This window comes from Hydrogenophaga sp., assembly GCF_036675665.1.
Taxonomy (GTDB): Bacteria; Pseudomonadota; Gammaproteobacteria; order Burkholderiales; family Burkholderiaceae_C; genus Hydrogenophaga.
Genome location: NZ_JAKFEO010000010.1, coordinates 112,857 through 228,199 on the forward strand (window position 1 = coordinate 112,857; position 115,343 = coordinate 228,199).

At 62.6% G+C, this 115,343-nt stretch carries 102 protein-coding genes (2 of these 102 cut by a window edge); 31 read left to right on the forward strand and 71 right to left on the reverse strand.

Features of this window, described 5'->3' with window-relative positions:
- From V6M63_RS06685 to V6M63_RS06725, 9 genes are all read left to right on the forward strand, one after another.
- Positions 1 to 66 carry the 3' portion of an ArsJ-associated glyceraldehyde-3-phosphate dehydrogenase gene (locus V6M63_RS06685; protein WP_332740718.1) on the forward strand. The gene continues 978 nt to the left of window position 1, outside the view, so 66 of the gene's 1,044 nt are visible here — the last part of the coding sequence; the start codon falls outside the window, past its left edge; the stop codon is at positions 64 to 66.
- On the forward strand, positions 67 to 1,305 hold the full coding sequence (arsJ, locus tag V6M63_RS06690) for an organoarsenical effux MFS transporter ArsJ (protein WP_332740720.1): 1,239 nt from the start codon (positions 67 to 69) through the stop codon (positions 1,303 to 1,305).
- 10 nt (positions 1,306 to 1,315) lie between these two features.
- On the forward strand, positions 1,316 to 1,645 hold the full coding sequence (locus tag V6M63_RS06695; protein ID WP_332740722.1) for an ArsR/SmtB family transcription factor: 330 nt from the start codon (positions 1,316 to 1,318) through the stop codon (positions 1,643 to 1,645).
- A 10-nt stretch (positions 1,646 to 1,655) separates the two neighbouring features.
- Positions 1,656 to 2,156, forward strand: coding sequence for an arsenate reductase ArsC (locus V6M63_RS06700; RefSeq protein ID WP_332740724.1), 501 nt, complete (start codon positions 1,656 to 1,658; stop codon positions 2,154 to 2,156).
- Positions 2,156 to 3,181 carry an ACR3 family arsenite efflux transporter gene (gene arsB, locus V6M63_RS06705; RefSeq protein ID WP_332740726.1) on the forward strand — a complete coding sequence of 342 codons (1,026 nt, stop codon included), beginning with the start codon at positions 2,156 to 2,158 and terminating at the stop codon, positions 3,179 to 3,181. Before V6M63_RS06700 ends, arsB begins: the two co-directional genes overlap by 1 nt.
- 126 nt (positions 3,182 to 3,307) lie before the next feature.
- Positions 3,308 to 4,753, forward strand: a complete 1,446-nt coding sequence (locus V6M63_RS06710; RefSeq protein ID WP_332740728.1) for a permease — start codon at positions 3,308 to 3,310, stop codon at positions 4,751 to 4,753.
- Between the two features lie 28 nt (positions 4,754 to 4,781).
- Entirely contained in the window at positions 4,782 to 5,030 is a 249-nt protein-coding gene (locus tag V6M63_RS06715; protein ID WP_332740730.1) for a thioredoxin family protein, read from the forward strand.
- Between the two features lie 38 nt (positions 5,031 to 5,068).
- Positions 5,069 to 5,635, forward strand: a complete 567-nt coding sequence (locus V6M63_RS06720; RefSeq protein ID WP_332740732.1) for a DOMON-like domain-containing protein — start codon at positions 5,069 to 5,071, stop codon at positions 5,633 to 5,635.
- A gap of 5 nt (positions 5,636 to 5,640) precedes the next feature.
- Positions 5,641 to 6,843: an exo-beta-N-acetylmuramidase NamZ family protein gene (locus V6M63_RS06725; protein ID WP_332740734.1), complete on the forward strand. Its 1,203-nt coding sequence runs from the start codon at positions 5,641 to 5,643 to the stop codon at positions 6,841 to 6,843.
- Positions 6,844 to 6,956: 113 nt separating this feature from the next.
- Here V6M63_RS06725 and V6M63_RS06730 read toward each other — a convergent pair whose 3' ends face one another.
- The 5 genes from V6M63_RS06730 to V6M63_RS06750 all read right to left on the reverse strand — a co-directional run bounded on the left by V6M63_RS06730 (position 6,957) and on the right by V6M63_RS06750 (position 12,525).
- The gene (locus V6M63_RS06730) at positions 6,957 to 7,442 is read right to left on the reverse strand and encodes a GNAT family N-acetyltransferase (protein ID WP_332740736.1); all 486 of its coding nucleotides are present in this window, start codon (positions 7,440 to 7,442) and stop codon (positions 6,957 to 6,959) included.
- Positions 7,439 to 8,782: a phosphoglucosamine mutase gene (gene glmM / locus V6M63_RS06735; RefSeq protein ID WP_332740738.1), complete on the reverse strand. Its 1,344-nt coding sequence runs from the start codon at positions 8,780 to 8,782 to the stop codon at positions 7,439 to 7,441. The genes V6M63_RS06730 and glmM overlap by 4 nt, the downstream gene beginning before the upstream one ends.
- A gap of 103 nt (positions 8,783 to 8,885) precedes the next feature.
- Positions 8,886 to 9,716, reverse strand: coding sequence for a dihydropteroate synthase (gene folP, locus V6M63_RS06740; RefSeq protein WP_332740740.1), 831 nt, complete (start codon positions 9,714 to 9,716; stop codon positions 8,886 to 8,888).
- A gap of 66 nt (positions 9,717 to 9,782) precedes the next feature.
- Positions 9,783 to 11,702 carry an ATP-dependent zinc metalloprotease FtsH gene (gene ftsH, locus V6M63_RS06745; protein WP_332740742.1) on the reverse strand — a complete coding sequence of 640 codons (1,920 nt, stop codon included), beginning with the start codon at positions 11,700 to 11,702 and terminating at the stop codon, positions 9,783 to 9,785.
- 145 nt (positions 11,703 to 11,847) lie between these two features.
- Positions 11,848 to 12,525 (reverse strand): RlmE family RNA methyltransferase, encoded by a 678-nt coding sequence (locus V6M63_RS06750; RefSeq protein ID WP_332740744.1) that lies wholly within the window; start codon positions 12,523 to 12,525, stop codon positions 11,848 to 11,850.
- Between the two features lie 44 nt (positions 12,526 to 12,569).
- On the opposite strand from V6M63_RS06750, the gene V6M63_RS06755 reads away from it, so the two are divergent.
- From V6M63_RS06755 to V6M63_RS06765, 3 genes are all read left to right on the forward strand, one after another.
- The gene (locus tag V6M63_RS06755) at positions 12,570 to 13,046 is read left to right on the forward strand and encodes a YhbY family RNA-binding protein (RefSeq protein ID WP_291089968.1); all 477 of its coding nucleotides are present in this window, start codon (positions 12,570 to 12,572) and stop codon (positions 13,044 to 13,046) included.
- A gap of 70 nt (positions 13,047 to 13,116) precedes the next feature.
- Positions 13,117 to 15,198: a M3 family metallopeptidase gene (locus tag V6M63_RS06760; protein WP_332740748.1), complete on the forward strand. Its 2,082-nt coding sequence runs from the start codon at positions 13,117 to 13,119 to the stop codon at positions 15,196 to 15,198.
- Between the two features lie 31 nt (positions 15,199 to 15,229).
- Positions 15,230 to 15,901, forward strand: a complete 672-nt coding sequence (locus tag V6M63_RS06765; RefSeq protein WP_442909553.1) for a DUF4124 domain-containing protein — start codon at positions 15,230 to 15,232, stop codon at positions 15,899 to 15,901.
- A 19-nt stretch (positions 15,902 to 15,920) separates the two neighbouring features.
- Here the strand turns inward: V6M63_RS06765 and rpiA are convergent, their stop codons facing one another.
- Positions 15,921 to 16,592 carry a ribose-5-phosphate isomerase RpiA gene (gene rpiA / locus V6M63_RS06770; RefSeq protein ID WP_332740750.1) on the reverse strand — a complete coding sequence of 224 codons (672 nt, stop codon included), beginning with the start codon at positions 16,590 to 16,592 and terminating at the stop codon, positions 15,921 to 15,923.
- Positions 16,593 to 16,630: 38 nt separating this feature from the next.
- Between rpiA and V6M63_RS06775 the strand changes: the two genes are divergently transcribed.
- Positions 16,631 to 17,725: a quinone-dependent dihydroorotate dehydrogenase gene (locus tag V6M63_RS06775; RefSeq protein WP_332740752.1), complete on the forward strand. Its 1,095-nt coding sequence runs from the start codon at positions 16,631 to 16,633 to the stop codon at positions 17,723 to 17,725.
- Here the strand turns inward: V6M63_RS06775 and V6M63_RS06780 are convergent.
- The 13 genes from V6M63_RS06780 to V6M63_RS06840 form a co-directional block, all read right to left on the reverse strand.
- Positions 17,711 to 18,844 (reverse strand): NAD(P)/FAD-dependent oxidoreductase, encoded by a 1,134-nt coding sequence (locus V6M63_RS06780; RefSeq protein ID WP_332740754.1) that lies wholly within the window; start codon positions 18,842 to 18,844, stop codon positions 17,711 to 17,713. The genes V6M63_RS06775 and V6M63_RS06780 overlap by 15 nt on opposite strands.
- Before the next feature lie 43 nt (positions 18,845 to 18,887).
- On the reverse strand, positions 18,888 to 19,676 hold the full coding sequence (locus V6M63_RS06785; protein WP_332740756.1) for a S1C family serine protease: 789 nt from the start codon (positions 19,674 to 19,676) through the stop codon (positions 18,888 to 18,890).
- Positions 19,677 to 20,783, reverse strand: a complete 1,107-nt coding sequence (locus V6M63_RS06790; RefSeq protein ID WP_332740758.1) for a nucleotidyltransferase domain-containing protein — start codon at positions 20,781 to 20,783, stop codon at positions 19,677 to 19,679. It lies immediately after the preceding gene.
- Entirely contained in the window at positions 20,773 to 21,696 is a 924-nt protein-coding gene (locus V6M63_RS06795) for an HprK-related kinase A (RefSeq protein WP_332740760.1), read from the reverse strand. Before V6M63_RS06795 ends, V6M63_RS06790 begins: the two co-directional genes overlap by 11 nt.
- On the reverse strand, positions 21,693 to 22,028 hold the full coding sequence (locus V6M63_RS06800; protein WP_332740762.1) for a hypothetical protein: 336 nt from the start codon (positions 22,026 to 22,028) through the stop codon (positions 21,693 to 21,695). Before V6M63_RS06800 ends, V6M63_RS06795 begins: the two co-directional genes overlap by 4 nt.
- Complete coding sequence (locus V6M63_RS06805; RefSeq protein ID WP_332740764.1) at positions 22,025 to 22,654, reverse strand: hypothetical protein; 630 nt, start codon at positions 22,652 to 22,654, stop codon at positions 22,025 to 22,027. The genes V6M63_RS06800 and V6M63_RS06805 overlap by 4 nt, the downstream gene beginning before the upstream one ends.
- A gap of 235 nt (positions 22,655 to 22,889) precedes the next feature.
- Positions 22,890 to 25,667, reverse strand: a complete 2,778-nt coding sequence (gene prsT / locus V6M63_RS06810) for an XrtA/PEP-CTERM system TPR-repeat protein PrsT (RefSeq protein WP_332740766.1) — start codon at positions 25,665 to 25,667, stop codon at positions 22,890 to 22,892.
- A gap of 28 nt (positions 25,668 to 25,695) precedes the next feature.
- Positions 25,696 to 27,057, reverse strand: coding sequence for a PEP-CTERM-box response regulator transcription factor (gene prsR, locus V6M63_RS06815; protein ID WP_332740768.1), 1,362 nt, complete (start codon positions 27,055 to 27,057; stop codon positions 25,696 to 25,698).
- On the reverse strand, positions 27,054 to 29,162 hold the full coding sequence (prsK, locus tag V6M63_RS06820; RefSeq protein WP_332740770.1) for an XrtA/PEP-CTERM system histidine kinase PrsK: 2,109 nt from the start codon (positions 29,160 to 29,162) through the stop codon (positions 27,054 to 27,056). Before prsK ends, prsR begins: the two co-directional genes overlap by 4 nt.
- Positions 29,163 to 29,195: 33 nt before the next feature.
- The gene (locus V6M63_RS06825) at positions 29,196 to 30,590 is read right to left on the reverse strand and encodes a TIGR03013 family XrtA/PEP-CTERM system glycosyltransferase (RefSeq protein WP_332740771.1); all 1,395 of its coding nucleotides are present in this window, start codon (positions 30,588 to 30,590) and stop codon (positions 29,196 to 29,198) included.
- A gap of 83 nt (positions 30,591 to 30,673) precedes the next feature.
- A complete protein-coding gene (locus V6M63_RS06830) occupies positions 30,674 to 32,653 on the reverse strand; it encodes an O-antigen ligase family protein (protein ID WP_332740985.1) in 1,980 nt (659 codons plus the stop codon).
- Between the two features lie 2 nt (positions 32,654 to 32,655).
- Positions 32,656 to 33,861 carry a pyridoxal-dependent decarboxylase, exosortase A system-associated gene (locus V6M63_RS06835; RefSeq protein WP_332740773.1) on the reverse strand — a complete coding sequence of 402 codons (1,206 nt, stop codon included), beginning with the start codon at positions 33,859 to 33,861 and terminating at the stop codon, positions 32,656 to 32,658.
- Positions 33,848 to 35,491, reverse strand: a complete 1,644-nt coding sequence (locus tag V6M63_RS06840; RefSeq protein WP_442909554.1) for an acyl-CoA ligase (AMP-forming), exosortase A system-associated — start codon at positions 35,489 to 35,491, stop codon at positions 33,848 to 33,850. Before V6M63_RS06840 ends, V6M63_RS06835 begins: the two co-directional genes overlap by 14 nt.
- 115 nt (positions 35,492 to 35,606) lie before the next feature.
- Between V6M63_RS06840 and V6M63_RS06845 the strand changes: the two genes are divergently transcribed.
- From V6M63_RS06845 to V6M63_RS06860, 4 genes are all read left to right on the forward strand, one after another.
- On the forward strand, positions 35,607 to 35,867 hold the full coding sequence (locus V6M63_RS06845) for an acyl carrier protein (RefSeq protein ID WP_332740777.1): 261 nt from the start codon (positions 35,607 to 35,609) through the stop codon (positions 35,865 to 35,867).
- Positions 35,864 to 36,742, forward strand: coding sequence for a hydrolase 2, exosortase A system-associated (locus V6M63_RS06850; protein WP_332740779.1), 879 nt, complete (start codon positions 35,864 to 35,866; stop codon positions 36,740 to 36,742). The genes V6M63_RS06845 and V6M63_RS06850 overlap by 4 nt, the downstream gene beginning before the upstream one ends.
- A complete protein-coding gene (locus tag V6M63_RS06855; protein ID WP_332740781.1) occupies positions 36,739 to 37,584 on the forward strand; it encodes a hydrolase 1, exosortase A system-associated in 846 nt (281 codons plus the stop codon). Before V6M63_RS06850 ends, V6M63_RS06855 begins: the two co-directional genes overlap by 4 nt.
- 200 nt (positions 37,585 to 37,784) lie before the next feature.
- Positions 37,785 to 38,573 (forward strand): PEP-CTERM/exosortase system-associated acyltransferase, encoded by a 789-nt coding sequence (locus V6M63_RS06860; protein ID WP_332740782.1) that lies wholly within the window; start codon positions 37,785 to 37,787, stop codon positions 38,571 to 38,573.
- Between the two features lie 76 nt (positions 38,574 to 38,649).
- On the opposite strand, the gene V6M63_RS06865 is transcribed toward V6M63_RS06860, so the two are convergent.
- On the reverse strand, positions 38,650 to 39,405 hold the full coding sequence (locus V6M63_RS06865) for a PEP-CTERM sorting domain-containing protein (RefSeq protein ID WP_332740784.1): 756 nt from the start codon (positions 39,403 to 39,405) through the stop codon (positions 38,650 to 38,652).
- 262 nt (positions 39,406 to 39,667) lie between these two features.
- Here V6M63_RS06865 and V6M63_RS06870 point away from each other — a divergent pair, with 262 nt between their 5' ends.
- The 6 genes from V6M63_RS06870 (at position 39,668) to V6M63_RS06895 (ending at position 47,070) form a co-directional block, all read left to right on the forward strand.
- Complete coding sequence (locus V6M63_RS06870; protein ID WP_332740786.1) at positions 39,668 to 40,540, forward strand: ThiF family adenylyltransferase; 873 nt, start codon at positions 39,668 to 39,670, stop codon at positions 40,538 to 40,540.
- A 94-nt stretch (positions 40,541 to 40,634) separates the two neighbouring features.
- Positions 40,635 to 41,510: an outer membrane lipoprotein-sorting protein gene (locus V6M63_RS06875; RefSeq protein ID WP_332740788.1), complete on the forward strand. Its 876-nt coding sequence runs from the start codon at positions 40,635 to 40,637 to the stop codon at positions 41,508 to 41,510.
- Positions 41,511 to 41,604: 94 nt separating this feature from the next.
- On the forward strand, positions 41,605 to 42,858 hold the full coding sequence (locus V6M63_RS06880; protein ID WP_332740790.1) for a DUF1302 family protein: 1,254 nt from the start codon (positions 41,605 to 41,607) through the stop codon (positions 42,856 to 42,858).
- A gap of 78 nt (positions 42,859 to 42,936) precedes the next feature.
- A complete protein-coding gene (locus V6M63_RS06885) occupies positions 42,937 to 45,267 on the forward strand; it encodes an efflux RND transporter permease subunit (RefSeq protein WP_332740792.1) in 2,331 nt (776 codons plus the stop codon).
- Positions 45,268 to 45,518: 251 nt separating this feature from the next.
- On the forward strand, positions 45,519 to 46,313 hold the full coding sequence (locus tag V6M63_RS06890; protein WP_332740793.1) for a methyltransferase domain-containing protein: 795 nt from the start codon (positions 45,519 to 45,521) through the stop codon (positions 46,311 to 46,313).
- Positions 46,314 to 46,335: 22 nt separating this feature from the next.
- On the forward strand, positions 46,336 to 47,070 hold the full coding sequence (locus V6M63_RS06895) for a PEP-CTERM/exosortase system-associated acyltransferase (protein WP_332740795.1): 735 nt from the start codon (positions 46,336 to 46,338) through the stop codon (positions 47,068 to 47,070).
- A gap of 20 nt (positions 47,071 to 47,090) precedes the next feature.
- Here V6M63_RS06895 and V6M63_RS06900 read toward each other — a convergent pair whose 3' ends face one another.
- Both V6M63_RS06900 and V6M63_RS06905 read right to left on the reverse strand, forming a co-directional pair.
- On the reverse strand, positions 47,091 to 48,089 hold the full coding sequence (locus V6M63_RS06900) for a GNAT family N-acetyltransferase (protein WP_332740797.1): 999 nt from the start codon (positions 48,087 to 48,089) through the stop codon (positions 47,091 to 47,093).
- Between the two features lie 23 nt (positions 48,090 to 48,112).
- Positions 48,113 to 50,485, reverse strand: a complete 2,373-nt coding sequence (locus V6M63_RS06905) for a VanZ family protein (protein ID WP_332740799.1) — start codon at positions 50,483 to 50,485, stop codon at positions 48,113 to 48,115.
- 125 nt (positions 50,486 to 50,610) lie between these two features.
- Between V6M63_RS06905 and V6M63_RS06910 the strand changes: the two genes are divergently transcribed.
- Positions 50,611 to 51,780 (forward strand): TIGR03088 family PEP-CTERM/XrtA system glycosyltransferase, encoded by a 1,170-nt coding sequence (locus tag V6M63_RS06910; protein WP_332740801.1) that lies wholly within the window; start codon positions 50,611 to 50,613, stop codon positions 51,778 to 51,780.
- 19 nt (positions 51,781 to 51,799) lie between these two features.
- Positions 51,800 to 52,933: a glycosyltransferase family 4 protein gene (locus tag V6M63_RS06915; protein WP_332740803.1), complete on the forward strand. Its 1,134-nt coding sequence runs from the start codon at positions 51,800 to 51,802 to the stop codon at positions 52,931 to 52,933.
- A 40-nt stretch (positions 52,934 to 52,973) separates the two neighbouring features.
- Here V6M63_RS06915 and V6M63_RS06920 read toward each other — a convergent pair whose 3' ends face one another.
- The 20 genes from V6M63_RS06920 to V6M63_RS07015 form a co-directional block, all read right to left on the reverse strand.
- On the reverse strand, positions 52,974 to 53,816 hold the full coding sequence (locus V6M63_RS06920; protein WP_332740805.1) for a class I SAM-dependent methyltransferase: 843 nt from the start codon (positions 53,814 to 53,816) through the stop codon (positions 52,974 to 52,976).
- A gap of 41 nt (positions 53,817 to 53,857) precedes the next feature.
- Complete coding sequence (locus V6M63_RS06925; RefSeq protein ID WP_332740806.1) at positions 53,858 to 54,820, reverse strand: polysaccharide deacetylase family protein; 963 nt, start codon at positions 54,818 to 54,820, stop codon at positions 53,858 to 53,860.
- Positions 54,821 to 55,000: 180 nt separating this feature from the next.
- Positions 55,001 to 56,191: a DegT/DnrJ/EryC1/StrS family aminotransferase gene (locus tag V6M63_RS06930; RefSeq protein ID WP_332740808.1), complete on the reverse strand. Its 1,191-nt coding sequence runs from the start codon at positions 56,189 to 56,191 to the stop codon at positions 55,001 to 55,003.
- Positions 56,192 to 56,218: 27 nt separating this feature from the next.
- A complete protein-coding gene (locus V6M63_RS06935; RefSeq protein ID WP_332740810.1) occupies positions 56,219 to 57,382 on the reverse strand; it encodes a carboxylate--amine ligase in 1,164 nt (387 codons plus the stop codon).
- Positions 57,382 to 58,467 (reverse strand): glycosyltransferase family protein, encoded by a 1,086-nt coding sequence (locus V6M63_RS06940; protein WP_332740812.1) that lies wholly within the window; start codon positions 58,465 to 58,467, stop codon positions 57,382 to 57,384. Before V6M63_RS06940 ends, V6M63_RS06935 begins: the two co-directional genes overlap by 1 nt.
- A 92-nt stretch (positions 58,468 to 58,559) precedes the next feature.
- The gene (locus tag V6M63_RS06945) at positions 58,560 to 59,534 is read right to left on the reverse strand and encodes a glycosyltransferase (protein ID WP_332740814.1); all 975 of its coding nucleotides are present in this window, start codon (positions 59,532 to 59,534) and stop codon (positions 58,560 to 58,562) included.
- 202 nt (positions 59,535 to 59,736) lie between these two features.
- Entirely contained in the window at positions 59,737 to 60,705 is a 969-nt protein-coding gene (locus V6M63_RS06950) for a glycosyltransferase (RefSeq protein ID WP_332740816.1), read from the reverse strand.
- A gap of 52 nt (positions 60,706 to 60,757) precedes the next feature.
- Positions 60,758 to 61,864, reverse strand: a complete 1,107-nt coding sequence (locus V6M63_RS06955) for a DegT/DnrJ/EryC1/StrS family aminotransferase (RefSeq protein ID WP_332740818.1) — start codon at positions 61,862 to 61,864, stop codon at positions 60,758 to 60,760.
- Positions 61,861 to 62,271 carry a sugar 3,4-ketoisomerase gene (locus V6M63_RS06960; protein ID WP_332740820.1) on the reverse strand — a complete coding sequence of 137 codons (411 nt, stop codon included), beginning with the start codon at positions 62,269 to 62,271 and terminating at the stop codon, positions 61,861 to 61,863. Before V6M63_RS06960 ends, V6M63_RS06955 begins: the two co-directional genes overlap by 4 nt.
- Before the next feature lie 26 nt (positions 62,272 to 62,297).
- Positions 62,298 to 62,780 (reverse strand): acyltransferase, encoded by a 483-nt coding sequence (locus tag V6M63_RS06965; RefSeq protein WP_332740822.1) that lies wholly within the window; start codon positions 62,778 to 62,780, stop codon positions 62,298 to 62,300.
- 12 nt (positions 62,781 to 62,792) lie between these two features.
- Positions 62,793 to 64,289 carry a lipopolysaccharide biosynthesis protein gene (locus tag V6M63_RS06970; RefSeq protein WP_332740824.1) on the reverse strand — a complete coding sequence of 499 codons (1,497 nt, stop codon included), beginning with the start codon at positions 64,287 to 64,289 and terminating at the stop codon, positions 62,793 to 62,795.
- A complete protein-coding gene (locus V6M63_RS06975) occupies positions 64,286 to 65,383 on the reverse strand; it encodes a hypothetical protein (protein ID WP_332740826.1) in 1,098 nt (365 codons plus the stop codon). The genes V6M63_RS06970 and V6M63_RS06975 overlap by 4 nt, the downstream gene beginning before the upstream one ends.
- 23 nt (positions 65,384 to 65,406) lie before the next feature.
- On the reverse strand, positions 65,407 to 67,611 hold the full coding sequence (locus V6M63_RS06980; RefSeq protein WP_332740828.1) for a polysaccharide deacetylase family protein: 2,205 nt from the start codon (positions 67,609 to 67,611) through the stop codon (positions 65,407 to 65,409).
- Positions 67,604 to 68,932 (reverse strand): putative O-glycosylation ligase, exosortase A system-associated, encoded by a 1,329-nt coding sequence (locus V6M63_RS06985; RefSeq protein ID WP_332740830.1) that lies wholly within the window; start codon positions 68,930 to 68,932, stop codon positions 67,604 to 67,606. The genes V6M63_RS06980 and V6M63_RS06985 overlap by 8 nt, the downstream gene beginning before the upstream one ends.
- Positions 68,929 to 69,078, reverse strand: a complete 150-nt coding sequence (locus V6M63_RS06990; protein WP_332740832.1) for a hypothetical protein — start codon at positions 69,076 to 69,078, stop codon at positions 68,929 to 68,931. Before V6M63_RS06990 ends, V6M63_RS06985 begins: the two co-directional genes overlap by 4 nt.
- Positions 69,079 to 69,130: 52 nt before the next feature.
- Positions 69,131 to 70,351, reverse strand: coding sequence for a UDP-N-acetyl-D-mannosamine dehydrogenase (wecC, locus tag V6M63_RS06995; RefSeq protein ID WP_332740834.1), 1,221 nt, complete (start codon positions 70,349 to 70,351; stop codon positions 69,131 to 69,133).
- A 1-nt stretch (position 70,352) separates the two neighbouring features.
- Positions 70,353 to 71,423 carry a hypothetical protein gene (locus V6M63_RS07000; protein WP_332740836.1) on the reverse strand — a complete coding sequence of 357 codons (1,071 nt, stop codon included), beginning with the start codon at positions 71,421 to 71,423 and terminating at the stop codon, positions 70,353 to 70,355.
- A gap of 1 nt (position 71,424) precedes the next feature.
- The gene (locus V6M63_RS07005) at positions 71,425 to 72,897 is read right to left on the reverse strand and encodes an MBOAT family O-acyltransferase (protein WP_332740838.1); all 1,473 of its coding nucleotides are present in this window, start codon (positions 72,895 to 72,897) and stop codon (positions 71,425 to 71,427) included.
- A 21-nt stretch (positions 72,898 to 72,918) separates the two neighbouring features.
- Entirely contained in the window at positions 72,919 to 74,061 is a 1,143-nt protein-coding gene (gene wecB, locus V6M63_RS07010; RefSeq protein WP_332740840.1) for a non-hydrolyzing UDP-N-acetylglucosamine 2-epimerase, read from the reverse strand.
- Positions 74,058 to 75,269 (reverse strand): TIGR04063 family PEP-CTERM/XrtA system glycosyltransferase, encoded by a 1,212-nt coding sequence (locus V6M63_RS07015; RefSeq protein ID WP_332740842.1) that lies wholly within the window; start codon positions 75,267 to 75,269, stop codon positions 74,058 to 74,060. Before V6M63_RS07015 ends, wecB begins: the two co-directional genes overlap by 4 nt.
- Before the next feature lie 83 nt (positions 75,270 to 75,352).
- On the opposite strand from V6M63_RS07015, the gene V6M63_RS07020 reads away from it, so the two are divergent.
- Positions 75,353 to 76,711 (forward strand): phenylacetate--CoA ligase family protein, encoded by a 1,359-nt coding sequence (locus V6M63_RS07020; protein ID WP_332740844.1) that lies wholly within the window; start codon positions 75,353 to 75,355, stop codon positions 76,709 to 76,711.
- Between the two features lie 37 nt (positions 76,712 to 76,748).
- Here V6M63_RS07020 and xrtA read toward each other — a convergent pair whose 3' ends face one another.
- The 9 genes from xrtA to V6M63_RS07065 all read right to left on the reverse strand — a co-directional run bounded on the left by xrtA (position 76,749) and on the right by V6M63_RS07065 (position 87,472).
- Positions 76,749 to 78,332, reverse strand: coding sequence for an exosortase A (gene xrtA / locus V6M63_RS07025; RefSeq protein WP_332740846.1), 1,584 nt, complete (start codon positions 78,330 to 78,332; stop codon positions 76,749 to 76,751).
- Positions 78,325 to 79,569 carry a TIGR03087 family PEP-CTERM/XrtA system glycosyltransferase gene (locus V6M63_RS07030; RefSeq protein ID WP_332740848.1) on the reverse strand — a complete coding sequence of 415 codons (1,245 nt, stop codon included), beginning with the start codon at positions 79,567 to 79,569 and terminating at the stop codon, positions 78,325 to 78,327. Before V6M63_RS07030 ends, xrtA begins: the two co-directional genes overlap by 8 nt.
- Before the next feature lie 10 nt (positions 79,570 to 79,579).
- The gene (locus V6M63_RS07035) at positions 79,580 to 80,632 is read right to left on the reverse strand and encodes a FemAB family XrtA/PEP-CTERM system-associated protein (protein WP_332740850.1); all 1,053 of its coding nucleotides are present in this window, start codon (positions 80,630 to 80,632) and stop codon (positions 79,580 to 79,582) included.
- Positions 80,625 to 81,503: an XrtA system polysaccharide deacetylase gene (locus V6M63_RS07040; protein WP_332740852.1), complete on the reverse strand. Its 879-nt coding sequence runs from the start codon at positions 81,501 to 81,503 to the stop codon at positions 80,625 to 80,627. The genes V6M63_RS07035 and V6M63_RS07040 overlap by 8 nt, the downstream gene beginning before the upstream one ends.
- Positions 81,504 to 81,507: 4 nt before the next feature.
- Positions 81,508 to 82,638, reverse strand: a complete 1,131-nt coding sequence (locus V6M63_RS07045) for an XrtA/PEP-CTERM system-associated ATPase (protein ID WP_332740854.1) — start codon at positions 82,636 to 82,638, stop codon at positions 81,508 to 81,510.
- A gap of 3 nt (positions 82,639 to 82,641) precedes the next feature.
- Entirely contained in the window at positions 82,642 to 84,111 is a 1,470-nt protein-coding gene (locus tag V6M63_RS07050) for a TIGR03016 family PEP-CTERM system-associated outer membrane protein (RefSeq protein WP_332740856.1), read from the reverse strand.
- 109 nt (positions 84,112 to 84,220) lie between these two features.
- Positions 84,221 to 85,183, reverse strand: coding sequence for an XrtA-associated tyrosine autokinase (locus V6M63_RS07055; RefSeq protein WP_332740858.1), 963 nt, complete (start codon positions 85,181 to 85,183; stop codon positions 84,221 to 84,223).
- A gap of 8 nt (positions 85,184 to 85,191) precedes the next feature.
- Entirely contained in the window at positions 85,192 to 86,754 is a 1,563-nt protein-coding gene (locus V6M63_RS07060) for an XrtA system polysaccharide chain length determinant (RefSeq protein WP_332740860.1), read from the reverse strand.
- Positions 86,755 to 86,836: 82 nt separating this feature from the next.
- Positions 86,837 to 87,472, reverse strand: a complete 636-nt coding sequence (locus V6M63_RS07065) for an XrtA/PEP-CTERM system exopolysaccharide export protein (RefSeq protein WP_332740862.1) — start codon at positions 87,470 to 87,472, stop codon at positions 86,837 to 86,839.
- Positions 87,473 to 87,745: 273 nt separating this feature from the next.
- Here V6M63_RS07065 and V6M63_RS07070 point away from each other — a divergent pair, with 273 nt between their 5' ends.
- Positions 87,746 to 88,942 (forward strand): amino acid aminotransferase, encoded by a 1,197-nt coding sequence (locus V6M63_RS07070; protein WP_332740864.1) that lies wholly within the window; start codon positions 87,746 to 87,748, stop codon positions 88,940 to 88,942.
- Positions 88,943 to 89,003: 61 nt separating this feature from the next.
- Here the strand turns inward: V6M63_RS07070 and ygiD are convergent, their stop codons facing one another.
- Entirely contained in the window at positions 89,004 to 89,864 is an 861-nt protein-coding gene (gene ygiD / locus V6M63_RS07075) for a 4,5-DOPA dioxygenase extradiol (RefSeq protein ID WP_332740866.1), read from the reverse strand.
- 161 nt (positions 89,865 to 90,025) lie between these two features.
- On the opposite strand from ygiD, the gene V6M63_RS07080 reads away from it, so the two are divergent.
- On the forward strand, positions 90,026 to 91,471 hold the full coding sequence (locus tag V6M63_RS07080) for a polyhydroxyalkanoate depolymerase (RefSeq protein ID WP_332740868.1): 1,446 nt from the start codon (positions 90,026 to 90,028) through the stop codon (positions 91,469 to 91,471).
- 55 nt (positions 91,472 to 91,526) lie between these two features.
- Positions 91,527 to 92,183, forward strand: a complete 657-nt coding sequence (gene rsxB / locus V6M63_RS07085) for an electron transport complex subunit RsxB (RefSeq protein ID WP_332740869.1) — start codon at positions 91,527 to 91,529, stop codon at positions 92,181 to 92,183.
- Positions 92,184 to 92,206: 23 nt separating this feature from the next.
- Here the strand turns inward: rsxB and V6M63_RS07090 are convergent, their stop codons facing one another.
- The 8 genes from V6M63_RS07090 to scpA form a co-directional block, all read right to left on the reverse strand.
- Positions 92,207 to 93,727, reverse strand: a complete 1,521-nt coding sequence (locus V6M63_RS07090) for a methyl-accepting chemotaxis protein (RefSeq protein ID WP_332740871.1) — start codon at positions 93,725 to 93,727, stop codon at positions 92,207 to 92,209.
- A 71-nt stretch (positions 93,728 to 93,798) separates the two neighbouring features.
- Positions 93,799 to 94,101, reverse strand: coding sequence for a hypothetical protein (locus tag V6M63_RS07095; RefSeq protein WP_332740873.1), 303 nt, complete (start codon positions 94,099 to 94,101; stop codon positions 93,799 to 93,801).
- Positions 94,102 to 94,322: 221 nt separating this feature from the next.
- Entirely contained in the window at positions 94,323 to 94,823 is a 501-nt protein-coding gene (locus V6M63_RS07100) for a VOC family protein (RefSeq protein ID WP_332740875.1), read from the reverse strand.
- Between the two features lie 3 nt (positions 94,824 to 94,826).
- Positions 94,827 to 95,426, reverse strand: coding sequence for a class I SAM-dependent methyltransferase (locus tag V6M63_RS07105; protein WP_332740877.1), 600 nt, complete (start codon positions 95,424 to 95,426; stop codon positions 94,827 to 94,829).
- Positions 95,427 to 95,509: 83 nt separating this feature from the next.
- The gene (locus V6M63_RS07110; protein WP_332740878.1) at positions 95,510 to 97,558 is read right to left on the reverse strand and encodes an acetyl/propionyl/methylcrotonyl-CoA carboxylase subunit alpha; all 2,049 of its coding nucleotides are present in this window, start codon (positions 97,556 to 97,558) and stop codon (positions 95,510 to 95,512) included.
- A 20-nt stretch (positions 97,559 to 97,578) separates the two neighbouring features.
- A complete protein-coding gene (locus V6M63_RS07115; RefSeq protein WP_332740879.1) occupies positions 97,579 to 99,111 on the reverse strand; it encodes an acyl-CoA carboxylase subunit beta in 1,533 nt (510 codons plus the stop codon).
- A gap of 29 nt (positions 99,112 to 99,140) precedes the next feature.
- The gene (gene meaB, locus V6M63_RS07120; RefSeq protein ID WP_332740881.1) at positions 99,141 to 100,145 is read right to left on the reverse strand and encodes a methylmalonyl Co-A mutase-associated GTPase MeaB; all 1,005 of its coding nucleotides are present in this window, start codon (positions 100,143 to 100,145) and stop codon (positions 99,141 to 99,143) included.
- Positions 100,142 to 102,298 (reverse strand): methylmalonyl-CoA mutase, encoded by a 2,157-nt coding sequence (gene scpA, locus V6M63_RS07125; protein WP_332740883.1) that lies wholly within the window; start codon positions 102,296 to 102,298, stop codon positions 100,142 to 100,144. The genes meaB and scpA overlap by 4 nt, the downstream gene beginning before the upstream one ends.
- 96 nt (positions 102,299 to 102,394) lie before the next feature.
- Between scpA and V6M63_RS07130 the strand changes: the two genes are divergently transcribed.
- Positions 102,395 to 103,030, forward strand: a complete 636-nt coding sequence (locus V6M63_RS07130) for a GntR family transcriptional regulator (protein ID WP_332740885.1) — start codon at positions 102,395 to 102,397, stop codon at positions 103,028 to 103,030.
- A 12-nt stretch (positions 103,031 to 103,042) separates the two neighbouring features.
- On the opposite strand, the gene dusA is transcribed toward V6M63_RS07130, so the two are convergent.
- From dusA to V6M63_RS07155, 5 genes are all read right to left on the reverse strand, one after another.
- Positions 103,043 to 104,071: a tRNA dihydrouridine(20/20a) synthase DusA gene (gene dusA, locus V6M63_RS07135; protein WP_332740986.1), complete on the reverse strand. Its 1,029-nt coding sequence runs from the start codon at positions 104,069 to 104,071 to the stop codon at positions 103,043 to 103,045.
- Between the two features lie 52 nt (positions 104,072 to 104,123).
- Positions 104,124 to 105,329: an HD-GYP domain-containing protein gene (locus V6M63_RS07140; protein ID WP_332740887.1), complete on the reverse strand. Its 1,206-nt coding sequence runs from the start codon at positions 105,327 to 105,329 to the stop codon at positions 104,124 to 104,126.
- Positions 105,330 to 105,435: 106 nt separating this feature from the next.
- Complete coding sequence (gene phbB / locus V6M63_RS07145) at positions 105,436 to 106,173, reverse strand: acetoacetyl-CoA reductase (RefSeq protein WP_332740889.1); 738 nt, start codon at positions 106,171 to 106,173, stop codon at positions 105,436 to 105,438.
- A 51-nt stretch (positions 106,174 to 106,224) separates the two neighbouring features.
- Positions 106,225 to 107,403: an acetyl-CoA C-acetyltransferase gene (locus tag V6M63_RS07150; protein ID WP_332740891.1), complete on the reverse strand. Its 1,179-nt coding sequence runs from the start codon at positions 107,401 to 107,403 to the stop codon at positions 106,225 to 106,227.
- A gap of 87 nt (positions 107,404 to 107,490) precedes the next feature.
- The gene (locus V6M63_RS07155) at positions 107,491 to 109,353 is read right to left on the reverse strand and encodes a PHA/PHB synthase family protein (RefSeq protein ID WP_442909555.1); all 1,863 of its coding nucleotides are present in this window, start codon (positions 109,351 to 109,353) and stop codon (positions 107,491 to 107,493) included.
- Here V6M63_RS07155 and V6M63_RS07160 point away from each other — a divergent pair.
- Positions 109,352 to 109,810, forward strand: a complete 459-nt coding sequence (locus V6M63_RS07160; RefSeq protein ID WP_332740893.1) for a hypothetical protein — start codon at positions 109,352 to 109,354, stop codon at positions 109,808 to 109,810. The genes V6M63_RS07155 and V6M63_RS07160 overlap by 2 nt on opposite strands.
- On the opposite strand, the gene pgeF is transcribed toward V6M63_RS07160, so the two are convergent.
- The 6 genes from pgeF to V6M63_RS07190 all read right to left on the reverse strand — a co-directional run.
- Positions 109,730 to 110,500, reverse strand: a complete 771-nt coding sequence (gene pgeF, locus V6M63_RS07165) for a peptidoglycan editing factor PgeF (protein WP_332740895.1) — start codon at positions 110,498 to 110,500, stop codon at positions 109,730 to 109,732. The two genes, V6M63_RS07160 and pgeF, sit on opposite strands and share 81 nt — an antisense overlap.
- Entirely contained in the window at positions 110,500 to 111,141 is a 642-nt protein-coding gene (maiA, locus tag V6M63_RS07170; RefSeq protein WP_332740897.1) for a maleylacetoacetate isomerase, read from the reverse strand. Before maiA ends, pgeF begins: the two co-directional genes overlap by 1 nt.
- Positions 111,142 to 111,192: 51 nt before the next feature.
- Positions 111,193 to 111,948, reverse strand: a complete 756-nt coding sequence (locus V6M63_RS07175) for a slipin family protein (protein WP_442909557.1) — start codon at positions 111,946 to 111,948, stop codon at positions 111,193 to 111,195.
- Positions 111,949 to 111,982: 34 nt separating this feature from the next.
- Complete coding sequence (locus V6M63_RS07180) at positions 111,983 to 113,428, reverse strand: NfeD family protein (RefSeq protein WP_332740901.1); 1,446 nt, start codon at positions 113,426 to 113,428, stop codon at positions 111,983 to 111,985.
- A gap of 106 nt (positions 113,429 to 113,534) precedes the next feature.
- On the reverse strand, positions 113,535 to 114,638 hold the full coding sequence (locus V6M63_RS07185; protein WP_332740902.1) for an alkene reductase: 1,104 nt from the start codon (positions 114,636 to 114,638) through the stop codon (positions 113,535 to 113,537).
- Between the two features lie 96 nt (positions 114,639 to 114,734).
- Positions 114,735 to 115,343, reverse strand: partial view of a ribose-phosphate diphosphokinase gene (locus V6M63_RS07190; RefSeq protein WP_332740903.1) — the 3' portion only. It continues 306 nt past the right edge of the window; 609 of the gene's 915 nt are visible here — the last part of the coding sequence; its start codon lies off the right edge, out of view; it ends in the stop codon at positions 114,735 to 114,737.

Genomic DNA, 115,343 nt, shown 5'->3' on the forward strand with positions numbered 1-115,343 from the left:
AACGAGATGGGCTACGCCTGCCGCATGGTCGATCTCGCTTGTCACATGCACAGCGTCGGGATCTGAATGAACACCGCCGAACGCAACTACGCCATCGTCACCGCCGCCTACTGGGGCTTCACGCTCACCGACGGTGCGCTGCGCATGCTGGTGCTGCTGCACTTCTACCGCTTGGGCTATTCGCCGTTCACGCTGGCCTTCCTGTTCCTGCTGTACGAAGCCGCGGGGATCGTCGCCAACTTCGTCGGTGGCTGGCTGGCCACGCGCTACGGCATCACGCGCATGCTCACGGTGGGCCTGGTCACGCAGATCATCGGCTTCACCGTGCTGTCGTTCCTCGACCCGGGCTGGAGCGCGGCGATGTCGGTGGCCTGGGTGGTGCTGGCGCAAGGCATCTGCGGCGTGGCCAAGGACCTCACCAAGACCGCCAGCAAGTCGGCCATCAAGGTCACGGCCGACCAGGCGAAGAACCAGGGCTCTGGCCAGCTCTTCAAGTGGGTGGCCTGGTTCACCGGCAGCAAGAACGCCATGAAGGGCGTCGGCTTTTTCCTCGGCGGCCTGCTGCTGCAGACGTTGGGCTTCCAGCACGCGCTGTGGGCCATGGCCGCGCTGCTCGCGCTGGTGCTGTTGGGCGTGGTCGGCTCGCTGCCGCGGATGATGGGCAAAAGCAAGGCGTCGAAGTCGGCCAAGGAACTGTTTGCCAAGAACACGGGCGTGAACGTGCTGGCCGCGGCCCGCGTGGTGTTGTTCGGCGCGCGCGATGTGTGGTTTGTGGTGGGCGTGCCGGTGTACCTCTATTCGCAGGGCTGGACCTTCACCATGGTCGGCACCTTCCTCGCCGTCTGGACCATCGGCTACGGCGCGGTGCAGGCGCTGGCGCCCGCCTTTGTCAAACGCAGCACCGACGGTCTGAGCACCGAGGTGCCCGCGGCTCGGCTGTGGTCGGCGCTGCTGGCACTCGTGCCCATGGCTCTGGCGGTGGCCGTGGCGCTGGACGTGCCGCACCTGCCCTGGGTGGTGGTGGGTGGGCTGGGCGTGTTCGGCTTTGCGTTCGCGGTGAACTCTTCCGTGCATTCGTATCTGGTGCTGGCCTACGCCGGCTCGGAGAAAGCGGCCGAAGACGTGGGCTTCTACTACGCCGCCAACGCGCTGGGCCGCTTCAGTGGCACGCTGCTCTCGGGCCTGCTGTACCAGTGGGGCGGCCTGCTGTATGCGCTGCTGGGCTCCGCGCTCATGTTGGTCGTGTGCTGGTTGGCCACCCTCAAGTTGCCCAGTCAACCGACCTTGCAACACACCCCCGTCTGAAGGAGATCCCATGGACGAAACCCAAGCCGTCAAATCCCTCGGTGCCCTGGCGCAGGAGACGCGCCTGCGCATTTTCCGCGCGCTGGTGGCGCAGGGCCCGCAAGGCCTCACCCCGGGCCACCTCAGCGAATCGCTGGGCGTGGCGGGCACGGCGCTGTCCTTCCACCTCAAGGAGCTCAGCCACGCGGGGCTGGTATCGCAAGAGCGCGATGGCCGCCACCTGATCTACCGCGCGGAGTTCGGCGCCATGAACGACCTGCTGCAATTCCTCACCGCGCACTGCTGTCAGGGCGAGCCCTGCGAAGTGACGACCTCTGCCCCTGTCTGCACCACCTGCTGAAAGGTATTCCATGACCCCCTCCACCTACAACGTCCTGTTCATCTGCACCGGCAATTCGGCGCGCAGCATCATGGCCGAGGCCATCCTCAACCAGCAAGGCGCGGGCCGCTTTCGCGCCTTCAGCGCCGGCAGCCACCCGGTCGGTGCGGTCAACCCGCACGCCATCGAACTGCTGGAACGCAACCGCTTCAAGACCACCGGCCTGCGCAGCAAGAACTGGGACGAATTCGCCGCGTCCGATGCGCCGCGCATGGACTTCGTGCTGACCGTGTGCGACAAGGCCGCCGGTGAGGTGTGCCCGGTCTGGCCGGGCCAGCCCATGTCGGCCCACTGGGGGGTCGAGGATCCCGCTGCGGTCAAAGGCAGCGAAGAAGTTGTCCAGCGCGCCTTCAACGACTGCTTCATCTTGCTGAACCGGCGCATCGCGCTGCTGACGGTGCTGCCGATCGAAAAACTCGACAAACTCGCGCTCAAACACGAGCTCGCCGGCATTGGACGGGTCAAAGCCTGATGGGGCTCTTTGAACGGTATCTGACGGTGTGGGTGGCGCTGGGCATCGTGGCCGGCGTGGGTCTGGGGCTGGTCGTGCCGTCGGTCTTCCAGACGGTGGCTGCGATGGAATACGCGCAGGTCAACCTGATCGTGGCCATCTTCATCTGGGTGATGATTTATCCGATGATGATCCAGATCGACTGGCACGCCGTGCGCGACGTGGGCAAGAAACCGCAGGGGCTGGTGCTCACGCTGGTGGTCAACTGGCTGATCAAGCCCTTCACCATGGCCGCGCTGGGCGTGCTGTTCTTCCAGCACATCTTTGCGCCCTGGGTCGATCCGCAGTCGGCCAGCGAGTACATCGCCGGCATGATCCTGTTGGGTGTGGCGCCGTGCACGGCCATGGTCTTTGTGTGGAGCCAGCTCGTCAAAGGCGATGCCAACTACACGTTGGTGCAGGTGTCGATCAACGACCTCATCATGGTGGTGGCCTTCGCGCCCATCGCGGCCTTCCTGCTCGGCGTGACCAACGTGACCGTGCCGTGGGAAACGCTGCTGTTGTCCACCGTGCTGTACGTCGTGCTGCCCCTGGTGGCCGGCATGCTCACGCGCCAGCTCCTGCTGCGGCGTGGGCCGGCGGCGGTGCCGGCTTTTGTGGCCGCGCTCAAGCCGTGGTCGGTGGTCGGGTTGATCGCCACGGTGGTGCTGCTGTTCGGCTTTCAGGCCGAGACCATCGTGCGCCAGCCGCTGGTGATCCTGCTGATCGCGGTGCCGCTGGTGCTGCAGAGCTACGGCATCTTCTTCATTGCATGGTGGGGCGCACGTTGGCTCAAGCTGCCGCACAACGTGGCCGGCCCGGCCTGCCTGATCGGCACCTCCAATTTCTTCGAACTGGCCGTGGCCGTGGCCATTTCGCTCTTCGGGTTGCATTCCGGCGCCGCGCTGGCCACCGTGGTCGGCGTGCTGGTGGAAGTGCCGGTGATGCTGTCGCTGGTGGCCTTGGTCAACGCCTGGCGCCCCACTGACGCACCCCTTCGAGCGTGAACCTGGACGCGGCAGAGTTTGGGCCGCTTTTGATCCTGCTCAAGAAGAACGCAGGTTGCTGCGCCTGAGCTCTTCACACCGCCCACTGGTTTTCGATAATGAAACAAGTGAAAGGGCGTGCTTGGCATGGAACTGCTCCTGAAGATGATCCACGGTGGGGCCGGCAGTCTGGCGGCCTACCTGGCGGCGCACGTCCTGCTGTGCCTGCTGCCTGCGTTTTTCATCGCCGGGGCCATGGCCGCCCTGATTCCCAAGGCCAGCATCACGCGGTGGCTGGGGCGCAATGTGCCCGCCTTTGTTTCCTACCCGGCAGCGGCGGCGGCCGGGTCGCTGCTGGCGGTGTGCTCCTGCACCATCGTTCCCTTGTTCGCCGGCATTTACCGCAAGGGTGCCGGCATTGGCCCGGCCATGACCTTTTTGTTCTTCGCGCCGGCGGGAAACATCATGGCGCTGGCCTACACGGGCAGCATCCTCGGGCCGGAGTTCGCGGTGGCCCGCTTGGTGCTGTGCCTCGTGTTCGGCATCGGCATCGGTCTGCTGATGGCGCTGATCTTCTGGCGCGACGACGCAGCCCACGACGCCCAGACCGACCAGCTGTTTGCCGACCGCGCCAGCATCTCGCCGGCCGCGCTGGGCGTCCTGGTGTCGCTGGTGGTGCTGCTCATCGCGGGCACATTGAAGCTGTGGCCTCTGACCGCCTCGCTGGGTTCGTTCGTGCTGCCCGGCTCGTGGGCGCAGAGCTGGCAGACCACGTTGTTCGGCTGGGTACCGTTTGACCCCGCGAAAGGCGAAGAAGGCGTGAGCTTGCACGGCTCGCTGCTCATCGTGCTGCTGTTGCTGGTGGCAGCCACTGCGGGCAGGGGCCTGGAGAACATCATCGAGGGGGCCAACCGCTGGACCTGGCTCGTGCTGGGCCTGGCGGCGAGCACGCTGCTGGTGGCTTCGATGAGCTTGACGCCCGGTGCCAACGGGCTGGAGATCGCGATCACCGGCCGCGCTGTCGGCGTGGCGCTGGCCATGGGATCGGTCTGGTACCACGCAAGGCAATTGCCCGCCGACGACTGGCGCTCGTGGCTGTGGGAAACCTGGCGCTTCGTGAAGCAGATCTTTCTCGTGCTGGTGATCGGCGTTTTCATCGTCGGCATGGTGCGCCAGGTGATACGGCCCGAGTGGATCGAATCCCTGGCCGGCAGCAACACGGTGCAGGCCAACGCTGTGGCGGTCGGCTTTGGCGTCTTCATGTACTTCCCGACGCTGGTGGAAGTGCCGGTTGCGCGCATGTTCCTCGACCTGGGCATGCACCCGGGCCCCTTGCTGGCCTATCTCATGGCCGACCCCGAACTGAGCCTGCAGAGCATGTTGATGGTGGCAGCGGTCATCGGCTGGACCAAGACCGCGACCTACGTCGCCTGGGTGGCGGCCTTCAGCGTGTGCGCCGGACTGATCTTCGGCGCCTGGTCCGATGGCGCCGGCTTGCCTTCGCTGGCGGCGGTGATGGCGATCGCGCTGGGCGCACTGTCCCTTGGTGTGGGCAGGCTGAGGCGGCGCCAGCGCGCCATCGTGCCCATTTGAGCCCATGCATTCCCACAGGAGAAAACCCATGTTGACCGTGAAGATCCTCGGCTCCGGCTGTGCCAACTGCAAAAAGCTCGAGGCGGTGGCACGCGAAGCCGCCAGCGCAGCCCGGGTCGAGGCGGAGTTCGTCAAGGTGACTGACGTGAAACAGATCATTGCCTACGACCTGATGTCCACGCCGGGACTCGTCATCAACGAGAAGCTGGTGAGCAGCGGCCGCATTCCAACCGTGGCCGAGGTGCAGGGCTGGCTGGCGTCGCCCGCCGTCACCTGAACCTGCAAGGGCACAGGGGCCTGAGAGAATACGGCCCTGTGAACCTTGACGCGCGCCCCAACCTTCACCCACTGAAATGCCATCCCGCCACACCGGCGGGCTTGCCGCTGGATGTGTCGGTGTCGATGAGCTTGAGCCACGAAGGTTTGCGACTGGTGTACACGGTGAACGGCGACACCGCCGGGCTGCGCATCCCGCCTGCCACCGAACCAGGCCCGGCCGACGGCCTGTGGCAACACACCTGCCTCGAGGCTTTTGTGGCGGCACAGGGTGATGTGGCCTACCGCGAATTCAACTTCTCGCCCTCGGGCCAATGGGCGGCCTACCGGTTTGTCGGCGAGCGGCAACGGGACACCGCCAACGAAGGACCGTCTGCCCCGCCTGCGATGCAATCGATCGTCACGCCGACCCGACTGACGCTGGACGTCCACCTGCCGAGAGTGGCCCTGCCCTCGCCCGCCGAACTGTTTCACTTCGCACTGAGCGCCGTCATCGAAGAACAGGATGGGCGCCTGAGTTACTGGGCACTGCAGCATCCCCAAGAACGCCCTGATTTCCACCACCCCGCCGGGCGCACGCTGCGTCTGGCCTTGCCCCAGAACTGAATCCCATGCAATTCGGCCTCGATCGTTTCCTGCAAGACCCCGCCCTGCGCGCGCCGCTCAAGGGCCGCCGCGTGGCCCTGCTGGCCCACCCGGCCTCGGTCACGCGCGACCTCACCCACGCGCTCGATGCCCTGGCCGCCCTGCCCGATGTGAGGCTGTCGGCCGCCTTCGGCCCGCAACACGGCCTGCGCGGCGACAAGCAGGACAACATGGTCGAGTCGCCCGACTACCTCGATCCCCGCCTGGGCATCCCGGTGTTCAGCCTCTACGGCGAGGTGCGCCGCCCAACCGACGCCATGATGGCCAGCTTCGACGTGTTGCTGGTCGATCTGCAAGATCTCGGCTGCCGCATCTACACCTTCATCACCACGCTGCGCTATGTGCTGGAGGCGGCCGCACAGCACGGCAAGGCGGTGTGGGTGCTGGACCGGCCCAACCCGGCCGGCCGGCCCATCGAGGGCCTCACGCTGCGCGAAGGCTGGGAGAGCTTTGTGGGCGCCGGCCCCATGCCCATGCGACACGGCATGACCATGGGTGAACTTGGCCACTGGTTCATCGCCACGCTGGGCCTGAGCGTGGACTACCGCGTGATCACCATGACGGGCTGGCAGCCCGAGGCGGCCCCCGGTTTTGGCTGGCCGACCGAGCGCAGCTGGGTCAACCCGAGCCCCAACGCCGCCAACCTGAGCATGGCGCGCGCCTATGCCGGCACGGTGATGCTGGAGGGCACGACCCTGTCGGAAGGGCGTGGCACCACGCGCGCGCTGGAGTTGTTCGGCGCGCCCGGCATCGACGTGCCCCGCCTGCTGGCCGACATGCGCCGCATCGCGCCGCAATGGCTGCAGGGCTGCGTGCTGCGTGCGTGCTTCTTCGAACCCACCTTCCACAAGCACCAGGGGCAGTTGTGCGCCGGCGTGCAGATCCATGTGGAAGACCCGACCCACTACGATCACGCCGCCTTCAAACCCTGGCGGCTGCAGGCCCTGGCGTTTCGCGCGCTGCGTCTGCAGGCGCCCGACTACCCGCTGTGGCGCGATTTCGCCTACGAATACGAACACGAGCGGTTGGCCATCGACCTCATCAACGGAGGCCCGCTGCTGCGGGAGTGGGTGGACGATGTGACGGCCGACCCCGACGTGCTGGAAGCGGCAGCCGCTGCCGACGAAGCGGCCTGGGCAGAGGCGCGCAAGCCCTGTCTGTTGTATTGAGGGGGAGTCGTCTCATCGAAGGCCACCGCGGAACCGGCTTTGCCGGGCCCATGGTGGCGCCCCCTTGAGGGGGTGACGGGCGCGTCAGCGCCCGGCGCGGGGGTGCTTCCTGTTCATAACCACTTCTGGAAGAACCGGGCGGTACCCATGGCCGGGTCCAACTGGTAACCGGCATAACCGATGCGCTCGTACAGGCGGACCGCGCCATGGTTGCCCGACAGCACTTCCAGCGTCATCTTCACCGCACCACGCTCCTTGGCGATGATTTCGGCCAGGGTCAACATCTGCTGTGCAATGCCGCGCCCCCGGTGGCTGGCCAGCACGGCCACGTCGTGCACATTCACCAGTGGCTTGCAGGCGAACGTGGAGAAGCCTTCGATGCAGTTCACCAGCCCCACCGGCTGCGAGCCATCAAACGCCAGCACGCTGTAGGCCTGCGGCCGCGCCGCGAGTTCACGCACCAGGTGCTGTTTCGCGAAGTCCGACAGACCATCGCCACCGCCCGCCGGATCGCTCGCATACGCGTCCAGCAGCGCCACCAGCGCGGCTGCGTGGCTGGCGTCCGTGTAGTCCGCGCGAAAGATGGCAACGCCGCTCACGCGGGCACCTGCGCTCGCACAGCGGCCACCAAACGTTCGGCGCAGGCCAGCGCCTTCTGCGCGTCACGCGCCTCCACCATCACGCGCAGCAATGGCTCGGTGCCGCTGGCACGGATGAGCACGCGGCCGGTCTCGCCCAGCTCGGCCTCCACCGCCTGCGTCTGCTGCGCCAGGAAGGTGTTGGTCTTCCAGTCCTGGCCGGGTTGCAGGCGCACGTTGATCAGCGTCTGGGGAAACAGCGTCACGTCGGCGAGCTGCTGTGCCATGGTCTTGCCACTGTCCACGCAGGCGTGCAGCACCTGCAGGGCCGACACCAGGCCGTCGCCCGTGGTGTGGCGATCGAGCACCAGCAAATGCCCGGAGCCCTCGCCACCCAGGATCCAGCCATGCTTTTCCAGCTCTTCGAGCACATAGCGGTCGCCCACCTTGGCGCGCACGAACTTCACGCCGCGTGCCTTGAGCGCCACTTCCACCGCCATGTTGGTCATGAGCGTGCCGACCACGCCGGGCACGTCGTGGTCGCGCGCCAGGCGATCGGCCACGATCAGGTACAGCAGTTCATCGCCGTTGAACAGGCGCCCGTCTGCGTCCACCATCTGCAGGCGATCGGCATCGCCGTCGAGTGCGATGCCGTAATGAGCGCCGTGCGCCTTCACCGCCTCCACCATGGCCTGCGGGTGCGTGGCGCCCACGCCGTGGTTGATGTTCAAGCCGTCAGGCGTGCAGCCGATCTTGATGACCTCGGCACCCAGCTCGTGGAACACGGCGGGTGCGATCTGGTAGGCCGCACCGTTGGCGCCGTCCACCACGATCTTCAAGCCCTTGAGCGAGAGGTTGTGCGAGCAGGTGCTCTTGCAGAACTCGATGTAGCGGCCGGCCGCGTCTTCCATGCGGCGCGACTTGCCGAGTTCGGCCGATGCGGCCCACACCGGGGGCTCGTCCAGTGCAGCCTCGACCGCCTGCTCCCAGTCGTCGGGCAGTTTGGTGCCCAGGGCGCTGAAGAACTTGATGCCGTTGTCGGCAAACGGGTTGTGGCTGGCAGAAATCACCACGCCCAGGTTGGCGCGCTGGGCCCGGGTGAGGTAGGCCACGGCCGGTGTGGGCACGGGGCCGAGCAGCACCACGTCCACCCCCGCGGAGTTGAAGCCCGACTCCAGCGCCGCCTCCAGCATGTAGCCGGAGATGCGCGTGTCCTTGCCGATCAGCACCGTGGGGTGCGACTCGGTGCGGCGCAGCACGCGACCCACCGCGTGGGCCAGGCGCAAGACGAAGTCGGGGGTGATGGGGGGCTGGCCGACTGTGCCGCGGATGCCGTCGGTGCCGAAGTATTTGCGTGGCATGTTGTGTTCTCTGTGTTGTTATGGATGCGGCGCTTCACCACGCCGGCTCAATGCAGGTCGGCGCACGACCGCAAAGCGTCGATTATCGCGGTCATCGACCGCCTCAAACGGGCTGGATGGCCTGCCAGATCTTCAGTGCGTCCACCGTCTCCCGCACATCGTGCACACGCACCACGCGGGCCCCGCGCTCCACCGCCAGCAAGGCGGCCGCCACACTGGCTGCCACCCGATCGGCGGGCACCTCTCGCCCCGTGGCAGCGCCCAGAGACGACTTGCGCGACCAACCCACCAGCCAGGGCCAACCCAGCGCCATCAACTCGCTCTGGCGCGCCAGCAGGCTGAAGTTCTGCGCCACAGTCTTGCCAAAACCAACGCCGGCATCGAGCACGATGCGCTGGTGCGCCACGCCACGCGCCGTGAGAGCGGCGGCCCGCTCGCGCAGGAAGGCGCTCACCGCCGGCAACACGTCGCCGTCCATGGGGGCCACCTGCATGGTCTGGGGATCGCGGTGCATGTGCATGAGACACACACCGCAGCGTGGATGCGCGGCCACCACTTCCTCGGCATGGCCCCGGCGAAGGGCCCAGATGTCGTTGACGATGTCCGCGCCGGCGTCGAGCACAGCCTGCATCACCTCGGGCTTGTAGGTGTCCACCGACACCGGCACTCCCAGCTTCACCGCCTCGCGCACCACGGGCAACACCCGGGCAAGCTCCTCGTCCATGGGCACGGCCGGGCTGCCGGGGCGCGTCGACTCACCACCGATGTCCAGCATGTGTGCGCCGTCCTGGATGAGTTGCTCGCAGTGCTTGAGTGCGGCCGAAGTGCCGGCGTGCTGGCCGCCGTCGGAAAAGGAATCGGGCGTCACGTTCACGATGCCCATGACCTGCGGCTTGGCGAGGTCGATGTCAAAACGGGTGGTCTGCCAATGCATGAAGAAGATTTTGTGCGGAAACAACAACGGGGCCGAAGCCCCGTGTATCCAAAAAACCCGAGTCGCTCAGGCGGCCGTGGGGGCCGGATCTGTCGCCACGGCAGGCGACCCACCGCTGCCACCGCCACCACCCACCGAGGGATTGCGTGGCGTCCAGTCCTTGGGTGGGCGGGGTGGTTTGCCGGCCATGATGTCGTCGATCTGGTCGGCGTCGATGGTTTCCCATTCCAACAGGGCCTTGGCCATGGCGTGCATCTTGTCGCTGTTCTCTTCGATCAGGTTGCGCGCCAGCTTGTACTGCGCGTCGATGATGCGGCGCACCTCCGCATCCACCTTCTGCATGGTGGATTCGCTCATGTTGGTGGTCTTGGTCACCGAACGCCCCAGGAACACTTCCCCTTCGTTTTCGGCGTACACCATTGGGCCCAGGGCATCGGTCATGCCGTAGCGCATCACCATGTCGCGGGCAATCGTTGTGGCGCGCTCGAAGTCGTTCGAAGCCCCGGTGGTCATCTGGTTCATGAACACTTCTTCGGCGATGCGGCCACCGAACAGCATGCTGATCTGGTTCAGCATGTAATCCTTGTCGTAGCTGTAGCGGTCCTGCGCCGGCAGGCTCATGGTGACGCCCAACGCGCGGCCGCGCGGGATGATGGTGACTTTGTGCACTGGGTCGCACTTGGGCAGCAGCTTGCCGATGAGTGCGTGGCCCGACTCGTGGTACGCCGTGTTGCGGCGCTCTTCCTCGGGCATGACCATGCTCTTGCGCTCGGGGCCCATGAAAATCTTGTCCTTGGCCTTCTCGAAATCCTGCATCTCGACCACGCGCGCGTTGCGGCGCGCGGCCATCAGGGCAGCTTCGTTGCAGAGGTTGGCCAGGTCGGCACCGCTCATGCCGGGCGTGCCGCGCGCGATCACGCTCGGGTTCACGTCCGTGCCCAGCGGCACCTTGCGCATGTGCACGTTCAGGATCTGCTCGCGACCCCGGATATCGGGCAGCGTCACATAGACCTGGCGGTCGAAACGGCCCGGGCGCAGCAAGGCGGCGTCCAGGATGTCGGGGCGGTTGGTGGCCGCGACCACGATCACGCCCAGGTTGGTCTCGAAGCCGTCCATCTCGACCAACATCTGGTTCAGGGTCTGTTCGCGCTCATCGTTGCCGCCGCCCAGGCCCGCGCCGCGCTGGCGGCCGACCGCGTCGATTTCATCGATGAAGATGATGCAGGGTGCGTTCTTCTTGGCGTTTTCGAACATGTCGCGCACGCGGGCCGCGCCCACACCGACAAACATCTCCACGAAGTCCGAGCCCGAGATGCTGAAGAAAGGCACCTTAGCTTCGCCCGCGATGCCCTTGGCCAGCAGGGTCTTGCCGGTGCCGGGAGGGCCGACCAGCAGCAGTCCGCGCGGGATGCGCCCACCCAGTTTCTGGAATTTGGCGGGATCCTTCAGGAAATCCACGACCTCCTTGACCTCTTCCTTGGCCTCGTCGCAGCCTGCGACGTCGGCGAAGGTCACGGTGTTGTTGTTTTCGTCGAGCATGCGGGCCTTGCTCTTGCCGAAGCTGAACGCCCCGCCCTTGCCGCCGCCCTGCATCTGTCGCATGAAGTAGATCCACACGCCAATCAGCAGCAGCATCGGGCCCCAGCTGACCAGCAGGGTCATGAGCAGCGAGCCTTCTTCGCGCGGACGCACGTCGAACTTCACGTTGTTGTTGATCAGATCGCCGACCAAGCCCCGGTCCAGCGACGTGGCCGTGGTGCGCACGCGACGGTCGTCCTGCGTAACGGCGACGATTTCGGTGCCGCCCTGGCCTTCCTGGATGGTGGCGCTCTTGATGCGCTGGGCCTTGACCTCGTCAATGAACTCGGAATAGCCCATATAGCCCGACCCTGCGGCAGAGCGCGTGTCGAACTGCTTGAAGACAGTGAAAAGCACCATGGCGATGACCATCCACACGGCGATTTTCGAAAACCACTGATTGTTCAAGTGCAGCTCCTGGAGTCGGTATTGGCGGTTATGCGCATGTGGGAGTCATTCTAGGACTTTCAAGCGCGCGTGCCTCATGCGGGTGACGAGGCTGTGTCAATGAAAGGGTTGGCTTTTCTCTATGAGAGGCCCCCGCAGGCCGTACTCAGCCCCGTACCGTGGATTTGAGACCCAGGCCGACAAGAAAGGTTTCAGACGATTTGTCGCGCGACGCCTTGGGTTTGACCGCCTTGACGGTGCGAAACGTCTGGCGAAACAAGGCCACCATGGGGTCGTAGGCCCCGCCATGGAACAGTTTGACCACCAGCGAACCATCGATTTTGAGGTGCTTGATCGAAAAATCCACCGCCAGCTCCACCAGATCGGTGATGCGCGCGGCGTCGGTCATGCCGATACCCGACAGGTTGGGCGCCATGTCGGAGATCACCACATCGACCTGGTGAACGCCACGGTCGGTCAGGGCTTTCTCCAGCTCTTCCAGCACCGCTGCCTCGCGGAAGTCGCCCAGAATGAAATGCACGCCTTCCACATCATCCATGGGCAGCATGTCCAGCGCGATGATCGTGCCATGCAGTTCGCCCACGGCCGCGCCTTGCGGGCTCAGGCGACGGCGCGCGTACTGGCTCCAGGCGCCGGGCGCCGAACCCAGGTCCACCACGCAGTCGCCGGGACGAATCAAGCCCAGGGTTTCGTCAAGTTCCTTGAGCTTGTAGGCGGCGCGCGCGCGGTAGCCGTCTTTCTTCGCCAGGCGAACGTACGGGTCGTTCACGTGCTGGTTGAGCCAGGCCTTGTTGACCTTTTTGCTCTGGGTTTTGACTTTCATGCCCATGAGGGTCGCCTAAGGTCTGTGTAAACGATAATTGTCCCATGCCCCAGATCACACTCACTCCCGCTCAGCGCAAAGTTCACCGTGCCGAGGCCCACCACCTTGATCCCGTCGTCCACATCGGAAACGACGGATTGAGCCCCGCTGTCAAGAAAGAGATCGCCGCTGCGCTCAAGGCGCACGGCCTGATCAAGGTCCGGGTGCTCAGCGACGACCGCGCGGCACGCGAGGCCATGCTGCACACCCTGGCCGACGAGCTGGACGCCGCCCCCATCCAGCACATCGGCAAGCTGCTGGTGCTCTGGCGTCCGTTGGTCGAAAAGGTGAAGGTGGTCGACGAAGACCGCATGCCCGGCCCACGCGACGTGAAGGTGCTGAAATTCAGCAAACGCGGCGGCCAGCGTCCCGAGGTGAAGGTGGTGCGTGTGCTGGGCAACCAGCGTCTGACCACCGGCGGGCAGATCAAGCGTGCCAAGGTCATGAAGAAGAGCGTGAAGAAGAGCGCCCAATCGCAGTAACAGCCTCTCCCCACGTTCGTTCGTGGCCTCGCGGCTTGAACTTCACCCACAGCGCCACATCTGAGAACGCATGAACGACCGCACCGCCCCCTTCGACCAGAACCCACTGCTCAACTTCGACGACCTGCCGCTGTTCGATGCCATCACACCAACACTGGTGGGTCCGGCGATCGATCAATTGATGCAGGCCGCCAGCGTCGCGCTGGAGACCGTGACGGCCAGCAGCTTCCCGCCCGACTGGAAGCGCATCTCCGAAACCCTGGATGTGCCCACCGAGCGCCTGTCGCGCGCGTGGGGCGCCGTGAGCCATCTCAACAGCGTGGCCGACACCCCCGAACTGCGCGCCGCCTACAACGAGGCTCTGCCCAAGGTCACCGAGTTCTGGACCCGCCTGGGCGCGGATGAGCGCTTGTACGCCAAGTACAAGGCCATGGACCCCACCAGGCTCAACGCCGAGCAAGCCCGCGCCCACCACAACGCGATGCGCGGCTTCGTGCTGGGGGGCGCCGATCTGCAAGGCGAGGCCAAGACGCGGTTTGCCTGGCTGCAGGAGCGACAGGCCGAGCTGGGCCAGAAGTTCAGTGAAAACGCGCTCGATGCGACCGACGCTTTCGCGTTGTACGTGACCACCGAGGAACTGGCCGGTGTGCCCGATGATGTGATGCAGTCCACCGCCGCAGCGGCCGCAGCCGAGGGCAAGCCGGGCCACAAGCTCACGCTGAAGATGCCGTGCTACCTGCCGGTGATGCAGTTCGCCCACAGCAGCCCGCTGCGCGAACAGCTCTACCGCGCCTACGCCACCCGTGCCAGCGATCAGGCCGCTGGCGACGCGATCAAATTCGACAACGCGGCGATCATGGGCGAGCTGCTCGCCTTGCGCCACGAAGAGGCGCAGTTGCTGGGCTATCGGCACTACGCCGATGTATCCCTGGTACCCAAGATGGCCGAATCGCCCGAACAGGTGATGGCCTTCCTGCGCGACCTGGGCATCAAGGCCCGCCCCCATGCCGAAAAAGACCTGGCCGACCTGCGAGCCTTCGCCGCCAGCGATCTCGGCCTGACCGACCCGCAGGCTTGGGACTGGCCCTACATCGGCGAGAAGCTCAAGGAGGCGCGTTACGCTTTCAGCGAACAGGAAGTCAAACCCTATTTCACGGCGCCCAAGGTGCTGGTGGGTCTGTTCCAGATCGTCGAGACGCTGTTCGAGGTGGCCATCCGCCGCGACCAGGCGCCGGTGTGGAACCCGGGTGTCGAGTTCTACCGCATTGAACGCAACAGCCCGAACGGTACAGAGCTCGTGGGCCAGTTCTACCTCGACCCGGCCGCGCGCAACGGCAAGCGAGGTGGCGCCTGGATGGACGACGTGCGCGCCCGCTGGCTGCGCCCCGACACGGGCTCGCTGCAAACGCCCGTGGCGCACCTGGTGTGCAACTTCGCCGAGGGCGTGAACGGCAAGCCAGCCTTGCTCACGCACGACGATGTCATCACCCTCTTCCACGAGTTCGGCCACGGCCTGCACCACATGCTCACCCAGGTGAACGAGCGCGACGTCTCGGGCATCAGCGGTGTCGAATGGGACGCGGTTGAACTGCCCAGCCAGTTCATGGAGAACTTCTGCTGGGAGTGGGACGTGCTCAAGCACATGACCGCCCATGTGGACACCGGCGAGCCGCTGCCACGTGCGCTGTTCGACAAGATGCTGGCTGCCAAGAACTACCAGAGCGGGCTGCAGACGCTGCGCCAGGTCGAGTTTTCGCTGTTCGACATGCTGCTGCACAGCCAGCCACAGCCCGCCACCAGCGGCGAGGCCATCCTCGCGCTGCAGCAGCAGGTGCGCGACGAGGTGGCGGTGCTGCAGCCGCCGGCCTACAGCCGCACACCGCACACCTTCAGCCACATCTTTGCCGGCGGTTACTCGGCCGGGTACTACAGTTACAAGTGGGCCGAAGTGCTCTCGGCCGACGCGTACGCCGCGTTTGAAGAAGCGGCACAGCAAAATGGCCACAGCACGCTGGACGTCGCCACGGGCCGCCGCTATCGTGAAGCGATCCTTGAGGCGGGTGGCAGTCGCCCTGCCATGGAGTCGTTCAAGGCCTTCCGGGGCCGCGAACCCAGCATCGATGCCCTGCTGCGTCATCAAGGCATGGCTTGATTTGTTTTGCTGATTGCCGATAGGAGTCGACATGAACATCCCCACATCCACGTTCACCTCAGCAACCGTGTCCTACCTGCGCTGTGCAGCCGTGGGCCTGATGGCGGGTCTGGTGTCCGTGTCGGCCCTGGCCCAGGGCGTCTACCGAATCGTCGGACCCGATGGTCGTGTGAGCTACTCTGACCAACCACCGCCAGCCACCAACGCCCGTCCCGTGACAAACGCGACGGGTTCCGTGAGCGCCAATGCCAATGCCCAGCTGCCCTTCGAGCTGCGACAGGTCAGCAACCGGTACCCGGTGACGCTCTACACCAGCAGCGAATGCGCCCCTTGCAACAGTGGGCGCAACCTGCTCAACGCGCGCGGCATCCCCTATGCTGAAAAAACCATCAACACCAACGAGGACGCCGAAGCCCTCAAACGCCTCAGTGGCCAGGCTTCTCTGCCCTTCCTGACGATTGGCAGCCAGCAGATCAAGGGCTATTCCGACAGCGAGTGGACCCAGTTCCTCGATGCGGCCGGCTATCCCAAGCAGTCGGCCCTGCCCACAGCCTACCGGCAAGCCGCCCCCACTCCATTGGTGGCCGTTCAGGCTCCGGTTGCAGCGCCCGGGCAAGCCGCGGCCCCATCGCCATCCGTCGAAGCGCCTGCAGCGCCATCGGTGACACCACCCGTCACCAACCCTGCCGGCATCCGTTTCTGATCAGGCGCCGGGCGCGGGCCTAAAAGGTCAGCGTCTTCACGCCACTCGGCGTGCCCAGCAAGCACACGTTGGCTTTCTGGTGGGCAAACACACCCACCGTCACCACGCCCGGCCACTGGTTGACTTCGCTCTCGAACGCCAGCGGATCGGTGATCTGGAGACCGGTCACGTCCAGGATGTGTTGCCCGTTGTCGGTGACCAACGGAACACCGTCCTTCACGCGCACGCTGGCGTGTCCGCCCAGGGCAGCAAACTGCCGCACCAACCGCGCGGTGGCCATGGGGATCACCTCCACCGGCAACGGAAAGGCACCCAAGGCCTTCACCAGTTTCGATTCGTCTGCGATACAGACAAAGCGGCGCGACTGCGCCGCCACGATTTTTTCACGTGTGAGCGCAGCACCTCCGCCCTTGACCATGTGGCCGCTTTCATCGATCTCGTCGGCGCCATCGATGTAGACCGACAGCTCGCCCACCGCGTTGGCCTCGAACACCGGGATGCCCAGCGCCTTCAGGCGCACGGTGGAGGCTTCGGAACTGGAGACAGCACCAGCGATCTGGTCCTTGATGCTGGCCAATGCATCGATGAACTTGTTGACGGTGGAGCCGGTGCCCACCCCGACGATCTCACCGGGGGTCACGTATTGCAGGGCGGCCTGGCCGACCAGCGCTTTGAGTTCGTCTTGGGTCATTTGAGACAATCGGTGAAACAACAGCCCTGGATTATCCGATGTCGCTTCTCCCCTATGCCGCCGCCCGCCCCTTCCTGTTCGGCATGGACCCCGAAGCCGCCCACGATCTGACCATCAACGCCCTCGCACGACTGCAACATTCGCCGCTGACCTGCCTGTACAGCGAACCCCGGGTCCACGATCCTTACACGCTGGCGGGCATCCAGTTTCCCAACCGCGTTGGCCTCGCGGCTGGACTCGACAAGAATGCCCGCTGCATCGACGGCCTGGCGGCCATGGGCTTCGGTTTCGTGGAGGTCGGCACCGTCACGCCCAGAGGTCAGAGTGGCAATCCGAAACCCCGCATGTTCCGTCTGCCAAAGGCCCATGCCTTGATCAACCGCCTGGGCTTCAACAACGAAGGTCTGGATGCATTTCTGATCAACGTGCAGCGTGCCCGTTTTCGAAACCAGAGCGGCGCGAGTCCCATGGTGTTGGGTCTGAACATCGGCAAGAACGCCAGCACGCCCATGGAGCGTGCCATCGACGACTACCTTGCCTGCCTGGACGGCGTGTATCCGCATGCCGACTACGTCACCGTCAATATCTCCAGCCCCAACACGCAGAACCTGCGCAGCCTGCAGAGCGATCAGGCGCTGGACGCCCTGCTCGGTGCAGTAGCCGAGCGCCGCGAGTTGCTGGCTCAGCGTCACGGCCGGCGCATCCCGATCTTTCTGAAGATCGCCCCAGATCTGGACAACACACAGATCGAGATCATCGCGGCCACGCTCATGCGTTATGGAGCCGACAGCGAAGGCCATGCGACCCATGCTCTGGGCGTGATCGCCACCAACACGACACTCAGCCGCGAAGCTGTGAAAGGCATGGACCACGCTACAGAAACTGGCGGGCTGTCGGGCTCACCAGTGCTGCACATGAGCAACCAGGTGATCCGCCAGCTGCGCGCCTGTCTGGGCAAGAGTTTTCCCATCATTGGCGTGGGTGGCGTGCTCAGCGCGTTGGATGCGGTAAGCAAGATCCAGGCGGGCGCCAATCTGGTTCAGATCTACACCGGGCTCATCTACAAGGGCCCGTCCCTGGTGGGGGAGTCGGCCCGGGCGATCCAGGCCCAAGGCAGTTCAGAGGGTTCGTGAAACTGAAATCACCTGGTCTGCGAGAGCCAGGCAGCTGGTCAGGCCGGGTGACTCGATGCCAAAGAGGTTGACCAGCCCCGGCACACCATGGTCGTCCGGCCCCTGAATCCAGAAATCGGCAGCGGGCTCGTGCGGGCCATTGATCTTGGGCCGAATGCCGGCGTACCCAGGTTGCAGCGACCCATTGGGCAATTCGGGCCAATAGCGACGCACCTCGGAATAGAAGACGTCTGAGCGGGAAGGATCCACCTGCAGATCGTCGGGCGAAGAAGTCCACTCCACATCCGGGCCAAATTTGGCTTGTCCACCCAGGTCCAGGGTGAGGTGGACACCCAACCCGGCCAGATGCGCATCGGGCTCGGGCGCCGGGTAGATCAGATGGGAAAAGGGAGAACGACCCGTGAGCGTGAAGTAGCTGCCTTTGGCATACCAAGCCTTGGGGATGTTTCTCGTATCCAGGCCGCGTGTCTTGCGAGCGAGATCGCATGCGTACAAGCCCGCTGCGTTGATCACGGTCCGGGCCATCAAACGGGTCCCGTCCAGGGACTCCACTTCAATCCCTCGCGGTGTGACGGCGAGCTCGCGCACTCCGCTGTGACACACCACCAGCCCTCCTCGATTCTCCAGATCCCCCTGCAGTGCCAGCATGAGCGCGTGACTGTCCACAATACCGGTGGAGGGCGAGCGAATCGCGCCCAGACATTCAAGCTCGGGCTCGAACAACTGCGCTTCATCCCGGCTCAGCAGAACAAGATCGTCCACCCCGTTGGCCGCCGCCTTCACCAGAATCGCCGGCAAGGCCGCCAACTGCGATGGCGTGTTGGCGACGATGAGCTTGCCGCACCGCCGATGTGGAATGCCGCGCTCGGCGCAGTACGCGTACAGCGCCTCACGCCCCTGAACACACAGCGTGGCCTTGAGCGAACCGAGCGGATAGTAGATACCCGCATGAATTACCTCGCTGTTGCGCGAGCTGGTGCCTGTGCCGATCGTGGCTTCGCGCTCAAGCACCATCACCTCCCGACCGGTCAGGGCAAGAGCGCGCGCCACCGCCAGTCCTACAACGCCAGCCCCGATAACGAGCGCATCCACGCGCTCCATGACTTTGACTTTGTTCATTGCTTGAAGATGCTCACGTGACTGACACAGACCCGGTGCGCCTTCAGCGGTGTCGATCCAGCAATTCCTGTATGTGCGCGCTGGGAATGGCGTATGAAATACCGGAGGGTTGACTCAGAGCGGACTCCCGCGTGCCTTTGATCAGGACCATGTTCATCACGCCCACGACCTCGCCGGTACTCGGATCAAAAAGTGGCCCCCCGCTGTTGCCCGGGTAGGCGGTTGCGTCCAGCTGGAAAATTTCGAACGTACCGCCACGCAACCCTCGAATGGCCTGCTCGCTCAACCGTCCTGCGGACGGGCTCGGCAATGCCGCGGCGGTGATGCTGGAAACAGTGGCTCGATGGGTTACTACCGAGAAGCCCAGTACACCCCCGATGGGAAAGCCCATGAACGCCAAGTCCGCTCCCTCCCGCACCGCTGCCGAGTTGCCCAAGCGCATGGCCGGTCCAGCGGGGCCGTCCATGCGAAGCAAGGCGAGATCTCGGGCTGCGTTGGTACCCAGTACTCGAGCAGATCGCATCTGCCAGTCACCAGACGGCTGACGGACCTGAACCACCAGCGCTGGCGCATCGGAAACCGGCGGGGCGGTTGGCAGAACGTGCGCGTTGGTCACAACCATCAGTCCATCTCCGACAATGAACCCCGTGCCTCTGAGCTGGAAACGCGGACTTCCCGTGGCCTGGTATGTGCCGATCAACAGCACCGATGGCTTGAGACGCTCGATCGTGTCAGACAGTCCTGCCCAGGCAAGGCCCGGTGAAGAGAGCACAACACCGAGGCACAAGAGCAAGGTCGCCGCGCGGCGCCTGGGGGGGTCAGGTAGGCGCATTCATGCTTTCTGTTGAAGGACAACTTCATCTTTTTCGCTATTGGGGAATTGCCGCATCCAGGCCTTGCGCAAAAGATGCGGGATCACAAGCTGCAAGGGCATTCGAAGCATGTGTGAACGCACATACAAAAACCACCGAGCCACACCGGTCAACGGCAGATCACAACTGGGATGCATCGGCCTCAGCGCAAGCCCCAGCGACCATGACATCAGCGCTCGCGCCAGCAGATTGGGGCCCATCGCCTCAACGCGTGCCAGTAGATGGGGTGGCGCCTGGGTGCCAAACAGACGCCCAATGTGCCTCAGGGCATGAAACAGGGGTGTCTGCAGCCCCAGCTCGTCCGCACGCGCAACGAGCTCGTCCCAAAACCCAGGCGTCGGGCCGAAGCGAATCAACAAATCATTGAGGTCCAGCAGATCCCGAAGTCCATGACCAAAGTCACCTTCTTGAAAAAGATGCACCGCGCTGTGCAAAACCATGTCGGCAGGCGCCAACACAAACAGCATCGGGTAACCCTTCACTGGAACGACCCGCTCCAGCAACTTGCGCCCATCAACGCGGAAGCGTGACGTCGGCGGCGCAATGGTGTGGTGCAGATCGATGAAGGTATTGCGCTTCACATGGCGCAGAGGCGGTATCTCGTGCATCCATTCCCGGTAGTAGCGCTGGTTGTAGGCATCACGCTCTTCGCAGATCCATCCACCACCCAACAGACAGCTTTCGGCCTCTTCAATGCGATCCTTGTCCACCAGGATGTCGATGTCCGAGAACAAGCGACCCTGGGCTTGCGGCAACTCGTGCATCACGTACGCTGCACCCTTCAACAGCACCACGGGTGTGTTCAGCTCCAACATGGCCCGAGCGATGCAATTCACCTCCCAGCGCACCTCATGTTGCTGCCGTTCGGCAAGCCTGATGGCGCCTTCAAGATGGCAACGTGGACCAGCCGGAACGTGTTCGATCCAGCCTCTGTCGATGTACAGATGTGCCAACCGGGGCAACAAAGTGGTCTGCCGTGCCTGCCCCAACATCACTGACCACTGCCGCAACGTGAGTTCGGGTTGAGCCGTGGAAGTCCAGACAGGGGACAGCAGATCAGTGTTCACCGACTCTCCCGGCAACCAGTTCGTCGAACACCGACACCGCGTCGTCGAGCTGGCTGTATTCAAAATCATAACAGTCGCAACGGGCGACCACATCGGCCAGCACGTCAAATCCTTGCTTGCCCAGGATGAGATAGTTGAAAGAGTTGCGCCCGAGTTCAAGCAGGCTATCGGCCTTGGAGCGCTTGGACAGTACAGGCTTCGCTCCAGCCACATAACGTGGAAAGATCACCCAGCGAGGATGCGCGGGGTCTTTGATGCGGGCCAGGTGCTCCGAACGCACTTTCATGTGACTCACCGTACCCTTGGACGTGTCGTGCACCACTCGACTGAAGACCGCCTCCGGCACATAGTTCCGAATGATGTCGATGGATTGGTTCTTGAGGCTGATGGGGCGTCCGAACGGGGTGATCGAAAGGTCCTTCAGAGAAATCAAAGCCAACTCGTCTGACAGCAGCCGCCATCCGCGGTTGACAAGGCCGGCACATAAAGTGCTCTTCCCCGACCCAGGAGGCGCCGGCAAGATCACCGCGCACCCCTCCCGCTCGATCACCGCTGAGTGCAGCAACAAATAATGGTAGGTGTGCATGGACACACACCAATTCATGGCCCATTCAAGCAGCGGAAATGCATGCCGCTCCGGCAAAGGCACAAACGGCTCAAGGCCGTCAAAAGTGAAGATGGCCTGCCTTCTAACCCAGCGTCGCCACCCCTTGCCCCTGGAAATGCAAACACTGAAGTCCACAAACTCGCCGCGATCCAGGACTGGGTAGTCTGCATAAAGTCGCATGAGTGCCTCAGCTACTTGGGGCAAAGGGCATGACAACTCGAAGGAGAAGGGTCCCACTCCAAGAATCAAATCCCCTATGGACAGCCGTTCGCGCAGTTCATTGGGCTTCAGGTCAGAAAGAATCACGCTTCTGCGACCTCAACCAAGCCAGCGCCAAGCAGCTCTTCGAGGATGTTGTGCACAAGCGGAGGGATTGCTGTGGCATCCACCGAACCCAGGTGTTCCACCACCTGGAGGACCAAAGATGCTTCGCTATGGAGGCCCTGAGCAAGTACGTCCAGCACGAACGCCTTCAACACATCAAATCGGTAAGTGATGCCAGAAAGCTGATCGAATACAACGAACTCTTCCTCAAACGAGCGCCAGTGCAAGGCCACCAAAGGATTCTGAAAGAACAGCTTTCCGCCCGGCATCAGCCCGCTGGCCTCAAAGGATGTGAATGCAGACGCGGGACTCAAGTCTCACCATGAGTCTCCAGATACGTCGTCGCCAGTTCGTAGAATTTCGCTCGCTTCACACTGTCCGCAGAGTTGTAGAAGCCCATTACTTCTGCGCCGCTGTAAGGAAACGGATAGCCCGGAACGCCACCAGACAATCCATTGAGGTAAGCCCCGATCCAGTGACGCGTCTTGGTGGACGAATAAATGGGATTGCTCATCACCTCGAACAAGGTCTTGTTGCTCAACGAGCGCCCCGGATCGTCTGACTCGCACCGGTTAAAGAGGACCTTGCATTTGACGGTATGGTCAGTTGGCCACGAGCGTCGGGGGGTGCCGTCACTCTTTTTTTGACCCCACCAGCCCGGGCTGTACCCGCCACAAATCCTGGCATCGTTGGGAATATTCGAATCTGCCACCTTCGACTGCATTCCCGAGACCGAACAACGGAGATTCGGAGTGCCGCCATCACCTTGGGGCGTAAGAAGGGTGCTCCCCTGCGCCAACGTGGACAGAGGCAGTGCCGCTGCGGTAACAACCGCCGAGCCCTTGCCCAATCCTCTCAACATGATCAACCGCCGAGACGCAGCCTCGGGAGAAAGCTTGCGGGCATTTTCAGGCGGCTGTGACGGGATGTTTTCTGGCATGTGAAACTTTCTTGCAACTTGATTCAGGGTTGCGATGACTCGTTATAAGCAATTTTCAGACCCAAGCGAACATGTATCTGAAAGTTGTTCTCTTTCAACGCCTTAAGCAGCCTTCGGACCGATGTTTCTGCACCGACGGCAACCGCGGTGCTTGGTTCGTAAAAAAAACCGACACCCAATATGAAACATTCGCCCCCCACGATCCTGTCCGTGATTGCCACAAGCAAAGGGCATCTCAGAGCGACTTCTTCACCGCAGCCACTTCGCTCTGCCCTCCAAACTTGGCGCCCATGGCTTCCAACTCATCGAGCAACACGCGTGCAGTGGCTTTATCGCCGGCCGCCACGTGTATTTTGGCCAAATTGAGTTTGAACGCCGGTGAATTGGGCTGCGCGGCAACCACCTTCTTCTGGATATCCAGCGCCTTGGCGTGTTCTCCCTTCTCGGACAGCAGCATGGCCAAAGTGTCCAAGAACGCAGGTTGGTTGGGTGCCGTCGCCACAGCCCGCTCAGCGATGGACACGGCATCGGCGCGCCCCAGTTTCCCAGCCACCCATGCCAGGTTGTTCAAGGCCAGGCCATTCTTGGGCTGAAGCTCAACCACCCGCTCGTAGTGGCGTTGCGCATCCTGCAGTTTGTTGACGCCCAGCGCGCGGTCACCCAGGAAAAGGCGGAACCCTGCATCGTCCGGATGGCTCTTGATCCAGTCCGCAGCCGTGCGATCCGCATCCGCTGCCTTGCCGGCCAAGCCCTGCGCCGTGTGCAGTTTGATGGCCAATTCGGTACTGGGCGCTACCTTGAACCCGGCACTGTAGGCATCGACTGCACCACTCCAGTTTTTGGTAGCGGCGTGAACATCACCCTCCAACAGAAAGCCCACCGCCTCCTTGGGTCGTTGCTTCTGCACGGTTTTGCTCACGGCCAGCGCATCTCCTGGCTTCTTCGCTTGTATGGCAAGCTCTGCCAAGCCCCGCTGCGCGAGCAGCAAGTTGGGTTGAATATCCAATGCTTTGCGCAGACTTTGCTGGGCCGCCGCAAAGTCTTTCATCACGGCATGCACGGTCGCCATTCGCACATGTGGAAGTGGGGACTGCGGCATCAAACCAGCCATCTTGTTGAAGCTGCTCATGGCCTGGTTGTTCTCACCATTGGCAGCCTGCGCCCGCCCCAGTACATCCAGCAGTTCAGGGGTGTCAGGGATTGCTGACACCGCCGTTTGCGCATTTGACAACGCGGCTGCGTTGTCTTTCTGCTGCAGGAGGTATTCGACCAACATCAATCGAGGCAACTTCTCGGTGGGTGCAGCGTCTATGGCCTTGCGGATTGCGTCCAGCACCTCTGCTTTTGGAGCGCCGTTCCTGGCCTTTATCTCAGCCAGGGCCATGAACGCTTGCGCATTCTTGGGTTCACGCTGAACCAATCCCTCAAACCGCTTTTGAGCTTCCTGCGCTTTGCCGTCAGCAACATCCAATGTCGCAAGCGCAGTCGTTGCAGCCATGTAGGACGGAGAAATTTCCAGAGCGCGCTCCAAGGCCTTGCGAGCGCCGGCCCGGTCATCGCGCAAAAGCAAGGCTCGCCCCCGGAGCAACGAAGGCATCGGGTCATTGGCTCGCTTCTTCTCCAGGTCATCAATGGCGGCCAACGCCTTGTCCACGTCTTTTCTGCGCAGATGTGCGTTGATCAATGCCATGTCGGCCACGACACCCTTGTCGGATGCCGCGATGTCCTGCAAGGACTCCATGGCCAACTCGGTTTTTCCGGACATCAACTGACTGACTGCCAGCGAGGTCTGCTTGGCGGGGTCATTGGGATCGAGTTTGGTGGCGCGCGCAAAGAAGGACTGTGCCAACTCAAGTTCACCCCTGACCATGTGTACCTGCCCTGCCACTGAAAGCAAGGCAGGATCAGAGTTATTTGTCGCGATGTCTGGTGGCAAGGCCGCAAGAGCCTTGTCTGTCTGACCGGTGCGCAACAACGTGAGCACCAGCGCACGGCGCGCAATCTTCAGTTGGGGAGCGGCTGCCACTGCGCGCGTCAGGTACGCCTCCGCTTGAACCAATGAATTCAGTTGGAGTTCGGTCGCCCCCGCCATCTCCAATGCCGTGGGGCTATTGGGTGCAATCTTCAGCATCTGTTGCGAAAAATCGCGTGCCGCCGGATAGTCCTTTTTCTGAAACGCAAGCAGCGTTTGCAAGTACAAGGTCTGCGGAGTTCCTTTGGCGATTTTCACCAAGGCATCCAGTTCCGTGGATGCCTGATCCAGTTGCCCCTGACTCAGCAGAACCCGGACAACCGCTGCGCGGGCATCCGCAAACTGCGGGTTGGCTTCACTGGCATCGCGATACAGAGCCAAAGCGTCTTTGACATCTCGCTTGCTGTACAAAAAGATGTCGCCCTTCAGCTTCAAGGCCTCTTCGTTTTTGGGCGTGGCAGCCAGAACCTTGTCCAGAATGGCGATGGCTCCTTCAAAGTCGCGTTGAGCTCCCTTGAATCGGGCTTGCTCGATCAGCGCTGGGGCATGGTCCGACTTGGCCGCAAGCGCCTGCTGGAGGCTGGCCTCGAAACCCTCCTGTTTGCCTTGCTGGCGCCATGCGATCGCCTGCAAGGTTTTCAGGTCGGCCGTCGCATCAGGCGTGGCGAGCTCAATCTTGTCGAAATCGGTGGTGACTTGTTTGTACTCACCCAATGCGAGCATGCTGCGCACCAGCAACGGCGTCACCTGCTCAGGAGCGAATCCGAGATCGCGCGCCTTGCGCAGCTCGGCTTTGCCACCCACCGGGTCGCCGTTGAGCAACAGCGCCTTGCCCAGAAGAAACCGCGCCTGCGCCAGGTTGGGGTTCTCCTGCAAGGCGTTCTTGAGCTGAATGATGGCCGCAGCGTTGTCCTTCTTGTCCAGGTATTGCTGCGCAGAATCCACCATTTTCTGGGGATCGTTGTCTGCGCAACCGGCAAGGAGAAGCGTGACGGCAAGGGTGACAGGTGCAAATCCGAAAAGGGTTCTGGCGATCTTCATGGGTTCCTCCGGAATGGTGTGATGAGCTTCACTTGAGGCCCAGGCGATGCATCAAGTCGTACAAGGTCGGGCGGCTGATCCCAAGCAGTTCGGCTGCTCTGAGCAAATTGCCGTTGGACCTGGCCACCGCAGCGATGACGGCCTTTCTCTCGGCCTCGTCCCGAACCGCGCGCAAATCCAGTGATTGCTCGGCGGCATTCTCCAGGGTGGCCGGCAGGCCCAGATCGTCTGATGTCACTTGCGAGCCATCAGCCATGATGGTGGCACGCTTGATGCAGTTTTCAAGTTCTCGAATATTGCCGGGCCAGGAGTGCGCCTCAATCGCTCTGAGCGCATCGTCCGATAGAGACAGGTTGCGGCGGTTTTGTTCCTGAGCAAAACGCTTGGTAAAGGCATGGGCCAGCAAAGCGGCATCACCCACGCGTTGCCTCAACGGAGGAATATTGACCACGATCTCGGCCAGGCGGTAATAAAGATCCTCGCGGAACCGGGCCTCCGTGGTGAGTTGCTTCAGGTCTTGATGCGTTGCGCAGACGATGCGCACATCCACCGGAATCTCCTGGCGTCCGCCCACACGCTCGATGACGCGCTCCTGCAGAAACCGCAAGAGCTTGGCTTGCAACGGCATCGGCAGATCACCGATCTCATCGAGCATGAGCGTGCCGCCGTTGGCTGTCTCTATCTTGCCCAAGGTGGTCTTGGCCGCTCCAGTGAAAGCGCCTTTTTCGTAGCCAAACAGTTCGCTCTCGAGAAGATTCTCGGGAATCGCCGCGCAATTGATGGCGACAAACCGCCCGTTCTTGCGGTTGGAAGATTGGTGCAAACCACGGGCCAGCACCTCCTTGCCCGTGCCACTCTCGCCCAGCAGCATCACGGTCGCGCCACTGTTCGCCACCTTTTCGATGGTTCGACAGACGCGAAGTACCTCCGGGTCCCGCGTGATGAGCCCAGCCAAGGTGTCGGGCTGACGCATGGACTGCAGTCGCGCGTTCTCAGTCTGCAGTTCGTGGAGGCGGAAGGCTCTTTCCACTGTGAGGTTGAGCATCTCTGGCTCAAACGGTTTGGCGAGAAAGTCGTAGGCGCCCATGGCCACGGCCTTGAGTGCATTGGCCTGACCGTTCTGCCCGGTGAGCACGATCACTTTCGTGTCTGGTGCGGCGGCGAGCATCTGGTCAAGCAACTTGAACCCCTCGGATGTGCCGTCGGCGTCGGGTGGAAGGCCCAGATCCATTGTGACCACGGCAGGCGCATGGCGACGGAGTTGGACCAGCGCAGTCTCGCAGTCATCGGCGGTGACCGAAGCGAATTGGTCGAGTGACCACTTGATCTGTTTTTGCAGCGCGAGATCGTCTTCGACGATCAGCAATTGCGGTCCTTTGTCTGAGCTCATGCCTCTCCCAATTGATGCCAGTCCGATTCGCGGAACGATTCAATGAGCGGCAACAGCAAAGTGACGACGGTTCCCACTCCTTCCTTGCTGTCTACCGACATCTTTCCGCCCAACTCCTGTACGTATTGAAAACTTTCGTAGGCGCCGATGCCCATGCCGGCTTCCTTGGTCGTCTGGAATGGTTTGAACAGTCGCTCCTGCACAAACTGCTCCGACATGCCCAGCCCATTGTCCCCGACTTCCACCCGCGCATGGCTGCCGTAGCGCTCAATCTTGAGCCAGACGCGCTGCTGCGCTTCAGTGGCATCCAACGCGTTGTTCACGAGATGCCCCATGACACGCTCCAAACGATCTTCATGCCCTCGCGTTGCCACGCGAGGCTCCACCTGAAGTTCCAGTTGCCGCCCACGGCGGGACACGCTGGATGCGAGTCCATGAGCAATGCGACCGAGGTCCACTCCAACCGCTGCGCCTCCTGGGGCTGCTCCCTCCCGCAACTGCAACATCAACTGGCGCATCCGTTCCAGGGAGTTCTCGACCGTCATCAACATATCCGCCTGAAATTCGGGGTTATGACTCAGCCGTTTGGCATTCTTCACCATCAGAGAAAGCTGGGTCACGATGTTCTTCAGGTCGTGCACGACGAATGCCGACATTCGACTGAAGGCCTCAAATTTACGCGCCTCCAACAGTGCCTCGGTCGATTGCACTTGCGCCAGAAAACTGGCGGCCTGACGCCCCGCCGTCTTGAGCAAGTCGGTCACCTCCCAATTCACGTCCAATCGCGTGCGCGGGCTGCTCAGCACCACAAAACCCAACAACTCATGACCCAACCACAAGGGAACCAACAACCAGGCTTGCGACTGGAGCACAAGCCACTCTGGCAATTTCAAGTGTTCGTACCGATCCGGCTGCAGCCGGTATTCGTCGAGATTGACCACCCAGCCAGTTCGCTGCATGAAAGCCAACAATGCTGAATCCACCGGTTCGGTTTCGGACACGTGCGGGAAATTCCAGCGCGCGACCTGGCGATAGAGCTGCTCATCCGGTCGCCGCAGCCACAGCATCCCGGCGGGACTCTCGAGCATGTCCGCCAGGCCTCGAATCACATTGAGACCCATTTCACCCGGCACCGTGTTGGCCGACAAGGTCTGGGTGAACTTCAGCCACTCTTCGCGATAGTCGTACCGGTAACTGAAAAAGTGCTTGCCCAACATCACCCGCACCCGGGCGCGAAAGGTTCGCGACAGTGCGAGCGCCACCAGCAACACGAGTGCCAAAAACACCATCGCCAACTGCAGCGATCGGCCCCAGTCACTGCCGAAATAGCGAACGTAGTAACCGACGCTGGCAATGAACAAGAGATAGCCGCCGGCCATCAGCAATGTGGCCGAATGGAACACCACCTTGCGTGAGACGCGGATCTTGGAAATCCAGTCGCGATGACGGGTGGTGGAGAGCAACAGCAGCGGCATCAACGCCGCATGCACGAGGCCACGGATGTTCCATGCGTCCTCGTCGATGCCGCTGAAGAGCACCGCCTGCGAGAACAAGTAAAGATCAAAGAGGAATGTGCCTGCAAGCCCCAGGCAGATGGGCTTTGCACTCCAGAGTGCATCTTCGGGCAGGTTGCGAAACAACTGCTCCACGAGAACCAGCCCCATCACGGCCAGCAACATCAACGTGAGAAACAGTCCGACTGGCGCACCGGTTGTTCCCTTGAACCAGATCGCGGAAAACATCAGAGTCAGCAGACTGAGGACCGGCAGCGCGACTGCCAGGGGCGACATCCAAGGTGCCTCCTCCAAAGTCCGCCCCCTTTCCATGCTCGCGCGAAACAGGTGAACCACAAAGGCAAACCAAGCCGCATATCGACAGATGTCGGCCACGGCTGCCCAGCCCCACCACACCGGCAACGCCAAAGCGACAAGGCTCAGGCATGCCCACAGCGTGGTGAGCACAGCCGCCAGCAGGATGGCAATCCCGGGTTTGTTGGCGGGGGGCTTCCAGTAGCCTTGTTTCCCCACCATCACAGCGAGCAATGCGTAGCAAAGGGCCGCAGCGCCAAAGCCCCAGGCCATGAGTGAATTGCCGATGCCGTTCATGCCGCTGGCCCCGCAAGCATGATTCGGAAAGACCTACTGGGCACCTTTGCCCGTCAACACAACCCCGATGGTCTCGAAGAGCACCACAAGATCAAGAAAGAGCGAATGATTCTTGACGTAGTAGAGGTCGTACTGCAACTTCTCGACGGTGTCTTCGCGAGAAGCACCGTACTGGTAACTCACCTGTGCCCAGCCCGTTACACCAGGTTTGACACTGTGTCGCACCGCATAAAAAGGAATGTCTTGCGTGAGCTTGTCGACAAAATATGGCCGCTCAGGACGGGGCCCTACCAGACTCATGTCGCCTTTGAGCACGCCAAACAACTGCGGCAACTCGTCGATGCGGAGCTTGCGGATGATCCGCCCAACACGCGTCACTCGGCTGTCAGAGGCGGTGGCCCACTTGGGCACACCGTCTTTTTCTGCGTCGGTGCGCATGCTGCGGAACTTCACGACGCTGAACGTCTTGCTGTTGAGGCCCACACGCTCCTGTCGGTAGAGGATAGGGCCTGCGCTCTCCAGCTTGATCGCCAACGCAGTGATCATCATGATCGGAAGTGAGATCAAGATCAGGAAGATGGCTCCTGCAATGTCGAAAAGCCGCTTGACCGATGTGCGAACGAAACCCTGGTTGAAACCTTCGCCAAAAATGAGCCAGCCAGCCGAGGCCGACTCCAGGCGGATTTGTCCCAGATTCTGTTCGAAGTAAGTAGCAATGTCGGACACTCGCACGCCTTGCAATTTGCAATCGAGCAGTTCGCGCATGGGCATGCTGCCTCCACGGCGCTCACTCAGCGCAACCACGATCTCGTCGACCCCGGCCCGCTGGACCAGATCGTTGAGGCGTTCACCAGGCGCAAGTGTGGCCCAGGAGGTCACCTTGTGCTCTGTCTCATTGGGGCTGGCGAAGTACCCGACGAGTTCAACGTTCGCACTGGCGTGGGTCAGTGACTTTCCGACCATCTGGGCACGTTCGCCGGTGCCATAAACCAGAACCTTGCGGCGCGTGATCGATTTGGGCAGCATTTCGCCAACGAGCACCCGGTGGGTCAGCATGAAGCCCGTCGTACCGAGCACGATCAATGCCACCCACTTGGCGTCATAGGACGGCTCCAAAGGCAATAACCAGAGTACGGCGAGGGCGATGACACCCGACAGTACAAAAGACAACACGGCCCGTGCGCGCATCTGGCCGGTGGTCTTGCTCCGGGTGCGTTCATAGAAACCCAGGGCTGAATTCACGGCCAGCATGCCCAGCGCCATCAACACTCCACGGGACAATCCTTCGGTCACCACAGAGGCGCCAAGCAACGCCGGATTGGACTGAACGAACAGCGCCAGCATCAGTGCACCAACCACCAGCCCCATGTCAAGCATGACCTGGAGCACCGTTCTTCGATGGAAATAGTGGTTAAAAATCTTGATCAAAACGGAAGCCCCTGAGTATTTTCGAGTTATGGCGCTGCGGGACGGACAACGTCATCGACGACATTACAGCGTAATGCAAAGGACTACGACTTGTTACACAGTGAAACATCCTCTATTTGTCCACGAAATCCGCCACCTGACCACAACAAAATCATCAGTATCAAGATCACGCGCGGCACTTCCGTGACACTGATCACGGCTCCCAGACTCAAAACGCCCACCATGGAAGCGGCCACGACCCATGCCACCGAATCGCCTTGTCGCAGCTTTTCCCAAAGATCGCGCAAAGCCCACAAGACCCAGACGGCAAGGATGACCAGGCCCAACAACCCCCTCTCGATCAGCACATCAAGAAAAAGATTATCGATGTGCCATGGCTGAAATTGTCCTTGAGCCATGGGTAGCCAGTGTTGCAGGCCCTTGGAAAAATCGGTATTGAGAAGGCGTTGCCGACCGCTCGAACCCCACAGTTCAACACTCTCGATGCGAATGGCCTTCCCGACCTGCATGGGAGAGAGTGCAAGCACGCTCTCCCGCAGGCCGGCAACGCCGCTTCTTCCCTCGAAGAGGTTTCCACCCATCCTCAACTCGGTCCAGCCGTGCCCCTCGTCTGACAGAGGCTTCAGCGAGACCCATCGCCTTTGGCATGAGAAATCGTAGAGCAAGTGTCGCTCGCACAGGCTCACCAGCAACGTCGATGGGCGCTCGCCAGTTGCCCGCAAGCGTACCCGAATGCTGCCGGCCTCCGTCAGATCGACGCGTTGTGTCAACGCAAACAGGTCAGCGTGCTGTCCACTGTCGTGCCGACCCGAGAGCAAGACATGGCTCTGATCCCCTGTATCTCCCTGCCACAAGGCTTCGCCAGGATAGTCCCCACCGGGAACTTCGCGGCTGTAATGTGCGGAAAATCGCCCAATGCCCAATCCGGTCACCCACGCCTCGGGTGACTTCAGCAGGCCAAGGCCAGAGCGCCAATGCTCCATGCGGCCGACGAGGTCCGAGTCAGACTGCGCAAGGCGTTCGGTCATGAACGAACCGCCGCCCACAACGAACGCACTTTCAAGAATCAGGGTTGACGCCATGGCCAGCAGGGTCCGACGACTCCAGGCCGGGCCGGCGGCGGGCGCCAGCTTGAACCGCCAAGCTGTGATGCCCATGAACAGCAACGCGATCAACACCGCCAAGTAGACGCCCCGCGAATAAGTAGTGAGCACGACGTAGACCGACAGCACCATCAAGATGTTGGCGCCAACCCAGCGCCGCGTGGTTGTTGCCGTCCATATCGCCCAGGCGGCAAACGGTACCGCCATCGCCAGGTAGGCGTCGATGGCACCGCCGCCCACATGCATTTCCCAGAACCACGCGCTGGTGCGGTAGGCATGGCTGAAATCAAAGAGGCCGGCGTAGACGGCGCGCTCCCAGAGGGCAATCGCGCCGACAAGTCCCAAACCCACGACCATGCCTCGTGCCACCAGACGAGCAGGCCCTTGCCTGCCTGCGGCACCCGGCGCATGCAACAGCAAGGCGATGAGCAACGCCCAGACCAGGCTCTTTGCGACGCGAAGGGTGTTCCAAGCGCTGTCGTAACCGGCATACATGGCTTCATTCCAGACTGGAATCGTTGTCCAGTCGACGCCAGCGTCTTCTGCACCGCGCCACACGCCGACCAACAAGGACAGGGCAACCGTGCCCCACACCGCCACGAATGACCCGCGCAAGGGCTTGCACACCTCACTCCGACAGCGCTGAACATCGATCCCCCAACGAGCGAAAGCGCCTGCCAGACAGGCCAGCACCAGCACATCGGATTCATCAAGCAGCCACCACCCTGTCCAGGGCGTGAAACTCATCACTGGCAAGGCCGCCGGGAGCAGGAACCACAAGGTCTGAGGGCGGGCCGCGTTCCAAAGGATGACCAACAGCATGACCAGCGGCAGCGCCAGTGGCGCGACCGGATGCTGCATCGCCAGACCCAACGAGGCGAGCCCAAGACAGGCGCTCAGCAACAGCAGCAGCCCTGGCACGGCGACGTTCCAACGCGCCTGCCACAAGGCAGTGCGCACCTTCAAACCAGGACTTCCGCGCAGCGCGGATGGCCGAGAAAGGCCTGTGGGCTGGCGCTCGGTCCGTAAGCGCCTGATTGGTAGACCACCACCAGATCACCGGGGCAAGCCGGGGCAAGCTCGGCTCGATCGGCCAGCATGTCCAGCGGCGTGCACAGGGGCCCGACGATGGACGCATTTTCGCGCTCGGCGGAGTCCATTTGCGTGCCGATGCAGACGGGGTAGTTGCGACGGATCACCTGTCCGAAATTGCCAGAAGCCGCAAGATGATGGTGAAGGCCACCGTCGGTGACCAGAAACACCTGGCCACGTGACACCTTGCGGTCCAGCACGCGGGCCACATACACACCCGCTTCGCCGACCAGGTATCGCCCGAGTTCAAGCACCAGTTGGCTACCCGGCAATTCGCTGGCCATGCTGTTCTTGATGCCCATCAACGCTTCGGTCACCGGTGCCAGATCCAGCGCCTTTTCGCCCGGAAAATATGGGATGCCCCACCCCCCTCCGAAGTTCACCCGCCTCACCGGCGCTGGCGCACCGTCGGCCAAGCGCACAACGAGCTGGTGACATTGGCGCAAGGCCTCCGCGATCGATTCGCCATTGAGGTTCTGCGAGCCCGGATACAGATGGAAGCCTTCAAACTGCAAAGCCGCATCGCCAATCGCCCTGAGCACCAATGGCACCTGCTCGGCATCCACCCCGAAAGGCTTGGCACCACCGCCCATGCGCATGCCGGCACCGCGCAGATCGAAGTCGGGATTCACGCGAACGGCCACGCGGGCGGGCAGCCCCAGGCGTTGTGACGCATGCGCCAGCAGCTCGACCTCCCGGAACGACTCCAGATTGACGAGCACGCCCGCGGCCACGGCTTGGGCGATCTCCGACTCGCGTTTGCCGGGGCCGGCGAAGCTCACGTGCGTCGGGTCGGCGCCAGCATCGAGCGCCACGGCCATCTCACCCGCAGAAGCCACATCCAGGCCGTCCACCAGGGTTCGCATGAACCCCACCAGCGCGGGCAGGGGATTGGCCTTCACGGCGTAGTGCAACCCAATGCCTGCAGGCAAGGCTTCGCGCACAGACGCCACGCGCTCGGCCACCAGTCGGCGATCGTAAGCATAAAAAGGCGTCTGCCCAACACGTTCGGCCAGGCGCGACAGCGGTACGCCACCCACACACAGTTCACCACGGATCGTCTCAGAAGGTCTCATCGTTCTTCTTTCCTTCAGTGCTTTCCCAGTCCGCTTTCCAGCGGGCGCGGTCGAGCTTTCCATTGGCGTTGCGCGGCAGGGCCTGCGCATGCCAATGCACGCCTGTCGGCACCATATAGGCGGGCAAGGTGCTCTTGCAGTGCGCCAGCAACGCGGCGGTGTCTTGCGCTTTGGCAGCCACCGCAGCCACGAGAATGGCCTGCCCCAGCTGGGCATGCGGCACACCCACGGCCAGCACTTCATGCACCAAACCGCTCGCGTACACGGCCTCTTCGACTTCGGTCGGGCTCACACGGTAACCCGAGGTCTTGATCATCTCGTCCCGGCGAGCAACGAAATACAGAAAACCATCGGCATCGCGCCGCACGGTATCGCCAGAGAAAACGGCAATCTCGGGCCGGGCGAGCTTGTCGCCCCCTGCCCTGAGTCCATCAGGCAGCTCGCGAAAGCGCAAAGCCGTTTCTTCCGGCCTGCGCCAATAGCCCAACGCCACCAGCGGCCCACGGTGCACCAGTTCGCCTGGCTCATCCACCTCGCACTCAGTCCCGTCTGCTCGCAGCACAAGAATGTCAGCATTCGGTATGGCCTTGCCGATGGAGTCCGGTCGCCGATCCACTTCGGACGGCGGCAGGTAGGTGGAGCGAAACGCTTCGGTCAATCCGTACATCAGGAAGGCTTGCGCCGCAGGCGTCATCTGCCGCATGCGATCCAGCGTCGCCCGGGGCATGCGCCCACCCGTGCACGCCCAGTAGCGCAAGTGCCGGGAGGCTTCAGCAGGCCAGTTCAGCGCCGCAAGTTGCATGAAAAGCGCCGGCACCGCCGTCAAGCCCGTCACGCGCTCTTTGGACATCGCCGTCAACACATCGCGTGGCAGCAGGTAGTTGAGCAAGACGACGCGCGCGCCCACCAGAAACGCGGTGGTCAACTGACTGAAGCCCGCGTCGAACGACAAGGGCAACACGGCGAGCAGTGTGTCGTCAGATCGGTTGTGCAGGTAGCTGGCCACGCTGGTGGCCCCCGCCACCATATTGCGGTGCGAGAGCACCACACCCTTGGGCTGCCCCGTGCTGCCCGAGGTGTAGAAGATCGCAGCCACGTCGGTCTCAAGGCCGTGGGGCAACACCTGCCGGGGGGCAGTCAGCGCATCGGCCCAGGCATGGAGCTTGAAATGCGCTCCTTGAGGCGCATCGATGTCATCACAGATCACCACGTGCTGCAGGGTTGGACATTCGCTCAGAGCGGGCCACAAGGCGTTCAGTCGAGACGCTGACGTCACCAACAGCTGCACACCAGCGTCTTGAAGAATGTGGGCGACCTGTGCCGCCTTCAGGAGCGGATTCACCGGCACCAGAATTCCACCCGCCGCTGGCACGGCAAAGCTGGTCACCACAGCCTCGATGCGCTTTTCCAGAAACACCGCCACGCGGCTTGCGCGGGGCAATCCCAGGCGCATCAGCCCCGACGCAAGATCCAGCACCGCATCGCCCAGCTCGCCATAAGAAAGCCGCACCGCTCCTGCCGTCAAGGCCTCCCGCGCAGCCCAGAAGGCGGCTGCCCGAAGCGGCAGCTCGTGCAGCAAAACCGGTGGATAGCTTTCGCTGGATTCTCTCTCTGTGGGCATGCGGCGCATGTTAAGGCATCAAGTTCGTTGGGCCGACCACGCTCATGGGCCAGTCGCGCGCAGTTCTTTAGAATCGAGCGCAATTCTGCGCACACATTTCATCCCCAAACCAGGCCTCAACTCCATGAACGTGTACGAACAGGTCTTGCGCGTGCTGGACGACGCTCTCAACCTACAGGGGCGCACTGCCACCTTCGGGCCCACCACACAGCTGCTGGGCTCGCTCCCCGAACTCGACTCCATGGCTGTGCTGGCACTGATCACCGATCTGGAAAGCCATTTCGGCATTGCTTTCAGCGACGATGATCTCAACGCAGAAGTGTTCGCCACGGTGGGCAGCCTGAGTGACCTCGTTCAACATCATCTGGCCGGCCAGGCCACATGAGCCAGCAGGGGCGCACAGCCCTTCCCCAAGCTTTTTTTCTCCCGGTTGACCCGCAGACACCCAGCGCAGGTCAGCGTTTTTGCCTGTTCCACCCGGCCCGGGGGAGTGCTCTGCGCGGACGCGTCCTGTATTTGCCCCCCTTTGCCGAAGAACTCAACACCACCCGCCGCGTGGTCGCACAACAAGCGCGAGCTCTGGCAGCTGCGGGATACGCGGTGCTGCAGATCGATTTGACCGGCTGCGGCGACAGTTCGGGCGATTTTGCAGACGCCACATGGGCCGCCTGGCTGGATGACGCCGCGCTGGCGCACCGTTGGTTGAGCCAATCCGCCAGCGGTCCTCTCTGGATCTGGGGCATGCGCTTGGGCGCCTTGCTGGCCACGGAGTTTCTCAAGACCCTGACCGAGCCAGCCCACCTGCTGCTCTGGCAACCTGTCATTGGTGGCCAACAAATGCTGCAGCAATTCACCCGCCTGCACACCGCCGGCCAATGGCTTGGTTCACGCAAGCCTGACGAACAGTCGCCGGCCCAACTGTTCGCGCAAGGGCAGTCCGTCGAAATCGCGGGATACACCGTCAGTCCGGAACTGGCTCAAGGCATGGCGCAAGCCCGCCTGCAACCACCAGCCATAAAAGCCTGCGGCCGATTGATCTGGATTGAATTGACCAAACAGGCGGGCGCCGCGATGAGCCCTGCATCTGAAAAGGAACTCTCTGCGTGGCGAAACGCCGGTTGGCAGGTGAGCGCCCAGGCGATCACTGCCCCCGCCTTCTGGCAGACCATGACCATCGACGACGCCCCGGCCTTGATCAGCGCCACCTTGGCAGCCATGGCTGCCGACTGCGCCCCAACGAACAACACCCAGGCGCCATGAATGTCCACGAGAAAGCCATCGGCATACCCGGTCCGCAAGCCGACATGCTGGGCATCGTCAGCATGCCGGACTCCCATGCAGCGTGGCAACACACAGCCGTGGTGGTGGTGGTGGGCGGCGCGCAGTATCGAGCAGGCAGCCACAGGCAGTTTGTGCAGCTCGCGCGCTGCTTGGCCGGCGCGGGTTACCCGGTGCTTCGCTTTGACTTTCCCGGAATGGGCGACAGCCCCGGCGAACCGATTTCGTTTGAAGACACCGCGACGCACATCGCTGCCGCCATCACCGCCATGCACGACCACTGTCCCGACGTGAGTCAAGTTGTGCTGTGCGGTCTTTGTGACGGCGCGTCGGCCAGTCTCCTTTACACACAGAGTACGAACGATCAGCGTGTGGCAGGCCTTGTTCTTCTCAATCCCTGGGTGCGCTCCGAGGCAAGTCTTGCCCGAGCACAGGTCAAGCACTACTACTTGTGGAGACTCGCGGAGCCTGCGTTCTGGCGCAAATTGTTCGGTGGGCAGGTCGGGTGGCAGGCCGTGCGAGACCTGGGCAACAGCTTGCGGACCATGCGAGCGAAAGAGGCGTGCACATCCAGTTTTCAGGATGTCATGGCACAAGGTTGGCGGGCCTTCACAGGCCCCATCCTGTTGCTGCTCAGCGAGCGCGATCTCGTTGCGAAAGAGTTCGTCGAACACGCTCTCAGCGACGCACGGTGGAATGGACTGCTTGAACGGCCCGTCGTGTCCCAGTCGACCATTGATCGCGCCGATCACACCTGCTCATCTTCGACCGCCAGTCGCCAGACAGAGTCATTCGTCTTGCAATGGCTCGAGGGAATAAGGTGAACGGGTTACGCTGGCTTCGCACATGGCAATACCGTTAAGTAGATTGGAAATCCCCGCCTATTTGGGCCTTACATTTCGGCGGCTGCAGTTACATTTCAGCGCCCGCAAAGCACACCTCATCAAGGTATCGTCGCTGCGTTGGGGATGCGAGTGCAACCTATATAAATCAGGTGCCTTCGGGCGCACTGCGGAGAACATCAATGCTGGCGCAAAAATATAAATACTCGGTTGTGAGCCCGGGTACCGAGGAGTACGAAGAGTACTGCGCTCTGAGACATGAAGTTTTCTGCGCGGAGCTCGGGCGCTTGCCTTCTTGCGAGGACAGAGCAGGCAAACGCCCGCTGGAGACAGACGATTTCGACGCGCACAGCGTCCACGTGCTGTGCCGATCGACAGAGACAGGTGAAGCAGTGGGTTGCGCACGTCTCATCCTGCCGAGCCCGCGTGGACTCAATGTACTGTCGCGCTACAAGCTGCACAGCCAGCTAAGTTCGGAAGTTGATCTGGTGGGTGAAATCGGCCGTCTCGCCATATCGAGCAAACTGCGCCGGTATCGCCGAGACACCCAACTTGTAGGGCCCGCCCTGCCCTCCGGCGCATCCGAAGACCTCAACAGAGAGATCAAACGAGACGGCCCCACTGTTGCCCTGGGCTTGTATCGAGAAGTGTTCCGCTTGGCCAGTGAGCATGGCATCACCCACTGTTACGCAGCCATGGAGCCCTCGCTGTCGCGGATGCTCAACCGCCTCGGCTTTCCATTTCACGAGGCAGGGCCGATCAACACGGCGGTCCAACCCGCGCGTCAACCATACCTCATCGGTGCCAACGCCTTGCGCTCCGGACTTGCAAGCCGCAACTCTTGCCTGTACAAATTCCTGTTCGGTATGGAAGAGGCAACAGTCCTAGGCGAGACTATCACTTGGCGGGAGCCGAACGCCTCCTTGCTGACTTCATCCTCATTCGGAGCTTTTCTTCCTGAGTTGACCTGAGGCCATCCGCCGCTGCCGAACTGGCGAAAAAAAACCGCGCAGATCATGCGCGGTTTTTTTGGGGCAACCTTGAAGGTTATGCGTTCTTCTTGCTGCGACGCGCTGCACCGATGGCGGCCAAGCCGAGACCCAACAGAGCGAGTGCGCCAGGTTCTGGCACTTCGGTGGAAGCACCGGTGATGTTTGCTGAACCCAGATGGGTCTTGTCGCCGATGGCAACGGGCAACGGGGTGAATGACGAGGTGTAGTTGAAGTCGGCACCGAACTGGCTGTTGGTGTCGAAGTAAGGTGCAGCAACACCACCCACAACGTCCAGGAACCCGGAGCCTTCACCGTTGAGGATCACGCCAAGGGCACTCACGCCGGTGATGGAACCAGACAACGTGTAGCCAGCACCCAATGGGTCAGCTCCAACCAAGCTCAACCACAGAGCACCGTCGGAGAACGTTGCCGGGTTGTCAAAGACGGAATTGGCCGCCGACACGTAGAAGTCCAAGGTGCCACCGCTGAAGAAGAAGTCCTCGCCAACTGCTGGGGTGAGATCATTCAACAGGGTGTAGCCCGAGAACACATAGGTCAACTCGCAACCAGAAGGGCAGAACGACGAACTGGCTTCGGTGTTGATCGTTGTGATGCGGCCCCAACCAGAAATCGTCTGGCCAATATCAACTGCAACGTTTTCAACCAGCGTGCTGTTTGCGGAAAAATCAAAGAACGAGTCGGTATCCCAAACGATACCGCCCACGTTGACCACACCGGCGTTGGCGGCTCCAGATGCGAGCAGCAGTGAAGCTGCGGCAAGCACTGATGCGGCGGACTTGTTGAATTTCATAGTTAAGCTCCTTGAGGATGTTGGCGAAAAAGCGTCGGACCTACTGCAAACTAAGCAGAATGCGTGCCAGCGTCAAAAAACTTAAAAGAAACAAAGCTCAAGTCGAGAAGCACACTTTTCACACGCATCAGCTGTAAAAAAAACCGACAAGCTCCGATCTCAATCGCGACCTGTGCATCCAGCTCGCGTTGTCTGCCTATCCTCATTCCCGAGGCAGCCTCTCCAAATGGTGCCACCATATGCAAAAACACAGGAGGTCACCTTGTCTCATTTCAACTATCCAGACGCCTTCAGCCGCAACATCGGCGTGGTCAGCACCGCAGAGCACGATCGCCTTCGCAACTGCACGGTCGCCATTGCAGGCATGGGCGGCGTGGGTGGCGACTACCTGATCAGCCTCGTGCGTGCAGGCGTGGGTGGTTTTCATCTGGCGGAATTCGACGAGTTCGAAGTGTTCAACTTCAACCGTCAGTACGGCGCCAACACCGAGACGATCGGCCGCCGCAAGCTCGACGTGATGGTGGAGATGGCGCTCGCGATCAATCCCGAGTTGCGCATCACGAAATTCAGTGATGGCATCACCGCGGGCAACATCGATGCGTTCCTGGAGGGAGCAGATCTGGCAGTGGACGCGATCGACGCCTTCGCTGTGGACATGCATCCCCTGCTGGTGAACGCGGCAACCGCCCGGGGCTTGGCAACCATTGCCGCCGTGCCGTTGGGCCTGGGCGCCGGGGTGCTGGCTTTCGGACCCAAGGGCATGTCGTACGCCGACTATTTCGCCATCAAGCCCGAGATGTCGGACGACGAGAAGATCGTCCAGTTCATGCTGGGCTTCGCGCCAGAGCTGCACCACCTGAAGTACCTGGACCCGAAGACGATCAACCTCAAAGCGCGCAAGGGACCCAGCTCAATTGCGGGTTGCAAGCTGTGCACGGGCTTCATCACCACGCAGGCACTCGTGGCCCTCCTCCACCCGCAGGACCTGCAGTGTGTTCCCTGGTACACCTACCTGGATGCACGCCTCTCGCGCTTTCATCACCGGCGCCTTTGGATGGGCAACCGCAATCCGCTTCAACGACTCAAGAGCTTCGTGGCCAAGAAGCGACTGGAAAAAATGTCGGCGGACGCTTGACATCGGGATGTTTCCTTTCGACACCCCGGCACCGGGCTGCCAGCAAAGGCCCTGCGTTAGACTGGCCGCCTGACAGACAAACGGAGGGGCGAGCATGGCAGCAACGGTCTGGTTTTCATGGCTCGGATCCTTGTGGACAGCACCGGGTGGAGCTGGAGCAAAGCAGCGGGCCGCCGTTCGGCGCGCGATGGGGCTCGTTTTCCTGATCGCGCTGCTGCTCTCCTCAGCCGTGCTGGCCGACGATGGAGCCAAGCTCGCTCAGCGCGTACATGACCGCCCTGACGGCAAAGACTCGACATCTGTGGTGACCATGTCCCTCACGGAGGAAGGCAAGCCGGCGCGAATTCGTGGCATGGTGGTGTTTCGCGCCAGCGCGGCGGGTGGCCAGGTGTCGACTCTGATCAGGTTCACCGATCCCGCGGATATTCAGGGCACAGGGCTGCTGACCATCGACGGCGCAGACGGCATGTCCAACCAGTGGATCTACCTGCCGGCCATGCAGCGCGTGCGACGGGTCGACTCCAACCGCAAAGGGGGTCGTTTCGTCAACTCCGATTACTACTTTGAAGACCTGCGCGACCGCAAGCCGACCATGGACGCCCATCGGTTGCTGGGCCGTGAGCGTGTGGGCGACACAGACTGCGAGATGCTGGAGAGTGTGCCGGTGGACGCCAGCAATTCCGTCTACGTTCGCCGCGTGAGCTGGATCGACCCCAAAAGTCTGCTGCCCTTGCGAATCGACTTCTTCGAGCGCAACGCCGATCAGCCGAGCAAGCGCCTTCTGGTTGTCAAACGCGAGCAGATTCAGGGGTACTGGACGGTGATGGACAGCACGCTGAACGACCTCGCGAGCGGTCACCAGACCCGCTTGACGGTGGGACGCGTGCTGTATGACCGGAATCTGCCAGAGTCGCTGTTCACGTCACGTGCGTTGGCCGAAGAGCGGATGGAAAGAGAATTCCGCCCTTGACAGGCTCGGTTTTCAGATGCATGGCGATTGCAGCATCAAAAACAACACCAAAACTTCAATCAAAGTAGGAGCAATTTCCATGAGGGGTCAGCAAATGCGCAATGCCTGGGCGACGACGGGGCTGGTGATGCTGGGGATGATGGCTGCCATGCCGACACGGGCTCAAGATCAAGGCCTCAAGGTGGACGCATTGCGGCTGGAAATCGGCGGTTTCACCGACGAACCTGGCGCATCGGGCAGCGTTCTGGCGCATGGCGCCGTGAGCTTGCGCGGCGACTCCGGGGACTGGAGCTATGCGCTGGGCGCGCGACTTGACGCCCATTCGCAGAGCGGAAGCAACGATTTCGAGCGCGTTCGGCTCGACTACACCGAGAACTACCTGCGCTGGCAGAAGCAAGATCTTCGCGTGACTCTGGGAACTCAAAACGTCCTGTGGGGACGGGTTGACGAGATCTCCCCAACCGATCGCATGAGCCGGGTGGACTTTTCACGGGGTGTTCTCGACAAGCTGCCCGATCGTCGGCGTGCGGTGCCCGCAGTGCGCACGGAGTACTTTGGCGAAGGCTTCAAGCTCGATGGCGTGCTGCTCCCCGTGTTTGACGAAGCAGTCATGCCGCACGCCAATAGCGTGTGGAACCCGGTGGACACGGTCAACGGTCGGATTCTGGGCATTGGAAACCTGCCGGGCATCGTGGGCGCGCGCGTGGTCAAGGCGGACATCAACGGAGCCGGTGGCGCCGGCCTGCGCTTGACCGCCGAGGGCGAGGGCTTCGACTATGGCTTCAGCGTCCAGCGCGTGCGGCAGTCACAGCCCTATTACAAAGTGGTTCCCGGCGCACCGGTCGTGCTGCAGGCGGTGCACCCGTTCAGCACCGTGCTGGGTGCGGAACTGGAGACAGAACGCATGGGTGCCACGTGGCGCATGGAGGTCGCGGTGAACAGCGCCGTGCCCCTGACGACCCAGACCTTCCAGTACCGAACCGACCCGGCACTCGACATCGTGATCGGCGCCGAGTTCTTCCCCGGCGACAGCGAAACACGTGTGACGCTGCAATTGGCAGGCCATCGCACATTCACCAATCAGCCCGTGCTGGATCGCACCCGGATCTACAGCTTCACCGGTGAAATCGAGCACCCTTTTGCCAATGGGCGCTGGCGTGCCGATCTGCGTTTTGCAATGGGTCTCAACGACCGCGACCTGTATCTCAATCCACGACTGAGCTACACCGGCATCGATCGGCAGGAAATCTATCTTGCAGCACACTTGTTCAGCGGAGCCAGCAACACCTTGGGCGGTTTCTTCAGGCGCAACGACTCCGTGGTTGTCGGCTGGCAGGGGAAATTCTGATCGCGACGACATTCAACGCATCGGGGCATTTCGAAGGACCTCGCCGCGCTGCAGGCAGAAGATGACTGAGGATCTCACTTGATCGACCGGCTGCGAACCCTGCTGTTCACGGTCACGCAAAGCGCCCTCTTCCTGCGTGTCACGCAGCCGCGCATCCTTCGAAGGAAAACCGCGGTTGCCATCATCGTGCTCATCCATGTGGTGGGCGCAGCACTCCTGTTGAGGCTGAACCTCAACAACGCACCCGAGCTGTATTTTCCGGCCGACGCGCCAGCCACCGTGCTCGAACGCGAACTGCGAGCCGAGTTTCCCAACGACGAGATCCTCATCGGCCTGTTCCACGGTGAAGATGTGTACACCGCGCCCGTGCTGAGTGCGCTCGACCGCATTGCAGCCAGCATGGACAAGCACCCCGATGTCGACCGGGTGTTTTCCGTGACCCGGGTGGACCACATTGCTGGCAGCGCGGACGGTTTCGTGGTCGAACCGCTGATCGACGTCACGAAGCTCGAGCAAGAGTCGCCGAAGGATCGAATCGCCCGCGTCCTGGGTGATCGGTTCATGCCGCGCTGGCTGGCGTCCACAGACGGAAAATCGCTGGCGGTCGTGGTGCGCACCAACAAATTGAGCGAGAGCCGCCAGCGCCAATCAATCGAAGACACGTTCCGGGCCGCCGTTCAAGATCAGAAGCTGGACACACACCTGGTGGCGGTCGCAGGCACAGTGGCCCTGGACGCCGCCGAAATGCGGTCGATGCTGCGCGACACGATCGTGTTCACGCCGTTGGTGATGGGCTTGGGCCTGGCCCTGCTGTACTGGGTGGTCGGTCGCGTGATCCCCGTGATCATCGGCGCCGTGGCCATGAGCACCTCGGTGGTGGTCTGCGTCGCGCTCATTGCGCTCCTCGGCAAGCCTTACACGCTGGTGACGGCGATGGTGCCGACTCTTCTGTCGGCCTACACGGCAGCCAACCTGCTGCACTTCTATGCAGCGCTCAAGCGCATGCGCGATGCGGGGTTTCACCGCCCCAAGCGGGTCGTCTTCGCGCTCCAGGAGATCAACACCCCCGCGATGTTCAACGTGCTGACCACCGCGGCCGGCATGATCAGCCTCGTTCTTGTGCCGATCCCGCCCGTGCAGGTTTTCGGCTTCGTTGGCGCCGTGGGTGTGGTGGTGATCTATTTTGTGGTGTTCTACCTCGTTCCACCCTTGCTCGTGAAGTACGACCACGGGCCTTGGGCCAAAGACGGTGGTGGCTTTGGATGGACGCGCCGCCTTTCGTTCGCACTGGCACGCTTCGGCATCCGCCATGCCGGTTGGGTGGTGGGAGCGCTGCTGGCCGTGGGAGTGGCCGGGACGGCCTTGGTGCTCAAGGTGGAAGCCGAGTCGGATCTGCTGAAGTTCTTCAGCCAATCGCACCCGCTGACACAGTCCACCGCGCGGGTGGAGACGTCCCTGGTGGGTGTGACAGCGCTTGAAATCGTCGTCGACGGACCCGGTCGTGATGCGTTCAAGAGTGTGGCGTTGCTCAAGCAGATCCAGGCGTTGCAGGCCCAGGTGGAAGCCTTGCCAGAGGTGGACCGGTCCATGTCGATGATGGACATCGTCGAAGAAATGAACTGGGCCTTCAACGAGGAGGACAAGAGCTTCCGTGCCCTGCCAGCCGACGATCGCATGCTGGCCCAGTTGCTGCTCATCTATGACGGGCGAGATCTGCAGGAACTCGTGAACAACGAGTTCCAACGCATGCGCATCTTGCTCAACGTGAACGTGCATGGCGCCAACGCGATCCAGGAGGTCATCGCAAAAGTGGAGGCCTTGATCGCCAAGACCGACGCTCCCCAGCTGAAATGGCAGATGGCAGGCTACGGACGCCTCTTTGCCGATCAGGAAGACCTGCTGGTGACGGGACAGCTGCTCAGCTTCGCAGGCGCATTCGGACAGATCTTCATCATCATGCTGCTGCTGTGGCGAACGGTGCCGGCCGCCGTGATCAGCATGCTGCCCAATCTCGCGCCGCTGTTCTTCGTCTTCATGCTGATGGGGGCCGCTGGCATCTACCTCGACATGGCCACGGTGCTCATCGCGGGCGTCGTGTTGGGCATCACCGTCGACGACACCATCCACATCTTCTACAACTATCAGAAGCGCCGCGACAAGGGACTTGGCGTGGTGTTCTCGATCGCGCGAAGCATCGAGGCCTCGGGCAAGGCCGTGCTCGCCACCTCGGTGCTGCTGGTCTCCCAGTTCCTTCTTCTGAGCACGTCCAGCTTCGTGCCCACGTCCAGCTTCGGCCTGCTCACCGCCATCGGCCTGATATCCGGCCAACTGCTTGAGCTCCTGCTGCTGCCCGCCCTGGTGGTGCTGTGGAGCCGCATGAATCTGCGCCACCCCCTGCTGAGGCTTTAGCGGCTCCCACTCGATCTACGCCATTGGCATCCTTTGCGCTCCGTCAACCCGCTGCGCATGACCGGCGAGCATAATGAAATGAGCTGCGGCGAACGAAGTGATAGGGTTGATCATGAGTTCTCAAATGACCACCCATCCATACAATGTTCGTACAACGCAGGCTTGAGGAGGGAAAAAACGATGTGCGCTCACCTTCGCATCCAGGGATGCTGCTTTCCGGTCGCCCCCGCTGACGGCGAGGCAAGCAGGGCATGAACACCGGTTCGTACCAATTCGAAGCGCTCAACGACGCGCGTTTTCAAACACAACGCCTGCAGCAGCAGGCCCAGGCCGTGCGCGGCATGGAAGCCGCGATACTGCGCGGAGCCGGCATCCAGGCCTCACACGATGTGCTGGAAATCGGCAGCGGCCCGGGCTTTGTCTCCGATCTGCTGGCCGAGCTGGCACCCGAAGGCAGCCTGCACGCGGTAGAACCCAGCCCGACCCTGATCGCCGAACTCGAAGGCAATGTGCGACAGAAACCCGCCCGTGGGTTGTTTGCCCACCAGGCCTATGGTGACGCCTTGCCCCTGGCGGACCAGAGCATCGATTTCTCTTACACACGGTTCGTGCTTCAGCATGTGCCCAAGCCCGACGCGGTTGTGCAGGAGGTGTTTCGTGTGACACGCCCGGGTGGGCGTTTCTGCGCGGTCGACTCCGACGATGGCCTGGTGCTCTTTCACCCCGAGGAGCCGCGCGTGAGCCATGTGCTGAGCAGCGCGCAGGCGATTCAAGCCAGCCAGGGGGGTGACCGATTCATAGGTCGCAAGATGCAGGAGATGATGCTCAGGGCCGGCTTCACGAACGTCAAAACGCGGGTCATGATGCTCACCAGCAGCGAGCTCCCCTTCCCGGTCCTGTTCAACATCTTGCTCGGCTACAAGGCGTCGCTGCTCGGTGACCTGGTGGATCTGCCCCAGCTGTTCGACGACCTGTCCGCCGACGTGGCTGCCGGCAGGCGCCTCGTCTCTGCCGGCGTGTTCATCGTCTCTGGCGAGCGCGCATAGGATCGCACCACAGAGGCGTGCAATGGAAACCGTGTACTTCTCCTTCTACGAAGTCATTCCAGGCACCTCCGATTTCGAAGACTATCTCGAAGCTCGGTACCTGGTGTTCTGCGAAGAGCTCGGCCGCGTCGACGCGCCAGGCATGTTTTCCAGCCGTGGGCATCCCATCGAAACGGACCCCTACGACGTCAACAGCCGGCACTTCATCGCGCGCCACAAGGCCAGCGGCGTGGTGGCAGGCTTCATGCGGATCATCATGCCCAACGAGCACGGACTGAACGTCGAGCAACGCTACGTGATCGATCGACCACTCCCGTACGCCAGCGCGACAGGAGACAAGATTGGAGAAATCTCCCGACTGGCCGTGACACCGCATTTCCGCCGCCGTCACTCCGACGAGGGCAAACCGATTCAAGGTGACCCCGAGAGCGAGATGACCCTCAAGACCGATGGTGTGCGGCATCACCAACCCGAGCTTGTGCTGGGCATGTACCGCGAGGTGTACCAACTGTGCCGCCAGACAGGTCTTGACTACTGCATGGCTGCCATGGACAACCTCTTCAGCCGGCTCCTGACCCGGCTGGGGTTTCCTTTTGTGGCCGTGGGCCCGATAAACCCGAATGTCCAGCCCGCGCGGCGCGTCTACATCATCAGCGCCACCGAAATGGAACGCATGCTCGGCGCGCGCGAAGCCACCATTCTCCAGTTCATGCAGACACAGTTGAGCACCAACGAAGAGCCTGCACCAACGTCCTGAGCGTTTGTCTCCCAGCTGGATCAGGCCGTCGTCAACATCGATTTCACCGAACGGCGCCAGCGCCCCAGCACATGACGCCCAGCGGCCAACCAGCCGCGCCAGCGGCGCATGTCACAGGCCAACAAACCCACCCGTTCGCGTCGTGAAGCCATCCAGTCGGCCTTGTAAGCATCGTCTCCAATGAGGTAGTCGACCTCCTGCACACGATCAGTGTCCATCACATGCTCCATGAGTGCAGCCGTGAGCACGGACCCCGCCGACAATTTCTGGAACCCTTCAACGTAAGCCAGCTTGTAGATGTTGGCCTTGCCGCCGTGCACCAACCAGAGCTGAGCGGCCAGGGGGCGTTCATTGAGCCTGAGTACGCCCAGACGCAACCAGCCTTCGCGGGCCGCCGTGCGGATCAACCCCGGCATGAAGCCGGGGCAAGGCTCCTGCTGTTTCCAGCTTTGGGCATAGACCGTTTCATAGGCTTCGATGGCGGCGTCCAGGTCATCTGCCTCGCTGGTCGCGATGTCGATACGCCAGGAGCCCGCTTTGTCCAGTCGACGACGGCCACGCTCCACGCTGTGCCGCAGGGGAGATGGGCGTTCTGACCAGTAGGCAGCAAACCCACCGCTGGCGACCGGCTGATACCAGTTGCCAAAGCAGAAAAACCGGGAAATGAAGTAGCCCTGCGCCCGCAGTTCACTCTCCAGCGCGCTCAGCCACTCGGCATCACCACTCAGTGGTTGCAACTGGATCACGGCGCTGCCGGGAAGCGATCGCACCTCATGCACGAGCGATGTCCATCCAGTCTCGCAAAGCGCGTTCGTCGGCCCAACGGGACCGTAGAGGCAGCTGTAGTAGTTGGACTGCGCAGTGAGATGGCCCGCAGGTGCCAACTGCATGAGGGGCAGTTGAACCGCCCCAGCAGGGGTATTCGCAACGGCCCGGTAGCACGTCGGCGCCTGAGTGAAGCCATGCGCACAAAGGTTGTCGAACCAAGCCTGGCTGTAAAAAAGATCGTCCGGGGCCACGAGGGGTATCGATTCGCTGAAGGTCAATGGATGTGCGCTCGCCGATGTACCCGGGGCTTTAAGGCCGATGTGAAGCGCCAGCCGACCAGTTGCAGCACAGCAAGGCCACAGACCAATACCGCGAGCACGAACACAAAACGGCTCCAGAGCGCCGCACCCGTCACATACTGGGTCCGGTCGGTGCTCAGCAAAAACTGCAACGCTGAAAACACCTTCTCGTACTTGATGACGTTCTGCTCCAACCCCGCCAGGATCGCAAAGGGTGCCACGAGCGTTCCAACAACCACCGTTGGCACCAGACTGCGCCAACGGCTGGGCACAGCAATCAGCACCGACAGCGAAGACGCCGCGAGACAGATTCCCAACGCCCCCAGCGCCAGCCAGGAGGCCGCAGAGAAGGCCGCTTGGCTGGCCATGAGCTCGATCAGATTGTCGGTCGCCGCCTGGTCCACGACGACCCAATACAGTGGGTAGGCGAGCACGGCGGCCACCAACAGCCCATTGACGAAGGTGGGCAATCGGTGCGGATCCATGAGCAGGGCTACAAACAGGCAGGCCAACCCCACCTGAATTCCGATGGACGTCCACAGGGCCATGAAGCGCAGCAGCCGCTCCCACTCCCAGGGCCAATCCAGGACTGGCGATCCCACCACATCGTGGATGCTCTCCAGCGGCACGCCCACGCGCAGCAGTCCATAACAAAGTGCACCGATGAGCGGCAAGCCAAGGGGTGCCGCAAAGACCCACAACGGCGAGCGGTTCAAGAGCACCAGGGGGGCATTGGCCAGGAGAAACAGGCAGATGGCCATGGACATTGACGACACAAGGCCCCACGGGCCAACGGCGATCAGTTCGCGCACGTTGTAGGGCACGCCCGGAAGGTTCGCGGCCACGGAGAACGCGACCGCCAAAGCCAGTACACAACCCACATGGAGACGCACGCCGCCGCGGGCAGGCACCGCTGCCAACGGCGCGGCAGCCCGCGCACGCACGGTCGGTGCCGGAACGAATTGCACCTCGGGCAGGCGAGGCAGCGATGGTGCCGTCGACACCAGCCAGCGAGCCAGTCGAAAACCCAGAATCCCCCCCAGAAAGGCCAGACCCGCATCGGTCAGGTCAGCCACTTTGCCGGGCAGGAAGACCTGTCCGGTCTCCACCACAACAGCCACCACCAACAAGAAGAGCACGGCGGCCCCCGACACCCGGGCGACCTTCCCCTGGGCCCAGGCATTGAGGGTCATGAACCAAAGCACCCCGCCGGGAAGAAAGAAGCCAATACGCCGTAGTACTTCATTGATGGCGCGGTATTCGTCAGCCAACTGATAGGTGGTGAAAGGAACCCGCAGCCAGGACATCCATTCGTCGCCGGAAGGCATGCGAAAACTGAATGGATACCAGAAGACCACCAACACCAACACCAGCCATGCTGCCCAGGCACTCAGCCAGCGTCCAGCTCCAATGCGCTGGGTGGCTTGCGCCGAGGCCAAGCTCCAAAACCGGGCGCACTCACTGCCCAGGACCACACCCATCCCCGCCAGCAACACGTCCGTGACGTCGGTGACCCGGGTGAACACGAACAGTTGAAACCCCTCGATCGCTGCTCCCATCATGAGCCCGCGCAGCAAGGTTTGTCGCAAGCTCAAGGGGCCCGACAGATACAGAAAAACGCCCACGGGAAGCCAGATGGCGATGTCGGACACACACTCGTAAACCCGCTCGGAGACATCGCCAGTCAAGCCCGCAAACGGCATCAGGATCACGCGTCCCTCGGACCACTTGTGATAGAGCTCCACAGGGTTGATGGTCAGATCCAGTGGAAGCAGGCCGAAGCCCAGCAGAACCGCCAGATAGGCCTTGAGCGCACGGCTCAAGCGCGCAGAACTGCGCTCGCGGCGCCACCAACCCAGCAGCCAGTCGGACACCACCGCACCCCATCGATGCTGCGCCAGCAATCCAATGACTGTGCCCAGGTTCTGCGCAACCACATCGCTCCAGGACATCGTGCGCGGGGGAAAGAACTGCTGCGCGAACTCAACACCCACAGCCATCAACAGAATGCCCGCCGCAATCAAGCCCCGCAGAATCCAGGCGCCCATCCACGAGCGCCCGGGCAACAGGCACTGGGCCGCCGCAAAGGCCACTGGAATGGTCAGCAGCACATTGCTGGCCTTGTCGACGCGGGAGCCCATGTCCAGATCGTCTGCCGCAAACGCCATGAACCGGGCGACGGCTTCAGCCCATGGCAAGGGCTGAAAATTCAACGGAACCAAGCTGCCGTACACAACGAACAGAATGCTCGCCAACAGCAACCACCGCCAAAGCCGCACGACCTCGACAGAACCGGCAACCCGCGAACGGAGGAGCGGCACCTCGCCGCCACGATGCGCTGCGTTCACCTGAACAAACCTACGTGGCTATGCTTCGTCACAACTATTGGCAAGTGCGAAAGGGGTTGCAGAAATACGAACATAGTACCCTTGCCACCTGCTCAAAACCTTCTGACAGCCTTGTCAGGCCCCAGATGCCCACTCCCCCCCGCCACGTCGTTCACCTCATCTACCGCTTCACCACCGGCGGTCTCGAGAACGTCGTCGTCCAGCTCATCAACCACCTGCCCCACGGGGAGTTCCGGCACACCGTGGTGGCCATCACCGACGCGGACCCACAGTTTGTCCAGCGCATTGAACGCAAAGACGTCAATGTCATCTGCCTCAACAAACCCCCGGGGCAGCCTTTCGCCCTGTACCCCAGGACGTTCCGTCTGTTGCGCCGCCTCAAACCCGACGTGGTGCACACCTGCAACCTGGCGGCCCTGGAATTCATGCCCATGGCGGCGCTGGCTGGTGTTCCCCTGCGGGTGCACGCCGAGCACGGCATGGACATGGGCGAGATCAACACCAAGGGCTCCCGCTACCTCACCTTGCGCAAGATCTACAAACCCTTTGTGCATGAGTTCATTGCCGTGTCCAAGCCACTGCAGGGCTACCTGCAGCGCAAGCTGGGCGTGGCGCCAGCGCACGTTCACCTCATTCCCAACGGCGTGGACACGCACATGTTCAGGCCACCCCATGCGCAGGATCTTGCACCACCCGGTTTTCCTTTCGAGCGCGGTCGGCATTGGGTCATCGGCACCGTGGGGCGGCAGGTGCACATCAAGAACCCTCTGATGTTGGTGGACGCATTCATCAGCCTGGCCCGCTCCGGCATGGCGGGCACCGAGCGCTTGCGCCTGGTCATGGTGGGCGACGGCCCACTGCTCGACGAGATCGGCGAACGCGTGCGCTCGACGGGCCTGGAAGACCGGGTATGGCTGCCCGGCGTGCGCAGCGACGTGGCCGATATCCTGCGCGCGCTGGACTGCTTCGTTCTGCCCTCGCTATCTGAAGGCACCTCGTGCACCCTGCAAGAGGCCATGGCCACGGGCTTGCCCATTGTGGTCACCGATGTGGGCGGCAATGCCGAGTTGCTGGAGCATGGTGCGTGCGGCAGTCTTGTAGCTTCGGGGGATGTCGAGGCCCTGAAGTCTCAGCTGCTCGAACAACTCCAGGGGTCGGGACGCGAACAAGCAGCGGCCGCATTGAACTCGGCACGCCAACGCCACAGCCTGTCCGTCGTCATGCAGTACTACCGAGACCTGTTCTGCGGCCTTCCGCGCTCCGTGGACATTGCAGCAGCAGGCCATGCGCCTTGATTCACCCAGCTCTCCCGGCATGACATCTTCCCTCCCCAGCAACGGCGCTACCGCCCGCCCGTTTCGTGTGGTCATGAGCGGGCCGTTGCCGCCGGCCATCGGAGGCATGGCCTCGGTGGTGGGAGCGCTCAGCCAGTCCCAACTGGCCAGCCAGACCCACCTGATTCTGTTCGACACCGGCAAGAAAACAGCCGCCAACCGGACCCTGCTGCAAGGCATCCAGGCACGTCTGCGGTTGATGCGCGATTGGTCCGCCCTGCTGGCCGGTCAACCCGGCACCATTGCCCATATTCACACTTGCAGCGGCTTCACCTTCTTCCTCGACGGCCTGCTCGCCTTCGTGGCACGCCGGCACGGCTGCCGGGTGGTGCTGCACGTGCACGGTGGACTGTTCGACACCTTTCTCGACGGGCTCAACCCCGCCATGCTGCGCATTGCACAATACATCGCGCGCCGGGCCGATCTCGTGCTCGCCTTGTCCGAAGACTGGCGTGAGCGATTGGGGCAACGGTTGCCAGGCAGTCACATCGCCGTCTTGCAAAACGGCGTGGCCGAGCCCACTGTTGCTCCTCAACGCGGGGCCAACGACCGCCCCACCTTTCTGTTTCTGGGCAATTTGAGCCGCCTCAAAGGTGTGCCGGTGTTGCTCGATGCGCTGGAACTTGCCCAGGTCGACTGGTGCGTGCACCTGGCTGGCAACGAAGGCGAGCCTGGCTACGCGCAGTGGTTGGGCGAAGAGATCAAGCGCCGCGGGCTGGGGGAGCGCGCCACCCTTCTGGGGCCTGTGGTGGGCGAGGCCAAGCAACAACTCCTGGCTCGGGCTGACGCATTTGTTCTCCCCTCGCTGGCCGAAGGCTTGCCCATGTCACTCCTCGAAGCCATGGCTGCGCGCCTGCCGGTGGTGGCCACGTCTGTGGGCGCCATTCCCGACGTCATTGATGAAGGCGTTGAAGGACACCTCGTCCCACCGGGTGAAGCGGCTCCTCTGGCACAGGCCATGGACAGGTTGGCGGCGTTGACGCCGTTGCAACGTGAGTCCATGGGCCAGGCGGCACACGCCAGATACAAGTTGCGCTACAGCGTGGATGCGATGGCGCAGACGCTGCTGGGCATTTACGAGCGCGAGTTCAACATCGAGAAGCGAAGCGCTTAGCCCTGCAACACATGAGCAACGTTGCCAGCGCCGGGCCACTTCAGGCTGGCTTTCGCACCGCTGTGGAAAAGCTCGGCAGCAGCAGCGCCACAGGCAGCCCGAACGGCCGGCTCATCGCATCCACGGCATTGAGCACGGCGCGTTTGGGGGCGGACATTCCCGAACTCTTCTTCCAATCGAAGTAAGTCCTTGACCGATCTTCAACATCGAGCTGCGCGTAGCCTGGAAAGCCGCGAAGCACTTCCCAGGGGAAGAGCCCTCTTTCAACGTCGTGCGCGGCCGGCCCAAAGCGCCTGGGCAGGTAGTTGATGAACCACCGCCTGGAATGGATTTCAATCGGCGACAGGCGGTTGGACGTTCCTGCCACGAACAGGATGCCGCCAGGCGCAAGCACCCGACCCAGCTCCGACAAAACCGCTGGCAATATCGCGAAGGGCACGTACTCAAGCACGCTGTTGCAGACGATGAAATCGAAGGTCTCATCCTCCCAGGGCAGCACTGTGCTGTCGGCATGGCAACTGAACCGAACTTCTTGGGAAAACCCGTACCGGGCCGCGTTCTCCTGTGCAATGTCGATGTACTTGCGGTCAATGTCGACCGCATCGACTTTCACACCCAGGTGGGCGAGCACCACAGAAGTCGCGCCGATGTTGCACCCAAATTCGAGCACGCGCCTCGCCTTGGTTTTCCGAAGGTATTGCACCAGCGGCTCACGGCACTTCTCCCAGACGTGGTCGACGTAGCCACCGTGCCAGATGGAATCCGGGTCACCGCGAAGCAGATCGCGGATTTTCTGGCGGAAGCGTTGGTCGGCGACAAGGTCCTGAACACGGGGTCCATCATGCGAAGCGTTCAATGGTGTTGTCTCTGGTGTCTTGAGCATTGATTTCCTGTCTGAGTCCAGCCGTCCCAGGTGGGCGCCATTCATCCGTATCGGTTCCGGTACAGCTGCGTCATCATGCGCGCGCCGGTGCGGCTCAGAGGAGATTTCAGCGGTCCTGGCTGCGCCGTCACCGACGTCGGGGTGAGTCCACGAAAACCGCAAGTGCGAAACGAATCGCGGTGGCGATCCAGAAACGCACACAGCTTGTGAAAGCGTCTCACCACCACGTCGTCCGGGCTGTTCTTGGCCTTGTTGAGCAGCTCGAATCCGTGCGACAGGATCACGAACGAGTTTCGACGCTGTTCCAGCGCTTGCCACAACAGGCTCAGCAATTCTTCGGATGAGCAGGCCGTCAACTGCGTGTGGCGCAACGTGGACGTGCCGTCATTGAAGACAGTCATGGGGTATTCGTGAACCCCCTCGCACTCGATAGGCTCGACGAGTTGAACACCCGGCATGAAACCACTGTCAGACCCGAACATGCTCGCGTTGTAGCTGCTGTCAAAAGGAATCTTGTTCGCCGCCAGCGCCGACAAAGTATTGCGGTCGAAGGCAAAGTTCCCAGCGCGAAAGGCGTTGATGTCCTGCACCCCGGATTTGTGCAGCATCTCGATGCCCTTGGCAATCAAGCGGGTCTGCTCCGCCAGGTTGTAATGCCGAAGATACTGCCGCTTGGGTTGATAGCCTTCAAACAAGGGCTCCCGCGACTCGTTCACCCACTCCGTGTGCAAGTGCAGCTGAACTTCCTGTCCCCCCTGGCGCACCAGCCCCACGATGTCGTCCAGCGCCTGTTGGCCACAACGCATTGCGAACAGGGGTTCGATGAAAAACACACCTTTGAGGTTGTGCTGGTTGAGCACTTCGATCTGGTACGGGAGACCATACCTTCCCTTGCTGGTAGGACCTTCGATGTACCGGCGGAAAGCCTCCGGAAACTGCTTGTCGATGTCCTGCCATCCCTCACACCAGATCTCGACATCCACCGTAAAGAACACATCCAGCATTGAAACCGCCGATCGAACCTAACTTGCACAATGAACTTGTTTGAATGTTTGTAACATTCTGGTGCAAATGTATCCGACGCCATGGACCCATACTTGTGGAGATACATGAAGACTGTGACGCGGAAGGACTTCCCTCACGGCAACTCGATTTGCAAGCGCGCATACAACGCGCCACATGGCTCAACGGCTTGCGACGCGCTCCACTGAGGCATTCAGTTCTTCACAGATCGAAGTCACATCCGCCTGACTCATGCCCGGCCTGCAAGGCACCCCCAACAACCGCCTTGCCATGGCCTGTGCTTTTGGCGCCTCGGAACCCGGTGAAACATGAGCCGCATAACCCGTGCGCGTCTGAAGGCCGCGGCTCCTGGCTTCGCGCCGAACGCCTTCGAAGTCCGAGCCTTCGGGCAGAAGCAACATCACCCGCGCGAGAAATCGTCCCGGCGCGAACTGCGGAAACCGCAGACGGGGGTAAGCCCGCAAGGCCTGGTGATAGGCCTGCGCGATGCGCACCTTGTCTTGCAACAGGGAATCGAGTCGACCCAGTTGGGCCAACGCAATGCCCGCCTCAAGGTGGCTGATCTGCGTGGCCCGCTGGTCGGCCACTGGCGTCCGTCCCAGCACGGCCAGCGCACGGCCCAGGTAGTAGCCGGAGTGGCCGGTGTAAACATGGCCGACATGGTTCCAGAGAAAGTCGGCCAGCGGCCCGAGCCGGCCACTGGCCGGTGGCAAGGCGGCGCAAGCCCGGTTGGCCTGCTCTGCCCATGTCGGCCGGTTGACCAGCAACACGCCGCCAGACCCTCGAATGCCGGTCACGATGGTCTTGGACTGCGCAAAGCTGATCAGGCCCGCGTCACCAAAAGTGCCCAGCAGGCGACCGTCTTGTCGCACGCCCACCACCTGGGCGGCGTCGTCGATCAGGAACACATCTGCCGCATTGCACAAGGACTCGATGTCATGAATGCGGGCCGGGCAGCCATACATGTGCGGCGCGATCACCGCCAGCGTGTCGGCACCCAGCGCAGCCTGTACATCGGCGGGACTCACGTTCAGATCGTCCTGCACGTCCACGCTGCGCACGCGCAGGCCGCAAGCTTCCACGGTCTGGATCACGCTCGGGCAGATATAGGCCGGCACGATCACTTCCACGCGCTCAGGACGCAGTCGTTTGAAAATGCCCAGCGCGATCTCGATGGCGTGATGCCCGTAGTTGGTGAGGTGCACGGTGGACGGTGCATACATCTGCGCCAGCCGCTCCCTCAGCAACACAGGGTAAGGCCCCTGGTGCACACGGCCGCTCAGCAGACAGCGCGCGATGGCCGCGTATTCGCGACCCGACCAGTCGGCAAAGGCAATGGGCTGGCGCTTCAAGGGCTGGGCCTGGCGTGAAACGACGGCTCAGCGCTTGAGACGCTGCACGAGCCGGGAACCCACATGGTCCAGCCAGGGCATGGGGTCGTTCCAGCGGCGGTATGCGTCATACACGGCATGCGAACGCGATGCCGTGTCTGGCGGGTCACCACTCTCCTCCTGGGACCACCGGTCGATCTGCGAATCGCGCCAGACGCGGGGCGGATGGACGAGATTCACCGCTGGCGCTGGCAAACCCAGCTCATGGCAGTACGCGGCCAACGGCAGGTTGCATCCGTTGAGGGTGGCCACCTCTTCCTGAAAATCGGTGCGGGCCACGGTGGGCTCCACCATGCAGAAACGCCCATCGCGCGCATCGCGCTTGTATTCCATGCTGCCGATGCCGGTGAACCCGACCTGCCTGAAGAATGCCGCCGTGGTGTCGCTGAGTTCCTGCGCATGTTCCCAGGCGGCTGTGCAACTGGCGGTGCCCCCAATGCGGGGCGGCCAAGAGCGGATCTTTCGACCTGGAAACGAGCTCACGACCTGCCCGTCCCCGCCGATGTATTGAAGACAGAAATAGATGTCGCCATCCCCGCCTTCGATCCACTCCTGCACCACCATGTCGGCCAGCACCGGCTCAATCTCGCGGTAGAGCGCATCCACCTCCTCGGCCGACGCCACCTTGTAGGCCTTCTTGAAGCGCGCGCCGTATTCATAACTCTTCTCGCTGGGCTTCAACACGCAGGGGTAATTCAGCGTGCGCACCTTGGGGAGATCTTGAGAGCCTTGCAGTCTCACCGTGCGCGGCACCGGCGCGGCCAAGGCCTCTGCCAGCTCCTGAAAACCCTGCTTGTGCATGAGCTCCATCAAGCGCCGGTGTTCGGGCAGGCGGATCAACAACGAGGCCGGCAGGCTGGTGCGGCATTCCGAGACCGTGTTGACCGTCTTTTCCTCGGTCAGAAACAGCACCACCTGGGGACCCAATTGGGCTGCCACACGCTGAAGCTCGGCCATGAATGCCGACCCATCAAGCGAACTGACAACGTGCGCGGCGGCGAAGCGCGAACGCATGGCTGGTGAGCGAGGGTCTGTATCAAGCACATGCACCGGCACACCGGCCTGCCCGAGGCTGCGCACCACCCCCAGCGCATTGAGACCACCGCCCACCACGATGGCTGGCGCGTTGTACCGACTGTTTGAATCCGCCATCACGCCCTCGCCTGTTCCGGTGACAAGGCATCTCGTGCCGGGCCATCCACCAAACCGTTCAACACCGCGATCAGCTTCTCGGCCTGTCGGTCCATCGAGTAGCGCTCCAACGCCGTCTGCCGAGCCCGCTGCCCCACACGCTTGCGCAAGGCAGGGTCTCGCAGGGCCGACAGGTGCTGCAGCCATTCACCCGTGCTGCGCGCCAGGAATCCGTTCACACCCTGCTCGATGACTGGCTCATAGGACGGGATGGGCGTGGCCACCACCGGCAGCCCCATGGCCATCTTGAGCGTGAGCCGGTTTTCAGACTTGACCTTCCACTCCCCCGTGGGGTCGCGCACAGGATCCACCTCGATCGGAATGATGCCGATGTCGGCACGCTGCATCGCGTCGTACACCGACTCGGCACCCCAGGCTTCGCAGGCAATGCGGCGATTGGCCAGGAAACGCAGAAAACGCCAACGCTCGGCCATGCCCTGCTTGGCGGCCATTGCCCATTGGTATTCACGCCAACGACGCAACCGCAAACCAGCTGGCGAGTAGCGGCCAACGATGGTCACCTTGAGCCAGCTCGGCGGGTTGCCCAGCAAAGGCAGGCGGTCCAGCGACGCCGATGTGACGAGCACGGCGTTCAGCGGCTCAGCACTGGAGCCTGTGTGGTTGCCCCAGTCGGTCTTGTGAAATTGCGGCCGCTCCACCCCGTCGTGCACCACCGACACCTTGGCGTGCTGTTCCTTGGGGTAGAGGCTCTTCAAGTAGTCCGTCACCACGATGGTGGCGTCGGTGGCATCGCACATCACCGGGTTCACGAAGTCGCAGATGGCAAACACCGTCTTGATGCCAGCCTCCCGGAGTTCACGGGCCAGTTCCAGAACGCTGTCTCCAAACACCTTTTGCAGCACCACCACCTGGAAGTTGCCTGCCTTGATCTTGTCGATCAGCCCCGACACATCGGGCGTCTTGGTGCTGGTGTCGGGTTCAAAAACGATGTGGGGATCGAACCCGGCTGCCCGCAAATAAGGCAGCATGTTGAGCACGACGATGCGGGTGCTGGGAATGGCGTTTTGCGTGTTTGAGAGCAACACGAAGCCAACTCGAATCGAGGATTTCAGCATTGCGTCCGGATACGTGAGATCAAAAAATCGACGAGTTGGTGATCCGCCAACCGCCGTGATCTTCAATTATCCCTGACGAGCCCGAGTGCAGTGGCGACGCGTTTGGCTCGCTGCCTGCGCACGCCCAGAGCCGACAGCGTCGCCAATGCAAAGAAGCGCGGTCGCTTGGTCCTCAGGGCAGCTGTCCACAAGCAACGCGTCGCCCTTGGATCCCCGTGAAAGTACAGCCAATAGGCGAACTCCGACTGGTGATCGCTCCAGATCTTGCGCTGACGGGCGTTCAGCAGCCCGCTGGGAATCCACTTTTCTCGCAAAAGGAACTGTCCGTAGACAAATCGCGCGCTCGGCGCCACCCACAAGGTTCGGGTCAACGAGGTGGAGACGATTCGATAGTCGGAGTAGATGCCTTCGACATATGCGAACTGGTACTCATTGGCCAGTCTCAGCCACATGTCGTAGTCTTCAATCGTCAGTCGGGTGTCATACCCGCCCACCTTCGACACCGCGTCGCGACGCATCGTCGAAGACACCGGGTGTACAAAGTTTCTGTTGATCAACTCTTCAAAAACCCGGCCGGAAGGCAGTTTGAAACCAGGGCGCTGGCCCTCCAGAAACGTTTCGGGAAGCGCGTTACCGTGCTCATCGATCTGCGCGGTATCCGAGTAGACCAGCGCGACATCGGGAGGCAGTGCAGCGAAGGCCTTCAAGTGACTTTCGATCCGATCAGGACGCCACCGGTCATCGGCCGCGATCACGCAAAGGAACTCCCCTCGACCCAACGCAATGGCCTCGTTCTGGGTCTGACAAACGCCGGCATTCACCTTGTGTGCAACGAACGTGCACTGTGTTCCTGTGCGAGCGATCCAGTCGGTGATGATCGCCACCGAATCGTCGGACGAACAGTCGTCCATGATGACCAGATCAAAGTCCTGGAAGGTTTGTGCCCGGATGCTTTCAAGACATTCCACAACAAAGCGGGCGTGGTTGAAGCAAAGGGCAATGACGCTGACCAGCGGGGTGGATTGAGCAGAATTCATGTGTGGATTGCAGTTGAAGGCATCCAACCTCAACCCACGAGCGCAGCCAAACTGCTGCCAAGCCGGTCATCGCTTGAACCCCTTGGGGTATTCAAGCATGGTGACATCAGCCTGTGAAATTCCGCCCGACTTGATTCGTGAAGATCCTCACAAAACGCGTTGAGACCTGCTCAAGCCTGCCCCACGCGCAACGGAAAACAGCTCAAGAACCGCGACCGGTAAGGCGTTTGGCCAAGTCGCGAGAGATTCCAAGAGCCTGCGTCAAGGCGAGTACAGCGGCATAAGGGCTGCGACCGTACCAAGCGGCCCTGAACAAACAGGCGGCAGCGCGTGGGTCATTAACCACGTACAAGCCATATGCGGCATCCCAAAGTCTCGTGAGCCACGCTGTGCGCTGACTCGTGCTCAAACGTTCTCCGGGCAACCATTTCATGCAAATGAGGCAGACCGTGTACATGTAATGTGGCGAGGGTTTCACAAAGGTCGTTCTCACCAGCGAGGTGGACACGATGCGGTAACGCGCCACAACCGCCGGGTGGTAAACGAACTCGTACTTTGCAGCCAGACGCAGCCACATGTCGTAGTCCTCATAGACCAGGCGCTCGTCATACATACCCACATCCACCAGCGCCTGGCGGCGGATCAGGGTGGACATCGCGGGAATGAAGTTGCGGGTAGCAAGCTCAGCAAACACCATGCCCGAAGGACACGTGCACTCTGGAGTGTGGGACTCGATGAAATTTTTCTCCAGCCGCGTGCCGTCCTCATCCATGCGGGAGGCATCTGAATAGACCACCGCGACTTGAGGGCCAGCTTGCCTCGCTGCTGTCAGCTGCTGCTCAATCTTGTCGGGCTCCCACGCGTCATCCGTGGCCACCATGCTGATGAACTCGCCTCGCGCCTGTACCAGCGCCTCGTTGAGCGTCTTGCACAGGCCCACATTCATACTGTGTCGAATGAACAGCGCATCCGGCCGATGGCGTGCCAACCAATTTTCAATCAACTGGGCGGAATCGTCCTTGGAGCAATCGTCTGTGACGATGAGCTGAAAGTCCTGAAAGGTCTGTGCAGCGATGCAGTCCAGGCACTCCGTCAGGAAGCGCTCATGGTTGAAACACAGCGCAATGACGGTCACGGCTGGCGAAGGCGTTGCAAGGCGCTCGGTCAGCATCGGTTTTCCTGGATCGCTTGCAAAGGCATGTGAAGGGGCAACGCGTTGGATGTCAAAGAGTAGCTGCGGCGTCACGACACGCCGCTATCACCGCGTCGACCTGCTCAACCGCCATCTGAGGCCAGATCGGCAAACTCAGCACCTCTTCATGAATGGCTTCTGCGATCGGCAGGCTGCCGGCACCGAGATTCAACTCTGCGTAGGCAGGTTGTCGGTGAGGCGCCACAGGGTAGTGAATCACGGTGCCGATGCCTCGCTGTGCCAGCGCCGCCGCCAGCGCATCCCGGCGAGCAGAGCGCACCACCACCAGATGCCAGACGGGTTCTGCCCAATCCGGTACGTGGGGCACCCCAAGACCACAACCCTCCAAAGCCACACGGTATTGATCGGCGATACGGCGCCGCTGTACGTTCCAGCCGTCCAGAAGACGCAGCTTCTCGCGCAGGAAGGCCGCCTGCAACTCATCGAGCCGGCTGTTGAAGCCTTTGAGTTCGTTGTGGTACTTGCGCTCCGATCCGTAGTTGCGCAGTACCCGCAAACGCGCTGCAAGTGCGTCGTCGTTGGTGGTGATCGCACCTCCGTCGCCCAGGGCGCCAAGGTTCTTCCCCGGGTAGAAACTGAAGCCTGCGGCATCCCCCAGACCGCCCACCCGCCGCCCCTTGTATCGGGCTCCGTGCGCTTGGGCAGCGTCCTCCAGCACCTTCAGTCCGTGCTTCGAGGCCAGCGCGCTGATGGCATCCATGTCGGCGGGCTGTCCATACAGGTGCACCGGCATGATGGCGCGCGTGCGCGACGTGATCGCGGCCTCGATGCGGGACGCATCCAGATTGAACGTCAGCGGATCAGGCTCCACGGGCACGGGCGTTGCGCCCGCATAAGACACTGCCAGCCAGGTGGCGATGTAGGTGTTGGACGGGACAATGACCTCGTCCCCTGCACCGATGTCCATGCCCTTGAGGACAAGAAACAATGCATCAAGGCCATTGGCCACGCCGATGGCATGCCGAGTGCCACAGTAGCCAGCAAACTCTGACTCGAACAGCTCCACCTCCTTGCCCAGAATGAAGCTGCTGGAGCCAAGGACACGCTTGTAGGCCGCATCCAGCTCGGGGCGCATGCTGTCGTGCATGGCCGACAGATCCAAAAAGGGAATATTCATGCTTGCCACCGTGCTCTCATGAAATCGCTGTATTCGCGGTAGTAGTCATCTTCGGTGTACTTGTTGGAGGCCAGCACCATCAACACGGAACCCGAAGAGAAGTTGTCGATGGTGCGCCAGATCATCGGACACACATACAGACCCTGGTAAGAGCGATTCAGATGGACTCTGCGCTTGTCCTTGCCGTCGTCGAGCACCACATCGAAGCTGCCTGACATAGCGATGATCAATTGATGCAAACCTTTGTGAGCATGACCACCCCGCTCGGAGCCGCCTGGCACGTCGTAGAGGTAGTAGACCCGCTGGATTTCAAAAGGAATGTGCACCCCTCCTTCGATCGCGGTCAGGTTCCCGCGAGGGTCCTTGTGAATGGGAAGGTCCATCACCTTGCAAAGGTCAATCGACATAGCGTGCTTTCAAAAAAGAGGGACGGTCATGTGGGTTCCTGATCGTCGACATGCCCAGTGACGCGGGCCGGATTTCCCATGACGATGGCGCCATCCGGCACATCGCGCGTCACCACTGCCCCGGCACCCACCATGGCGCGAGCACCGATGGTAAGACCTGGGAGGATGGTGGCGTTCGCACCGATGGATGCACCGGACTTGACAAGCGTCTGCCGAAGTTCAAACGCATGCTGCTTGCTGCGCGGGAAACCGTCGTTGGTGAACGTGGCGTTGGGCCCGATGAAAACACCGTCCTCCACACGAAGCCCGTCCCACAACTGCACGCCGCATTTGATAGTGACGTCGTTACCCACCACCACGTCGTTTTCAATGAACACACCATCGCAGATGTTGCAACCGGAGCCGATGCGCGCGCCTGGCAGGATGTGTGCGAAAGCCCAGACACGTGTGCCTTCACCAATGGTCTCGCTCTCGACCAGCGCGTGTGAATGTTTGAAGAACTTGGACATTTCAGATGGCAATCAATGTGCGTGACGATTGGCGAGGACCTTGCTGCTCAGGAACTTCAACAGCACTTTTTCAGCGCTCGCGGGGCGCCCAGCCAGCCACCACAAAGCGAAGACAAACAGAGCATAAGAAACAGCGCCCAGCACCACCAAGCCCAATAGCCGCGCGACCAGAAAAACATTCCAGTTGAATGCAGTCAACATATAGTGGGCGCTCAAGATGGTTGCGGCCATGAAGCAAGACGCCACCAGTGGACGCCACATCACGGCGAACATATTGCGCTTGGCCGCACCCGTCACCGCAGTAAAGACCCACACGATCCCGCAAAAGCCCACCACAGCCGAAACAAACTGCGCGTAGGCCGCACCCAATGCGCCGTACTGCAGGCTGAAATACACAAGTGCTGGCAGGGTCAGGAGCAGCAAAAATGCACCCAGGAGCGTATTGGCCTTGGGCTTGCCCATCGCAGACATCACCACGTACATGTTGCCCTGCAGCGCGCCCACCAGACCGCACAGGCCCAGGATCTGCATGATGGGCACTGCTTCGGTCCACTGTGGGCCCAACAGAAGGGCCACCACCAGATCGGACAGGCAGAACAGCCCCACGGCCACCGGAAACGCCATCAGGCTGATGAGACCATAGACCTCCATGAACCGAGCCAGCAGTTTGTCCCTGGCTCGTGCCAGCTGTGCATAGGCAGGGTACACGGCTCGGTTGAGCGGCGCAATGAGTTCGGTCGAAGGCATGGCGGAGATTTCCGCCGCGAGGTTGTAAACCCCCAGTCCATGACTGCCCACCGTGCGACCGAGTATGAAGTCGGTGGAGCGCTGACCCATGAACTGGATCAGGTTGGAAAAGAACAGCCACTTGGAGAAGTTGAATAGGTCGCCCCGCGCGGCCAGAGAAAACCGCGGGCGGTAGGGATGCAGCGCATAGCTGATCAGCACGTTCATGACCTTGCCCACGATCGTGGCGAAGATCAGCGCCCAGAAACTGCGCAATGTGAATGCCAACACGAGCACCACCACAAACACCACACAGCGCTTGGCAAGCAGGTAGGTGAATTCCATGCGGAAGTTCAGCTCCTTGCGAAAGGCCACCGTGCCAATGTTCTCAAACCCACCAACCAAGGCACCGATGGCCAGCGCGGGCAGCATCAGCTCCAGACGGGGTTCGCGATAAAAGTTCGCAGCGGGTATGGCCATCACAACCAGGAAAACCGCAATGCCTGCGCCAAAAATCACATTGAAAGTCCACGCGGTGTCGAAGTGGCTGCGCTCCGTGTCCTGCCGCTGAATGAGCGCTGAATCGAAGCCGAAGGCACCCATCAGCTCCAGCAGCGAAACCACGGCCATGGCCATGGCCACCAGTCCGAAGTCCGATGGCGTGAGCAGGCGCACCAACACCAGCGTGCTGATCAGCCCGATGCTTTTGTCCAGCAACTTGAAGCCCATGAGCCATGCGGCTCCCTTGGCAATCTGCTTGCCGGTGGCGTGGGGGGTTGTCATGCGGAGAGTTCAGACTGAGCTGGCCAACGAAAACCCATCAGGGTGTAGTGGCTCTTCTCGCAGTTCACCGGCGTGCACAGCAACTGCCCCGCAGGGCTGGTGCCCTGGGGCAGCATGATGGAGCCGTAGCGGCTCACGCCGTAGCGTGGCTTGGGCGCATAGGGCAGGCCAAGGCATTGGCGCCATTGGCGGTCGTGCCCCCGAAACCACAGGGCAGCCTCTTCACGGGTGTCTTGAAGCCGTCCGGGCTCGAACGTTGTCTGGATCATGGCAGTGCCATCGGTGAATTCATGGGCGGCGTACGCAGGGTTGCCGATGGTGGCAAGGACGCTGCGTTTGGCTTCTGCAAAGTCATAGCGGTAGATCAGGTTGATGGCGTCGGCTGGGGCGTCCTTGCCGGCATCCATGCCCCATTCCATGCCGGTTTCATCAAACAGCAGGGCGATGGCGCGCCAACTTTGGTCGCCGCCAGCAAAGCGGTGTACCGAGGCAAATTCGTCGTCTGTGTAATAGAAGGACGACTCATGATCCTGATCGCCGGTGCAGATCCACAGGCGGTTGCGGAAGCGGTCGTAGTGAATGGCGTGTATGTGCTTGATTTCGCTGCGCGCGAACGACCAGCAGGCCTGCACTTTGCGGGCCCGGGCGTCCACCCGGCAGACCCGGATGTCGCGCTCGTGCCCATTGAGGTACTCACCAAAGTAGACGCACTGGCTTGTGGGGTGCACTGCAATGCCGCCGCGCAAGGGGGCGGCCATCGGCGGCTCGGCGTCGGGTGAGAGCACCTCAGCACACGAGCCGTGAAGCTCGGGTGAGAACCAGTAGATGCGGTCGTAGATGACCAGGACATCTCGGCAGGGCAACTCCACCAGTGCCTGGATGCCGGGGCCAGGCCGCAGCGTGCGCTTGAGCCAGCTGCGAGCCATCCAGTCCTTGATCCTGCCTGGCACGCTGTTGGACCTGGGTGGAATGCGAAAAACCTTGCGCAGCGCCCTGGTCTGGTAGTCAAACCAGTAAGCCCAATGGTCATGCGTGCACCAGCAACCGTTGGCGTCCGACCAGTGCGCCAACATCTCTGGGTGCACGGGTGTCAAGCGGGTGGTGCTGGCATCGTGATTCACGGTGCAACGCGCGCGACGCGATCAAACAACCGACCCAGGCTGCCGGTCTGCGAGCTTCGTGAATAGGCCTGCACCAAATGCCGGTTGAGCGCCAAGGCGTTCTCGTTTTCCTGACTGGCATTGGTGTGCAAGGAGAGCAGCAGCGATTCGCGAACGGAGTCTTTGGAATGGATGTCCGCAATGTGCACGCCATGGAATCTGCGCAACTGGCCAGCGGTTCCACCCTCGGGGTCGACCACGGCCAAAATCGGTCGCTCAGACCGCAGGTATTCGTAGATCTTGGCCGGTATCTGGGTATTGAAGTTGCTGCCCTGAAAAACGAGGAGCAGATCGGAACCCATCATTTCTTCGATCGCGCGGTGATAAGGAATGGGTGGCCCCACCTCAACGCAGTCGGTCAGGCGGTGGAGTTCGGCACAGGCCATCACTTCTTCACCGTGGTGCGGCGCACGAAAGCGGATACACAGGCGTTCTGGGTCGATCTGCCCTTCGTCGATCAGCATCCGCACCGCGGCAAAAAAGGTGGAAGGGTCCCTGTCCTTGGGATAGATAAGACCGCTGTGCAACAACAGGAGCGTTCCGTCAGCAACACCCTCACGCGAAGGCACCACCTGCTCAAAGGCCTCTTCGTCGTACCCGTTTTCAATCACCTGGCATTTGGCGGCATGGTCGGGATAACGCCGCTGGTATTCCTGCGCTGCGCTCGCGGTGGTGAACACGCAAGCCGATGCATGGCGCAAGACACTGGCCTCCAGCCACTGCCAGAGGCGGCGCTGTGTTTTGTCCGAGGGGTACTCGCGGTTCACCATAGGGTCGCGAAAATCGGCCACCCAGGGTATGCCACTGAGGCGCGACAAGGTTCCGCCGATGAGATGCGCGGTGGAGATGGGGTAGGTGCTCCAGATCAACCGCGGGCGCACTCGCCTGATCTCCCGCATGCCCGTCCACACCGCTGGAAGCCACCATGTCGACCAACGGTCGGGCAGTGCAAACAGCCTGGGATACTTGCCCTTGATGGACAGGTGTCGCGCGGCGTCCAGCGCCGTGGCGCGCACCACGGTGGTCTGCGCTGGTATGGAGGGCACGAGATCGTTTCGCTGTTCCTCGAACGCCCGAGGGGTGGCCGCAAGAACCGACGTGGCCCAACCCTGCTGCGGCAGGTACTTGACGAAATTGAGGGTCCTCAGAATGCCGCTGCTGCCCGCTTGAGGCGGGAAATGAAAGGCCACCATGAGCGCCCGCTTTTCGTTGGCGACGCTCTCGGCCAGCATGGGCGAGCGCTGCATCATGTTGCGCATGAACTGAAGTTTCATGCGCCCAGCGGTGGGTCCCCAGGGTGTGAAGCGGGGGATCTGGAGCAAGGACGTGTCTGCAGACGCCACGCCACGCAGGGTGGTGAGCGCATAGCGGTAGCCCGCCTTGCGCACCATTTCGATATGTTCCGGACCAAAGTCTTTGCCTGGTGCGCCATTGGGATAGGCAAACGCCGTGACCTTGCCGCGAATCATGGCCTCGATCTGCTCGCGCGCACCGGCAATTTCTTCATAGGCCTGGTTGGGCGTGCAGCGGCTGAGGATGGGATGGGTGACCGAATGTCCCCCGATGCCGAAGCCTCTGGAGTGCAGTTCTCGCAGGTCGGCCACGTCCATCACGGGCACGCGTGCGCGCTCGAATCCCGTGTGTTCTTCCAGTGCCGTCAGGAGCCGCTCCTTTTCCGCGGGCTCCTGGTATTTCAGAAAATCGTCGAGCCGGCGGATGGTGTTCTGCCGCTCGATCGGCTCGTCAAACTTCGAAGGCAGCAGATCCACGCCCGGCCATTCCAGTGCAGGTGTGCCTGCAGGCGCATGCGCCACGGCGTGCAGGATCCGTTCGTTCCACATGGGCAGGCCGGCGTATTGCCCTGAGGTGACGAAGAACGTGGCATGAATTCCCAGACGCTCAAGCACAGGCACTACACCGCCTCGCCAATCCGGATAGCCATCATCGAACGTGATGCAGGCCGCGTTGGGGGGAAGGTTGCCGGCACGCAGCGAGACCAGGGCGTCATCCAGCGGCAGGATGCGAAACCTGCGCATGGTTGTTTGCAGAACGGATATGAAATCGGCGAGGTCGAGTTCTGCGGGGCACAGCGGGTGGTGCGTCTGCGGAATCTTGTGGAAGACGAGCGTGGTGAGTTTTCCGCTGGAGAACAGCTTAAACATGGACCACATCCCCCTGCGGCACCGCGGCCAGCGCCTTCTTCTTGGCACTCTCAAGAACCAGGATCCGATGGATGGCCGGCAACATCATGATGAACAGGTAGACCAACTCGAAATAGGCCAGGCTCACACCCGCTCCACCTGCCATGAACGCCACGAGCGATAGGTTGATGGCAGTGGCCAGATCGGTCGCCCAGGTTGAGTCGGCTTTGGCTTTGGCGGCCACGGCCTGGATTCTCCAGCGGTTGACAAACGCAGAGACGAGCAAAGCCAGGAACAGGATCAGTCCGATGTAGCCCAGATCGCCGAGTACCTGAAAATAGTTGCTGTGTGCCGCCTTGGCCGGCATCAGCGGAATGTCGTAATCGATGAAGTTCGGGGTGTTCTTGTACTGGTTCCAGATCCATTGCTGCTCCACCGCATGAAACCCGCCCCCGAAAAGCAGGTTGTCGTTGGCGATGTTCACACTGACTTTCCACGCCGCCACCCGGCCGAGGAAAGATTGATCCTCCGCCGCATTCTTGATGCTCTCTATTCGCTCAAACCAGCGCTCGGGGGCAAACTGAACCACCCCCACGGCAACGATGGCGACGAAGACCAGCGCCAGCATCTTTCTGGGGCTGGTGATCCAGTACCAGATGCCCAGGATGGCCAATGCCAGAAAGCCCCCGCGGGAGTTGGATCCCAGCACGGTCATGACGCACAGTGCAAAGGCAATGAGTGCAATCCATTTGGCAATGCGGTGCGCACTGTACTTCGCCAGATACAGGATCAGGGGCAGCAGCATCACCATGCCCAGGGCATACAGGTTGTTGTCCGACAGCGAAGAAGTGGGAATGCCGAAGATGTTGTGACCGCCCGCCGATGCGATCATTTTCAGACCATCCACAACGCCGTGAAATCCCAGTCCGATCACAAGCACGATCAACATCACGTGAATGCGCCATCGCGACGTGAGGAAAAAGGGTGCCATGAACGCCAGCACGATGCCCTTCAGAAAGATGTCCAGCCGGAACCAGACCGCCGGATTGGGCTGTATCGAAAAGATGGCGGACAGCAGCGCATGAACCACAAAAAGGATCAACACCACGGAAGTGGCATCGGGGATGAACCGCCCACGATCCTGGTCTTTGCGCATCCACAGCATCAGCACGGCAATGCCTGCAAACACGAACACGAAGCGAAAGCCCTGCATGAAACCGTATAGGTACAGGTGCGGTGACAGCACGGTGGCGTAGACCCAGATCAGAAAAGCCACGAAGCCGCTCATGAAGGCCATGGGAATCATGGCCAACAGCACACCGAGCATCAACAAATCTCTCATTTGCTGGCTTCTTCTTTCGACTCTTTGAACGCAAAGAAACCAAGATCGGAAGCGGTCACTTGTGGCTTCCTGCTCACACGCACCACGATCCAGCAGCAGTAGGTCACCACCAACAAGTCAAGTGCAAACAGAATCGACTCGATCATGACGCTTCCTTTGACGGTGGCAACTCACTCGCTAAACGGGGCGGAAAGACCATCACCGCAACACACCTTTGGTGTCGATCACGACCTTGTCCTTGATCACCTGAGGATCGATGGCGGTGAATTCGGAATGGTCCACCAGCAGCAGCAGGATGTCGGCCTCCTTGAGCACATCCTTCAGGTCGTACAGGGGAAACGAGACCTTGTCCTTGGCCACATTCGGATCGCAGGCCATGACCTTGCCGATGCCCGACTTGAGCAGGTGATCGACGATGTCCATGGACGGCGACTCGCGCATGTCGTCGATGTTGGCCTTGAAGGTGAGGCCCAGCGCACCAATGACAGGATCCTTGAAACGCTGTGCCTTGGCACGCACTTTTTCAATCACCCAATGCGGCTTGGAGTCGTTGACCTCCCGCGCCGTGCGGATCAGACGCGCCTCTTCAGGTGCGCTGGACACGATGAACCACGGGTCCACCGCGATGCAGTGCCCGCCCACGCCCGGACCTGGCTGCAGGATGTTGACGCGGGGGTGGCGGTTGGCCAGGGCGATGGTTTCCCACACGTTGATACCCAGGCGGTCGCAGATGATGGAGAGTTCGTTGGCAAACGCGATGTTCACGTCGCGGAACGAGTTTTCGACGAGCTTGGACAGCTCGGCCGTGCGGCTGTCCGTTTCCAGGATCGCGCCGTTGCAGAAGGTTTTGTAAAGCGTCCTCGCCTTGGCAATGGCGGCCTTGGTGGTGCCACCGATGATGCGGTCGTTGTCCACCAACTCACGCAGGATGTGGCCCGGCAGCACACGCTCAGGGCAATGCGCCGTGTGCACCTTGCCCGCCAGCTCGGGCCGCTCGGTGGCAATGATCTTTTCGATCACCTCGGTGGTGCCCACCGGCGAAGTGGACTCAAGAATCACCAGGTTGTCTTCGCGCAGGTAGGGCACGATGGCCCGCGTAGCCGCTTCCACATAGCTCAGGTCGGGCGCCTTGGGGTTGCCGCCCTCTTCCTTGAACGGCGTGGGCACGGCCAGGATGAAGGTGTCGCCTTCTTCGGGCGTAAGCGAGGCGCGCAGGTTGCCGCTGTTGACGGCCGAGCGCACGAGGATGTCCAGGTCGGGCTCGACGATGTGGATGCGGCCCGAGTTGATGGTGTCCACCGCCTTGGCGTTGACGTCCACACCCAGCACCTGGTGCCCTTTGGTGGCCAACATGGAGGCGGTGGGCAGGCCAATGTAGCCCAGGCCCATGACGACGATCTTTTGCAGTTCTCTTGCCATTTCAGTTCTCTTTCGCGTTGTTTGAATTCTGTTTCAGGGCGGTCGCCGCGGCTTCCATGAGCAGCGCCACGCCGATGCTGTTGAAGTGTTGGTCGTACGGCCCGACGTCCAGGCGCAAGCGCGACTGGCGCTGATGCTCACGGTAAATGGGCTCTCCCTGCACGACACTATGGCCGCGCGTGCGCAAGCGTTGGGCCAGATGGTAGCTCTCGTCAGGCTGGCGCACACCGGATTCGAGGTTGCGGCGGTTCATGTCGATGACAAACACCACGCGAACGCCCTCCAAGGTATCGAATTTCTCAAAAAATGCGTCCACCGCCGCATCAACAATCCTCTTTTGCTCAAGCGCAAGGGGCGCTGGGGCTGTCTGAACAGGCGCCGGGCTGGGCTTCCCCGACTCGGGGGCCGTACCCGCCCGCCAGAAGTCGGGCGAGCTCATCCGCGACGCGTTGAACTTGAGCTGGCTGTTGAGATATTGGGCCAGGGCCGATTCACGAAGCACATTTTTGAGTCGACTGGACGCTGGTCGCCTGCTGACGGTTGGCTCCAGTGTGTCGGGCGACAGGCAGCGGGCGTGCACATTGGCCGAATTGCACAAGGCCTGACTGGCGTCCGCATGCTCCATCAACACCACGAATGTGTTGAGCCCCAGTGTCCGATGCGCCCATTCGATGCGCTCGACGTAGTCCAGCAGCGAAGAACCGGGCCCACCCATGGCATAGACCCGCCGCCCGCCCAACGCTCGCTCCAGCTGGGCCGCGGGCCGATCCGCCAACGGCAGCATGGAGGCTTCGACATAGCTGTCGCCGATCAACCCCACGGCGTCGCTGCCCGCCACGAAGTCATGCTCGGCAGCGAAACCCATGTTGTTGCTGCGCAGGTGCTGCACATTGCGCAGATCCCACCCCGTGGCCATGGTCCATTCGTGACTGGGTGGGTAGTTGAGGATGTTGGGCGTGAGGTGATAGTCGGTGTTCGTGGCGGTGGACACGGGCAGCACGCGCAGGATCAACTCGGCCACAAGGATCGAGGCCAAGGCACCGAACAGCAGAAACAGTGCGCGCTGGATCACGTCAGAAGTTGAAGTAAATGAAAGCCCCAGCCACGCCACGGCTGTTGTTCAGGAGGATCAACAAGGCAATGAGGGCAACGCTGGCTCCCGCAACAAATGCCACCCGTGCCTCACGACCCTGCACCAGGGCGCGCAGGCTGAGGCCCAGATCATTGCTGTTCCTCGGCCAGAGTGCCACACCGGTCAAGAAGGCGCACATCCACCAACCGGTCGAGGCATGCAGCCCGGCGTTCCAGAGCACGATGCCGGCGTCGATGCGCACCAGACTGAGCATGGCAGCATAGATGGCAGTGGCGCCCTCCAGCGACGGTGACCGGAACAGCACCCAGGCAAACACCACGCACAACATGGTGAGCGCCCACGACAACACCTTCAAGGTCAGGGAGCCGGCAACCGACGGCCGAGCGCGAGGGAGGTCGCTGGTGCCGCGCAGCCTGGACCACACCTGCTGGATCACGAGATAGAGGCCGTGCAGCGTGCCCCACAGCACAAAAGACCAGCTCGCACCGTGCCAGAGCCCGCCCAGGATCATCGTGGTCAGCAGGTTGGCGTACCGGCGCAGGTCTCCGCGTCGGTTGCCGCCCAGGGCGATGTAGAGATAGTCGCGCAGGAAAGCAGAGAGGGACATGTGCCAGCGCCGCCAGAACTCGCTGATGTTGGTGGCCAGGTACGGCGAATTGAAGTTGAACGGCAGGCGGATGTTGAGCATCCAGGACAGGCCCACGGCCATGTCGGAGTAGCCGGAAAAATCGAAGTACAGCTGCAATGTATAGGCCAGTGCACCCAGCCAGGCTTCTTCCATGGTGGGGGCGCTGCCCTCCTCTGCTCCATCGAACACGGCGTCGGCGTATGGACTCACGCCATCGGCCAGAACCACTTTCTTGAACAAGCCGAGTGCAAAGATGCACAGCCCGATGCCGAGGTTGGTGAAGTTGAAGCGGTAGGTTTCGGTCCGTGCGAACTGCGGCATCATCTGCGCGTGGTGGAGCACAGGTCCGGCCACAAGGTGCGGAAAGTACGTCACGAACAGGCCGTAGTGCACAAAGCTCGGCTCACGCACGCCCTTGGCGTACGAATCCACCAGAAAGGCGATCTGGGTGAAGGTGAAGAACGAGATACCGATGGGCAGCACGATCTGACCCAGGCTCCACTCGGTGCCCGCCAGCGCATTGATGTTCGACAGCAGAAAACCCGCGTACTTGAAGTAGGCCAGCAGCAGCAGATTGGTGGTCACACCGGCGGTGAGCCAAGCTTTTGATCGCTGAGCGCCGATGCGCTGCCCCACCACATAGTTGAATGTGATCGAGACCAACAGCAACAGCGTGAACTCGGGCATCCACGCTGCATAAAACACCAACGAGCCGAGGAAAAGCCACAGTGCCGCGCCGCGCTCCGACCATTTCCCGATGACGAAGAAGCCCGCCAGCACGATGGGCAGGTACACCCAGGCGAAAAGAGCGGACGTGAACAGCATGGGCCAGGAACGGGGGACCGGTCAGAGATTCAGGGGTGGAAAGGCGCAAACCGTCTGCACGATCCGCTGCACTGCCTTGCCATCACCATAGGGGTTGTGCGCGCGTGACATGGCAGCGTAGGCATCGGCATCCACCAACAAGCGGCGCGCCTCGGCCACGATCTTCTCGCGCGATGTGCCGACGAGTTTTACGGTACCGGCTTCCACCGCTTCGGGCCGCTCGGTCGTATCACGCATCACCAACACGGGCTTGCCCAGTGATGGCGCTTCTTCCTGAATGCCGCCCGAGTCGGTGACGATGATGTACGAGCGGTCCATGAGGTACAGGAATGGCAGGTAGTCCACCGGCTCGATGAGGTGGACGTTGGCCAATCCGCGCGCGGCCAGAATGTCTTTCACCGGTTGGCGCACGTTGGGGTTCAGATGCACCGGGTAGAGGATCTCCACGTCGCCGTGCTCGGCCGCTATGTCGGCCAGGGCCTCGCAGATGTGCTGGAAGCCCTCGCCGAAGTTCTCGCGCCGGTGTCCGGTCACCAGGATGAGGCGGCGCTGCGGGTTCAGATAATCGAAGCGTTGCGCCAGCTCGGCTTTCAGCGCATTGTCATTGCGCAGTTTGTCGACCACGGCCAACAAGGCGTCGATCACGGTGTTGCCGGTGACGTGGATGGCGTCCGCGGAGATGCCTTCACGCAGCAGGTTGTCACGCGAGGCCGCGGTGGGCGCAAAGTGGACGTCGGCAATGGACCCGGTGAGCTTGCGGTTCATCTCCTCCGGAAAGGGCGAGTGCTTGTTGCCGGTGCGCAGACCGGCTTCAACATGCCCCACCGGCACGCGGGCGTAGTAAGCGGCGAGGCTGGTGGCCAGCGTGGTGGTGGTGTCGCCATGCACGAGCACGAGATCTGGCTTCTCCTGCTGCAACACGCCCTTGAGGCCGAGCAGGATGTTGCTGGTGATGTCGAAGAGATCCTGACCGGGCTTCATGATGTTCAGGTCGTACTCGGGCACGATGTCGAACAGCTTGAGGACCTGGTCGAGCATCTCGCGGTGCTGCGCCGTGACGCAGACCACCGTTTCAATCTCACCTGCCCGAGCCTGCAGACCTTTCACCAGCGGCGCCATCTTGATGGCTTCTGGGCGGGTGCCGAATACAACCATGACTTTCATTGGGTTCCCTTGGAGAGCAATGCCTTGTAAGGCGCTTCGTAGTTGGCGACGCTGTTGCGCCAGTTGCGCACGGATTCCACGAACTGGCGGCCATTGGCACGCAGCTCGGGCCACCGGGCGCGATTCTGGAGCATGTCCAGGATGGCATCGGCCAGTGCACCGACGTCGTCGGCCTTGAACAGCCAGCCGGTTTCACCGTGGCGGATGAGTTCCTTGTGGCCGCCCACATCGGAGGCCACAAACAGGTGCCCCTGGGCCATGGCTTCCAGCGGTTTGAGTGGCGTCACGAGTTCGGTCAGGCGCATGGAGTGGCGCGGGTACGCGAGCACATCGATCAGGTCGTAGTACCGATTGACCTCGGCATGCGGTACCCGGCCAGTGAATGCCACGTGATCGCCCAGGCCCAGCGCCTGAACCTGGGCCTTGAGGGCGGCGTCTTGCGGTCCGCCGCCCACCAGCAGCAGAAAGATGTCCGGCCGGGATTTCAACAGCAGGGGAAGTGCCGCCACCAGAAGGTCGAGCCCCTCGTAGGCATAGAACGAGCCGATGAATCCCACCACCGTGCGGCCCTGCAGACCCCAGCGCGCCTGCAGCGCAGGTTCCGGGGCCTGGGCCAACTGGAAACCTTGCACATCGACCGCGTTGGGAATCACCGTCACCTTGGCCGACGGCACGCCCCGGGCGACGATGTCGCTGCGCAGTCCTTCGCAAATGGTGAACACGTGTCCCGCCTGGCGAATGGCATGGCTCTCCAGCGCCCGTGTGGCTCGGTAGCGCAGGCTGCCCTCACGCGTGCTGCCGTGGTCGACCGCGGCGTCTTCCCAGAAGGCACGGATCTCGTACACCACGGGAATGCCGTTGCGCCGACCCACCTTGAGGGCGGGCAAGGCGTTGAGCACCGGCGAATGGGCATGAATGATGTCTGGGCGCACTTGGTCAACGACGGTCTGCAGCCGGCGCGCCAGCGCGCTCATCAGTTGGAGTTCACCCACCAGGGGCAGCTTGCTCGCACGCGGCTGAACCTGCGTACGGAAGAAATGCAGCCCATCGATGCTTTCCTCAAGCTGATCCGAGGCGCCATGCTTGGGGGACGTCACGTGGAAAGTTTCCCAGCCGCGCGCCCGTTGCTCACGCAACAAGGCTGCCGTGCGAAATGTGTATCCACTGTGCAGCGGAATGGAGTGGTCGAGGACGTGAAGAAGGCGCATGATCAAACCGCCGCGGCTCTGCCGCGCCATAAAAAAAACAGGCTCGGCTGCAAACCCCGCAACGACGGGTCTACCATTTGCACATGACTCTTCACACTCGCCTCATTTCCGACCTCATCTTTCCTTTGCAGGAGCGCTTGAAAAAACACTCCACGGTGCGTGTGAAGAAGGACATGGAAGAAAGCCAGTACTGGCCCAGCGACAAACTGGAAGAATTGCGGGTGACACGCCTGAAAAGCCTGCTCGTGCACGCCGGACAGCACGTGCCCTACTACCGCGACCTGTTCAGTCGGCTGGCCTTCGACCCGGGCACCATCAACAGCTGCAGCGATCTGCAGCGCTTGCCCTTCCTGACCAAGACCGAGATTCGCACTCATACCGAAGCCCTGAAATCGGAAGGCGCGAGCGATCTGGCGCGCTTCAACACGGGGGGGTCCAGCGGGGAGCCATTGGTATTCTTCATCGGCAAGGAGCGCGTGAGCCACGACGTGGCGGCCAAATGGCGTGCAACCCGCTGGTGGAATGTGGACATTGGTGACCCCGAAATCGTGTTGTGGGGCTCTCCGATTGAACTGACTTCGCAGGACCGGGCACGGTACTGGCGCGACGCGCTCATGCGAACGCAGTTGCTGCCAGCGTTCGAGATGTCGCCGGCAAAGGTGGCGGGGTTCATCGAGAAGATTCGCACCACGCGCCCGGCCATGTTGTTCGGGTACCCGTCTGCCTTCGCCCACATTGCGCGGCACGCAGAGGCACACAACATCCCGATGGGCGATCTGGGCATCAAGGTGGCCTTCGTGACGTCGGAACGCCTGTACGACCACCAGCGCGAGCTGATCCAGCGGGTGTTCAATTGCCCGGTGGCCAACGGATATGGTGGAAGGGATGCTGGCTTCATCGCACACGAATGTCCGTCAGGCGGAATGCATCTGACCCACGAAGACGTGATCGTGGAAATCGTGGATCCGCAGGGCAACGTGCTGCCCGAGGGTGAGAGTGGCGAGATCGTGGTTACTCACCTTGCCACGCGCCATTTCCCGTTCGTCCGGTACCGGACGGGGGACATTGGCGCGCTGGGCACGGAATCTTGCGCCTGTGGTCGCACGCTGCCCTTGCTGAAGGAACTGCAAGGGCGAAGCACCGATTTCCTGGTGGCGCGCAACGGCACCGTGATGCATGGCTTGTCCCTGATCTACATCGTGCGCGATCTGGCGGGTGTCAAACAATTCAAGATCGTGCAGGAAAGCCTGGATCTGACCCACATCCTGCTGGTCACCGACGAGCGCTTCGACCGCGCATTGCTGCCCATCATTGAAAGCGGTGCCAAGGCCCGCCTGGGCGCAGAAGTCGCCGTGAATGTCCGTCTGGTCGACGAAATTCCACCAGAGAAATCCGGCAAGTACCGATACGTGATCAGCCACGTGGCGGTGCCGGCGCTCTGATGGACGAGCAGTTGAAGAACGGGCGTGTTCCATGATCTCAAGGGGCTTCGCGTGTTTTCTTCAGCGTAGCCTCAAGACTGGCACCGTGAATTCGGACGAAATCCTGCAAGGCATTGTCTGCGGCCGCACGGGCTTCACCCTCGGGCAAGTTGGCCTCAAGCGGGGTGTAGAACACGACGATGGCGCCGTCATCGCCCTGCCCCGTCAAACGTGACAGGGCGCCCTGAAGTTTGGCCTGCACGTCGCTGGCGGTGAAGCGGTCGTTGACCCAATACAAGCGCCACGCCCGCAGGCGAACCGCATTGTCGGCCAGCACCGACGTTTTCTGTCGCAGTGTCGCCGCAGCCACCTTGAGGGGTTGACCTGCCAGCTCGGCGTCGGCGCTTCCGCTCGACACTTGAGCCCAACGATCGTCCCGGCTGGTCACGAGCATGTTCAACGAACTGACCAGCTTGCGTTCGTAGTCTTGCTGCCGGTAGTAACTCAGATGCAGGCCAACGGATTGGCCTTGCGGGCCACTGAAGCCACTGTGGGAGGTGGCGGCAGGAAACTGGAACGCAGGTATCCAGTCACTGGGAGGGCTGGAGGTGTTTAGCCAGGGCGATTGCGCGGCGGGGACACTCAGGACCACCGGGCTGGTGTTGGCGCCCAGCGCGAGCGCGCGTTCGAGCACGTGGGGAGAAGCCACGATCATCAGCGCTGCCACCGCGGCGATGACGGTGGATCTGCTTGGCTGGGAGGCGGCCAATCGGGCCATATCGGTCGCGGCCAAAGGTACGGCAGTGGGTTCGGGTGCATCGGCCCAACGGGCCCCAACAAACAGCATGGCCAGAATCACCACGCCAAAGAACACCCAACCGTAGATCAGGTGGTCCACACCCGTCGCGAGCTCATTGCCTGAGAGGTGCCCGAGCATCACGATCATGTAAGCACGCAGCCAGTTGGCCACCAGGGGCACCAGGATGGCCACGCCGACGAAGATCAGGCGTTTCGTCAGGCTCTGGTAACTCAGATAGGCAAACAGGCAGCCCACTGTGACGGAGGCGATCATGTAGCGGATGCCGCTGCAGGCCTCCACCACCGACCATGAGCCCGACGGAATGATGAACTGCAGGCCTTCGCGGTAGACAGGTATGCCGCTCAGACGCAGCGCCAGGACGGTGAAATCGGCAGTCCACTCCATGAACTGGGGCAGCATGAAGTCGCCAATGGGCACGGCAAAAAACAAGAAGCCCAGCGGAAAGGCCATGGCCCAGGCCAGTTGCCAACCCAGGACTGCCGGCACCGCCAACACCAGCAGCATCACCAGTGCCAGCTGGGTTGCGGCGTTCACAGCGACCAGATCACCGGCCAACCACAGGCCCGCCGCGCCCAGGAGCATCAGCCAGGCCAGCCAACTGGGGCGTGGCTGCAACACCGCCAGCGAATGGCGAATGCGCCAGATCAGCCACAAGGAGATGACAGGCACAACAAATCCGTGCGCGTAGGTGTCGGAGCGCGACCAGATGGAGACCATACCCAGGAGCGTATGCGAGTACAGCGCCAGGATCGCCAGCAGCAACAGCACCAGCGAAGCCAGAGGGAGGCGCCAATGGAGGGGAAAGCGTGTAACTTCAGACATGAATGGCGGCCTCCGCAGGGTTCGGGGCATCGGTGTCTGGCAAGCTGCCGAGGCATTGGTCGATGCCACTGAGATGGGCATGCCAACTGAAGCCTTGTTCCACGTAGGTCCGGGCGCGCACGCCCAGTTCGGCGGCATGACCGGGGGTGTCCAGCAAAGGCAGCAAGGCCTGCACGAACTCCTCGGGGGTCTCGGCGCGAAGCAGGCCCTGCTCTGCCGTTGCGCCAATGGCATCGGCGCAGCTGTTGACCGTGATCACGGCTTGCTCCATGGCCATGGCTTCGAGAATCTTGTTTTGAATGCCTCGCGCCACGCGCAAGGGCGCGACCACGGCCGCAGCGTGCTGCAGGTAGGGCCGCACGTCAGGCACCGTGCCGGTGACCACCACGTGTTCACCGGCCAGGGACTGCACCTGCGCCGACGGGCTGCGACCCACGATGTAAAACCGCGCGCGTGGCCAATGGACTCGCAGGCGCGGGAGCATGTCGGCCACGAACCAGCTCACGCCGTCGATGTTGGGCCAGTAGTCCATAGCGCCGGTGAATACCACCGCCTGCTCGCCCGCTGGAAATGGGCTGGGTCGCTGCGGATCGGGCGAGAAGAAGTCGGCATCCACGCCGTTGCTCAAGGACTGCACCTTGTCGCGGCATTCGGGGGAATGAGAGACGAACAACGCGGTTTCGTTCGGTGTGACGAAATAGGAACGACGGGACTGAGCCGCCACCACACGCTCATAGGACAGCAGTCTCTGGCCTTCACGTCGATAGAGCATCGACAGCGGCCAGCGGTGCGCCGGTGCGTATTGCGTCCATTTGGCCGAATCCACATCCACAAAGTCCACCAGCATGGGCACCTGTGGCAGCAAAGGCTGCGCGTACTGCGCCATGGCAGACGAAAACACGACGCTGGCCTGCAGCCTGTGTTGGCTGGCCACCTCCTGCACCCACCGCTGCATGCCTGTGCTGCGGTAGTACGCCAGCGTCAAGGCTTCACCCGTGAGCAGGCCGGTCAGGCTTTTCAGTTTGGCATTGCGAGGCACGATGCGCTCCACGTGCAGATCCGGGCACATGGCCTTCAGCGTCGACAGGTGTTGCTCGTCGTCCGGGTCGTCCATGAAGGTGCCGAGAAACACCCGATGGCGCTGCAGCAGATGGCGCAGCAGGTGGTACGAGCGCACCTTGTCGCCCTTGTTAGGCGGGTACGGCAGACGGTGAACGAGGTACAGCAGGTTGGCCATCTGTACTTGATCAACCGAGATTGCGGACGATATGAGGACCCAGCCAGTTGGCGAGGCCCAAAGGCATGCGGCGCCATGTGGCGATCAACAGCTTGTACTTGGCGTTGGCCGGATTGTTCTGAGGGATGCTTTCGCGCTTGTAGAGGCGGTATTCATAGTTCAGCGGCGTGGGCTCAAAGCCCCAGTTGCGCTTGAATGCATAGGGCCCGGTGCCCTCTTTGCTGCGGCCGTAGTCAAACGACTTGAGCCCGCGTGCGCACGCCATGCGCATGAGTTCCCAATACTTGAAGTCGTTCGCAGCCAGATCGCGCGCCGCCTCGTCGTCGCCAGCGTAGTACGGCAACACTTCGTCTCGAAAGTAAAAGCTCAGCACGCTGGAGAGCGGCCGACCTTCGGCCGAACACACGGTCAATACTTCGCAGTCACTGCCAAACGTCTGCATCAAGGTCTGAAAGTAACGCTTGGGAAAGGCGGGTGTGCCGTGGCGGTGCACGTTGTCGGCGTACAGGGCAAAGAAGCGATCGGCATTGGTGTCCAACTGGGACGTCAGGCCGTTCTTGATGCCCTTGCGCACCATGGCGCGTTGCTTGCGTGGAATGGCGAGCATGTTGTCTTCTTCCTTGGGCAGGATGGCCTTGCGGAAGGTGACGTAGAGCTCCTGCACCGGCCAGTCGGTGTGGCGGCGATCAACGTGGCGAAGCTCAAGATGATCGGTGTCCAGTTCGATCGCCAGGCGCTGTGCTTCGGATTCGAGTGCGGCCGCGACAGTCTCCGATTCGGTGGCCACGCCGCCGTACACAGCAAAGGGCAACCCGGTGAGCGCATTGCCAAAAAGCCGGCTTTTCACATGGGCGAGGGGCAGCACACCTTGGATCTCGCCATCTTGCTCGGCGAAGAGGAAATACGTGGGATGCCTGAACACATCACGAATGACGGTTTGCCATCCCGCGCGGTGGAAGAACGTGGCATTGGGGCATTGCGCAACAAAGGCCTCCCATTGGGCGACCTGGTCGTGATGGGTGCTGTCCAGGCGCTGAATCTGAAGGGTGCCGCGGTCAGACAACGGGCACCCCTGTCAAACGATCTGACGCCCGGTCTTTCAGGAAAATATCGTCCATGCGGCCCCAGCGGAAATCCTTGAGCAGGCGGGTCAGACGTTGCTCGGTACGACCGATGTTCACGTAGTGGCGAAAGCGCGTCTTCAGACCAATGCCGGGCACGCGGGGCTGATCGGGGTCGATCTCCCAGGGATGAAAGTAAAAGATCGCCGACTCGGCATCGCGCTGGTTGACCTGTTGCAGCATCCAGCGTGACAACGCATAGGGCAGCAAACGGAAATAGCCGCCGCCACTGGATGGCAGATTGCGGTTGAACAGGCGCAAGGTGGTGGGCGGCACCTCCATCAAGCCTTCTCGGATCTGGTGCGCAAAACGAGGGGCGTCGGGCATGCCGTAGTGGTCGTGCTTGACAGGATAAATGCTGGAGCTGTATCGGTGGCCGGCGCGCAGCAAGACGTCGAGCGCCCAGAGGTTGCCCGTGCCGATGGAGAAACTCGGCGCACGGTACCCCTGCACGCGTTGCCCGCCGATGTCCTCAAGCAGCGCCTTGGCGTGCGACACGTCCTGGAAGAACTCTGCTTCCGTCAGATCGGAGGCGCGTTGGTGGCCATACCCGTGACTGGCGAGCTCGTGGCCTTCGCTCACGATGCGGCGCACCATCTGCGGGTAACGCTCGGCGACCCAACCCAACGTGAAAAAAGTTGCCTTGGTCTGTTCGCCGTCCAGCAGTTTCAGGATGCGGTCGATGTTGTGCTCGACGCGGCATTCACGATTGTCCCAATCGGCGCGATCGATGTGGGGCGCAAACGCAGAGACCTGGAAGTAGTCTTCGACGTCGATCGTCAAGGCGTTGGTGATGGGCGAGCGGGCCAGCATGGTGCTACTTGGGCAAGTCCGTGGTCGGGCCATTGGCGCGTGGCTTGCGGGCGGCAGCAACGATCTTCTTGAGCGAACTCAAGATTTCGAGACTGATGCGCTCCTGTCGCAGCACGCTGCGTTCCATTCGAAGCAAGCGGGTGCTGAGTTGCTCGGCCGACACACGGGTGAGCTGGTCGTTCATGCCGTCCACCAGCGTGGGGTCCAGCCCCAGCTCGGTCAGATCCATGTCGTCGGCCATCCAGGTGGGGGCCGCGCTCATACCTGCGTTGGGCAAGTGCGCCCAGCGCTCTTGATCTTCCGCCACGCGCGAAGGTGCTCCAGCGTTCTCCACCTGCATTTCAGCGACCACTTCGTTGAGTGCGTCCAGCGTGAGGTGCGTCATTTCAGACAGGTAGCCCAACAGCAGCAAACGATCGCACAAGGTGTTGATGCGACGCGGTATGCCACCGGAGTGCTGAAAGAGCGCCGCGAACACGGCCGGGTCGAAGGTGGGCTTGTCGGTGGCACCAGCGCACTTGAGACGGTGTTCCACATAGGCGCGGGTGTCTTCCTCGTCCAGCGGCCCCAGATGGCAGCGCGCTGTGACACGTTGCCGAAGCTGCAACATGCTCGGGCCCTGCAGGATGTCCCGAAACTCGGGTTGACCCACCAGGAAGGTCTGGAGCAACGCCTGATCGCCAAACTGGAAGTTGGAGAGCATGCGCAACTCTTCCACCGCCAGTGGTTGCAGGTTTTGCGCTTCATCCACGATCAGCAGACAGCGTTTGCCTTGTGTCGTCTGGGTGATGAAGAACGCTTCAAGCGCCATCAACATGTCGGCCTTGCCGGTGCCGCGCACCGCCACGCCAAATGCCGCGCATACCAGCTTGAGCGCGTCTTCAGCACCCAGCTGCGTGCTCACCAGATGCGCGGCCACCACCGATCCGTTTTCCAGGCTGTCGAGCAGGTCGCGGACGATGGTGGTCTTGCCTGCGCCGACTTCACCGGTGATGACGATGAAGCCTTCGCCGCGCATGACGCCGTAGACAAGGTAGGAGCGCGCACGCCGGTGTGGCTTGCTGCTGTAATAGAAACGAGGATCGGGATTGAGCTGGAACGGCTTGTTGCTCAGCCCATAGAAAGCTTCGTACATGGGTCAGAACCGGTGGTTGATACGACCGGAGAGTGCGGTGTCGCTGTAGGAACCAGCTGAGTTGTTGAATCGACCAAACTGCAATTGAACAATGCCGTTGGTCCGAGGGGCCAAGCGAGTGCTGAGCCCCAGCGAGATGGACTGACGCTTGCTGCTGGCACCCGAGCTGCCGACGCTCTTCTGATTCAGATAGGCGGCATTGAACGAAGTCAGAGGAGTGACCCGGTGTGCATAGTTCGCACCCCAGGATTGCTGATCGATCTTGCTGTTGGAATCAAAGTCATCCCCCAGCGTGGTGAGGGAATCCAGGCGACTCGTGCTGCCGCGGGTGACATTGAACGTGATCACACTTCGAATGCCGCTCAAAGCAACCGACAACTGCTGGGTCCGGTTCAAGGTTGCGGAAGAGCTCAGGAAGTCCTGAAAGACCTGCGCATCGGCGGGCAGGCCCAGTTCGAACAGCCGTATGCGAATGAGTCGGTCACGTTCTATCGGATCCGTCACCCTCGGATCCAGAAGCGCGTCCAGCAGGTCATAAACGGAACCGCGCGAAACGGATCCCGACTGGGTCGGACTGTCAGAAGCAGACCGGGAAGCGATATAGCGCCAGATGGTTCGTCCCGTGCGATGCTCCAACGCAACGTTGTACCCGGTGCCGAAGTAACGATTTTCGGCAGACACCGAGAAAGTCGTCTGCAACGAAGGTCGCCAATCGAAGCCCGCGCCGGTGATGTTGTAAGACTCTCGCTCCAAAGTGATGGTGTCGTTGGTTTCAACACCCGCGCTCACTGTCACATTCAACTGTGGAGTCACTGAAATGATCACCCCTGCCCGCGCGATGTCGGAGCTGGTGTCGCGGCCAAGCGTGTAGTCGGTCTCCTGCGCAGAGGCGTCAAGGTACCAGCCCAGCAACTGACCCACAGGTCGACTTCCCAGACGCCCCGACAGCACCTGAGAGGTGGAATCCGATCGAATCGAGGTGTTCGTGTTGAGGGTTTGAATGGCGTACCGCACTTGGTAGTCAGCCAATCCGCCAATACTTCCGCGAATGTAGGGAGAGACTCGGAAACTGGACGTCTCGGACCGGTTTGTGTCTGACAGGCTTGTGACCGACTGCGGACCAAACGCCGAAATCGACTGGTCCGAGATCATTCCGGACACATCCACAAAGGCACGTTGATCCCAAACCTCGAGCGTCCCGCTTGCGTTGAGCCTGTTGCTGATGCGGTTCCTCGAATTCCCTTGAAGATAGTAAAGAGCGCTCAGGGAATAGTCGACAAAGCCCCGCACCCTAGGCGTATTCAACAGCGCGCGCACGCTCGGGGTGACTTCGAGTGACAACTCACTGCGCGCATTGCTGCTGGAAGCATTGCCGTTGGACGACAGGGTGGCCCCGACCGATATGCTGGGCTCGATCGAGACGGTTGCCCGTGTCGTGCCCTGATCGACCGTTTGCGCCCGGGATTCAGCCACGGGCAAACTCAACAGCGTTGCGCAACCCAACATGGCCGCCGTGCGCTTGGACCTCCGAGATGTTCTCGCGTGGTTGTTCCTCATCAAACTGCCCCCCACCCGCTGATATTCATGTTGCAACCGACACGTTCGTATTGGATTCGGCGGCCTGACTGGCCGACTGACCATATCCAAAGCCATATCCATAGCCATAGCCATACGCGTCCTGATCGCCACCTCGCGCCTGATTCAACATCAGGAGTTTGACCGGGCAGGCATCGATCGTCGTCAATGCATGAAGCACCTGGGAACGCAGCGTTTTCTCCGCATGAACCACCAACAGGATCTGCCCCATGTGGGAAGCGAGCACGCGCGCTTCCGTCGTGAGAAGCAACGGGGGTGAGTCAAAAATGATGATGCGGTCTGGGTATCGCTGGCCCAGCTCCTCGATCAATGCGGTCATCGCATCGCTGGCCAGCAACTCGGTGGCCCTGGGATGTGGCGTTCCGCTCAACAGCAAGCTGAGCTTGTCCACATTGGTCCTCAAGAGCACATCGGCCATCTTGAGCTTGTTGTCGATCAACAGATCCAACAGACCGGGCCCGGCAGGCAGATTCAAGGTCTTGCGCAGAGACGGACGAGACACGTCGGCATCCACCAACAGGACGCGGTAGTCCAACTCCATCGCGATGCTCATCGCCAGGTTGACGGCGGTGAAGCTCTTGCCTTCACCGGGCATCGCACTGGTGACCATGATCAGATTGCCGTTGGCCACGGGCGCCGCCCCTTTACCGGTTGCATTGGCCAACAAAGGCCTCTTGATGACGCGGAACTGGTCGGCAATGGCTGCGCGTGGCGCGTTGGGCGTCACGTAACCATTGATCGCGAGGCTATCGACATCAAGGCGCACGGCCTTGGACGTGCGTTCAACCTCGCCAACTGTCTTCTGCGCTGGGGCAGTGGGAGCAGCCACAGTTGCTGCGGCAGCCGCAGAAGGGGCGTTTACTTCAACGACGTCTGGAGGTGCGATATCAACGCCTGCCTGACGGAGTTGCTCCAATCGCTGCGCTGCTTTTTCAATCAAACTGGACATGATTCGAACTACCTTCCAAAGCCTGTCTGATAGGCCAGATAGGCCATTCCCACCAGGAAAACAACGACCAAGACGCCCACAGATGCCAGGAAACGGTACAAGCTGCGCGTCTCACGCCGCTTCACCACATCGTTTTTCACCAAGGTCACCACACCGAGCAGAGGCAGTTCCGTGGCAGCCCGCAACGAATTCGCATCAAAAAACACCGGTCTGATCTGGCTCATCAGGAAGGTTACGCCCAGGCCCGCGGCCAATGCCGCCATCAGGCCCGCAGAAAGCAGCAGCACACGGTTGGGCGCAACCGCTTTGGGATTGGCGCGGGGAGGATCAATCACCCGAAAGTCCGCCAGGCTGGATGCGCTTTCGAGTTCACCGCCCATGGTGATCGACTCGCGTCGAGCCACCAGATCCTCGTAGTTCTTGCGGTTGATCTCGTAATCACGGTTGAGCTGAGCCTGTTCCGCCTCAATCTGAGGCGCCACTTTCATGGACTCGCGCGCGCGGTTGACGCGCGACTCGTACTCTGCGACCCGGGCACGCAATGAGGCGACCTGAACCTCGGCTGCCGAGGAGATGCGAGACAGTTCATACAACGCTGGATTGGTCTCGAGCACCGGCTGGCCAGGATTGGCGGCGGCGGCCTTTTGCATCGCCTCCACTTCCTTGCGTTTCTGTTCCTCCAACTCCTTGATCAGGCGCCGGGTGTTGATCACATCAGGGTGCTGCTCGGTGTATCGCTGCAGCAGGCCATCCAGGTTTCGCTTGAGAGGGTCGATCCGGGCGTCCAGTTCGGGTGTCGCGAACGATGAACCACCTTGTGCGGGGGACGCCCGTTGGGCGGCTCTCGCAGCATCCAATTGCCTGCGCGCGACGTCCCGTGCACTTTCCGCCTCCCGAAGGTCCAGTTTGGCCTGATTGAGCGTGTTGGTGACCTCGCCAAGCCGACCAGCAGTGTCAAGCCCGCCCTGAGACTGGATATCCAGGTTGCGCAACCGGAACTCCTTGAGCCGGGTCTCCGCCTCGGTCAGGCGAGCTTCGTAGTTCTTGATCTGTTCCTCGATGAAGCGCCGGGCCGAGTCCGAGTCGGACTTGGTGCTGCCAAGGCTTGACTCCACAAACACCGTCATCAGCGACTGGACAACGCGCAATGCCTTCTCGGGGCTCTCGCCCTGGTATGCCAGCGTGTACAGGTTGTCGCGACCCGTCGATCTGATGGATAGCGAATCGGTCACTTGCGTGATCAGCTTGTCCTGCTCCACTTTGGATTTGGTGCCGAGGTCGAGATCGGCCATGCGGATCAGCTTTTCAACGGTGGGCCGACTGATGAGCGTGCGGCTGAGCATGTTGACCTGTTGCTCGATGTTGGGCTGAGCGGCCAGGCCGGACATCAAAGGCCTCAGTATCGATTGCGTGTCAACGTACACGCGGGCCGAAGCTTCGAATCGATCCGGCATGAGAAGCACCGTTGTCGCGGCACCGGCGGCCACCAGCCAGGCGACCGCGACGCCCAGGCGCCGGTATTTCCACATCCCTCTGAGGATGGTTGTGATCTGCTGAATGAGTTCTTGCATGCACGCGACTGTCTGTGACAGTGAAAAATGAACGTTCCATCCGCCTCAGGCGGCAGGATTCAGGATGCGGCAAAAGCCGAAATCAGAACCAGCCCTGAGGAATGATCAGGATGTCACCTGGGAGCATTTCCACGTTGGCGGAGATGTCGCCACGCTTGACCAGATCTCTCAGGCGAACGCTGTAGCGCTTGTTGCTGTCGCTTGCCCGGATGATGGTGGCCTTGTTGCCGTCCGCAAAGTCGGTCAGACCGCCCACCGCGATCATCACGTCCATCACGGTCATCTTCTGCTTGTATGGCAGGAACTGCGGCTTGGCGGCCTCGCCCACTACACGAATCTGTTCGCTGTACGGGCCAACGAAGTTGGTGACGATGACGGTGACGACGGGGTCACGAACAAACTTCGCCAACGCCGTCTCTACATCACGGGCAATCTGCGTGGGCGTTTTGCCTTGGGCAACCAACTCATCCACCAATGGGGTGGACACCTTGCCATCGGGGCGAACGGGGACGCTTGAGGAAAGCTCAGGATTGCGCCACACGTTGATGTTGAGGTTGTCTCCGGGGCCGACAATGTAGTTGTAGTCAGGGCTGGAGGCGAGGGTCGGCGCGGGAGGATTGGCGTTCTGGGTGGCGCAGCCGGTTGCGCCGAGCACCAAAACCAGAGCCGCGACACGGCGGGCGGAAATGCGCATGAGTTCTGAAGTATGTTTTTGCATGGTCCACGTCCTCAAAATCACGGGGAAATGTTAATAAAAGTTAACGGTCTTTTTGAATATACCGCACACCACCACACGATGACTACCCGCAAAGTGTGACGAAGTACCCAAACAGAGAAAGCGTGCGCACGACCGTCGATTTAGTTTTGCTTCAGTACGCTGATGCACAGATGCATCAGATCACAGAGGGTACGTCTTCACCTTGGGCGGGCACAACAAGCAGGCGCTTTAAAATGCGCGGCGACTCTGTCATCAACCCACAGGAACCTCAGTATGTCTCTCTTCACCGCCGTCGAAATGGCGCCGCGCGACCCAATTCTCGGTCTGAACGAACAATTTGCCGCCGACGCCAATCCCAACAAGGTGAACCTGGGGGTGGGTGTGTATTTCGACGACAACGGCAAGCTTCCATTGCTGCAGTGCGTTCAAAGCGCCGAAAAGACCATGATGGACAAGCCCACCGCACGCGGCTACCTCCCCATTGACGGCATTGCCGCCTATGACGCTGCCGTCAAAGGGCTGGTGTTCGGTGTCGACTCGGAACCGGTGAAGTCCGGCCGGGTGGCGACCGTGCAGGCCATCGGCGGCACCGGAGGCCTGAAGATCGGCGCCGACTTCCTCAAACGGCTGAACCCGAATGCCATGGTACTGATCAGCGACCCCAGCTGGGAGAATCACCGCGCCCTTTTCACCAACGCCGGTTTCACGGTGGGCTCCTACGCTTACTACGACGCCGAAAAACGCGGCGTCAACTTCGACGGCATGCTGGCCAGTCTGAACGCGGCAGCGCCAGGCACCATCGTTGTGCTGCACGCCTGCTGCCACAACCCCACCGGCTACGACATCACTCCCGAGCAGTGGGACCAGGTGATCGCGGTGGTGAAAGCGCGCAACCTCACGCCTTTCCTGGACATGGCCTACCAAGGCTTTGGCCACGGCATTGCCGAAGACGGTGCGGTGATCGCCAAGTTCGTGGCTGCGGGTCTGGTGTTTTTTGTCTCGACCTCGTTCTCCAAGAGCTTCAGCCTGTACGGCGAGCGCGTGGGTGCCTTGTCGGTGCTGTGCGAGACCGCCGAAGAGGCCTCGCGCGTGCTGTCGCAGCTCAAGATCGCCATCCGCACCAACTATTCCAACCCGCCCATCCACGGCGGCGCGGTGGTGGCGGCCGTGCTCAACAACCCTGAGCTGCGCACCCTTTGGGAAAAAGAACTCGGCGAGATGCGTGTGCGCATCAAGGCCATGCGTCAGAAGCTGGTCGATGGCCTCAAAGCCGCCGGTGTCAAGCAGGACATGAGCTTCATCACCAGCCAGATCGGCATGTTCAGCTACTCCGGTCTCAACAAGGACCAGATGGTGCGTCTGCGCACCGAATTCGGCGTGTACGGAACCGACACCGGCCGCATGTGCGTGGCCGCGCTCAACAGCAAGAACATCGACTACGTCTGCCAGTCGATTGCCAAGGTGGTCTGAGCCGCCTTCGCTCAACAACAAAGGGCCGCTCTCGAGCGGCCCTTTTCATGGGTCAAAGCCGTCAACCCCACACCACCGATCGCATGGAGATCGAGGCGCCCTGGAAGCCCTCATTGAAGAAACGCGGCTCATCGTCTTCCTGCACCGCGCCCGCCGCGCACAGCAGTGGCAGGTAATGCTCCCAACTGGGATGCGCCATCTGCGCCACGGCACCCAACTGCTGAAAATCGCAGAGCGCCGGCAGTCGCCGTTGAAGAATGTGATCGGCGGTGACGCGATCGAACTCGATGGCCCAGTCGTAAGCCTGGTTGTCGGGTGCGTCGCGTCGCATGGCGCGCAGGTTGTGAACCGTGTTCCCGCTGCCAACGATCAGCACGCCGCGCTCGCGCAGCTGCGCCAGCTGGCGGCCGATGGCGAAATGCTCGGCGGCAGGCCGGCTGTAGTCCATGCTGAGCTGGATCACCGGGATGTCGGCATCGGGGAACATCGGTTTGAGGACGGACCAGGCGCCGTGGTCCAGACCCCAGTCTCCCTCGTCCAGCTCCAGCGGCCGGTTGGAGCCCGGTTGCATCACCGACTGGCTGATGAACCGGGCAGCTTGCGGCGAACCTGGCGCGGGGTATTGTTGGTCGAACAAGGCCTGGGGAAAACCGCCGAAGTCGTGGATGGTGCGCGGCTGCGCCATGGCGGTGAGCTGCCAGCCGGCCGTCAGCCAGTGGGCCGAAATGCACAGGATCAGACGGGGTGGTTGCGGGCGCGCCAGCAGTTCCGTACCGAGCGCCTGCCAGCTCTGGCGCCACCGGTTGTTCTCGATGGCATTCATCGGACTGCCGTGGCCCACAAACAGAACGGGCAAACGCGCAGTAGTGGGCAAATCACTCCAGGTGGCTGTAAGGGGTTCTGATGCGGTGGATTCGGACATGCGGGGTGGGCGGGTGGATACCGTCTGGCAGGCGGCAGAAATCGGTGATCCAGATTCTTTCACGAAGGTGACAAATGGCCCATTAAATTAGGTGTTATCACGCTGACGCTCCTGGGCGCATGCTGCTATATTGCACTGCAACATAACGAAATCGGACAACCATGCTCTATCAAATTTACGAGACACAACGCTCCATGATGGAGCCGTTTTCGGACTTGGCCGAGGTGGCCGCGAAGCTTTTCACCAACCCGAGCCTGCCCCTGGCCCAGTTGCCCATCGCCCAGCGCATCTCCGCGGGCTACGACCTGATGCACCGGTTGGGCAAGGACTACGAGAAGCCGGTGTTCGGCATCCACACGGTGGACGTCGACGGCGTGGACGTGGCGATCCACGAGCGCGTCGAAATCGACAAGCCGTTCTGCGAATTGCGCCGTTTCAAACGTTTTTCCGACGACACCAGCACGCTGGCCAAGCTCAAGGGCGAACCCGTGGTGCTGATCGTGGCCCCCCTCTCCGGCCACTACGCCACGCTGCTGCGCGACACCGTGCGCACAATGCTCAAGGACCACAAGGTCTACATCACCGACTGGAAGAACGCCCGCCTGGTGCCCTTGTCCGACGGTGCGTTCCACCTGGACGACTATGTGAACTACGTGCAGGAGTTCATTCGCCACCTGCAAAAAGGCTATGGAAACTGCCACGTGATCAGCGTGTGCCAGCCCACCGTGCCAGTGCTCGCCGCCGTGTCTCTCATGGCCAGCCGGGGCGAGACCACGCCGCTGTCCATGACGATGATGGGCGGCCCGATCGATGCCCGCAAATCGCCCACCGCGGTGAACAACCTGGCCACCCAGCGCGCCCACAGCTGGTTCGAGAACAACGTGATCTACCGCGTGCCCGACAGTTTCCCCGGTGCCGGCCGCCGGGTGTACCCCGGTTTCCTGCAACACACCGGCTTCGTGGCCATGAACCCGGACCGCCATGCGTCGAGCCACTACGACTACTTCAAGGACCTGATCAAGGGCGACAACGAGAGCGCCGAGAGCCACCGCAAGTTTTATGACGAGTACAACGCCGTGCTCGACATGGACGCCGACTACTATCTGGAAACCATCGACACGGTGTTCCAGGACTTCAAACTCGTCAACGGCACCTGGGACGTGAAAAACCCGCAAGGCAAGCTTGAGCGCGTGCGTCCGCAGGACATTCAGCACACCGCCTTGCTCACCATCGAAGGTGAACTGGACGACATCTCGGGCTCTGGGCAGACGGCCGCCGCGCACGACCTGTGCACCGGCATTCCCAAGACGCACCAGATGCATTACGAAGCCGCGGGCGCGGGCCACTACGGCATCTTCAGCGGCCGCCGCTGGCGCGAGTTCGTGCATCCGGTGGTGAAGGCGTTCCTCAAGGTTCACCAACCCACGGTGGTGGCTGCACCAGCGGCCCCAAAGGCTGCGCCCAAGCCTGCAAAAGCCGCGACCAAGGCACCGGCCAAGCCGGCCGTCAAGGCTGCGGCCAAAGCCCGGGCGAAGGCGCCGAAGGTGGTGACCAAACCCGCAGCCAAGGCGCCTGCCGCCCGCAAGGCGCGCAAGACCACGGCTTGAGCGGGTTCGCCCCTGAAGCCCGGCGGCCATCACAGGCGCCGGTATATTGGCCGTCATGAACGAGCTCGCAAGGCGCATAGACGCCGCCCTGCCGCAAACCCAGTGCACGCGCTGCGGCTACCCCGACTGCGCGAGCTATGCGCTGGCCATTGCCGACGGCGACGCCGACATCAACCAATGCCCCCCCGGCGGAGCCGAAGGCATCGAGCGCCTGGCCGCCATCACCGGGCGGGCCGCCAAGCCACTGAACCCCCACAACGGCATCGAAGGCCCGGTGACGGTGGCCGTGATCGACGAGGCCTGGTGCATCGGCTGCACGCTGTGCATCAAGGTCTGCCCGACCGATGCCATCGTGGGCAGCAACAAGCGCATGCACACCGTGATCGAGCCCGTCTGCACCGGCTGCGAGCTCTGTTTGCCGGTGTGCCCGGTGGACTGCATTTCGCTGGAGATCGTCAGCGGCGAGCGCACCGGTTGGCAGGCCTGGACGGCCGAGCAGGCGCGCCAAGGCCAGGCGCGCTACGAGGCAAGGCAGATCCGGCTGGCACGCGAAAAGCTGGAGCACGAGGATCGGCTCGAAGCCAAGGCGAAGGCAAAGCTGAGCGATCTGGCCGCGCATTCACGGATCACCGATGAGGCCCTGCTGGACAAGAAACGCGCGGTGATCGAGGCCGCGCTTGCCCGGGCCAGGGCCAAGCGCACAAACCTCTGAACCGGGCCGAAACAGCGCCTGAATCAGGCCATCTGGCGCGCTGCGGCGGTCTTGTAGACGCCGCAGCCCACATACAGGTCGTCCACCTTCACCACATACGACATCTTGGCCTGGATGCTGCCGTTGGCCGGGTTGCCGATGTCGTACTCGACCCAGCCCGGGCCGGCTTCGGCCTGTGAAACGATGGCGTTGAGCAGCGCCTGGCCGTCGATGCCGGGAATGTCCTGCACGCGGCTGCCCACCTTTTCGGGTTTGCCACCGAACGAGCGGTAGACGCCGTTGCGGTCCAAGGCAAACACGTACATGTCGCGGTCGTGAAATCCATTGGCGGGTGTGGTGATCTCGCGCACGAAGGCATCGCGCCCGCGCTGCTGGCGCATGACCTGCGCCCGGTCCACGAGCAGCATGGCCTCTTCGGCGGTGCCCTGCTGCAGCATGAAGGAGGACACGGCTTTGGACAGGTGGGCGGCACGCTGCTCCAGCTGGTCGGCCTGCGCCACGGCGCGCTCGACCATCTGTGCGTTGCGCTGGGTGATCTCGTCCAACTGCGAGACGGCCGACGAGATCTCGCTCAGGCCGGTGCTCTGCTCGGCGCTGGAGGCCGAGATCAGCGACATGTTGGCGGCCACGCCGCGCACGCCGTTGGCGATCTGCTGGATGCTGCTGCCGGCGGTGCGAATCTGCACCACGCTGGCCTCCACCTGCTGGCGCGAGGCTTCGATGAGTTGGCGGATTTCCTTGGCGGATGCGGCCGAGCGCTGGGCCAGCGAACGCACCTCGGCCGCCACCACCGCAAAGCCCCTGCCCTGCTCGCCTGCCCGGGCGGCCTCCACCGCCGCATTGAGCGCCAGGATGTTGGTCTGGAACGCCAGGCTGTCGATCACGCCGATGATCTCGTTCATCTGCTGCGCGCTTTTCTGGATGCCCTCGACCGACTCGACCGCGCGGCCCATCGACTTCGCGCCCGATTCGGCCACATCGCGCACCTGGGCGGCCTGGCTGTCGGAGTCGCCGGCGGTCTGGGCGTTTTGCTGCACCGTGCTGGAGAGCTCGTGCACGCTGGCGGCGGTCTGTTCGAGGTTGGCGGCTTGTTGTTCTGTGCGATCGGCCAGATCGCGGTTACCGGTGGCCAGGCTCTTGCCGGCGTGGGCCACCAGGGCCGAGTTGCTGCGGACCTCGGCCACCATGGACGAGAGATTGCCGACCATGCGATCCAGCAGACGGGTGAGATCGGCCAGCTCGTCAGCGCCGCGCACCTTCAGCACGGTGCGCAGGTTGCCCGAGGCCGTCTGCTCCATGCTGGCGAGCACCTGCCGGAAGTCGCTCGTGAAACTGACGTAGAAGCTCAGCATGAGGTAGACCAGCATGCCAGCACCAGCGAGCTCGATGCCCAGCACCCAGGCGCCCGCCGGGGGCGGCCCGGACACCATCCAGGCGACCACCTGGGGCAGCAGAGAAGCGGTGGCCAGCAGCAGCAACTTGCTGCGCAGGCGCAGGCGTCGCATCAGCCAGACGCCGGGGGACAAGGGGTGAATGCCGGACATGCGCGTGTCTCTCCTCGAGGGGTTGTCTATGTATCGGCCTGAAAAGGGCTGGCTTGAGACGCCGCTCGCATTCAATGGTGAGCAGAAATGCCCGATTGACGCGCTTCAAAATGCCGGAACAGTTGCACCGCCATCACGCGAAGCGCGTCATCGGCCATGTTGTGGGCATGCGAGAGTTGCTCCAGACCATAGCGCCGGTCGTGCTGCATGAGGGCACGGCTCACGCACATGCCCTGGCTGGACATGCGCAGGCAAAACGCCTCGAGCAGGTCGTGGGGCCAGCTCTGCGACGCGTCGCGTGCGTGGCGAATCACCGCGGTGAGCGGCGCTGTGGATGCGGCTTCTCGCAGTTGTCGAGTCGGGACCTGGCTCATGGCGGGCTCCTTGGGCGGTTGGGCCACCGGTGATGAGAACGTGGCTTCGGGATGCCTCAAGCGTAGGACGACGCGACTGTCCGCATAACCCGGAACAGCGGCCGAAAACCCCGTTTGCTCAACGTTTCGGTGGTGTGCGAGCGCCTGGTGCGCGAAACCTGGACCCTGGTGGTCGCCGCCTCGCCGGCGGGATGACCGCGGCGTGATGGCGCGCGCCGGGCTCAGCCGGGTTGAGCCGCGAGCCTGGCAAACGCGCTGACCACCTCGGGCGGCGCCTGCACCAGCTCGATCAACACGCCCTCCCCGGCGATCGGGAACTCGTCGTTGGCCTTGGGATGCAGGAAGGTGATGTCGAAACCCGCCGCCCCTGGGCGGATACCGCCCGGCGCAAACCGCACGCCCTGGGCAGTCAACCAATCCACTGCGGTGGGCAGATCGTCGATCCACAGGCCAATGTGGTTGAGCGGCGTGGTGTGCACCGCGGGCTTCTTCTCCGGGTCCAGCGGCTGCATCAGGTCGACTTCGACCTTGAAGGGCCCGCTGCCGATGGCGCAGATGTCTTCATCGACGTTCTCGCGCTCGCTGCGAAAGGTGCCCGTGACCTCCAGGCCGAGCATGTCGACCCAGAGCTTCTGCAGGCGCTGCTTGTCGGGTCCACCGATGGCGATCTGCTGGATGCCCAGGACCTTGAAGGGGCGGACGGGGGATGCCGATGTGCTCATGCGTCAGTGAAAACCGTTGAGGGTGTGGGAAGACGGGTGGCTGGCCTGCTCCAGCGTCCAGACCGTGGCCGGCGGCAGGTTGGCCCAGATGGAAGCGGCCCGGCGCCAACGCCATCCGATGGGGATGTCGTTGAAGGGGCGCAGATGGGGCGAGGCGTAGGTGTACTGGATCAGGCGCGACCCTGGGCGGCTTTCGATCAGGGCGACCATGGCGTCGATGCAGCCATGCGCTTCTTCGCGCGTCATCGACAGCAAGGGCAATGAAGACACCACCGTCACCGGGCATTGCGCCTCGATGTCCAGCGCGTCGAGCCGGGTGGCGCAATGGTTCAGCACCTCCAGATCGGGGAAACTTCTGCACAGCAACCGGGCGAAGCCGGGGTCGCGCTCTATCACCATGAAGCGCTCGATCCGGGCCAGCGCAGGCAGCAGGGCGCGGGTGATGGCGCCGGTGCCGGCGCCCACCTCGATCAAGGTCCTGGGGTCCGATCGCATGACCTCATTCAGGATGGCCTGCGCCAGGGCTTTGGAGGCGGGAGCGATGGCTCCGACGCGCCTGGGGTGGCGCAGATAACCCAATGCAAAAGCCAGACCGTGCCGCATGCGAAGCCCTTCAGAGTCGGTGTGAACGACAGGGTAGCGCAATTCAAACCCCGTGGTCTGTGGGGCACAGGCCCGGCCGGAACTCACTCGAACTCAACGATGGGTTGGTCCACCACCAGCGATTCGCCCTTGGAGGCGAGCACCTTGCCCACCACGCCATCGGCCGCGGCGAACAGCACATTCTCCATCTTCATGGCTTCAATCACAGCCACCCGCTCACCGGCCTGCACCTTCTGGCCTGGCTGCACCGCCACGTCCACCAGCAGGCCCGGCATCGGCGACAACACGTACTTGCTCATGTCGGCCGGCGCCTTGAACGGCATGAGTGCGTGCAGCTCGGCCATGCGCGGCGAGACCACCATGGTCTCGATGCGGGTGCCGTTGTGCTGCACCACCAGTGCCAGCGGGTTGCGCGGCGTGCCGCGCTCGATCTGCGCAGTGAAGGCCTGGCCGTTGCATTCGCCGGTGATGCAGATGTCGTTCAGCCGCGAAGGGCTGCTGATGGCATAGCGCTTGTCGGCCACCGTGACCACGGCCGAGCCGAGTTGGCCCACCACCTCGTCCACATGCACCGGCTTGTAGAGATGCTCACCGTTGGTACCCAGCACGATCACGCGGAAGTCGTGACCGACCTTGACACCATAGCCGGGCAACTGGCCCGACAGACCCGCCGCGCGTTCTCGCGACTTGCGGCGCACGAAGGCCGCCAGCGCCACCAGAAAATCGGCATCGTCGTGCGGCACGTCTTCAGCACGGAAGCCGTGGCCGTAGTGCTCGGCAATGAAGCCGGTGTTGAAGTCGCCGGCCACAAACCTGGGGTGCGCCAGCAGCGCCGCCTGGAACGGAATGTTGCTGCTGATACCTCGAATGACGAATCCGTTGAGTGCCTCGCGCATCTTGGTGATCGCCTCTTGCCGGTCTTTGCCGTGCACGATCAGCTTGGCGATCATGGAGTCGTAGAACATCGGAATCTCGCCACCGTCCTGCACGCCGGTGTCCACGCGCACGCCCAGCAGATCGGCCGTGTTGCCCTGCCACATGCTCTGCGTGGGTGGCGCAAAGCGCACCAGGCGCCCGGTGCTGGGCAGGAAGTTGCGGAACGGGTCTTCCGCATTGATGCGGCATTCGATCGCCCAGCCCTCGCGCTTGACATCGGTTTGCGTCAGCGGCAGTTTCTCGCCGGCGGCCACGCGGATCATCAGTTCCACCAGGTCAACGCCGGTGATGCACTCGGTCACCGGGTGCTCCACCTGCAGGCGCGTGTTCATCTCCAGGAAATAGAAGTCCTGGTCCTTGCCGACAACGAATTCCACCGTGCCCGCGCTCTGGTAGTTCACGGCCTTGGCCAGCGCCACGGCCTGCTCACCCATGGCCTTGCGCGTGGCATCGCTGATGAAGGGCGACGGTGCCTCTTCGATCACCTTCTGGTGGCGGCGCTGGATGGAGCACTCGCGCTCGTTCAGGTAGATCACGTTGCCGTGCGAATCGCCCAGCACCTGGATCTCGATGTGGCGCGGCTCCTGCACGAATTTTTCAATGAAGATGCGGTCGTCGCCGAAGCTGTTGCGCGCCTCGTTGCGGCAGCTCGTGAAACCCTCAAAGGCTTCCTTGTCGTTGAAGGCCACACGCAAGCCCTTGCCACCACCGCCGGCACTGGCCTTGATCATCACGGGGTAGCCGATGTCCTTGGCAATTTCCACCGCGCGCTCTGCGCTTTCAATGGCGTCGTTCCAGCCCGGGATGGTGTTGACCTTCGCCGCGTTGGCCAGTTTCTTGGACGCGATCTTGTCGCCCATGGCCGCGATGCTGAAGTGCTTCGGGCCGATGAAGGCCATGCCCTCTTCTTCCACGCGGCGCGCGAAGGCTTCGTTCTCCGACAGGAAGCCGTAGCCCGGGTGGATCGCCTGGGCGCCGGTCTGCTTCGCGGCTTCGATGATCTTGTCGGCCACCAGGTAACTCTCGCGCGAGGGCGCAGGGCCGAGCAGCACGGCTTCGTCGGCCAGCTGCACGTGACGCGCTTCCTTGTCGGCCTCGGAATACACCGCCACGGTGGCGATGCCCATCTTCTTGGCGGTGGCGATCACGCGGCAGGCGATTTCACCCCGATTGGCAATCAGGATCTTGGTAAACATCTTGTTCTTCTCCTTCGTGATCACAGCGGAATGTTGCCGTGCTTGCGCCACGGGTTCTCGAGTTTCTTGTCCTTGAGCATCACGAGGCTGCGGCAGATGCGCTTGCGCGTCTCGTGCGGCAGGATCACGTCGTCGATGAAACCGCGTGCACCCGCCACGAAGGGGTTGGCAAAGCGGGCCTTGTACTCGGCCTCGCGCAGCGCGAGCTTGGCCGGTTCCTTCTTCTCTTCACGGAAGATGATCTCCACCGCGCCCTTGGCGCCCATCACCGCGATCTCCGCGTTGGGCCAGGCGAAGTTCACGTCGCCGCGCAGGTGCTTGGAGCTCATCACGTCGTAGGCGCCGCCATAGGCCTTGCGCGTGATCACGGTGATCTTGGGCACAGTGCACTCGGCGTACGCGTAGAGCAGCTTGGCCCCGTGCTTGATGATGCCGCCGTACTCCTGCGAAGTGCCGGGCATGAAACCGGGCACGTCCACGAAGGTGATCACCGGGATGTTGAAGGCATCGCAAAAGCGCACGAAGCGCGCGGCCTTGATGCTGCTCTTGATGTCCAGACATCCCGCCAGCACCAACGGCTGGTTGGCCACGATGCCCACCGTCTGGCCGTCCATGCGCGCGAAGCCGATCAGGATGTTCTTCGCGTACTCGGGCTGCAGTTCGAAGAAGTCGCCATCGTCCACCGTCTTGACGATCAACTCCTTCATGTCGTAGGGCTTGTTGGGGTTCTCGGGCACCAGTGTGTCCAGGCTCATCTCCATGCGGTCGATCGGGTCGCCGCTGGGCCGCACCGGCGCTTTCTCGCGGTTGCTCAGCGGCAGGTAGTTGTAGAGCCGGCGCAGCATCAACAGCGCTTCCACATCGTTCTCAAAGGCCAGGTCGGCCACGCCGCTGCGCGTGGTGTGCGTGATGGCGCCGCCCAGCTCCTCGGCCGTCACTTCCTCGTGCGTCACGGTCTTCACCACCTCGGGGCCGGTGACGAACATGTAGCTCGAATCTTTCACCATGAAGATGAAGTCGGTCATGGCGGGCGAGTACACCGCGCCACCGGCTGAGGGGCCCATGATCATGCTGATCTGCGGCACCACGCCGCTGGCCATCACGTTGCGCTGGAACACGTCGGCATAGCCGCCGAGCGAGGCCACACCTTCCTGGATGCGAGCGCCGCCCGAGTCGTTCAAGCCGATCACCGGTGCGCCGACCTTCATGGCCTGGTCCATCACCTTGCAGATCTTCTCGGCGTGCGCCTCGGAGAGCGCACCGCCAAACACGGTGAAGTCCTGGCTGAACACGAACACCAGGCGGCCGTTGATCATGCCGTAGCCGGTGACCACCCCGTCGCCGGGGATCTTGTTGTCCTGCATGCCGAAGTCGGTGCAACGGTGCTCCACGAACATGTCCCACTCTTCGAACGTGCCCTCGTCCAGCAACACGTCCAGCCGCTCGCGCGCGCTCAGCTTTCCCTTGGCGTGTTGCGCGGCAATGCGTTTTTCGCCACCCCCCAAGCGGGCGGCAGCGCGTTTTTCTTCGAGTTGTTCGAGGATGTCCTGCATGGTGTTGTTCTCCAGAGATAGCTTGGAATTCAGTCAAAAAGATCGAGCAGCTGGCGCGCTGCGGTGCTGGCCGGCAAGGTGCCGGCCAATACGCGTTGGGAGACGTCGTCCAGTGCGGCACGCACCTGCGGGTGCGCGCGAAAACGTTGTTTGAGGCCGGCGTCGATGCGCTCCCACATCCAGGCTTTCGCCTGCTGCTGGCGCCGCGCGGCGAGTTGGCCGTTGTCGCTCTGAAGCATGCGGAAGCGCGACACCTCGGCCCAGAACGCATCAACACCACGCCCCATCAGTGCGCTGAGCTGAATCACCTGCGGGTGCCAGACGGCCTCGTTGTGGTGCGCATGTTCGGGGTGTCCCTGCAAGCCCAGCAGGCGCAATGACGAGGTGATCTGCGCACGCGCGCGCGTGGCCGCGTCGGGGTCGAGATCGGCCTTGTTGATGACCACCAGATCGGCCAGCTCCATCACGCCCTTCTTGATCGCCTGCAAATCATCGCCCGCGTTGGGCAGTTGCATCAGCACGAACATGTCCGTCATGCCGCTCACCGCCGTCTCGCTCTGGCCCACGCCCACGGTCTCGACGATCACGATGTCATAGCCCGCGGCCTCGCAGACCAGCATGGCCTCGCGCGTTTTCTCGGCCACGCCGCCCAGCGTGCCACTGCTCGGGCTCGGGCGGATGTAGGCCTGATCGTGCACCGAGAGCTTCTCCATGCGCGTCTTGTCGCCCAGGATCGAGCCGCCCGATACCGTGCTGGACGGATCCACCGTGAGCACCGCCACGCGGTGGCCCTTGTCGATCAGGTAGAGACCCAGGGCCTCGATGAAGGTGCTCTTGCCCACGCCCGGCACGCCGCTGATGCCCAGGCGGAACGCCTTGCCGGTGTGCGGCAACAGGCCCGTGAGCAATGCATCACCCTCGGCGCGGTGGTCGGCGCGGGTGGACTCGAGCAGCGTGATGGCCTTGGCGATGGCGCGGCGCTGCCCGGCGGCGTCGCCGTGCAGGATGCTCTCCAGCAGCACCGGAGAGGTCACCCGAGCGCCTTCTTGATCTGCTCCAGCACGTCCTTCGCGCTGGCGGGAATGGGGGTGCCCGGACCATAGATGCCCTTCACCCCGGCCTCATACAGCATCTCGTAGTCCTGGCGCGGAATCACGCCGCCCACGAACACGATGATGTCGTCCGCGCCCTGCTTCTTCAGCTCGGCAATGATCGCAGGCACCAGCGTCTTGTGGCCGGCAGCGAGCGTCGAGACACCGACCGCATGCACGTCGTTCTCGATCGCCTGGCGCGCGCACTCCTCGGGCGTCTGGAACAGCGGGCCCATGTCGACGTCGAAGCCGAGGTCGGCGAAGGCCGTGGCCACCACCTTGGCACCGCGGTCGTGGCCGTCCTGGCCGAGCTTGCTGATCATCACGCGCGGGCGGCGGCCCTGCTCTTCTGCGAACGCGTTGATCTCGGTCTTGAGGGCGTCCCAGCCCTCGGCGGAATCGTAGGCAGCTGCGTACACACCGGTCACCTTTTGCGTATCGGCGCGGTGGCGCCCGAAAACTTTCTCCAGCGCGTCGCTCACCTCACCCACGGTGGCGCGCAGGCGCATGGCCTTGATCGTCAGATCGAGCAGGTTGCCTTCGCCACTCTCGGCGGCAGCCGTCAGCGCATCGAGCGCGGCCTGCACCTGGGCAACATCGCGCGTGGCCTTGATCTTCTTGAGCCGCTCGATCTGCCCGTCGCGCACGGCCACGTTGTCGATGTCGCGTGACTCGATTGCGTCCTCGGTCTTGAGCTTGTACTTGTTGACGCCGACGATCACGTCCTTGCCCGAGTCGATGCGCGCCTGCTTTTCTGCGGCCGCCGCTTCGATCTTCAGCTTGGCCCAGCCGCTGTCCACCGCCTTGGTCATGCCGCCCATGGCCTGCACCTCCTCGATGATGGCCCAGGCCTTGTCGGCCATGTCCTGCGTGAGGCTCTCCATCATGTAGCTGCCGGCCCAGGGGTCGACCACGTTGGTGATGTGCGTCTCTTCCTGGATGATGAGCTGCGTGTTGCGCGCGATGCGTGCGCTGAACTCGGTGGGCAGCGCGATGGCTTCGTCGAAGCTGTTCGTGTGCAGGCTCTGCGTGCCGCCGAACACCGCGGCCATGGCCTCGACGGTGGTGCGCACCACGTTGTTGTACGGGTCCTGCTCGGTCAGGCTCCAGCCCGAGGTCTGGCAGTGCGTGCGCAGCATCAGGCTCTTGGGGTTCTTCGCGTTGAAGCCTTTCATGATGCGCGTCCAGAGCAGGCGGGCCGCGCGCATCTTGGCGATCTCCAGGTAGAAGTTCATGCCGATCGCCCAGAAAAAACTCAGGCGACCCGCAAACCCGTCCACGTCCATGCCCTTGGCGATCGCGGTCTTCACGTACTCCTGGCCGTCGGCCAGCGTGAAGGCCAGTTCCAGCGCCTGGTTGGCACCGGCTTCCTGCATGTGGTACCCGCTGATGCTGATCGAGTTGAACTTCGGCATGTGCTGGGCCGTGTACTCGATGATGTCGCCGATGATCTTCATCGACGGCTCGGGCGGGTAGATGTAGGTGTTGCGAACCATGAACTCCTTCAAGATGTCGTTCTGGATCGTTCCGCTCAACTGGTCCTGCGCCACGCCCTGCTCTTCGGCCGCCACCACATAGCCCGCGAGCACCGGCAGCACCGCGCCGTTCATGGTCATGGAGACCGACACCTTGTCCAGCGGGATCTGGTCGAACAGCACCTTCATGTCTTCCACGCTGTCGATGGCCACGCCGGCTTTGCCCACGTCGCCGGTCACGCGCGGGTGGTCGCTGTCGTAGCCGCGGTGGGTGGCCAGATCGAACGCGACCGACACGCCCTGCCCACCCGCAGCAAGAGCCTTGCGGTAGAAGGCGTTGCTTTCCTCGGCGGTCGAGAACCCGGCATACTGGCGGATCGTCCACGGGCGCACCGCGTACATGGTGGCCTGCGGCCCGCGAATGAACGGCTCGAAGCCGGGCAAGGTGTTGGTGTGCTGCAGGCCCGCTGTGTCTTCGGCTGTGTAGAGCGGCTTGACGCGGATGCCATCGGGCGTGACCCAGTCGAGCGCCCCGAGGTCGCCACCGGGTGCCGACTTCTGGGCGGCCTTGGCCCAGGCTTCAAGAGAGGTGGGAGCGAATTCGGGCGTGTTGGAGCTCATGGCGGGCGATGATTGAAATGACACAGGATCGGTCGGGATTTTATATCATTCATAATTATTGATGCAGAATATTCCTTGCGACTTACAATCCTGCCCATGTCCGCCCTGTCCCTTGCCCCCCGCGCCCTCTACGAAGAAGTAGCCGAGCTGCTGCGCCAGCGCATCTTCAAGCGCGAACTGGAGCCCGGCAGCTGGATCGACGAACTCAAGCTGGCCGAGGAATACGGCATCAGCCGCACGCCCCTGCGCGAAGCGCTCAAGGTGTTGGCCGCTGAGGGATTGGTGACGATGAAGGTGCGGCGCGGCGCCTACGTGACCGAAGTGTCCGAAAAAGACCTGGCCGACGTCTACCACCTGCTCGCCTTGCTCGAATCCGACGCGGCCGGTGTGGTGGCTCAGCAAGCCACCGACGCTGAACTGGCCGAGCTGCAAACCTTGCACGACGCGCTGGAAGCGGCCGTGGGCGAGCGCGACCGCTTCTTCGCGCTCAATGAGCAATTTCACATGCGCCTGCTGGAACTGGCCCGCAACCGCTGGCGCGAACAGATGGTGGCCGACCTGCGCAAGGTGATGAAGCTCAACCGCCACAACTCCCTGCTCAAGACCGGTCGCATCGAAGAGTCGCTCGCCGAGCACCGCGCCATCGTCCAGGCGCTGGCGCAGCGCAATGCAACGTTGGCGGTGCAACGCATGCGTGAGCATTTCCAGAGCGGCCTGGAAGCCGCGGCCTGAGCGCCCTGGCCGTCAGGCCACCTGGGCGGGCGCCGTCAGGGATTCGGCTTCGATGCTCTCCTGGGCCATGGCCCAGACCTCGCGCGGCGGCAAAGGCTTCAGGCGGTGGTCGCTCCAGATCTGGCGCCAGCGCCGCGCGCCGCGCAGGCCGTGGCGCAGGCCCAGCATGTGTCGCGCGATCGCGTACCAGGGGCAGCCGTCTTCCACAAACGCGCGCTCCATGTAGGTCACCATCTGCTCTTCCACCGCTTCACGCGTGAGTGTGCTGGGTGCCGCGCCGAAAAAGGTCTCGTCCCAGGAGGTGAGCTGCCAGGGGTTGTGGTACGCCTCGCGCCCCACCATCACGCCGTCCACGTGCTGCAGGTGCTCGGCAATCCGGGCGTTGGTGGTGATGCCACCGTTGATGCCGATGGTGAGCTTCGGAAAGTCGCGTTTGAGGCGGTAAGCCAGCTCGTAGCGCAGCGGCGGCACTTCGCGGTTTTCTTTCGGCGAGAGCCCATCCAGCCAGGCATTGCGCGCGTGCACCATGAACACGCTGCAACCCGCCTCGCTCACCGTGCCCACGAAATCGCGCACGAAGTCGTAGCTCTCCACGCGGTCGATGCCGATGCGGTGTTTCACCGTGACCGGGATCGACACCGCATCCACCATGGCCTTCACGCCATCGGCCACGGTCTGCGGCTCGGCCATCAGGCAGGCACCGAAGGCACCGCGCTGCACGCGGTCGCTCGGGCAGCCGCAGTTGAGGTTGATCTCGTCATAGCCCCACTCCTCGCCCAGCCGGGCGGCCATGGCCAGTTCGGCCGCGTCGCTGCCGCCGAGCTGCAGGGCCACGGGGTGCTCTTCGGCATTGAAGCGCAGGTGGCGCTGCACACTGCCATGCGCCAACGCGCCGGTGGTCACCATCTCGGTGTAGAGCAGGGTCTGCCTGGTCAGCAGCCGGTGCAGGTAACGGCAATGCCGGTCGGTCCAGTCCATCATCGGCGCCACCGAAAGGCGCCAAGGGTTGGGTTGTGGGTGGTGGGGGCTGTCTTCAATCATCGGGGAATGGCTCACGGGCTCGGGCTGAGACTGTACCGCGCCGTCTGGGCGTTCACAGGCGGGCCAGCAGTTTGGCCACACTCACCACCACCTTCACATCACCGGGCGCCAGACTGGCCTTGACTTCGAAGGCGGGGTCCGTCGTGTCGCGCAAGGCGGGTTCGCCCAGCGGCAGGCCCTGGCGGCCGACGATGGCAAACACCGCCGGTGCATTGGCTTTGGCGCCGCGTCGCGCCACCACCGCCACCTCACCGCTGGCCAGGTGGACGTAGCTGCCGGGTGGGTAGAAGCCAATGTTCTTGATGAACAGCGCCCCCAGGGGGTCGGGCGTGAGGTCGGCCCCCAGGTACAGCTCGCGCGCCACCTGCTGCGAGAGCAGCCCGCCGCGGCTCTTGCGTGGGCTGATGGAGGCGACGTACACATCGGCCATCTGCAGCAGGTGCTGGAGGGCACCGCTGACCCGCTTGCCTGCCGGGTAGCCCTGGCCATCGGGGCGCTCATGGTGATCTTCCACCAGTTGCAGCCAACTCGCATCCGCCACGCCGAGCTGGCGCAACACCGCTGCGCTGCGATTCGGATGCTCCCGCACGGTCGTTCGCTGCTGCTCCGTCAGCGCCCCCGCCTGGCGCGCCATGTCGTCGTGGGCGCGGGTCATGCCGATGTTCATGGTCAGGGCCGCGCGCGACAGCGTCTGCTGATCGGCTGCCGCCATGCCGGCCGACGGTCCCACCAGGGCACAAAGGCCGGCCGTGAGCAGCGCATGCGTGGCGCTGTAGTGCATGCGCGGATCGAACAGCAATTGCACCAGCACCAGCAGGCTGCCGTCCGGATGCTCGCGCCAGAGCTTTTCGGACCGCGCGTGCAATCGGTCCAGACGCTCCATGAACTGATTCGCCTCGGCGCCCTGGTGCAACAAGGTGGTGAGTGCGGCGTGGATGTCTGGCCAGGCTTCTGTCGCGGTGAGATCCTCGCGAGTCTCGGGCTTGCTCTGCACCGGCACCATGGCGTCGAGCCCGGCGATGCGGCTGAGCGACTCGTTGCTGCGCACCATGCGGTCCAGCGTCGCGGTGTAGTTGTAGCTCACGGCTTGCCAGTCGGCGGCCAGCACCATGGGCGAATGCAGCATGAGGTGGCCGCGGTGTTGCTCGGACGTGATGGGCTCGCCCTTGCGCAGCAACAGCACGCCCTTGGGGTCCCAGATGTTCACGGGCACGGGCTGGTTGAGCGCCAGGGATTCCAGGGGAAGCGGCTTGTACATGCAGGCAATGTATACGCAGTCAGGAGCCGGCAATCACCGGAAAACCCCCGGAATCGCCCACAAAAAACCCCGCCGCAGCGGGGTTGGTCGTCTGCAAGGGGCCTGTTCAGCCCATGTGCAGGCCGCCGTTGACCGAGAAGTCGGCGCCGGTGGCGTAGCCACCGTCTTCGCTGGCCAGCCAGGCGATGATGGAGGCGATCTCGCCGGGTTCACCCAGGCGCTTCACGGGCACGGTGGCCACGATCTTCTCCAGCACGTCGGGGCGAATGGCCTTGACCATGTCGGTGCCGATGTAGCCCGGGCTCACGGTGTTGACCGTCACGCCCTTGTTGGCCAGCTCCTGTGCCAGCGCCATCGAGAAGCCGTGCATGCCGGCCTTGGCGGCCGAGTAGTTGGTCTGGCCGGCCTGGCCTTTTTCACCGTTGACCGACGAGATGTTGATGATGCGGCCCCAGCCCTTTTCCACCATGTCGGCCACGACCTGTTTGGTCACGTTGAACATGGAGTTGAGGTTGGTCTCGATGACGGCGTCCCAGTCTTCGCGCGACATCTTGAGGAACATGCGGTCGCGCGTGATGCCGGCGTTGTTCACCAGCACGTCGATGGTGCCGTGCTCGGCCTTGGTCTTGGTGAAGGCTTCCACAGTGGACGCCCAGTCGCCCACATTGCCAACCGAGGCATGAAACGTGAAACCCAGCGCCTTCTGCTCGTCCAGCCATTTGGTGTAGTCGCGCGTGGGGCCGCAGCCGGCGATGACCTTGAAGCCTTCCTTGTGCATGCGCTGGCAGATGGCGGTTCCGATGCCCCCCATGCCACCGGTGATGTAGGCTACTTTTTGACTCATCGTGTGTACTCCTCTGGTTTGTGTTTGTTGGGTTTTGAATCTACCGGCAAATCAGCGTTCGACCGCGAGGGAAACCCCCATGCCGCCACCGATACACAGCGCGGCCACGCCCTTTTTCGCGTCGCGGCGAATCATCTCGTGCAGCAGCGTCACCAGGATGCGGCAACCGGACGCACCAATGGGGTGACCGATCGCGATCGCACCGCCGTTCACGTTCACGCGCGCCGGGTCGATGTCCAGCGCCTTGTTGACCGCGCAGGCCTGCGCGGCAAAGGCTTCGTTGAGTTCGAACAAGTCCACGTCGGACGCTTTCCAGCCCGCGCGGGCCAACGCCTTCTGGGAGGCAGGCACCGGGCCCATGCCCATGGTGGCCGGGTCCAGGCCACTGGTGCCGAAGGCGGCGATGCGTGCCAGTGGCTTCAAGCCCAGTGCGGCAGCCTTCTTCGCGGTCATCACCATCACGGCGGCCGCGCCGTCGTTCAGACCCGAGGCGTTGCCTGCCGTCACGGAGCCGGCCTTGTCGAAGGCGGGGCGCAGACCGGCCAGCGCTTCGGCGTTGGTCTTCTTGTTGATGAATTCGTCGGCGTCGAACACAACCGGATCGCCCTTGCGCTGCGGAATGCTCACGCCCACGATCTCATCCTTGAATTTGCCCGCGTCTTGTGCCGCGCTGGCCTTTTGCTGGCTGCCCAGGGCGAGCGCGTCCTGCATGTCGCGCGTGATCGCGTGGGCCTTGGCCACGTTCTCGGCGGTGATGCCCATGTGGTACTGGTTGTACACATCCCACAGGCCGTCGACGATCATGGTGTCGACCATCTTCCAGTCGCCCATGCGCTGGCCGTCGCGGCTGCCATTGAGCACGTGCGGCGAGGCGCTCATGTTTTCCTGGCCACCGGCAATCACGATCTCGCTGTCGCCCCAGGCCACGGCCTGCGCGGCCAGCATCACGGCCTTGAGGCCTGAGCCGCACACGGCGTTGATGGTGAGCGCCGGGGTTTCCTTGGCCACACCGGCCTTCATCATGGCCTGGCGCGCCGGATTCTGCCCGACACCCGCGGCCAGCACCTGGCCCATGATCACTTCACCGATCACGTCGGCGGGCAGGCCGGTGCGCTCCAGCATCGCCTTGATGACGATGCTGCCGAGCTCGGTGGCGGGGGTCTTGGCGAGCGAGCCGCCAAACTTGCCGACGGCGGTGCGGGCGGCTGAAACGATGACGATGTCTTCCATGGGTCTGCTCCTTGTTGTGCTGAAAAAAAACCATTTCCGTTCGCTCTGAACCTGTCGAAGGACAGGCTCAGCCCGATCGGATTCAATTCATGCCCTGGCCTTTACATAGCGGCCCGGTGCGGGTTCGATGGCGCTGTAGCTCTTGCCTTTGCCGTAGGTCTTGGGCGCAGCAATTTGCTTGCCAGCCTGTGGCTTGAGCCAGGCGGCCCAGTCGGTCCACCAGCTGCCTGGCTGTTCATCGGCGCTGGCGATCCATTCGTTCACGTCCTTCGGAAACTGGGTGGCGGAGCCGATCCAGTGGCTGCGCTTCTTCTTGCTCGCCGGGTTGATCACGCCGGCGATGTGGCCCGAGGCGCCCATGACGAAGCGCTTCTTGCCCGGAAACACCTGGGTGCTCGCATAGGCGCCACCGATGGGCACGATGTGGTCTTCGCGCGAGCCGTAGATGTAGACCGGCAACTTCACCTGGCGGAAGTCGATCTTCTCGCCGCACACCGTCATCTTGCCGGGCTTGACCAGGTTGTTCTCCAGGTACATCTGGCGCAGGTAAAGCGCGTAGTACGGCCCGGGCAGGTTGGTGCTGTCGGAGTTCCAGTACAGCAGGTCGAACGGCGGCGGCGTCTCACCCTTGAGGTAGTTGCCCACCACGTAGTTCCACACCAGGTCGTTCGGGCGCAGGAAGCTGAAGGTGGTGGCCAGGTCGCGCCCGGGCATCAGGCCGCCATCCTTGAACTGCATCTCGCGGTACTTGACGAAGTTCTCGTCGATGAAGACGTCGAGGATGCCGGTGTCGGTGAAGTCGAGCAGCGTGGTCAGGAAGGTGGCGCAGTTCACGGGCTCTTCGCCACGCGCGGCCAGCACCGCCAACGCGGTGCCCAGCATGGTGCCGCCCACGCAAAAGCCCAGGGCGTTGATGGTCTTGGCGCCGGTGATGTCCTGCGTGACGCCGATCGCCTTGATCACTGCGTCCTCGATGTACTCGTCCCAGGTCTTGCTGGCCAGCGACTCATCCGGATTGCGCCAGCTCACCACGAAGGTGCGGTGACCCTGTTCCACGCAATAGCGGATCAGCGAGTTCTCGGGCTGCAGGTCCAGGATGTAGAACTTGTTGATGCAAGGAGGCACCAGCAGGAACGGGCGCTCGTACACCTTGGCCGTGAGAGGCTTGTATTCGATCAACTGAAACAGCTCGTTCTCGAACACCACCGCACCTTCGGTGGTCGCCACGTTCTTGCCCACCTCGAACACGCTCTCGTCGGTCATGGACACATGGCCCTGCTTCATGTCGTGCAGCAGGTTGGCCATGCCCTTGGCGATGCTCTCGCCATGGGTGTCGATGGCCTTCTTTTGCGCCTCGGCATTGAAGGCCAGGAAGTTGCTCGGCGCGCTGGCGTCGATCCACTGCTGCACCGCGAAACGCACGCGGGTGCGCGTCTTGGCATCGCCTTGCACAGCATCGGCCAAGGCCATGAGGGTGCGCGCGTTGAGCAGGTAGGCTGCAGCGGAAAACGCCGCCATCGGGTTGCTGGCCCAGGCGTCGGAGGCGAAACGGCGGTCTCCCTCGGGCTTGACGGCGGGCCCCTGGTTCCACAAGGCGGTCACGTCCTTCAGGTACTGGTTCTGAATCTCGAGCAGCTTTGCCGGATCAAAACTCACCTGCTGGCCGGACGCGTTCTTGAACATGTCGCCCATGGCGGGCATGACGGGCATCGCGGGCATGCCCGGGAAAGCCGCGCCCGCGGTGGGCATGGCCATGCCGAAGGGATTGGCGGCTCCGGCTTGCGGCATGAAGGCCTTGAACGCGGCGAAGGGATCGGTCGGACCGGCCTGGGCACCCGCTGCGGCCCCCGGAAAGGCCTGGGCCACCTGGGTCCATTGCTGAATGAGGTTTTTCTGGAACGCGTTGGCGGTCTCCAGCCAGTCGGTGGGTGGGGTTTTGCCCGATGTCATGCTGTCTCCTGTGTCTTTGTGTGCGGCTTATCATCCCCGCGATGGGGAGGAAATTCCGGGTTTTCCCCAGTATCTGCATGGCGGCTTCCAGCAGACTGACATGGTTTCCCGGTCTGCAAGGATCGCTGTGTACCTGGTCGTGATGGGTTGGATGTATGTTGTTCTGATGATGTCGGTGGCCGAAGCGACCAACACCACAGGCTCTGTCCTCGGGGCCATTGTGACCTTTTTTCTTTACGGTCTGCTGCCCGTGATACTGGTGGTTTACCTGATGAGGACGCCCGCGCGGCGCAAAGCCATCAAGGCTCGCGAAGCCGCCGAACACCGGGCGCAGATGGCGCGGTTGGCAGCCAATGCCGCGTCGGTGGCGACGGCCTCAATCGATCCAGATGCAGGCGGCCATGCGCCCGGTGCTGCCCAGGCGGACAGCATCGCGCCGGTGCGAAAAGAAACGTGAGGTTTGTGTCACGGTGCACCAAGCGGCCGAGCCGTCGTTGCCGTGCACGTTGGTGATGCCCGCCTTCTGAAGCCGGCGCCGCGCCAACGCCGGCAGATCGGCCAGAAACTTGCCTTTGCCAAGCGGCCAGAAGTGCGCAGCGGTCTCGTGGTCGAGTGCGACAAACGCTTCGCACACCTCGGCCCCGACTTCAAAGGCCTGCGGTCCGATGCAGGGGCCCAGCCAGGCCATGAGTTCACCTTCACCGGCGGCATCGCTCAAGTCGCGCACGGTGGCCTCGAGCACGCCATGGACCAGGCCACGCCAGCCTGCGTGCGCCGCGGCCACCGCGGTGCCCGAGGCGTGCGCAAACAGCACCGGCAGGCAATCGGCCACCATGATGGTGGCAGCCACGTCCGGCACATGCGCCACGCAGGCATCGGCCACGGTGCCATCGGGCGTGTCGGGCGCCAGTCGCACGATGTGCGTCCCATGCACCTGCTGCAGGAACACCGGGCGCGCGGGCGCGATCAGCGCCGCGAGCCGCTCGCGGTTGCCCGCCACGGCCAGGGGCTCGTCGCGCACGTGGTCGCCCAGGTTGAAACTGTCGAACGGGGCCACCGACACACCGCCCACACGCGTGGTGAACAGCGCGCGCACGCCGGGCGGCGCGGGCCAGTCGGGAACGATGCCGTCCGCGGTGAGCAGCATCAGGCTTCAGCGTCCGGGCAGGCCGAGGGCTGCGCCTTCTGGAACGCGGGATGCTTCATGCAGGCGTCGAACGCGGCCATGGTGCGCGGCAAGCCCGAGAAGTCGACGTTGAAACGCTGGCCGTTGAAGATCTGCGGCACCAGGCAGCAGTCGGCCAGGGTGGGGATCTCGCCGTGGCAATAGGTGCTGGGGGCCTGAAGCGCGAGTTGACGCTCGAAGGACTCCAGCCCACTGCGCACCCAGTGGCGGTACCAGGTGTTCTTGGTGTCTTCGTCGACCTTGAGGTCCTTGCTCAGGTACTTGAGCACACGCAGGTTGTTGATGGGGTGGATCTCGCAGGCAATGATCTGCGCCAGCGCCCGCACCCGCGCGCGGCCCAGCGCGTCGGCCGGCAGCAGGGCGGGCTGGGGCTGCACTTCGTCGAGGTACTCGATGATGGCCATCGACTGGGTGAGGCGGGTGCCGTCATCGAGTTCGAGCACGGGCACCAGGCCCTCGACCGCGATCTCGGCGTAGGCCGGCAGCTTGTGCTCGCCGCGCGCGATGTGCACCGGCACGTACTCATAGGGCATGCCCTTGATCGCGAGCGCGATGCGCACGCGAAACGAGGCCGAGGAGCGGAAATAGTTGTAGAGCTTCATGACCGCGAGGATAAACCGGTCGCGCCCATCCGCTGGGCACCCGGGTCCGATTCAGTCCTTCGGGGAGGCTGCAGGACCCTTGTCCAGCAGTCGCCCCAGCAGGTCCATGGGCAGCGGGAACACGATGGTCGAGGCACGGTCGCCGGCCACCTGCGTCATGGTCTGCAGGTAGCGCAGCTGCATGGCCTCGGGCTGGCGCGCCAGCATCTGGGCAGCTTCCAGCAGCGAGATCGCCGCCTGCTTCTCGCCTTCGGCATGGATCACCTTGGCACGCCGCTCGCGCTCGGCCTCGGCCTGGCGGGCAATCGCGCGCACCATGGACTCGTTGAGGTCGATGTGCTTGATCTCGACGTTGGTCACCTTGATGCCCCAGGCACCGGTCTGGGCATCCAGGATCTGCTGCACGTCGAGATTGAGCCGCTCACGCTCGGACAGCATTTCATCGAGCTCGTGCTTGCCCAACACGACACGCAGCGTGGTCTGGGCGAGTTGGCTGGTGGCGAAGAGGAAGTTTTCCACCTGGATGATCGCCTTGTCGGGCGCCACCACGCGGAAGAACACCACCGCGCTGACCTTGACCGAAACGTTGTCGCGCGAAATCACGTCCTGCGGCTCGACGTCCATCGTCACCACGCGCAGGTCCACGCGCACCATCTGTTGCAGGCCGGGGATCACGATCACCAGCCCCGGGCCCTTGACCTTCCAGAACCGACCGAGCTGGAACACCACGCCGCGCTGGTATTCGCGCAGGATGCGAAACGAAGACGCCAGCAGGATCAGCACCACGGGCACGAGGATGGTGCCCATTCCCAGGTTGAAATCAAACATCGCAGGGTCTCCTTCAAGGGGGTTCACGGGACGGTGAAGGCATGTCGGTATCGGGCTGCACGTGCAGCACCAGACCGCGCAGGTCCACGACCCGCACCCGCTGCCCGACCACCAGGGGTGTGCCGGCCTGGACCTTCCAGCGCTCGCCGCGAACCTGTGCCCATGCCTGGCCATCCGCGACATGAAGCACCTCGCCCCAAGCACCGACCATGTCCTCGACACCGCTGACCACAGGCGCGCGGCGCGCCCGCAAGGCCATGCCGCCACCCAGCAACACCGCCGCCCCGGTGGCGATCGAGATGCCGAAGATCAATGGCAAGGGCAAACCCAGGCCCGGCACGTCGCGGTCGAACAGCAGCAGGCCGCCGGCAATGAACGCCACCACACCGCCCACGCCCAGCACGCCAAAGGACGGCGCCATCAGCTCTGCCGCCAGCAGCGCAAAGCCGAGCAGGATCAGGGCCAGGGCGGCGTAGTTCACCGGCAGCAACTGCAGCGCAAACAGCGCCAGCAGCAGGCAGATCGCACCCACGGTGCCGGGCACGCCAAAGCCCGGCGACGAAAACTCGAACATCAGGCCGTAGACGCCGATCATCAGCAGGATCAGCGCCAAACTCGGGTTGGCGATCACGCCCAGCAGGCGGTGGCGCCAGTCGGGCGGATGCGCCTCGGTCGCCAGGCCGCGTGTGGCCAGGCGCAAGTCGCCACTGGCCATGCGCACGCTGCGGCCGTCGATCTGGTTCAGCAGATCGGGAATGTCGGTGGCCACGACATCAACGACCTTCTCACTCAAGGCCTCGGCCGCCGTCAGGCTCACGGCCTCGCGCACCGCGCGTTCGGCCCACTGCGCATTGCGGCCGCGCCGCTCGGCGAGGCCACGGATGAAGGCCGCTGCGTCGTGCACCTGCTTGGCGGTCATGGCGTCCATGGGCGATGCAGGCGGCGCCTTGTCACCTGCGGCCGGTGCGTCCCCGGAGGGTGTGGGTCCCTTGGGTGCTTCCCTGGGCGCCTGCGGCGCACCGGGCATGCCGATCGCCACCGGGGTCGCCGCGCCCAGCGTGGTCGCGGGTGCCATGGCAGCGATGTGGCTGGCGTAAAGGATGTAGGTGCCGGCGCTCGCCGCGCGCGAACCCGGGGGGCTCACGTAGGTCGCCACGGGCACCGGCGAGGCCAGGATGGCTTGAATGATCTGGCGCATCGAGCTGTCCAGCCCGCCCGGGGTGTCGAGCTCCAGCACCACCAGCGGTGCGCCTTGCTGATGCGCCCGCGCGATGCCACGGATGACGTAGTCGGCGCTGGCCGGACCGATGGCGCTCTGCACCGTCAGCACCACCGCCGGTGCGGCCCTCGCTCCTGCCAGCGTCAGGCACAGCAGCAACGCGAGCAGCGCGCAGCGCCCCGCGGCGCTGAAGCCTGTTCCTCCAGACGCCACAGCACGCAGGGCTTGGGCGGTCCGCATTGCAACTCCGGTCGGAATGGGCAGACCAGTTTATGACGCTCGTGGACGGTGGGCAAACCGCCACGCCGATGCGGCCATGCTGGCACAAGGGACGGGCTGTGCCCGCTCAGGCCGCCAGCGCCGGGTAATCGGTGTAGCCCTTCGCGCCACCGCCATAGAACGTGGCCTTGTCGGGCTCGTTGAACGGGCCACCCTGCTTCAGACGGGCCACGAGGTCGGGGTTGGCGATGTAGGTCTTGCCGAAGGCCACCAGATCAACGCCGTCTTGCACGGCCTGCTCGGCCATCGGCAGGTCATAGCCGTTGTTGACCATCCAGGCGGCCTTGCCGCCAGCTGCGTGGTAGGTCGCGCGCAGGGCGGCGTAGTCGAACGGGCGGTCGTTCAGCACGCGCGGGCCACCGGTGGCGCCTTCGATGAAGTGCACATAGGCCAGGTCGAACCCGGCCAGCGCGGTCAACACATGGGAGAACAGCGGCTGCGGATCGGCGTCGATCACGTCGTTGGCCGGGGTCACGGGCGACAGGCGAATGCCGGTGCGGCCCGCGCCGATGGCCTCCGTCACCGCCTGCACCACTTCGATCAAGAGGCGAGCACGGTTCTCGATGCTGCCGCCATAGGCGTCGGTGCGCTGGTTGCTGCCGGTCTTCAGAAACTGGTCGATCAGGTAGCCGTTGGCCGCGTGGATCTCCACGCCGTCGAAGCCGGCCTCGATGGCGGCGAGCGCTGCCTTGCGGTAGTCCTCCACGATGCCAGGCAGTTCGCTGAGGTCCAGCGCACGCGGCTCGGAGGTCTCAACGAAAACAGGCGCCCCATCCTTGAGCAGCACGGTCTTGGTCTTGGCCACGATGGCCGACGGCGCCACGGGTGCGCCGCCGTCGGGCTGCAGTTCGGTGTGGGACACACGGCCGACGTGCCAGAGCTGGGTCACGATCTTGCCGCCAGCGGCATGCACGGCCGCGGTCACGCGCTTCCAGCCTTCGATCTGCTCGGGCCCGTACAACCCGGGCACATCGGCATAGCCCTGCCCCTGGTGGCTGATGGCGGTGGCTTCGGTGATCAGCAGGCCGGCGCTGGCGCGCTGCTGGTAGTAGGTGGCCATGAGTGGCGTGGGCACGGCGTCGGGCGCGCGGTTGCGCGTGAGTGGAGCCATGACGATGCGGTTCGCCAGCGACAGGATGCCCACGGTGGTGGGTTCGAAGAGTGATGCCATGGTGCGGGTTTCCAGATGCAGGGTGACACGCGGCCCGGCGGCCGCCAATGAAAAGCGGCCGTCAGGCCGCTCGGGATGCCCTTGATTCTGCGTGGCTCACCCGTTCACGACGTTGAGCCCCTGCAATGACCTCACCACCTCAGGGACGATGCTCACCGCATTTGACGGATGCGCAATGCAGTCGGTGCTCCAGATCTCTCCCACGCCCGAACCGCGCACCAGTTGCACCGCGCCCTGGGCAAACAGCGCATGCGTCACCGCCACGTCAATCGAAGCCGCACCCGCGGCGCGCAGCAGCACTGCCGCGCGCGCCAGCGTGTGGCCCGAGCTCGCCACATCGTCCATCAGCACCACGGCGCGACCCGCCACCGGCAGGTCGGGCAACTCGATGTCCACCTCGCAGTCGCCATGGCGGGTCTTGCGGCACACGGCGTGATCCCAGCCGTGGCGCTGGGCGGCCAAGGCCACCCACTGCAGGGCCTCTTCGTCAGGGCCCATCAACAGCGGCTGCCGGCGCTGCGAGGCGATGTGGTCAGCCAGCAGTGGCGCGGCGCTGAGCGCGATCGCATCCTTCACCGGCATGGCCTCCTGCAGTGTGGCCACCCGGTGCAGGTGCGGGTCCACGGTGATGATGGCGTCGAACAGACTGGCCAGAAAGCCACCCACGATGCGCTGGCTGATCGCTTCGCCCGGGTTGAACGCCAT

Excerpts from the sequence above, each read along its gene's own strand:
- arsJ (WP_332740720.1), top strand. The coding sequence starts at position 67 with ATGAACACCGCCGAACGCAACTACGCCATCGTCACCGCCGCCTACTGG.
- V6M63_RS06695 (WP_332740722.1), top strand. The coding sequence starts at position 1,316 with ATGGACGAAACCCAAGCCGTCAAATCCCTCGGTGCCCTGGCGCAGGAG.
- V6M63_RS06700 (WP_332740724.1), top strand. The coding sequence starts at position 1,656 with ATGACCCCCTCCACCTACAACGTCCTGTTCATCTGCACCGGCAATTCG.
- arsB (WP_332740726.1), top strand. The coding sequence starts at position 2,156 with ATGGGGCTCTTTGAACGGTATCTGACGGTGTGGGTGGCGCTGGGCATC.
- V6M63_RS06710 (WP_332740728.1), top strand. The coding sequence starts at position 3,308 with ATGGAACTGCTCCTGAAGATGATCCACGGTGGGGCCGGCAGTCTGGCG.
- V6M63_RS06715 (WP_332740730.1), top strand. The coding sequence starts at position 4,782 with ATGTTGACCGTGAAGATCCTCGGCTCCGGCTGTGCCAACTGCAAAAAG.
- V6M63_RS06725 (WP_332740734.1), top strand. The coding sequence starts at position 5,641 with ATGCAATTCGGCCTCGATCGTTTCCTGCAAGACCCCGCCCTGCGCGCG.
- glmM (WP_332740738.1), bottom strand. The coding sequence starts at position 8,782 with ATGCCACGCAAATACTTCGGCACCGACGGCATCCGCGGCACAGTCGGC.
- folP (WP_332740740.1), bottom strand. The coding sequence starts at position 9,716 with ATGCATTGGCAGACCACCCGTTTTGACATCGACCTCGCCAAGCCGCAG.
- V6M63_RS06750 (WP_332740744.1), bottom strand. The coding sequence starts at position 12,525 with ATGAAAGTCAAAACCCAGAGCAAAAAGGTCAACAAGGCCTGGCTCAAC.
- V6M63_RS06755 (WP_291089968.1), top strand. The coding sequence starts at position 12,570 with ATGCCCCAGATCACACTCACTCCCGCTCAGCGCAAAGTTCACCGTGCC.
- V6M63_RS06760 (WP_332740748.1), top strand. The coding sequence starts at position 13,117 with ATGAACGACCGCACCGCCCCCTTCGACCAGAACCCACTGCTCAACTTC.
- V6M63_RS06765 (WP_442909553.1), top strand. The coding sequence starts at position 15,230 with ATGAACATCCCCACATCCACGTTCACCTCAGCAACCGTGTCCTACCTG.
- rpiA (WP_332740750.1), bottom strand. The coding sequence starts at position 16,592 with ATGACCCAAGACGAACTCAAAGCGCTGGTCGGCCAGGCCGCCCTGCAA.
- V6M63_RS06775 (WP_332740752.1), top strand. The coding sequence starts at position 16,631 with ATGTCGCTTCTCCCCTATGCCGCCGCCCGCCCCTTCCTGTTCGGCATG.
- V6M63_RS06780 (WP_332740754.1), bottom strand. The coding sequence starts at position 18,844 with ATGAACAAAGTCAAAGTCATGGAGCGCGTGGATGCGCTCGTTATCGGG.
- V6M63_RS06785 (WP_332740756.1), bottom strand. The coding sequence starts at position 19,676 with ATGCGCCTACCTGACCCCCCCAGGCGCCGCGCGGCGACCTTGCTCTTG.
- V6M63_RS06805 (WP_332740764.1), bottom strand. The coding sequence starts at position 22,654 with ATGCCAGAAAACATCCCGTCACAGCCGCCTGAAAATGCCCGCAAGCTT.
- prsT (WP_332740766.1), bottom strand. The coding sequence starts at position 25,667 with ATGAAGATCGCCAGAACCCTTTTCGGATTTGCACCTGTCACCCTTGCC.
- prsR (WP_332740768.1), bottom strand. The coding sequence starts at position 27,057 with ATGAGCTCAGACAAAGGACCGCAATTGCTGATCGTCGAAGACGATCTC.
- prsK (WP_332740770.1), bottom strand. The coding sequence starts at position 29,162 with ATGAACGGCATCGGCAATTCACTCATGGCCTGGGGCTTTGGCGCTGCG.
- V6M63_RS06835 (WP_332740773.1), bottom strand. The coding sequence starts at position 33,861 with ATGAGACCTTCTGAGACGATCCGTGGTGAACTGTGTGTGGGTGGCGTA.
- V6M63_RS06840 (WP_442909554.1), bottom strand. The coding sequence starts at position 35,491 with ATGCGCCGCATGCCCACAGAGAGAGAATCCAGCGAAAGCTATCCACCG.
- V6M63_RS06845 (WP_332740777.1), top strand. The coding sequence starts at position 35,607 with ATGAACGTGTACGAACAGGTCTTGCGCGTGCTGGACGACGCTCTCAAC.
- V6M63_RS06850 (WP_332740779.1), top strand. The coding sequence starts at position 35,864 with ATGAGCCAGCAGGGGCGCACAGCCCTTCCCCAAGCTTTTTTTCTCCCG.
- V6M63_RS06855 (WP_332740781.1), top strand. The coding sequence starts at position 36,739 with ATGAATGTCCACGAGAAAGCCATCGGCATACCCGGTCCGCAAGCCGAC.
- V6M63_RS06860 (WP_332740782.1), top strand. The coding sequence starts at position 37,785 with ATGCTGGCGCAAAAATATAAATACTCGGTTGTGAGCCCGGGTACCGAG.
- V6M63_RS06865 (WP_332740784.1), bottom strand. The coding sequence starts at position 39,405 with ATGAAATTCAACAAGTCCGCCGCATCAGTGCTTGCCGCAGCTTCACTG.
- V6M63_RS06875 (WP_332740788.1), top strand. The coding sequence starts at position 40,635 with ATGGCAGCAACGGTCTGGTTTTCATGGCTCGGATCCTTGTGGACAGCA.
- V6M63_RS06880 (WP_332740790.1), top strand. The coding sequence starts at position 41,605 with ATGCGCAATGCCTGGGCGACGACGGGGCTGGTGATGCTGGGGATGATG.
- V6M63_RS06890 (WP_332740793.1), top strand. The coding sequence starts at position 45,519 with ATGAACACCGGTTCGTACCAATTCGAAGCGCTCAACGACGCGCGTTTT.
- V6M63_RS06895 (WP_332740795.1), top strand. The coding sequence starts at position 46,336 with ATGGAAACCGTGTACTTCTCCTTCTACGAAGTCATTCCAGGCACCTCC.
- V6M63_RS06910 (WP_332740801.1), top strand. The coding sequence starts at position 50,611 with ATGCCCACTCCCCCCCGCCACGTCGTTCACCTCATCTACCGCTTCACC.
- V6M63_RS06915 (WP_332740803.1), top strand. The coding sequence starts at position 51,800 with ATGACATCTTCCCTCCCCAGCAACGGCGCTACCGCCCGCCCGTTTCGT.
- V6M63_RS06920 (WP_332740805.1), bottom strand. The coding sequence starts at position 53,816 with ATGCTCAAGACACCAGAGACAACACCATTGAACGCTTCGCATGATGGA.
- V6M63_RS06925 (WP_332740806.1), bottom strand. The coding sequence starts at position 54,820 with ATGCTGGATGTGTTCTTTACGGTGGATGTCGAGATCTGGTGTGAGGGA.
- V6M63_RS06935 (WP_332740810.1), bottom strand. The coding sequence starts at position 57,382 with ATGGCGGATTCAAACAGTCGGTACAACGCGCCAGCCATCGTGGTGGGC.
- V6M63_RS06945 (WP_332740814.1), bottom strand. The coding sequence starts at position 59,534 with ATGAATTCTGCTCAATCCACCCCGCTGGTCAGCGTCATTGCCCTTTGC.
- V6M63_RS06950 (WP_332740816.1), bottom strand. The coding sequence starts at position 60,705 with ATGCTGACCGAGCGCCTTGCAACGCCTTCGCCAGCCGTGACCGTCATT.
- V6M63_RS06955 (WP_332740818.1), bottom strand. The coding sequence starts at position 61,864 with ATGAATATTCCCTTTTTGGATCTGTCGGCCATGCACGACAGCATGCGC.
- V6M63_RS06960 (WP_332740820.1), bottom strand. The coding sequence starts at position 62,271 with ATGTCGATTGACCTTTGCAAGGTGATGGACCTTCCCATTCACAAGGAC.
- V6M63_RS06965 (WP_332740822.1), bottom strand. The coding sequence starts at position 62,780 with ATGTCCAAGTTCTTCAAACATTCACACGCGCTGGTCGAGAGCGAGACC.
- V6M63_RS06970 (WP_332740824.1), bottom strand. The coding sequence starts at position 64,289 with ATGACAACCCCCCACGCCACCGGCAAGCAGATTGCCAAGGGAGCCGCA.
- V6M63_RS06980 (WP_332740828.1), bottom strand. The coding sequence starts at position 67,611 with ATGTTTAAGCTGTTCTCCAGCGGAAAACTCACCACGCTCGTCTTCCAC.
- V6M63_RS06985 (WP_332740830.1), bottom strand. The coding sequence starts at position 68,932 with ATGAGAGATTTGTTGATGCTCGGTGTGCTGTTGGCCATGATTCCCATG.
- V6M63_RS06990 (WP_332740832.1), bottom strand. The coding sequence starts at position 69,078 with ATGATCGAGTCGATTCTGTTTGCACTTGACTTGTTGGTGGTGACCTAC.
- wecC (WP_332740834.1), bottom strand. The coding sequence starts at position 70,351 with ATGGCAAGAGAACTGCAAAAGATCGTCGTCATGGGCCTGGGCTACATT.
- V6M63_RS07005 (WP_332740838.1), bottom strand. The coding sequence starts at position 72,897 with ATGCTGTTCACGTCCGCTCTTTTCGCCTGGGTGTACCTGCCCATCGTG.
- wecB (WP_332740840.1), bottom strand. The coding sequence starts at position 74,061 with ATGAAAGTCATGGTTGTATTCGGCACCCGCCCAGAAGCCATCAAGATG.
- V6M63_RS07015 (WP_332740842.1), bottom strand. The coding sequence starts at position 75,269 with ATGCGCCTTCTTCACGTCCTCGACCACTCCATTCCGCTGCACAGTGGA.
- V6M63_RS07020 (WP_332740844.1), top strand. The coding sequence starts at position 75,353 with ATGACTCTTCACACTCGCCTCATTTCCGACCTCATCTTTCCTTTGCAG.
- xrtA (WP_332740846.1), bottom strand. The coding sequence starts at position 78,332 with ATGTCTGAAGTTACACGCTTTCCCCTCCATTGGCGCCTCCCTCTGGCT.
- V6M63_RS07030 (WP_332740848.1), bottom strand. The coding sequence starts at position 79,569 with ATGGCCAACCTGCTGTACCTCGTTCACCGTCTGCCGTACCCGCCTAAC.
- V6M63_RS07040 (WP_332740852.1), bottom strand. The coding sequence starts at position 81,503 with ATGCTGGCCCGCTCGCCCATCACCAACGCCTTGACGATCGACGTCGAA.
- V6M63_RS07045 (WP_332740854.1), bottom strand. The coding sequence starts at position 82,638 with ATGTACGAAGCTTTCTATGGGCTGAGCAACAAGCCGTTCCAGCTCAAT.
- V6M63_RS07055 (WP_332740858.1), bottom strand. The coding sequence starts at position 85,183 with ATGTCCAGTTTGATTGAAAAAGCAGCGCAGCGATTGGAGCAACTCCGT.
- V6M63_RS07060 (WP_332740860.1), bottom strand. The coding sequence starts at position 86,754 with ATGCAAGAACTCATTCAGCAGATCACAACCATCCTCAGAGGGATGTGG.
- V6M63_RS07065 (WP_332740862.1), bottom strand. The coding sequence starts at position 87,472 with ATGCAAAAACATACTTCAGAACTCATGCGCATTTCCGCCCGCCGTGTC.
- V6M63_RS07070 (WP_332740864.1), top strand. The coding sequence starts at position 87,746 with ATGTCTCTCTTCACCGCCGTCGAAATGGCGCCGCGCGACCCAATTCTC.
- ygiD (WP_332740866.1), bottom strand. The coding sequence starts at position 89,864 with ATGTCCGAATCCACCGCATCAGAACCCCTTACAGCCACCTGGAGTGAT.
- V6M63_RS07080 (WP_332740868.1), top strand. The coding sequence starts at position 90,026 with ATGCTCTATCAAATTTACGAGACACAACGCTCCATGATGGAGCCGTTT.
- rsxB (WP_332740869.1), top strand. The coding sequence starts at position 91,527 with ATGAACGAGCTCGCAAGGCGCATAGACGCCGCCCTGCCGCAAACCCAG.
- V6M63_RS07090 (WP_332740871.1), bottom strand. The coding sequence starts at position 93,727 with ATGTCCGGCATTCACCCCTTGTCCCCCGGCGTCTGGCTGATGCGACGC.
- V6M63_RS07095 (WP_332740873.1), bottom strand. The coding sequence starts at position 94,101 with ATGAGCCAGGTCCCGACTCGACAACTGCGAGAAGCCGCATCCACAGCG.
- V6M63_RS07100 (WP_332740875.1), bottom strand. The coding sequence starts at position 94,823 with ATGAGCACATCGGCATCCCCCGTCCGCCCCTTCAAGGTCCTGGGCATC.
- V6M63_RS07105 (WP_332740877.1), bottom strand. The coding sequence starts at position 95,426 with ATGCGGCACGGTCTGGCTTTTGCATTGGGTTATCTGCGCCACCCCAGG.
- V6M63_RS07110 (WP_332740878.1), bottom strand. The coding sequence starts at position 97,558 with ATGTTTACCAAGATCCTGATTGCCAATCGGGGTGAAATCGCCTGCCGC.
- V6M63_RS07115 (WP_332740879.1), bottom strand. The coding sequence starts at position 99,111 with ATGCAGGACATCCTCGAACAACTCGAAGAAAAACGCGCTGCCGCCCGC.
- scpA (WP_332740883.1), bottom strand. The coding sequence starts at position 102,298 with ATGAGCTCCAACACGCCCGAATTCGCTCCCACCTCTCTTGAAGCCTGG.
- V6M63_RS07130 (WP_332740885.1), top strand. The coding sequence starts at position 102,395 with ATGTCCGCCCTGTCCCTTGCCCCCCGCGCCCTCTACGAAGAAGTAGCC.
- dusA (WP_332740986.1), bottom strand. The coding sequence starts at position 104,071 with ATGATTGAAGACAGCCCCCACCACCCACAACCCAACCCTTGGCGCCTT.
- V6M63_RS07140 (WP_332740887.1), bottom strand. The coding sequence starts at position 105,329 with ATGTACAAGCCGCTTCCCCTGGAATCCCTGGCGCTCAACCAGCCCGTG.
- phbB (WP_332740889.1), bottom strand. The coding sequence starts at position 106,173 with ATGAGTCAAAAAGTAGCCTACATCACCGGTGGCATGGGGGGCATCGGA.
- V6M63_RS07150 (WP_332740891.1), bottom strand. The coding sequence starts at position 107,403 with ATGGAAGACATCGTCATCGTTTCAGCCGCCCGCACCGCCGTCGGCAAG.
- V6M63_RS07160 (WP_332740893.1), top strand. The coding sequence starts at position 109,352 with ATGCTGTCTCCTGTGTCTTTGTGTGCGGCTTATCATCCCCGCGATGGG.
- V6M63_RS07155 (WP_442909555.1), bottom strand. The coding sequence starts at position 109,353 with ATGACATCGGGCAAAACCCCACCCACCGACTGGCTGGAGACCGCCAAC.
- pgeF (WP_332740895.1), bottom strand. The coding sequence starts at position 110,500 with ATGCTGCTCACCGCGGACGGCATCGTTCCCGACTGGCCCGCGCCGCCC.
- maiA (WP_332740897.1), bottom strand. The coding sequence starts at position 111,141 with ATGAAGCTCTACAACTATTTCCGCTCCTCGGCCTCGTTTCGCGTGCGC.
- V6M63_RS07175 (WP_442909557.1), bottom strand. The coding sequence starts at position 111,948 with ATGGGCACCATCCTCGTGCCCGTGGTGCTGATCCTGCTGGCGTCTTCG.
- V6M63_RS07180 (WP_332740901.1), bottom strand. The coding sequence starts at position 113,428 with ATGCGGACCGCCCAAGCCCTGCGTGCTGTGGCGTCTGGAGGAACAGGC.
- V6M63_RS07185 (WP_332740902.1), bottom strand. The coding sequence starts at position 114,638 with ATGGCATCACTCTTCGAACCCACCACCGTGGGCATCCTGTCGCTGGCG.